At 72.6% G+C, this 113,381-nt stretch carries 110 protein-coding genes, 1 tRNA gene, 1 pseudogene and 1 riboswitch (2 of these 113 cut by a window edge); of the genes and pseudogenes, 41 read left to right on the top strand and 71 right to left on the bottom strand.

The features are described 5' to 3' along the window. The 19 genes from nuoH to paaA form a co-directional block, all read right to left on the bottom strand. A protein-coding gene (gene nuoH / locus D7223_RS10275; protein ID WP_120727536.1) for an NADH-quinone oxidoreductase subunit NuoH crosses the window boundary here: on the bottom strand, window positions 1-665 show its 5' portion. The gene continues 682 nt to the left of window position 1, outside the view; only the first 665 of its 1,347 coding nucleotides appear in the window; it begins with the start codon at window positions 663-665; its stop codon lies off the left edge, out of view. Next, a complete protein-coding gene (locus D7223_RS10270) occupies window positions 662-3,184 on the bottom strand; it encodes an NADH-quinone oxidoreductase subunit G (RefSeq protein ID WP_120727535.1) in 2,523 nt (840 codons plus the stop codon). Before D7223_RS10270 ends, nuoH begins: the two co-directional genes overlap by 4 nt. Next, window positions 3,184-4,500, bottom strand: coding sequence for an NADH-quinone oxidoreductase subunit NuoF (gene nuoF, locus D7223_RS10265; RefSeq protein ID WP_120727533.1), 1,317 nt, complete (start codon window positions 4,498-4,500; stop codon window positions 3,184-3,186). Before nuoF ends, D7223_RS10270 begins: the two co-directional genes overlap by 1 nt. Then, window positions 4,497-5,648 (bottom strand): NADH-quinone oxidoreductase subunit NuoE, encoded by a 1,152-nt coding sequence (nuoE, locus tag D7223_RS10260; RefSeq protein WP_120727531.1) that lies wholly within the window; start codon window positions 5,646-5,648, stop codon window positions 4,497-4,499. The genes nuoF and nuoE overlap by 4 nt, the downstream gene beginning before the upstream one ends. Continuing rightward, window positions 5,645-6,970, bottom strand: coding sequence for an NADH-quinone oxidoreductase subunit D (locus D7223_RS10255; protein ID WP_120727530.1), 1,326 nt, complete (start codon window positions 6,968-6,970; stop codon window positions 5,645-5,647). Before D7223_RS10255 ends, nuoE begins: the two co-directional genes overlap by 4 nt. Further along, complete coding sequence (locus D7223_RS10250; RefSeq protein ID WP_120727528.1) at window positions 6,967-7,692, bottom strand: NADH-quinone oxidoreductase subunit C; 726 nt, start codon at window positions 7,690-7,692, stop codon at window positions 6,967-6,969. The genes D7223_RS10255 and D7223_RS10250 overlap by 4 nt, the downstream gene beginning before the upstream one ends. Further along, window positions 7,689-8,366: a NuoB/complex I 20 kDa subunit family protein gene (locus D7223_RS10245; RefSeq protein WP_120727526.1), complete on the bottom strand. Its 678-nt coding sequence runs from the start codon at window positions 8,364-8,366 to the stop codon at window positions 7,689-7,691. Before D7223_RS10245 ends, D7223_RS10250 begins: the two co-directional genes overlap by 4 nt. Window positions 8,367-8,380: 14 nt before the next feature. Then, window positions 8,381-8,746 carry an NADH-quinone oxidoreductase subunit A gene (locus D7223_RS10240; RefSeq protein ID WP_120727524.1) on the bottom strand — a complete coding sequence of 122 codons (366 nt, stop codon included), beginning with the start codon at window positions 8,744-8,746 and terminating at the stop codon, window positions 8,381-8,383. Window positions 8,747-8,881: 135 nt separating this feature from the next. After that, window positions 8,882-10,156, bottom strand: a complete 1,275-nt coding sequence (locus D7223_RS10235; RefSeq protein WP_120727522.1) for a geranylgeranyl reductase family protein — start codon at window positions 10,154-10,156, stop codon at window positions 8,882-8,884. 135 nt (window positions 10,157-10,291) lie between these two features. Next, window positions 10,292-10,522 carry a hypothetical protein gene (locus tag D7223_RS10230; protein ID WP_120727520.1) on the bottom strand — a complete coding sequence of 77 codons (231 nt, stop codon included), beginning with the start codon at window positions 10,520-10,522 and terminating at the stop codon, window positions 10,292-10,294. A 79-nt stretch (window positions 10,523-10,601) separates the two neighbouring features. Next, entirely contained in the window at window positions 10,602-11,312 is a 711-nt protein-coding gene (locus tag D7223_RS10225) for a demethylmenaquinone methyltransferase (RefSeq protein WP_120727518.1), read from the bottom strand. Window positions 11,313-11,416: 104 nt separating this feature from the next. After that, window positions 11,417-12,670 (bottom strand): LPXTG cell wall anchor domain-containing protein, encoded by a 1,254-nt coding sequence (locus D7223_RS10220; protein WP_120727516.1) that lies wholly within the window; start codon window positions 12,668-12,670, stop codon window positions 11,417-11,419. A 134-nt stretch (window positions 12,671-12,804) separates the two neighbouring features. Continuing rightward, entirely contained in the window at window positions 12,805-14,007 is a 1,203-nt protein-coding gene (locus D7223_RS33000; RefSeq protein WP_186832295.1) for a cell wall anchor protein, read from the bottom strand. Between the two features lie 289 nt (window positions 14,008-14,296). Then, window positions 14,297-15,487: a cyclic dehypoxanthinyl futalosine synthase gene (gene mqnC, locus D7223_RS10210; RefSeq protein WP_120727514.1), complete on the bottom strand. Its 1,191-nt coding sequence runs from the start codon at window positions 15,485-15,487 to the stop codon at window positions 14,297-14,299. 269 nt (window positions 15,488-15,756) lie between these two features. Then, window positions 15,757-16,884, bottom strand: a complete 1,128-nt coding sequence (gene paaE / locus D7223_RS10205; protein ID WP_120727512.1) for a 1,2-phenylacetyl-CoA epoxidase subunit PaaE — start codon at window positions 16,882-16,884, stop codon at window positions 15,757-15,759. After that, complete coding sequence (gene paaD, locus D7223_RS10200) at window positions 16,881-17,357, bottom strand: 1,2-phenylacetyl-CoA epoxidase subunit PaaD (protein WP_120727510.1); 477 nt, start codon at window positions 17,355-17,357, stop codon at window positions 16,881-16,883. Before paaD ends, paaE begins: the two co-directional genes overlap by 4 nt. Then, on the bottom strand, window positions 17,354-18,079 hold the full coding sequence (gene paaC / locus D7223_RS10195; protein ID WP_120727508.1) for a 1,2-phenylacetyl-CoA epoxidase subunit PaaC: 726 nt from the start codon (window positions 18,077-18,079) through the stop codon (window positions 17,354-17,356). The genes paaD and paaC overlap by 4 nt, the downstream gene beginning before the upstream one ends. After that, on the bottom strand, window positions 18,076-18,366 hold the full coding sequence (gene paaB / locus D7223_RS10190) for a 1,2-phenylacetyl-CoA epoxidase subunit PaaB (protein WP_120727506.1): 291 nt from the start codon (window positions 18,364-18,366) through the stop codon (window positions 18,076-18,078). The genes paaC and paaB overlap by 4 nt, the downstream gene beginning before the upstream one ends. Further along, window positions 18,363-19,427, bottom strand: a complete 1,065-nt coding sequence (paaA, locus tag D7223_RS10185; RefSeq protein ID WP_120727504.1) for a 1,2-phenylacetyl-CoA epoxidase subunit PaaA — start codon at window positions 19,425-19,427, stop codon at window positions 18,363-18,365. The genes paaB and paaA overlap by 4 nt, the downstream gene beginning before the upstream one ends. Window positions 19,428-19,791: 364 nt before the next feature. Between paaA and D7223_RS10180 the strand changes: the two genes are divergently transcribed. Both D7223_RS10180 and D7223_RS10175 read left to right on the top strand, forming a co-directional pair. Beyond that, a complete protein-coding gene (locus D7223_RS10180; RefSeq protein WP_120727502.1) occupies window positions 19,792-20,751 on the top strand; it encodes a serine hydrolase in 960 nt (319 codons plus the stop codon). Further along, window positions 20,751-21,704, top strand: a complete 954-nt coding sequence (locus D7223_RS10175; protein WP_120727500.1) for a serine hydrolase — start codon at window positions 20,751-20,753, stop codon at window positions 21,702-21,704. Before D7223_RS10180 ends, D7223_RS10175 begins: the two co-directional genes overlap by 1 nt. A gap of 115 nt (window positions 21,705-21,819) precedes the next feature. Here D7223_RS10175 and D7223_RS10170 read toward each other — a convergent pair whose 3' ends face one another. The 3 genes from D7223_RS10170 to D7223_RS32740 form a co-directional block, all read right to left on the bottom strand. Continuing rightward, window positions 21,820-22,671 carry a menaquinone biosynthetic enzyme MqnA/MqnD family protein gene (locus D7223_RS10170; protein ID WP_120727498.1) on the bottom strand — a complete coding sequence of 284 codons (852 nt, stop codon included), beginning with the start codon at window positions 22,669-22,671 and terminating at the stop codon, window positions 21,820-21,822. An 83-nt stretch (window positions 22,672-22,754) separates the two neighbouring features. Continuing rightward, window positions 22,755-23,003: a hypothetical protein gene (locus D7223_RS10165; protein ID WP_120727497.1), complete on the bottom strand. Its 249-nt coding sequence runs from the start codon at window positions 23,001-23,003 to the stop codon at window positions 22,755-22,757. Window positions 23,004-23,008: 5 nt separating this feature from the next. Then, window positions 23,009-24,094 carry an ADP-ribosyltransferase gene (locus D7223_RS32740; protein WP_147252619.1) on the bottom strand — a complete coding sequence of 362 codons (1,086 nt, stop codon included), beginning with the start codon at window positions 24,092-24,094 and terminating at the stop codon, window positions 23,009-23,011. 258 nt (window positions 24,095-24,352) lie between these two features. Between D7223_RS32740 and D7223_RS10155 the strand changes: the two genes are divergently transcribed. From D7223_RS10155 to D7223_RS10140, 4 genes are all read left to right on the top strand, one after another. Further along, window positions 24,353-26,494, top strand: a complete 2,142-nt coding sequence (locus D7223_RS10155; RefSeq protein ID WP_120727495.1) for a HelD family protein — start codon at window positions 24,353-24,355, stop codon at window positions 26,492-26,494. After that, a complete protein-coding gene (locus tag D7223_RS10150; protein ID WP_120727493.1) occupies window positions 26,494-27,381 on the top strand; it encodes an ABC transporter ATP-binding protein in 888 nt (295 codons plus the stop codon). The genes D7223_RS10155 and D7223_RS10150 overlap by 1 nt, the downstream gene beginning before the upstream one ends. A gap of 9 nt (window positions 27,382-27,390) precedes the next feature. Further along, on the top strand, window positions 27,391-28,128 hold the full coding sequence (locus D7223_RS10145; RefSeq protein WP_120727491.1) for an ABC transporter permease: 738 nt from the start codon (window positions 27,391-27,393) through the stop codon (window positions 28,126-28,128). A 98-nt stretch (window positions 28,129-28,226) separates the two neighbouring features. Next, window positions 28,227-29,003 (top strand): VOC family protein, encoded by a 777-nt coding sequence (locus tag D7223_RS10140; RefSeq protein ID WP_120727489.1) that lies wholly within the window; start codon window positions 28,227-28,229, stop codon window positions 29,001-29,003. An 18-nt stretch (window positions 29,004-29,021) separates the two neighbouring features. Here the strand turns inward: D7223_RS10140 and D7223_RS10135 are convergent, their stop codons facing one another. From D7223_RS10135 to mqnE, 7 genes are all read right to left on the bottom strand, one after another. Then, the gene (locus tag D7223_RS10135) at window positions 29,022-29,843 is read right to left on the bottom strand and encodes an ABC transporter ATP-binding protein (RefSeq protein WP_120727487.1); all 822 of its coding nucleotides are present in this window, start codon (window positions 29,841-29,843) and stop codon (window positions 29,022-29,024) included. Further along, entirely contained in the window at window positions 29,840-30,919 is a 1,080-nt protein-coding gene (locus tag D7223_RS10130; protein ID WP_120727485.1) for a FecCD family ABC transporter permease, read from the bottom strand. Before D7223_RS10130 ends, D7223_RS10135 begins: the two co-directional genes overlap by 4 nt. 35 nt (window positions 30,920-30,954) lie before the next feature. Further along, a complete protein-coding gene (locus D7223_RS10125) occupies window positions 30,955-31,893 on the bottom strand; it encodes an ABC transporter substrate-binding protein (RefSeq protein WP_120727483.1) in 939 nt (312 codons plus the stop codon). A gap of 82 nt (window positions 31,894-31,975) precedes the next feature. After that, window positions 31,976-32,105, bottom strand: a riboswitch (cobalamin riboswitch). A gap of 52 nt (window positions 32,106-32,157) precedes the next feature. Further along, window positions 32,158-34,050, bottom strand: coding sequence for a M14 family metallopeptidase (locus D7223_RS10120; protein WP_120727481.1), 1,893 nt, complete (start codon window positions 34,048-34,050; stop codon window positions 32,158-32,160). Between the two features lie 196 nt (window positions 34,051-34,246). Beyond that, window positions 34,247-34,537, bottom strand: a complete 291-nt coding sequence (locus D7223_RS10115) for a DUF4229 domain-containing protein (RefSeq protein ID WP_120727479.1) — start codon at window positions 34,535-34,537, stop codon at window positions 34,247-34,249. Between the two features lie 50 nt (window positions 34,538-34,587). Further along, the gene (locus D7223_RS10110; RefSeq protein ID WP_120727477.1) at window positions 34,588-35,010 is read right to left on the bottom strand and encodes a hypothetical protein; all 423 of its coding nucleotides are present in this window, start codon (window positions 35,008-35,010) and stop codon (window positions 34,588-34,590) included. Between the two features lie 93 nt (window positions 35,011-35,103). Next, window positions 35,104-36,273: an aminofutalosine synthase MqnE gene (gene mqnE / locus D7223_RS10105; RefSeq protein WP_120728154.1), complete on the bottom strand. Its 1,170-nt coding sequence runs from the start codon at window positions 36,271-36,273 to the stop codon at window positions 35,104-35,106. A 238-nt stretch (window positions 36,274-36,511) separates the two neighbouring features. On the opposite strand from mqnE, the gene D7223_RS10100 reads away from it, so the two are divergent. From D7223_RS10100 to D7223_RS10085, 4 genes are all read left to right on the top strand, one after another. After that, the gene (locus D7223_RS10100; RefSeq protein ID WP_120727475.1) at window positions 36,512-38,161 is read left to right on the top strand and encodes a C40 family peptidase; all 1,650 of its coding nucleotides are present in this window, start codon (window positions 36,512-36,514) and stop codon (window positions 38,159-38,161) included. Between the two features lie 147 nt (window positions 38,162-38,308). Next, a complete protein-coding gene (locus tag D7223_RS33450) occupies window positions 38,309-40,021 on the top strand; it encodes a hypothetical protein (protein ID WP_120727473.1) in 1,713 nt (570 codons plus the stop codon). Window positions 40,022-40,221: 200 nt separating this feature from the next. Continuing rightward, window positions 40,222-42,027, top strand: a complete 1,806-nt coding sequence (locus D7223_RS10090; protein ID WP_120727471.1) for a DEAD/DEAH box helicase — start codon at window positions 40,222-40,224, stop codon at window positions 42,025-42,027. Between the two features lie 99 nt (window positions 42,028-42,126). Further along, window positions 42,127-42,747 (top strand): putative glycolipid-binding domain-containing protein, encoded by a 621-nt coding sequence (locus D7223_RS10085; RefSeq protein WP_238161783.1) that lies wholly within the window; start codon window positions 42,127-42,129, stop codon window positions 42,745-42,747. A 31-nt stretch (window positions 42,748-42,778) separates the two neighbouring features. Here the strand turns inward: D7223_RS10085 and cds1 are convergent, their stop codons facing one another. From cds1 to D7223_RS10070, 3 genes are all read right to left on the bottom strand, one after another. Beyond that, window positions 42,779-43,870: an L-cysteine desulfhydrase Cds1 gene (gene cds1, locus D7223_RS10080; RefSeq protein ID WP_120727470.1), complete on the bottom strand. Its 1,092-nt coding sequence runs from the start codon at window positions 43,868-43,870 to the stop codon at window positions 42,779-42,781. Between the two features lie 22 nt (window positions 43,871-43,892). Further along, window positions 43,893-44,747 (bottom strand): SDR family oxidoreductase, encoded by an 855-nt coding sequence (locus D7223_RS10075; protein ID WP_120727468.1) that lies wholly within the window; start codon window positions 44,745-44,747, stop codon window positions 43,893-43,895. Between the two features lie 82 nt (window positions 44,748-44,829). After that, window positions 44,830-45,288, bottom strand: coding sequence for an Lrp/AsnC family transcriptional regulator (locus D7223_RS10070; protein WP_120727466.1), 459 nt, complete (start codon window positions 45,286-45,288; stop codon window positions 44,830-44,832). A gap of 269 nt (window positions 45,289-45,557) precedes the next feature. Here D7223_RS10070 and D7223_RS10065 point away from each other — a divergent pair, with 269 nt between their 5' ends. Next, entirely contained in the window at window positions 45,558-45,824 is a 267-nt protein-coding gene (locus tag D7223_RS10065) for a BldC family transcriptional regulator (RefSeq protein WP_120727464.1), read from the top strand. Window positions 45,825-45,854: 30 nt separating this feature from the next. Here the strand turns inward: D7223_RS10065 and D7223_RS10060 are convergent, their stop codons facing one another. After that, entirely contained in the window at window positions 45,855-46,517 is a 663-nt protein-coding gene (locus tag D7223_RS10060) for a UbiX family flavin prenyltransferase (protein ID WP_120727463.1), read from the bottom strand. Window positions 46,518-46,690: 173 nt separating this feature from the next. Between D7223_RS10060 and D7223_RS10055 the strand changes: the two genes are divergently transcribed. Then, complete coding sequence (locus D7223_RS10055; RefSeq protein ID WP_120727461.1) at window positions 46,691-47,698, top strand: terpene synthase family protein; 1,008 nt, start codon at window positions 46,691-46,693, stop codon at window positions 47,696-47,698. Window positions 47,699-47,747: 49 nt separating this feature from the next. On the opposite strand, the gene mqnP is transcribed toward D7223_RS10055, so the two are convergent. The 3 genes from mqnP to D7223_RS10040 all read right to left on the bottom strand — a co-directional run bounded on the left by mqnP (window position 47,748) and on the right by D7223_RS10040 (window position 50,833). After that, complete coding sequence (gene mqnP / locus D7223_RS10050) at window positions 47,748-48,650, bottom strand: menaquinone biosynthesis prenyltransferase MqnP (protein WP_120727459.1); 903 nt, start codon at window positions 48,648-48,650, stop codon at window positions 47,748-47,750. Continuing rightward, window positions 48,650-50,110, bottom strand: a complete 1,461-nt coding sequence (locus tag D7223_RS10045) for a menaquinone biosynthesis decarboxylase (RefSeq protein ID WP_120727457.1) — start codon at window positions 50,108-50,110, stop codon at window positions 48,650-48,652. Before D7223_RS10045 ends, mqnP begins: the two co-directional genes overlap by 1 nt. A gap of 168 nt (window positions 50,111-50,278) precedes the next feature. After that, entirely contained in the window at window positions 50,279-50,833 is a 555-nt protein-coding gene (locus tag D7223_RS10040; protein WP_120727455.1) for a carboxymuconolactone decarboxylase family protein, read from the bottom strand. 85 nt (window positions 50,834-50,918) lie between these two features. On the opposite strand from D7223_RS10040, the gene D7223_RS10035 reads away from it, so the two are divergent. Both D7223_RS10035 and D7223_RS10030 read left to right on the top strand, forming a co-directional pair. Next, window positions 50,919-51,395, top strand: a complete 477-nt coding sequence (locus tag D7223_RS10035; RefSeq protein WP_120727453.1) for a MarR family winged helix-turn-helix transcriptional regulator — start codon at window positions 50,919-50,921, stop codon at window positions 51,393-51,395. 287 nt (window positions 51,396-51,682) lie between these two features. Continuing rightward, window positions 51,683-51,883 (top strand): hypothetical protein, encoded by a 201-nt coding sequence (locus D7223_RS10030; protein ID WP_120727452.1) that lies wholly within the window; start codon window positions 51,683-51,685, stop codon window positions 51,881-51,883. Window positions 51,884-51,892: 9 nt separating this feature from the next. Here the strand turns inward: D7223_RS10030 and ccsB are convergent, their stop codons facing one another. Genes ccsB through hemL form a run of 6 tightly spaced genes read right to left on the bottom strand, consistent with a single transcriptional unit; the run spans window position 51,893 to window position 57,994 of the window. Further along, complete coding sequence (gene ccsB / locus D7223_RS10025) at window positions 51,893-52,867, bottom strand: c-type cytochrome biogenesis protein CcsB (RefSeq protein WP_120727450.1); 975 nt, start codon at window positions 52,865-52,867, stop codon at window positions 51,893-51,895. Beyond that, complete coding sequence (gene resB, locus D7223_RS10020) at window positions 52,867-54,522, bottom strand: cytochrome c biogenesis protein ResB (protein WP_120727448.1); 1,656 nt, start codon at window positions 54,520-54,522, stop codon at window positions 52,867-52,869. Before resB ends, ccsB begins: the two co-directional genes overlap by 1 nt. Then, window positions 54,522-55,430 (bottom strand): cytochrome c biogenesis CcdA family protein, encoded by a 909-nt coding sequence (locus D7223_RS10015; RefSeq protein ID WP_120727446.1) that lies wholly within the window; start codon window positions 55,428-55,430, stop codon window positions 54,522-54,524. Before D7223_RS10015 ends, resB begins: the two co-directional genes overlap by 1 nt. Beyond that, the gene (locus D7223_RS10010) at window positions 55,430-56,005 is read right to left on the bottom strand and encodes a TlpA family protein disulfide reductase (protein WP_120727444.1); all 576 of its coding nucleotides are present in this window, start codon (window positions 56,003-56,005) and stop codon (window positions 55,430-55,432) included. Before D7223_RS10010 ends, D7223_RS10015 begins: the two co-directional genes overlap by 1 nt. Before the next feature lies 1 nt (window position 56,006). Then, window positions 56,007-56,657 carry a histidine phosphatase family protein gene (locus tag D7223_RS10005; RefSeq protein WP_186832296.1) on the bottom strand — a complete coding sequence of 217 codons (651 nt, stop codon included), beginning with the start codon at window positions 56,655-56,657 and terminating at the stop codon, window positions 56,007-56,009. Next, complete coding sequence (gene hemL / locus D7223_RS10000) at window positions 56,657-57,994, bottom strand: glutamate-1-semialdehyde 2,1-aminomutase (RefSeq protein ID WP_120727442.1); 1,338 nt, start codon at window positions 57,992-57,994, stop codon at window positions 56,657-56,659. Before hemL ends, D7223_RS10005 begins: the two co-directional genes overlap by 1 nt. A 213-nt stretch (window positions 57,995-58,207) precedes the next feature. On the opposite strand from hemL, the gene D7223_RS09995 reads away from it, so the two are divergent. Then, complete coding sequence (locus D7223_RS09995; RefSeq protein ID WP_120727440.1) at window positions 58,208-58,543, top strand: STAS domain-containing protein; 336 nt, start codon at window positions 58,208-58,210, stop codon at window positions 58,541-58,543. A 7-nt stretch (window positions 58,544-58,550) separates the two neighbouring features. Here the strand turns inward: D7223_RS09995 and D7223_RS09990 are convergent, their stop codons facing one another. Both D7223_RS09990 and D7223_RS09985 read right to left on the bottom strand, forming a co-directional pair. Continuing rightward, complete coding sequence (locus tag D7223_RS09990) at window positions 58,551-59,108, bottom strand: response regulator (protein ID WP_120727438.1); 558 nt, start codon at window positions 59,106-59,108, stop codon at window positions 58,551-58,553. Continuing rightward, window positions 59,105-63,478, bottom strand: a complete 4,374-nt coding sequence (locus D7223_RS09985; RefSeq protein ID WP_420330305.1) for a hybrid sensor histidine kinase/response regulator — start codon at window positions 63,476-63,478, stop codon at window positions 59,105-59,107. The genes D7223_RS09990 and D7223_RS09985 overlap by 4 nt, the downstream gene beginning before the upstream one ends. 189 nt (window positions 63,479-63,667) lie before the next feature. Here D7223_RS09985 and D7223_RS09980 point away from each other — a divergent pair, with 189 nt between their 5' ends. Further along, window positions 63,668-65,737 (top strand): SpoIIE family protein phosphatase, encoded by a 2,070-nt coding sequence (locus D7223_RS09980; protein WP_120727436.1) that lies wholly within the window; start codon window positions 63,668-63,670, stop codon window positions 65,735-65,737. Window positions 65,738-65,788: 51 nt separating this feature from the next. Then, a complete protein-coding gene (locus tag D7223_RS09975; protein ID WP_120727434.1) occupies window positions 65,789-66,220 on the top strand; it encodes a hypothetical protein in 432 nt (143 codons plus the stop codon). A 7-nt stretch (window positions 66,221-66,227) separates the two neighbouring features. Here the strand turns inward: D7223_RS09975 and D7223_RS09970 are convergent, their stop codons facing one another. Beyond that, entirely contained in the window at window positions 66,228-67,586 is a 1,359-nt protein-coding gene (locus D7223_RS09970; RefSeq protein WP_238161780.1) for an FAD-binding oxidoreductase, read from the bottom strand. Between the two features lie 92 nt (window positions 67,587-67,678). Between D7223_RS09970 and D7223_RS09965 the strand changes: the two genes are divergently transcribed. After that, on the top strand, window positions 67,679-69,775 hold the full coding sequence (locus D7223_RS09965; protein ID WP_120728146.1) for a S9 family peptidase: 2,097 nt from the start codon (window positions 67,679-67,681) through the stop codon (window positions 69,773-69,775). Window positions 69,776-69,875: 100 nt separating this feature from the next. Here D7223_RS09965 and D7223_RS09960 read toward each other — a convergent pair whose 3' ends face one another. From D7223_RS09960 to D7223_RS09945, 4 genes are all read right to left on the bottom strand, one after another. Continuing rightward, the gene (locus D7223_RS09960; protein ID WP_120727430.1) at window positions 69,876-71,402 is read right to left on the bottom strand and encodes an FtsX-like permease family protein; all 1,527 of its coding nucleotides are present in this window, start codon (window positions 71,400-71,402) and stop codon (window positions 69,876-69,878) included. Continuing rightward, window positions 71,399-72,100, bottom strand: a complete 702-nt coding sequence (locus D7223_RS09955) for an ABC transporter ATP-binding protein (RefSeq protein WP_120727429.1) — start codon at window positions 72,098-72,100, stop codon at window positions 71,399-71,401. Before D7223_RS09955 ends, D7223_RS09960 begins: the two co-directional genes overlap by 4 nt. Further along, window positions 72,097-72,633, bottom strand: coding sequence for a PadR family transcriptional regulator (locus D7223_RS09950; RefSeq protein ID WP_120727427.1), 537 nt, complete (start codon window positions 72,631-72,633; stop codon window positions 72,097-72,099). The genes D7223_RS09955 and D7223_RS09950 overlap by 4 nt, the downstream gene beginning before the upstream one ends. Before the next feature lie 152 nt (window positions 72,634-72,785). Next, window positions 72,786-73,730, bottom strand: coding sequence for a threonine ammonia-lyase (locus D7223_RS09945; RefSeq protein WP_120727425.1), 945 nt, complete (start codon window positions 73,728-73,730; stop codon window positions 72,786-72,788). 255 nt (window positions 73,731-73,985) lie between these two features. On the opposite strand from D7223_RS09945, the gene D7223_RS09940 reads away from it, so the two are divergent. After that, window positions 73,986-74,168, top strand: coding sequence for a hypothetical protein (locus D7223_RS09940; RefSeq protein ID WP_120727422.1), 183 nt, complete (start codon window positions 73,986-73,988; stop codon window positions 74,166-74,168). A gap of 64 nt (window positions 74,169-74,232) precedes the next feature. Here the strand turns inward: D7223_RS09940 and D7223_RS09935 are convergent, their stop codons facing one another. Continuing rightward, window positions 74,233-74,805: a TIGR03086 family metal-binding protein gene (locus D7223_RS09935; RefSeq protein WP_120727420.1), complete on the bottom strand. Its 573-nt coding sequence runs from the start codon at window positions 74,803-74,805 to the stop codon at window positions 74,233-74,235. 31 nt (window positions 74,806-74,836) lie between these two features. On the opposite strand from D7223_RS09935, the gene D7223_RS09930 reads away from it, so the two are divergent. Then, window positions 74,837-75,682: a helix-turn-helix domain-containing protein gene (locus D7223_RS09930; protein WP_120727418.1), complete on the top strand. Its 846-nt coding sequence runs from the start codon at window positions 74,837-74,839 to the stop codon at window positions 75,680-75,682. A gap of 76 nt (window positions 75,683-75,758) precedes the next feature. Here the strand turns inward: D7223_RS09930 and D7223_RS09925 are convergent, their stop codons facing one another. From D7223_RS09925 to D7223_RS09900, 6 genes are read right to left on the bottom strand one after another with little or no spacing between them, the layout of a single operon-like run. Beyond that, a complete protein-coding gene (locus D7223_RS09925; RefSeq protein WP_120727416.1) occupies window positions 75,759-77,297 on the bottom strand; it encodes a SpoIIE family protein phosphatase in 1,539 nt (512 codons plus the stop codon). A 2-nt stretch (window positions 77,298-77,299) separates the two neighbouring features. Then, window positions 77,300-78,628: a sensor histidine kinase gene (locus D7223_RS09920; RefSeq protein ID WP_120728144.1), complete on the bottom strand. Its 1,329-nt coding sequence runs from the start codon at window positions 78,626-78,628 to the stop codon at window positions 77,300-77,302. Window positions 78,629-78,654: 26 nt separating this feature from the next. After that, window positions 78,655-79,671, bottom strand: a complete 1,017-nt coding sequence (locus D7223_RS09915) for a SpoIIE family protein phosphatase (protein ID WP_120728142.1) — start codon at window positions 79,669-79,671, stop codon at window positions 78,655-78,657. Continuing rightward, window positions 79,668-80,087, bottom strand: coding sequence for an ATP-binding protein (locus D7223_RS09910; protein ID WP_120727414.1), 420 nt, complete (start codon window positions 80,085-80,087; stop codon window positions 79,668-79,670). The genes D7223_RS09915 and D7223_RS09910 overlap by 4 nt, the downstream gene beginning before the upstream one ends. Beyond that, window positions 80,084-80,491 carry an STAS domain-containing protein gene (locus D7223_RS09905; protein WP_120727412.1) on the bottom strand — a complete coding sequence of 136 codons (408 nt, stop codon included), beginning with the start codon at window positions 80,489-80,491 and terminating at the stop codon, window positions 80,084-80,086. Before D7223_RS09905 ends, D7223_RS09910 begins: the two co-directional genes overlap by 4 nt. Continuing rightward, window positions 80,491-81,351 carry an STAS domain-containing protein gene (locus tag D7223_RS09900; RefSeq protein ID WP_120727410.1) on the bottom strand — a complete coding sequence of 287 codons (861 nt, stop codon included), beginning with the start codon at window positions 81,349-81,351 and terminating at the stop codon, window positions 80,491-80,493. The genes D7223_RS09905 and D7223_RS09900 overlap by 1 nt, the downstream gene beginning before the upstream one ends. A gap of 164 nt (window positions 81,352-81,515) precedes the next feature. On the opposite strand from D7223_RS09900, the gene D7223_RS09895 reads away from it, so the two are divergent. Beyond that, on the top strand, window positions 81,516-81,872 hold the full coding sequence (locus D7223_RS09895; protein WP_120727408.1) for an STAS domain-containing protein: 357 nt from the start codon (window positions 81,516-81,518) through the stop codon (window positions 81,870-81,872). Between the two features lie 10 nt (window positions 81,873-81,882). Here D7223_RS09895 and D7223_RS09890 read toward each other — a convergent pair whose 3' ends face one another. Next, entirely contained in the window at window positions 81,883-83,190 is a 1,308-nt protein-coding gene (locus D7223_RS09890; protein WP_120727406.1) for an MFS transporter, read from the bottom strand. 50 nt (window positions 83,191-83,240) lie between these two features. On the opposite strand from D7223_RS09890, the gene D7223_RS09885 reads away from it, so the two are divergent. From D7223_RS09885 to D7223_RS09870, 4 genes and pseudogenes are all read left to right on the top strand, one after another. Next, a complete protein-coding gene (locus D7223_RS09885; protein ID WP_120727404.1) occupies window positions 83,241-83,924 on the top strand; it encodes a FadR/GntR family transcriptional regulator in 684 nt (227 codons plus the stop codon). A gap of 39 nt (window positions 83,925-83,963) precedes the next feature. Next, on the top strand, window positions 83,964-84,422 hold the full coding sequence (gene mscL / locus D7223_RS09880) for a large conductance mechanosensitive channel protein MscL (protein ID WP_120727402.1): 459 nt from the start codon (window positions 83,964-83,966) through the stop codon (window positions 84,420-84,422). An 82-nt stretch (window positions 84,423-84,504) separates the two neighbouring features. Beyond that, a pseudogene (locus D7223_RS09875) lies at window positions 84,505-84,738 on the top strand (hypothetical protein); the annotation flags it as partial. Window positions 84,739-84,884: 146 nt separating this feature from the next. Beyond that, window positions 84,885-85,244, top strand: coding sequence for a hypothetical protein (locus D7223_RS09870; RefSeq protein ID WP_120727399.1), 360 nt, complete (start codon window positions 84,885-84,887; stop codon window positions 85,242-85,244). 125 nt (window positions 85,245-85,369) lie between these two features. On the opposite strand, the gene D7223_RS09865 is transcribed toward D7223_RS09870, so the two are convergent. After that, the gene (locus tag D7223_RS09865) at window positions 85,370-86,656 is read right to left on the bottom strand and encodes a benzoate/H(+) symporter BenE family transporter (protein WP_120727398.1); all 1,287 of its coding nucleotides are present in this window, start codon (window positions 86,654-86,656) and stop codon (window positions 85,370-85,372) included. 65 nt (window positions 86,657-86,721) lie between these two features. Between D7223_RS09865 and D7223_RS09860 the strand changes: the two genes are divergently transcribed. The 8 genes from D7223_RS09860 to D7223_RS09825 all read left to right on the top strand — a co-directional run bounded on the left by D7223_RS09860 (window position 86,722) and on the right by D7223_RS09825 (window position 93,444). Continuing rightward, window positions 86,722-87,291, top strand: coding sequence for a helix-turn-helix domain-containing protein (locus D7223_RS09860; RefSeq protein WP_120727395.1), 570 nt, complete (start codon window positions 86,722-86,724; stop codon window positions 87,289-87,291). Window positions 87,292-87,377: 86 nt separating this feature from the next. Beyond that, the gene (locus D7223_RS09855) at window positions 87,378-88,097 is read left to right on the top strand and encodes a PP2C family protein-serine/threonine phosphatase (protein ID WP_120728140.1); all 720 of its coding nucleotides are present in this window, start codon (window positions 87,378-87,380) and stop codon (window positions 88,095-88,097) included. An 81-nt stretch (window positions 88,098-88,178) separates the two neighbouring features. Continuing rightward, the gene (locus tag D7223_RS09850) at window positions 88,179-88,517 is read left to right on the top strand and encodes a PadR family transcriptional regulator (protein ID WP_120727393.1); all 339 of its coding nucleotides are present in this window, start codon (window positions 88,179-88,181) and stop codon (window positions 88,515-88,517) included. Then, window positions 88,514-89,332 carry an ATP-binding cassette domain-containing protein gene (locus D7223_RS09845; RefSeq protein ID WP_120727391.1) on the top strand — a complete coding sequence of 273 codons (819 nt, stop codon included), beginning with the start codon at window positions 88,514-88,516 and terminating at the stop codon, window positions 89,330-89,332. Before D7223_RS09850 ends, D7223_RS09845 begins: the two co-directional genes overlap by 4 nt. Next, window positions 89,329-90,021, top strand: a complete 693-nt coding sequence (locus D7223_RS09840) for a hypothetical protein (RefSeq protein ID WP_120727389.1) — start codon at window positions 89,329-89,331, stop codon at window positions 90,019-90,021. The genes D7223_RS09845 and D7223_RS09840 overlap by 4 nt, the downstream gene beginning before the upstream one ends. Window positions 90,022-90,074: 53 nt before the next feature. Then, window positions 90,075-91,274, top strand: a complete 1,200-nt coding sequence (locus D7223_RS09835; RefSeq protein WP_120727387.1) for a GNAT family N-acetyltransferase — start codon at window positions 90,075-90,077, stop codon at window positions 91,272-91,274. Window positions 91,275-91,310: 36 nt separating this feature from the next. Next, window positions 91,311-92,060: a ZIP family metal transporter gene (locus D7223_RS09830; RefSeq protein WP_120727385.1), complete on the top strand. Its 750-nt coding sequence runs from the start codon at window positions 91,311-91,313 to the stop codon at window positions 92,058-92,060. 193 nt (window positions 92,061-92,253) lie between these two features. Continuing rightward, window positions 92,254-93,444 (top strand): hypothetical protein, encoded by a 1,191-nt coding sequence (locus tag D7223_RS09825; RefSeq protein WP_120727383.1) that lies wholly within the window; start codon window positions 92,254-92,256, stop codon window positions 93,442-93,444. A gap of 63 nt (window positions 93,445-93,507) precedes the next feature. Here D7223_RS09825 and D7223_RS09820 read toward each other — a convergent pair whose 3' ends face one another. Together D7223_RS09820 and D7223_RS09815 are read right to left on the bottom strand one after the other, a co-directional pair. Further along, window positions 93,508-94,566, bottom strand: a complete 1,059-nt coding sequence (locus tag D7223_RS09820) for an NAD-dependent epimerase/dehydratase family protein (protein ID WP_120727381.1) — start codon at window positions 94,564-94,566, stop codon at window positions 93,508-93,510. Between the two features lie 40 nt (window positions 94,567-94,606). Further along, the gene (locus D7223_RS09815; protein ID WP_120727379.1) at window positions 94,607-95,392 is read right to left on the bottom strand and encodes a hypothetical protein; all 786 of its coding nucleotides are present in this window, start codon (window positions 95,390-95,392) and stop codon (window positions 94,607-94,609) included. Window positions 95,393-95,616: 224 nt separating this feature from the next. Here D7223_RS09815 and D7223_RS09810 point away from each other — a divergent pair, with 224 nt between their 5' ends. Next, the gene (locus D7223_RS09810) at window positions 95,617-98,709 is read left to right on the top strand and encodes a tetratricopeptide repeat protein (RefSeq protein WP_120727377.1); all 3,093 of its coding nucleotides are present in this window, start codon (window positions 95,617-95,619) and stop codon (window positions 98,707-98,709) included. Between the two features lie 59 nt (window positions 98,710-98,768). Here the strand turns inward: D7223_RS09810 and D7223_RS09805 are convergent, their stop codons facing one another. After that, the gene (locus D7223_RS09805) at window positions 98,769-100,352 is read right to left on the bottom strand and encodes a hypothetical protein (RefSeq protein ID WP_147252623.1); all 1,584 of its coding nucleotides are present in this window, start codon (window positions 100,350-100,352) and stop codon (window positions 98,769-98,771) included. Between the two features lie 259 nt (window positions 100,353-100,611). Here D7223_RS09805 and D7223_RS09800 point away from each other — a divergent pair. The 3 genes from D7223_RS09800 (at window position 100,612) to D7223_RS09790 (ending at window position 101,473) form a co-directional block, all read left to right on the top strand. Next, window positions 100,612-100,683 (top strand) — tRNA-Lys (locus tag D7223_RS09800). Between the two features lie 83 nt (window positions 100,684-100,766). Further along, window positions 100,767-101,159: a type II toxin-antitoxin system RelE/ParE family toxin gene (locus tag D7223_RS09795; RefSeq protein ID WP_120727372.1), complete on the top strand. Its 393-nt coding sequence runs from the start codon at window positions 100,767-100,769 to the stop codon at window positions 101,157-101,159. Further along, window positions 101,159-101,473 carry a transcriptional regulator gene (locus tag D7223_RS09790; RefSeq protein ID WP_120727370.1) on the top strand — a complete coding sequence of 105 codons (315 nt, stop codon included), beginning with the start codon at window positions 101,159-101,161 and terminating at the stop codon, window positions 101,471-101,473. Before D7223_RS09795 ends, D7223_RS09790 begins: the two co-directional genes overlap by 1 nt. 152 nt (window positions 101,474-101,625) lie before the next feature. On the opposite strand, the gene D7223_RS32735 is transcribed toward D7223_RS09790, so the two are convergent. From D7223_RS32735 to D7223_RS09765, 5 genes are all read right to left on the bottom strand, one after another. Continuing rightward, on the bottom strand, window positions 101,626-101,763 hold the full coding sequence (locus D7223_RS32735; RefSeq protein ID WP_158610853.1) for a hypothetical protein: 138 nt from the start codon (window positions 101,761-101,763) through the stop codon (window positions 101,626-101,628). Window positions 101,764-101,838: 75 nt separating this feature from the next. Continuing rightward, the gene (locus D7223_RS09780; RefSeq protein ID WP_120727365.1) at window positions 101,839-102,975 is read right to left on the bottom strand and encodes a COG1361 family protein; all 1,137 of its coding nucleotides are present in this window, start codon (window positions 102,973-102,975) and stop codon (window positions 101,839-101,841) included. A 525-nt stretch (window positions 102,976-103,500) separates the two neighbouring features. Then, window positions 103,501-103,902 (bottom strand): SecDF P1 head subdomain-containing protein, encoded by a 402-nt coding sequence (locus tag D7223_RS09775; RefSeq protein WP_158610852.1) that lies wholly within the window; start codon window positions 103,900-103,902, stop codon window positions 103,501-103,503. Window positions 103,903-104,216: 314 nt separating this feature from the next. After that, window positions 104,217-104,921 (bottom strand): permease-like cell division protein FtsX, encoded by a 705-nt coding sequence (locus tag D7223_RS09770; protein WP_120727361.1) that lies wholly within the window; start codon window positions 104,919-104,921, stop codon window positions 104,217-104,219. A 56-nt stretch (window positions 104,922-104,977) separates the two neighbouring features. Beyond that, complete coding sequence (locus D7223_RS09765; RefSeq protein WP_120727359.1) at window positions 104,978-105,238, bottom strand: YciI family protein; 261 nt, start codon at window positions 105,236-105,238, stop codon at window positions 104,978-104,980. A 49-nt stretch (window positions 105,239-105,287) separates the two neighbouring features. On the opposite strand from D7223_RS09765, the gene D7223_RS09760 reads away from it, so the two are divergent. Both D7223_RS09760 and D7223_RS09755 read left to right on the top strand, forming a co-directional pair. Then, window positions 105,288-105,938 (top strand): Crp/Fnr family transcriptional regulator, encoded by a 651-nt coding sequence (locus tag D7223_RS09760; RefSeq protein ID WP_120727357.1) that lies wholly within the window; start codon window positions 105,288-105,290, stop codon window positions 105,936-105,938. A gap of 87 nt (window positions 105,939-106,025) precedes the next feature. Further along, a complete protein-coding gene (locus tag D7223_RS09755; RefSeq protein ID WP_202864611.1) occupies window positions 106,026-106,799 on the top strand; it encodes an SDR family NAD(P)-dependent oxidoreductase in 774 nt (257 codons plus the stop codon). A gap of 13 nt (window positions 106,800-106,812) precedes the next feature. On the opposite strand, the gene D7223_RS09750 is transcribed toward D7223_RS09755, so the two are convergent. Further along, window positions 106,813-107,310: an FBP domain-containing protein gene (locus tag D7223_RS09750; protein WP_120727353.1), complete on the bottom strand. Its 498-nt coding sequence runs from the start codon at window positions 107,308-107,310 to the stop codon at window positions 106,813-106,815. Between the two features lie 76 nt (window positions 107,311-107,386). Here D7223_RS09750 and D7223_RS09745 point away from each other — a divergent pair, with 76 nt between their 5' ends. Beyond that, a complete protein-coding gene (locus D7223_RS09745) occupies window positions 107,387-107,956 on the top strand; it encodes a TetR/AcrR family transcriptional regulator (RefSeq protein WP_120727351.1) in 570 nt (189 codons plus the stop codon). Window positions 107,957-108,036: 80 nt separating this feature from the next. Here the strand turns inward: D7223_RS09745 and D7223_RS09740 are convergent, their stop codons facing one another. Continuing rightward, a complete protein-coding gene (locus D7223_RS09740) occupies window positions 108,037-108,945 on the bottom strand; it encodes a hypothetical protein (protein ID WP_147252624.1) in 909 nt (302 codons plus the stop codon). 255 nt (window positions 108,946-109,200) lie between these two features. On the opposite strand from D7223_RS09740, the gene D7223_RS09735 reads away from it, so the two are divergent. After that, the gene (locus tag D7223_RS09735) at window positions 109,201-109,707 is read left to right on the top strand and encodes a hypothetical protein (RefSeq protein ID WP_120727346.1); all 507 of its coding nucleotides are present in this window, start codon (window positions 109,201-109,203) and stop codon (window positions 109,705-109,707) included. Here the strand turns inward: D7223_RS09735 and D7223_RS09730 are convergent. From D7223_RS09730 to D7223_RS09720, 3 genes are all read right to left on the bottom strand, one after another. Then, window positions 109,651-110,142 (bottom strand): GNAT family N-acetyltransferase, encoded by a 492-nt coding sequence (locus D7223_RS09730; protein ID WP_120727344.1) that lies wholly within the window; start codon window positions 110,140-110,142, stop codon window positions 109,651-109,653. The genes D7223_RS09735 and D7223_RS09730 overlap by 57 nt on opposite strands. Before the next feature lie 71 nt (window positions 110,143-110,213). Next, window positions 110,214-112,613: a glycoside hydrolase family 65 protein gene (locus D7223_RS09725; RefSeq protein WP_120727342.1), complete on the bottom strand. Its 2,400-nt coding sequence runs from the start codon at window positions 112,611-112,613 to the stop codon at window positions 110,214-110,216. 186 nt (window positions 112,614-112,799) lie between these two features. Beyond that, window positions 112,800-113,381, bottom strand: the 3' portion of a protein-coding gene (locus tag D7223_RS09720; RefSeq protein ID WP_120727340.1) for a prepilin peptidase. 219 nt of this gene lie beyond the right edge of the window; only the last 582 of its 801 coding nucleotides appear in the window; its start codon lies beyond the right edge, outside the window — the gene reads right to left on this strand; its stop codon occupies window positions 112,800-112,802.

The raw sequence follows: 113,381 nt of genomic DNA, 5'->3' as shown, positions 1-113,381 counted from the left end.
AGCAGGATCGCGTACCAGCCGGGAGCCGGGATCTCGGTGCCGAACACACTGAGCTGGGTGCCCGCCCCCTGCTCGGCGACGATCCCGCTGGTCGACATCGTGCCGGCGGTCATGAAGACCGCCACCACGGAGAGGCCCAGCGCGATCTCGTAGGAGATCAGCTGCGCTCCGGAGCGCAGACCACCGAGCAGCGGGTAGGTCGAGCCGGAGGCCCAACCGGCCAGCACCACGCCGTAGACCGCCATCGACGAGCACGCCAGCACCAGCAACACCGCGACCGGCACGTCGGTGACCTGCAACGGCGTCCGGTGGCCGAAGATGCTGACCATCGGGCCGAACGGGATCACCGACAGCGCGGTGACCGCGCAGACCACCGAGATGACCGGTGCGAAGAAGTAGACGACCTTGTCCGCCGCCTTCGGGAGGATGTCCTCCTTGAAGGCCATCTTCAAACCGTCGGCGAGGGTCTGCAGCAGACCGAACGGGCCGACCTGGTTGGGACCGGGCCGCACCTGCATGAAGCCGACGACACGTCGCTCGAACCAGACGCCGAGCAGGGTGGCGACCAGACCGAACGCGAACGCGAAGACGACCTTGCCGAGAACCAGCCACCACGGGTCCCGGCCGAAGTCGGCCAGGGTCGGGTCCTGCGCGAGGAAGGTCATGAGACACCCCCGGAGTTGAGGAGCGGACCGGGGCGGCCGGCCGCGTCCGCCGCGACCGACCCGGTCGCGTCGGCCTGGTGGGGAACGGCGGCCGCCACCGCGGCGGCCGAGACCCGGACCACGGCACCGGACGTGGCGCCGAGGCTGCGCCGGACGGTCGAGCCCGGCGAGTTGGTCGGCAGCCACACGACGCCGTCCGGCATCTCGGTGACCGCCGCCGGGAGGGTGACCGCACCCCGGTCGGTACCCACCGTCACCGGGTCACCGTCGGCGACGCCGAGCGCCTCCGCGGTGCCCTTGCCCAGCCGGACCACCGGTGGCCGGGCGGTTCCGGCCAGGTGCTCGTCGCCGTCGGTGAGGCTGCCCAGGTCGATCAGCTGGTGCCAGGTGGCCAGTACCGCCTCGCCGGCACCCGGGTGGGGCACCGGAGCCGGCTCGACCGACGGCGCGGCCGGACGGTCGATCCGGGTGCGGGGCAGGGCACCCAGCTCACGCCGGATGCTCGACACGTCGCCGGTGCCCAGTCGCACGTCGAGCTGCGCGGCCAGCGCGTCCAGCACCCGGCCGTCGGTCATCGCGGCGGTGTTCAGCACCGCCTCGAAGGTGCGCAGCCGGCCCTCCCAGTCGAGGAAGCTGCCGGCCTTCTCGACCACCGGGGCGACCGGGAAGACCACGTCCGCCCGGCGGGCCACCGCGCTGTGCCGCAACTCCAGGCTGACCAGGAAGGGCACCGCGTCCAGGGCGGCCTCGGCCAGCCGCGGGTCGGCCAGGTCGGCCGGGTCGACCCCGGCCACCACCAGCGCGCCCAACTGGCCGTTCGCCGCCGCCGTGAGGATGCCGTCGGTGTCCCGGCCGGCCTGGCTGGGGATCACCCCCGCCGGGATGTCCCAGGCCTCGCCGAGTTCGGCCCGGGCGGCCGGCTCGGTCACCGGACGACCGCCGGGCAGCAGGTTGGGCAGGCAGCCGGCGTCGACCGCGCCGCGGTCACCCGCCCGCCGCGGCACCCAGGCCAGCTTCGCGCCGGTACGCCGGGCCACCGCCGCCGCCGCGGAGAGCCCACCCGGCACGCTGCCGAGCCGCTCGCCGACGATCAGGACCGCGCCCGGCTGGCTCAGCGCCTCGGCCACCGTGGCGTGCTCGGCGAGCACGCTGGCCTCCTCGCCCGGCACCACCCGGGCCAGCTTGGCGCCGAGCTTCTCCAGGCCGCGGGTGGCGAACGGCGCCAGCGCGTACACCGTCAGGGTCTTCTTCAGGTACGCCTTGCGCAGGCGCAGGAAGAGGATCGGGCACTCCTCCTCCGGCTCCAGACCGACCAGCACCACCGCCGGAGCGTTCTCCACGTCGGTGTACGTCACGTCGGTGTTGCCGGCGACGCTGCTGGCCAGGAAGTCGGACTCCTCACGGGAGACCGGTCGGGCCCGGAAGTCGATGTCGTTGGTGTTGAGGGCCACCCGGGCGAACTTCCCGTACGCGTAGGCGTCCTCGACGGTCAGCCGGCCGCCGGTGAGCACCGCGGTGCCCCGGCCGCCGTCCCGGGCCGCCCGCAGTCCCTCGGCGGCCACGGTGAACGCCTCGCTCCAGGACGCCTCGCGCAGCTCGCCGGTGCGCTCGTCGCGGACCAGCGGGGTGGTGAGCCGGTCGAAGGCGCGGGCGTACTGGAAGCCCCACCGCCCCTTGTCGCAGTTCCACTCCTCGTTGACCGCCGGGTCGTCGCCGGCCAGCCGGCGGGTCACCTTGCCGCGCCGCCAGTCGGTGCGCTGGGCGCATCCGGCCGAGCAGTGCTCGCAGACGCTGGGGCTGGAGACCAGGTCGAACGGGCGGGCCCGGAACCGGTACTGGGCACCGGTCAGCGCCCCCACCGGGCAGATCTGCACGGTGTTGCCGGAGAAGTACGAGTTGAAGGGCACGTCACCGGCGTCGCCGTCGGTGCCGTACTCCTCGTCCCGGTAGATGTTGATCTCCTCGGCGGACGACCGGCCCATCAGGTCGATGAACTTGTCGCCGGCGATCTCCTCGGAGAACCGGGTGCACCGCTGGCAGAGCACGCACCGTTCCCGGTCGAGCAGCACCTGGGTGCTGATCGGCAGCGGCTTCGGGTACTCCCGCTTGTGCTCGTGGAACCGCGAGTCGGTGCGGCCGGTGGACATCGCCTGGTTCTGCAGCGGGCACTCGCCGCCCTTGTCGCACATCGGGCAGTCGAGCGGGTGGTTCATCAGCAGCAGCTCCATGACCCCCTCCTGCGCCTTCTTGGCGACCGGAGAGGTGAGCTGGGTGCGGACCACCATGCCGTCGGCGACCGTCTGGGTGCAGGAGGCGACCGGCTTGCGCTGCCCCTCCACCTCGACCAGGCACTGCCGGCAGGCGCCGGCCGGAGCCAGCAGCGGGTGGTCGCAGAACCGGGGGATCTCGGTGCCCAGCTGCTCGGCGACCCGGATCAGCAGGGCCCCCTTCGGAGCGGTGACCTCGACGCCGTCGATGGTGAGCGTGACCGTCTCGGTCTGCTTGGCTACGTCCGTCATCAGTGAGCTCCCACCAGCTGCTTGTCGGACAGCTTCGGCGCGGTACGGCCCTCGATGTAGTCGAGGTAGTCCTGCTTGAAGTACTTCAGCGACGAGGTCACCGGGCTGGTCGCGCCGTCACCCAGGCCGCAGAACGAGCGGCCGAGGATGTTGTCGCAGGTGTCGAGCAGGGTCTCCAGGTCCTCGTGGGTGCCCTGGCCGGCCAGGATCCGCCGGTAGACCCGGACCATCCAGTAGTTGCCCTCCCGGCACGGGGTGCACTTGCCGCACGACTCGTGGTGGTAGAACTCCAGCCACCGGTACGTCGCGTAGACCGGGCAGTCCTGGTCGGAGAAGATCTGCGTGGCCGTGGTGCCGAGGATCGAACCGGCGGCGGCCACCCCCTCGAAGTCCAGCGGCACGTCGAGGTGCTCGGCGGTGAGCAGCGGCGTCGAGGAGCCACCCGGCGTCCAGAACTTGAGGTTGTGCCCCGGCTGCATGCCACCGGCCAGCTCGATCAGCTCGCGCAGCGTGATGCCCAGCCCGCACTCGTACTGGCCGGGGTTGGCGATCCGCCCGGAGAGCGAGTAGATCATCGGCCCGGAGGACTTCTCCGTGCCCATGCTCTTCCACCAGTCCGCGCCGCCCAGCACGACGTACGGCACGCTGGCGATCGTGCCGACGTTGTTGACCACCGTCGGGCACGCGTACAGGCCGTGGGTCGCCGGGAACGGCGGGCGCAGCCGCGGCTGGCCCCGGAAGCCCTCCAGCGAGTCCAGCAGCGCCGTCTCCTCACCGCAGATGTACGCCCCGGCGCCCGAGTGCACCACCAGCTCCAGGTCGAAGCCGCTGCGCAGGATGTTCGTGCCGAGGTAGCCCTTGGCGTACGCCTCCTGCACCGCGTTGCGCAGCCGGCGCGCGGCGTGCACGGCCTCGCCCCGGATGTAGATGTAAGCCCGGTTGGCGCGGATCGCGTACGACGCGATGATCACACCCTCGATCAGCGAGTGCGGATCGTGGGTCATCAGCGGCAGGTCCTTGCAGGTGCCCGGCTCGCCCTCGTCGGCGTTCACCACGAGGTAGTGCGGCTTGCCGTCGCCCTGCGGGATGAAGCCCCACTTCAGGCCGGTGGGGAAGCCGGCGCCGCCCCGGCCGCGCAGGCCGGAGTCCTTGACCAGTTGGATGAGGTCGTCCGGGTGGGCCTTGAGCGCCTTGCGCAGCGCCGCGTACCCGTCCAGCTTCTCGTAGGTGCCGATCCGCCAGGCGTCCGGGGAGAGCCAGCGCTTGGTCAGCACCGGCGTCAGCTTGGCCAGCGTCTCCGGCCGGGGAGTGGTCACTTCTGGTCCCCCGTCTCGCTCGCGACGGCCGGGCCGGTGCCGGCCTCGGCGTCCTTGAGGTTGCGCTCCTGCGCCGCGGCCTGGTCGCCCGCGGGCTTGCCGTCACCGGCGGGGGCGTTGGCCGCCGCACCGGCGGCCTCGGCCTCCTGGGCGTCCCGGGTCGCCGGGGCGGTGGTGTCGTTCGGGATCTTGGTGCCCGGGGCGTCCGGGACGGCGGTCCGCGCGTCCGGCTGCCGCGTCTCGGCCGCCCGGATCTCCGGTGACTTGTCGTCCGGCGCCTTGACGTCCGGCGCGGTGCTGCCGGTGGCCGCGGCGGCGGGTGCCGGCTCGCCGGCACCGGCGTTGCCCGGCGCACCCGTCGGGGTGGACGCGCCGTCGCCGCCCTTCGCCTGGACCGGAGCGGGCGCCGGCTTCGCGGCCTCGGCCTTCGCCTTGGCCTCGGCGGCCGCCTTGTCCGCCTCCGCCTTGCTGCGGATCGGCGTGTTCGGGTCGAAGCCCGGCACCGAGATGCCGTGCTGCTCGGCCAGGCGCAGCCCCCGCAGGGTCGCCTCCCCCGGCTGCCCGTCGGCGACCGCGCCGTCCCGCTCGTCGGCGAACCCGGCGAGCTGGACGGCCATCTCCTTGAGCGTGCAGAGCCGCGCGCCCCGGGTCGGCATCGGCCGCCCGCCCGCCCGCAGCTCGTCGACGACGCCGACCGCGGTGCCCGGGTCAACGTTGTCGAAGAAGTCGTAGTTGACCGTCATCACCGGGCCGTAGTCGCAGGCCGCGAGGCACTCGGCGTGCTCCAGGGTGATCGTGCCGTCGGCGGTGGTCTCGTCGTGCCCGACGCCCAGGTGCTCGGCGAGGGTGTCGTAGACCTGCTGGCCGCCCAGCACGTTGCACATCGTGTTGGTGCAGACGCTGACCAGCCAGTCACCGGTGGGCCGGCGCTTGTACATCGTGTAGAACGTCGCGACCGCGCCGACCTGGGCCTTGTTCAGGCCGAGCACCTCGGCGCAGAACGCGACGCCGGCCGGGGAGACGTAACCCTCCTCGGCCTGCACCAGGTGCAGCAGCGGCAGCAGCGCCGAGCGGGACCGGTCCGCCGGGTAGCGGGCGATGATCTCCCGCGCCCGCTCCCGGGTCTCGTCGGTGAACGTCGTGCTCATCGGTCGCAACCTCCCATGACGGGGTCCAGCGAGGCGCCGCCGGCGATCACGTCGGCGATCAGGCCGCCCTCGGCCATCGCCGGCAGGGCCTGGAGGTTGACGAAGCTCGGCTCCCGGTAGTGCACCCGGTACGGCCTGGTGCCACCGTCGGAGACGGCGTGCACGCCCAGCTCCCCGCGCGGCGACTCGATGCCGACGTAGACCTGCCCCGGCGGCACCCGGAAGCCCTCGGTGACGAGCTTGAAGTGGTGGATCAGCGACTCCATCGACTGACCCATGATCTTGGCGACGTGCTCCAGCGAGTTGCCCATGCCGTCCACCCCGATGGCGAGCTGCGCCGGCCAGGCGATCTTCTTGTCGGCGACCATCACCGGGCCCGGCCGCAGCCGGTCCAGCGCCTGCTCGACCAGCTTGAGCGACTCGCGCATCTCGGCGAGCCGGACCAGGTAGCGGCCCCACACGTCACCGTCGGGGTGCGTCGGCACGTCGAACTCGTACGTCTCGTAGCCGCAGTAGGGCATGGTCTTGCGCAGGTCCCAGGCGAGACCGGCGGACCGCAGCACCGGCCCGGTGACGCCGAGCGCCAGGCAGCCGGTCACGTCCAGCACCGCGACGTTCTTCGTACGCTCGGTCCAGATCGGCTGGCCGGAGAGGAGGTCCTCGTACTCCTTGAGCTTCTTCGGCATCATCTTCAGGAACTCGCGGATCTTGACGATCGCCTCGTCCGGCACGTCCTGGGCGACCCCGCCCGGCCGGACGTACGCGTGGTTCATCCGCAGGCCGGTGATGTTCTCGAAGATGTCGAGGATGTACTCCCGCTCGCGGAAGCCGTACAGCATGATCGAGATCGCGCCGAGCTCCATGCCGGTGGTGGCCAGCCACACCAGGTGCGAGGAGATGCGGTTCAGCTCCATCATCAGCACCCGGATGGTGGTGGCCCGCTCGGTGATCTGCTCCTCGATGCCGAGCAGCTTCTCCACCGCGAGGCTGTACGCCGTCTCGTTGAACAGCGGCGACAGGTAGTCCATCCGGGTCACGAAGGTCGAGCCCTGCACCCAGTTGCGGTATTCCAGGTTCTTCTCGATGCCGGTGTGCAGGTAGCCGACGACCGAGCGGGCCTCGCGGACCGTCTCGCCCTCCAGCTCCAGGATCAGCCGGAGCACCCCGTGGGTGGAGGGGTGCTGCGGGCCCATGTTGACGACGATCCGCTCGTCGTTGATCGGGTCGGTGCCGGACACCACCTCGTCCCAGTCCCCACCGGTGACGGTGAAGACCTTGCCCTCGGTGGTGTCCCGCTCGGTCGCGTAGTTGGAAGTGGTCACTGGTACGACCTCCGCTGGTCCGGCGGCGGGATCTCGGCGCCCTTGTACTCGACGGGTACGCCGCCGAGCGGGTAGTCCTTGCGCTGGGGGTGGCCCTCCCAGTCGTCCGGCATGAGGATCCGGGTCAGGTTGGGGTGGCCGTCGAAGACGATGCCGAACATGTCGTACGCCTCCCGCTCCTGCCAGTCGGCGGTCGGGTAGACGGCGGTCACGCTGGGCAGGTGCGGGTCCTCGGCGGAGACCGCGGCCTCCAGCCGGACCCGACGCCGGTACGTCATCGAGGTGAGCTGGTAGACGACGTGCAGCCGGCGGGCGTCCGCGCCGAGGTAGTCCACCCCGGACACCGAGGAGCACAGCTCGAAGCGCAGTGCCAGGTCGTCCCGCATCGCCTGGCAGACCTCGGCGATCCGCTCCGGGCGTACGTGCAGGGTCAGCTCGCCGCGGTCGATCACGACCTTTTCGATCGCGTCGCCGAACGCCGGGTAGGCCTCCTCCAGCGCGTCGGTCACCTCGTCGAACCAGCCGCCGTACGGCCGGGTCGCGCCCTCGATCGTCCGGCGCGGGCGGACCAGGCCGCCGTAGCCGGAGACGTCGCCGGTGCCCTGGTTGCCGAACATGCCCCGGCCGGCCGGACTGGCCGGCGGGTACTCGGCCGGCGCTCCGCTGGTGGCGCCGGCCGGCGTCACCGGTACCGGCACGCCCCGGTCGTCAGGCGCGGTCACTTCACACCCCCGTGCGCGTGCAGGTGGTTCTGGGCCTTCATCCAGTTCTCGATGCGCAGTTGCTCCTCGCGCCCCTCGCGGACCGCCCTGGTCCACTCGGCGCGCCGGGCCTTGTCGCTTCGGTACGACGACGGCATCGAGCCGTACGGCACCACCGGAACGTCGCCGCGTTCCTGGCGGGCCTGGAGCATCTTGCGGCCGTTCGGGCCCAGCGGCTCGTGCATGATCTTCTCGCGGAGCTTGAGGATCGCGTCGATCAGCATCTCCGGCCGGGGTGGGCAGCCGGGCAGGTACATGTCGACCGGCACGACGTGGTCCACGCCCTGGACGATCGCGTAGTTGTTGAACATGCCGCCACTGCTGGCGCAGACGCCCATCGAGAGCACCCAGCGGGGCTCGGCCATCTGGTCGTAGATCTGGCGCAGCACCGGGGCCATCTTCTGGCTCACCCGGCCGGCCACGATCATGAGGTCGGCCTGCCGGGGCGAGGCCCGGAAGACCTCCATGCCCCAGCGGCCCATGTCGTAGTGCGGCCCGCCGGCGGCCATCATCTCGATCGCGCAGCAGGCCAGGCCGAACGTGGCGCCCCAGACCGACGACTTCCGCGACCAGTTGACCAGCTTCTCCACCGAGGTGAGCAGGACACCGGCGGGGAGCTTCTCCTCGATACCCATCTGAGGTTCCTCCCTCAGTCCCAGTCCAGGCCGCCGCGCCGCCAGACGTAGGCGTATGCGACGAAGACCGCGACGATGAACAGGACCATCTCCACGAAGCCGAAGATCGGCAGGGCGTCGAACGAGACCGCCCAGGGGTAGAGGAAGATGATCTCGATGTCGAAGACGATGAAGAGCATCGCCGTCAGATAGAACTTGACCGGGAACCGGCCGCCGCCGACCGGCTGCGGGCTGGGCTCGATGCCGCACTCGTACGCCTCGAGTTTGGCCTTGTTGTAACGCCGGGGGCCGGCGAAGCGGGCGGCGGCCACGGAGAACAGCGCGAACGCCGTGGCGAGGGCGAACAGCCCGATGATCGGTGCGTAAGGCGAGAGCGACATCGTTTTCTCCTGCTCGTCCTTCCCTGCCCCTGGTGCTTGACGAAAATCACACTATTCACGTCCCTCGTGACGGCCGCCAGCGGGGGTCGATCTCTGTCGCGTGCCCGGGGGCGACACCGGCCCCGAGCAGGCCGTCTATACCGCTGGCGCGGCCTTGGTCAGCGTGTTGATGACCCGGTCCATCGCGTCACCGTCACGCGGGTCGGTCAGGTTGGCCAGCAGCTTGAGCACGAAGCGCATCAGCATCGGGTGCGGCATGCCGTACCTGGTCGCCATCCGCATCACCTCGGGACGGCCGATCAGCTTCACGAAGATGCCGCCGAGCCGGTAGTAACCGCCGAAGCGCGCCTTCAGCTCGGTCGGGTACGCCATCAGCGCCCGCTCCCGCTCCGGCCCGGCCGGTCGGGCGAGGGCCTGCACCGCGACCTCCGCGGCCAGCTCACCGGACTCCATCGCGTACGCGATGCCCTCGCCGTTGAACGGGTTGACCATGCCGCCGGAGTCGCCGACCAGCAGCACGCCGCGGGTGTAGTGCGGCACCCGGTTGAAGCCCATCGGCAGCGCGGCGCCGAGGATCGGCCCCTCCGCGTTCGCCTCGTCGGTCATGCCCCACTCGGCCGGCGTGTTGGACAGCCAGTCGGTGAGCAGCCGGCGGTAGTTCGTCTTGCCGAACGCCGAGGATGAGTTGAGCACGCCGAGACCCACGTTGACCCGACCGTCACCGAGGCCGAAGATCCACCCGTAACCGGGCAGCAGCGCGTCGCTGTCCCGGCCGCGCAGCTCCAGCCAGGACTCCAGGTAGTTGTCGTCGTGCTTGGCCGGGCAGCGGTAGTAACGCCGGACGGCCACGCCGATCGGCCGGTCCTCGCGCTTGGCCAGCCCGAGGGCGAGCGGGAACCGGCCGGAGACGCCGTCGGCCGCGACGACCAGCGGGGCGTGGAAGCTCGCCGGCTCCTTGTCCGGACCGACCTCGGCGGTCACGCCGATCACCCGGTCGTCGCCGTCGAGCACGGGACCGATGACGTTCACGCTGGTGCGCAGCTTCGCGCCGGCGGCGACCGCCCGCTGGGCGAGCAGGTCGTCGAAGTCGAGCCGGGTGCGGACCAGGCCGTAGTTGGGGTAGCTGGCCAGATCGGGCCAGTCCAGTTCCAGGCGTACGCCTCCGCCGATGACCCGCAGGCCGCGGTTGCGCAGCCAGCCGGCCTCGGTCGAGGTGTCCACGCCCATCCGGATCAGCTGCCGGGTCGCCCGCGGGGTCAACCCGTCGCCGCAGACCTTCTCCCGGGGGAACTCGGTCTTCTCCAGCAGCAGCACCCGTACGCCGTGCCGAGCCAGGTGGTACGCGGTCGCCGACCCACCGGGACCGGCGCCCACCACGATCACGTCGGCGTCGTTCTCCACCGAGGTCATCTCGCGCCTCCTCCCGCACGCTCGTGAAATGCTTCACAAGCCAGACGCTGAGGAGTCTATGACCGGCGTTACACCGTCGCCCGGTGAGGGGTACCTAACTTGCCGGAAACAGGCCGGCCGGCCTCCGGCGGAGGGTCATCGGCGGACCGGCTCGGCGGGGTCCAGACCGGCATCGACCCGGATCGCCTCGGGCAGATGTTCGCGTAACGCCCCGCCGGCGGCGCGGTCCAGCGCGGCGAGCACCTCGGCCACCACCTGACGGACGTCACCCGGGTCCGCACCGGCCAGTTCCTTGAGCTGCGCGATGAGTTCCGCGGCGTCGTCGTCGGTGGGCGCCGAGGGGTCCGGCCGCGCTGGTCCCGTCATGCAGGGCAGCTTACGGAACAAATTGGACTAAAGCCACTAATTTCCGAAGCTGCGGCGAAGCGGAGTTGACCGCGAAGGATCAGTCGCGGACCGCGCGGTGCAGGGCGACCACGCCACCGGTCAGGTTGCGCCACGCCACCCGGCCCCAACCGGCCGCCGCGACGCGCGCCGCCAGCGCCGACTGGTCGGGCCAGGCGCGGATCGACTCGGCGAGATAGACGTAGGCGTCCGGGTTGCTCGACACCGTCCGGGCCACCACCGGCAACGACCGCATGAGGTACGACAGGTAGACCGTGCGGAAGGCCGGGTTGACCGGGGTGCTGAACTCACACACCACCAGCCGGCCGCCGGGCCGGGTCACCCGGGCCAGTTCGCGCAGCGCGGCGTCGGTGTCGTTGACGTTGCGCAGCGCGAAGGAGATGGTGACCGCGTCGAAGCTGGCGTCGGCGAACGGCAACCGCAGCGCGTCACCGGCCAGCAACGGCACCGCCGGTCGGGTCCGCTTGCCCGCGTACAGCATGCCGAGGGACAGATCGGCGCCGACCGCGTACGCCCCGGACTGGGCCAGTTCCTCGGTCGACACGCCGGTGCCCGCGCCCACGTCCAGGACCCGCTCGCCCGGTCGCAGCGCCAGCGCGGCCCGCGTCGACCGCCGCCAGGCCCGGTCCTGGCCGAAGGACAGCACGGTGTTGGTCAGGTCGTAACGGGCGGCCACGCCGTCGAACATCGCGGCGACCTCGTGCGGCTGCTTGTCCAGGCTGGCGCGCTGGCCCTGCGGGGTACGGCTCACCCCTCCACTCTGCCAGCCACGCCCCGGATGCGGCGTAGTGGGTGGTGGCCCGGATACGCGAGGGGGCGGGGTGGTCGCCCACCCCGCCCCCACCGTCCGCACGGTCAGTCGTTCGACGTCTCGTCGCCCGGGTTCACCAGCACGACCCTGCGCCGCCGGGACAACAGCAGCAGGCCACCACCGGCCAGCAGCACCGCGGCACCGATCCCACCGATCAGCCCGGCCTGCACGCCGGTCACCGGAAGGCTGGGGTCGTCGTCGCCACCACCGCCGCCCCCGGCGCCGGGGGTGGTGGTCGGGCCAGCGGTCGGGGTGCCCGTCGGGGCGACCGTCGGCGTCGCGGTGGGTTCCCCGGAAGGGGTGGGAGTGGGCGTCGGCTGCGCCGACAGGTCCACGAACGCCTCGAAGACGGTGTGGTTGTCCGCCGGGTCCACCTCCTCGAAGGACCTGCGCTGGGCGGGGCCGGCGCTCCGCGCCTCCTCCTCCGGCGCGCCCTGCGCGGCGTCCAACCCGTACGCGAAGAGGTCGCCCTCCCGCAGCACCGGCTCCGTGACGTCCGCACCGACGGTGACGGTGACGTCGTCGGTGTAGTACTGGCCGGGCCGGAGCACGGCGCCGGCGTCCTCGCAGAACGCCTGCGCCCGGCCGAGGATCTCCTGCTGGACACAGGTGTCGGGCAGCTCGGCGAAGGTCACGCCGGCCGGGAGGGTGAGGCCGTAGAAGACGCCGGTGGCCCGCCGGCTGCCGTCGTTGTAGACCGCCCAGTCCAGCGGGACGGTCTCGCCCCGCCGCACCGGCCGCAGGTCGGGCTCGTTGGTCACGGCACCGTCGACCACGACGTTGGCCTGCACGTCCTGCGCCCAGGAGGTGAGGTCGTAACCCCGCTTGGTCACCTCGACCGGGACGTCGACGATGGCGTCCTCGTCCGGCAGCGGGGTCAGCACGCCGACGGTCAGCACACCGCCGTCGCCCTTCCCGCCGGTGCTGAACAACGGGATGCCGATGTCCGCACTGGTGCCGGCCGGCAGGTCGCCGAGCGAGCACTCGTAGAGGTGCGCACCGCGCTCGGTGCAGCCGGCGGGCAGCACGAAGCCGACCCGCCTGCTGTTGAGCCCCACGGTGTTGATCCGGTAGACGACGTCCTCGGCGGTGGCGTCGCCCGAATTGGTGACGGTGAACTTGAACGGCTTGGCCTTCGCCGCGTCGACGCCGCGGGCCAGGCCGGTGCTGATCGGGATGACGGCGAGGTCCGGCGCGGGTGCCGCCTGGGCCGGGGCGCCGGTGACGGCCAGGCCGCCGATCGTGAGTAGCGCAACGGCGCCAGCACGTGCCGGAACCGAGCGGTGGAGCATGGTCATCGATCCCCCGGGGGTAGGGAAATGTGGATGGTCGCGGGTTCGGTGGAAACAGTACGGGCAGGATGGTCGCCCATCCCGCCCGCACTGCCGTGCATCTATATGAACGACCCTCGCGGGTCGATGGAGGACAACCCTCAGGCCGTCGGCCGCTCGTCGCCCGGCGTCACCAGGACGACCCGGCGCCGCCGCGCCATCAGGAACATCAGACCACCGGCGAGCAGCACGGCACCGCCGATGCCGCCGATCAGGCCGGCCTTGGCGCCGGTCACCGGCAGGCCCGGGCCGTCACCGTCGTCGTCGCCACCGCCGCCGGAGCCGCCCTTCGCGGCCACGATCACCGCGTACGCGTCGGTGTTGTCGGTCTCGTCGATCTCGCGCACCTCGGCGGCCTGCTCGGCCGTGGCGGCCTTGAGGAACGACGGGAGAGTCTTCTTCGTGGCGGCGACGTTCGCGCTGGTCGCCGGCAGCTCACCGAGCGCGGTGACGGTGCCGCTGCCGCCCTGGAGGGCGATCGGCGCCTTGACGTCCGCGTCGACCTTCACCGGGAAGGAGCCGATGAGGATGTCGCCCGGCGCCACCTGGAGCAGCGGGGTCGGGCAGTTGGCCACCCGACGGTCCGGCGAGTAGGTGCACTCCCGCAGGTCCTCGGTGAAGGTGGCGCCCTTCGGCAGCGTGAGGTCGAGCTTGATGCCGTTGGCGATCACGTCGCCCTGGTTGATCAGCTCGACGTGCACCAAGGTCTCGGCGCCGGGCACCAGCAGCGGCGGCTTCTCCGACCCGTCCGCCTGGAACTTGACGTCCGGCACGACGATGCCCATGTCGACGCCGCTCTCGTCGGTCAGGACCAGCTCGGCGGAGGCGCTGTCGTTGTCCGCCGCGGTGTCCCCGTCGGACTTGACGGTGACGGTGAACGGCGCGGTGTAGGGCAGCTCGACGCCCTCCTCCGCCTTGAACGTCACCAGCGCGACCTCGAGGGTCTCGCCGGGGCCCGGGACGGTCTTGTCGTCGACCAGGCAGCTGAACCGGGTCGGCTGCTCGTCACCGTCGATCGTGCACGGACCTTCGGTGACCGGCACGACGGCGACCTTCGCAAAGTCGATCTTGGAAACGTCGACGTCGACCACGAAATTGTCGGGCGTGCCCGGGCCGTTGTTCTTGATCTTGGCGAAGGCCACCTTGTCCTGAGCGCCGGCCGCGACCCGGGTGCCGGTGACCTCGACCGACAGGTCGGCGGCGGTGTCGGCGGCGTACGCCGGGACGCCGAACGCGGTGAGGGCGCCGGACGCGAGGAGCGCCGCTGCGCCCAGCCGCACCAGAGGCCGGTTACGGAAGATCATGAAGGGGTCCCCCCGTGGGGTGAAGGAAAGGTACGGGCCGGGACGTTAGCGGGCGGCGAACCTCCCCGCCAGCCCCATGATCGAGCGCGGCGGCCTGCCCGCCTAAAGATGACTTAAGGATTGTCCGGATTGATGGCGGTTGTCGTCCCGGCAGGTCGACCGCAGTCGTCGCAACGTTCACCGAATCGATATCTGTGTACTCCGCCGGATGGCCGAACGGCCCACCGGCGCCGATCACCGAGGGTGACCGGTCGCTGATGGACCGTCGAATGCCGTGGGGCGGAGGCGGTCAGCGCGCCTCGACCAGTGGCAGGGACTTCCCCGCGCCACCGCCGGGCAGGGCGATCGAGGAGAAGTGCGACACGACCCGCTCGTCGGTCGGGTCGTCGGCCGGAGTGTGGTGTACCGCCAGCCGGTGGTAGAGGGTGTCCCGCTGGGCCGGGATCCGGTCCGCCGAGCGGATCATGGCGATCAGCTCGTGCAGGTTGGAACGGTGCCGGGCGCCGGCGGAGGAGATGACGTTCTCCTCCAGCATGATCGAGCCGAGGTCGTCCACCCCCATGTGCAGCGCGAGCTGCCCGACGTCCTTGCCGGTGGTCAGCCAGGACGCCTGAAGGTGCGGCACGGTCTCGAAGAACAGCCGGGCCACCGCCACCAGCCGCAGGTATTCCAGAGTGGTCGCCTGGGTGCGGCCCTTGAGGTGGTTGTTCTCCGGCTGGTAGGTCCAGGGGATGAAGGCGCGGAAGCCACGCGTGCGGTCCTGCACGTCACGGATCATCCGCAGGTGCTCGATCCGCTCGGCGGCGGTCTCGCCGGTGCCCATCATCATCGTCGCGGTCGACTCGACGCCCTGCCGGTGGGCCAGCTCCATGACCTCCAGCCAGCGCTCGCCCGACTCCTTGAGCGGGGCGATCGCCCGACGGGGCCGCTCGGGCAGCATCTCCGCTCCGGCGCCGGCGATCGAGTCCAGGCCGGCGGCCTTGATCCGGGAGATCGCCTCGTCCAGGCTCACGCCGGAGACCTTGGCCATGTGCAGGATCTCGCTCGGGCCGATCGAGTGGATGGCCAACTGCGGGTAGGCCGTCTTCACCGAGGAGAACAGCTCCTCGTAGTACTCGACACCGTAGTCCGGGTGGTGCCCGCCCTGGAGCATGACCTGGGTGGCGCCCAGCTCGACCGCCTCGCCGCAGCGGCGCAGGATCTCCTCGGTCGGGTGGGTCCAGCCCTCCTTGTGCTTGGGCGCACGGTAGAAGGCACAGAACTTGCACGCCGTCACGCAGACGTTGGTGTAGTTGATGTTGCGATCGATCAGGTAGGTGACGACGTTGTCCGGGTACCGCCGCCGGCGCACCGCGTCGGCCGCCTCGCCCAGCGCGTGGAACGGCGCCTCGGTGTAGAGCAGCAGGGCCTCCTCGGGCGTGATCCGCCCGCCGTCCGCGCCACGTTGCAGGATGTCGTCGATCTCCCGGCTCACCGTCACGCCTCCGAGCCTACGCCGACGCCGGCGGGTACCCGTACCGCCCGGTCACCCGTGTGACGGGGCAGGCATGGTGGGCGCGGTCGGGCTTGTCCCGGTCGGGACGCTGTCGAACTGATGTCGCAGACGAATCAGTGGGTCGACCGGGGTCGGTCAACCGGCCGGGCCGGGTGATGTCGTGGGTGGCTCAGCTCGACAGCGTCCGAGACACCCTGTTCCCGGCGCGTGGGCGGGCACGCCGGCACGTCAGCGACGAAGACCGGCGACGAAGGCTAGGCGTCGTAGTCGACCGTGAGCCGATCGGTGGTGGGGCTGGACTGGCAGGTCAACACGTAACCGGCCGCCACCTCGTCCGGCTCCAGCGCGTAGTTGCGCGCCATGGTCACCGCACCGTCCACCACCTTGGCCCGGCAGGTCGAGCACACTCCGCCCTTGCAGGCGTACGGCAGCTCGGAGCGGACCTTCAACGCCGCGTCGAGCACCCGCTCGTCGGGGCCCATCGTGAAGGTCGACGACCGGCCGTCCAGCACGATCGTCACCTCGGCGCCGGAACCCGGCTCGTCGCCGGGACGACGCACCGGCTCCGGCGGCGCGTCCACGTGGAACAGCTCGGTGCGCACCGCCGACTCCGCGACGCCCCGACCGGTCAGCACCGCGCGGGCGTCGACCACCATGGCGTACGGGCCGCAGAGGAACCACTCCTCGATGGTGTCGCCCGGCACGACGGTGTCCAGCAGCCGGCCCAGCCGCTCGGCGTCGACCCGCCCGGACAGCAGCGGCGACTCGCCCTGCTCCCGGGACAGCACGTGCACCAGGTGCAGCCGGGTCGGGTACCGGTCCTTCAGGTCGGCCAGCTCCTCGGCGAACATCACGGTGTTCGCCGTGCGGTTGCCGTACACCAGGGTGAACGTGCTGGCCGGCTCGACGGCCAGGGCCGTCGCGACCAGCGACAGCACCGGGGTGATGCCGGAACCGGCGACGACCGCGCCGTAGTGGCGGACCCGGTCCGGCGCGAACGCCGTGGTGAAGTGGCCCAGCGGAGGCAGCACCTCCACCGTGTCGCCGTCGCGCAACGCCCCGCACGCGAAGGCGGAGAACGCGCCGCCCGGGATCTCCCGCACCCCGATCCGCAGCCTGCCGTGCCGGGCCAGGTCGTCCGGGGTGGAACAGATCGAGTACGACCGGCGGACGTCCTCCCCGGCGGACCCGGCCGCCCCGGCTCCACCGGGAAGGCGCACGGTCAGGTGCTGACCGGCGGAGAACGCGAAGGTCGCGCGCAGCTCCTCGGGCACGGCGAAGGTGATCGCCACGGCGTCGGCGGTGAGCCGGTCCACGGCGGCCACGGGCAGCGGGTGGAAGACCGGCCGGCGGCGGACCGGTCGGGTGATGGTGACAGTCACAGCGCCTTCAGGTGGTCGAAGGGTTCGGAGCAGGAGCGGCAGCGCCACAACGCCTTGCACGCGGTGGACCCGAAGCGGCTGAGCTGCTCGGTCTCCGGCGAGCCGCAGCGCGGGCAGCGGACCGCGAGGGTGAGCGGGACGACGTTGCCGGCCCGGACCGGGGCCGGCGGGGCGATCCCGGCGGCGGCCAGCTTCGCCCGCCCGGAATCGGAGATCCAGTCGGTGCTCCAGGCCGGGCTGAACACGGTACGGATCTCGGCGTCCGGACGGCCGGCGGCGGCCAGGGCTTGGCGGATGTCGGCCCGGATCACGTCCATCGCCGGGCAGCCGGTGTAGGTGGGGGTGATGGTGACGACGACCCGACCGGTCGCCGGGTCCTCGTCGACCGCCCGCAGGATGCCCAGCTCGTCGATGGTGATCACCCGGATCTCCGGGTCCACCACCGCCGCGACGGCCTCCCTCGTCCCCGTCACCAGCGGGCCCCGGGATGGGCGCGGTGCAGCACCTGCATCTCGGCGAGCAGGAACGACAGGTGCTCGGTGTGCACGCCGTCGCGCCCGCCGGCCGGTGCCCAGGTCGTCTCCGGACGGGTCAGCGTCGCCTCGTCGAGCACCGCCGACACCACGGCGTCGAAGTCGGGCCGCAGGGTGGCCGGGTCGACCGGCGCCGCCGGGTCCGCCGCGAACAGCTCGTGGGTGTACGGCCACATCTCGTCCACCGCGGCCTGCATCCGACGGTGCGACTCCTCGGTGCCGTCACCGAGCCGTTTCACCCACAGCGAGCTGTGGTCCAGGTGGTACGCCGACTCCTTGCGCGCCTTGCCCCCGATGGCGGCGAGCCGCTCGTCGGCGCAGGCGGCGAGCGCGGTGTAGAGCGGGAGCTGGTACGCCGACAGGAGGAGCAGCTTCGCCATCGTCACCGCGAAATCGCCGTTGGGCAGCTCGACCAGGAGGCAGTTGCGGAACTCCCGGTCGTCCCGGCCGAAGGCCAGCGCGTCCTCGTCCCGGCCGGCCCCCTCCAGTTCGCCCGCGTACGTCAGCAGCAGCCGCGCCGCGCCGAGCTGGTCGAGGGCGATGTTGGACAGCGCGATGTCCTCTTCCATCTCCGGTGCGCGGGTCGACCACTCGGCGAGCCGCTGCGCCGCGACCAGCGCGTCGTCGGCCAGCCCCAGTGTGAAGTCGAAGGGACCCTTCACAGGTGCGCCACCCCGTCCGGCACCTCGTAGAACGTGGGATGCCGGTAGACCTTGTCGGCCGCCGGGTCGAAGAAGGCGTCCTTCTCGTCCGGGCTGGACGCGGTGATCGCGCTCGCCGGCACCACCCAGATCGACACGCCCTCCTGGCGGCGGGTGTAGAGGTCCCGGGCGTTGCGCAGGGCCAGCTCCGCGTCCGGCGCGTGCAGGCTGCCGACGTGGGTGTGCGACAGCCCCCGCCGGGCGCGCACGAAGACCTCCCAGAGCGGACTGTGTGCCTGGCTGTTCACGCGGCCACCTTCTCCCTCTTCGCCGCCTGCTTGGCCGCGTACGCCGTGGCGGCGTCCCGGACCCAGGCACCCTCGGCGTGGGCCCGGCGGCGGTGTTCCATCCGTTGCCGGTTGCACGGCCCCTCGCCCTTGATCACCCGCATCAGCTCGTCGTAGTCGGGCTGGGTGTAGTCGTACGACTGGCGCTCGTCGTTCCAGCGCAGGGCCGGGTCGGGGATGGTGACCCCGAGCACCTCGGCCTGGCCGACGCACATGTCCACGAAGCGCTGCCGCAGCTCGTCGTTGGAGAAACGCTTGATCTTCCAGGCCATCGACTGCGCCGAGTGGGTGGAGTCGGTGTCCGGCGGGCCGAACATGGCCAGCGACGGGTACCACCAGCGGTTCACCGCGTCCTGGGCCATCGCCTTCTGCCCCGGGGTGCCGTGCGCCAGGGTGTGCAGGATCTCGTAGCCCTGCCGCTGGTGGAACGACTCCTCCTTGCAGACCCGGATCATCGCCCGCGCGTACGGGCCGTACGAGCAGCGGCACAGGGGGACCTGGTTGACGATCGCGGCGCCGTCGACCAGCCAGCCGATCGCTCCGACGTCGGCCCAGGTCAACGTCGGGTAGTTGAAGATCGAGCTGTACTTCTGCCGCCCGTTGAGCAGCATGTCGACCAGCTCGTCCCGGCTGATGCCGAGGGTCTCCGCGGCGGCGTAGAGGTAGAGGCCGTGACCGGCCTCGTCCTGCACCTTGGCCAGCAGGATCGCCTTGCGCTTCAGCGACGGGGCGCGGCTGATCCAGTTGCCCTCGGGCTGCATCCCGATGATCTCGGAATGCGCGTGCTGGGCGATCTGGCGGATCAGCGTCTTCCGGTACGCCTCGGGCATCCAGTCCCGCGGCTCGATCTTCTGGTCGGCCTCGACGACCTCGGCGAAGTACGCCGCCAGGTCCTGGTCCGGGCCGGGCGCACCTCGTCGGCCCCGGGCTGCCGCCTCGCGCAGCGCGGCCTCGGCCGCCTCGACCTCGCCGAGCAGGCCGCCGCCGGCAGTGTCCTCGGCGGAGAAGTCGTTGCCATACATGAGGACAAGTGTTACAGCTCGCGGCCTCCCGCACCAGAGGGTGTAACAGAATTCCGATGGTCGGTCCGGTGATCACCCGGCAACCCGGAGTAGCGGGACCGACTGTGACTTGGGTCATTCGGCAAAGATGAATCACCTCAGAAGAGGCAAAGCGGCTCTATATCCCTACCAGGTCGTGGATTGCCAGGTGTCGAGCCGTGGCGTGGGACAAATCCGCACGTAGACTTCCCCCGGCACACCGATCGGCTCCCGACGATCGCCCCAAGGCACCAGCGGAGGCTCCGGCCCCCTCGGCGGTCCGCCCGATCCCCCCGGACAACGTGAAGCCGGCCCCCCGGCCCTGACATCTGGAGCTCACCCACTCATGCGATCCCGCGTGACCATGGTGTTCGCCGTCGTGACGGTCCTGCTCGGCGGCGCCCTGCTGGTGCCCGCCGCGTACGCCCGGCTGGCCGACGGCGGCGAGGCCGGCGGCAGCGGAGGTGGCGCGCAGAGCGTCGCGGCGCCCGCGCCCAAGGCTCCCCCGCCGCCGACCCTGGCCGCCGGGACGGTCTCGGTGAACTTCAAGGGCGAGTTCTTCTCCTGGGCCCTCATGGACCGGGCGACCGGAACCATCTCCGGCTCGAAGAACATGGCCTCGACCAGCTCCACCGAGTCGATGATCAAGTCCTGGTTCGCCGCCGACTACCTGCGCCTGCTGGGTGGCAAGCCGATCCCGGCGGCGATGAAGAAGAACATCACCACCGCCATCCGGGACAGCGACGACGACGCGGCGAACAGGCTCTACGCCGCCGTCGGCAGGGCCGCCACCGTCAAGCGGATGATCAGCATTTGCGGGCTGACCGACACCAAGCCGGGCAACGTCCCCGGCTACGTCGGCTGGTGGAGCTTCACCCGGATGTCCCCGCGCGACGCGGTCCGGCTCGGCGACTGCATCGGCGACGGCAAGGCCGCCGGCCCGAAGTGGACGACATACCTGCTGGACGAGATGAGCAAGGTCCGGGGCACGACCGCCGCCAAGGACCAGAAGCTGCGCTCCGGCGGCGGCAGGTGGGGCATCGTCGACGGCCTGCCCGCGTCGATCACCGCGCAGGGCCCGGTCAGCATCAAGAACGGGTGGACCCCGCTGAACTACGACGGCAACTGGCACGTCAACTGCCTGGCCGTGACCGAGAAGTGGAGCCTCGCGGTGATGCTGCGCTACCCGCAGAAGAGCGGGTTGACGTACGGCTCCCAGGTCTGCGCGAGCGTCGCCAGCCAGCTGGTCACCCCCCAGCCCGGCGCCGCCCTGAAGGTGCCGCAGCAGCCGGTCGGGAAGCTCTGATGGCCCGCCGCCGCGCCACGGCACGACCGTCCGGCGGGACGTCACTCGGGAAGTTGATCGCGGTGACGGCCATCCTGATCGGCATGGTGCTGGTGTCCCTGCGCCTGCTGCCCGGTTCCCCGTTCGAGTCCCAGGCCGCCGCCCGATGGGGCGAGCCCGCGGCACCCGGCGAGCGTCAGACCGGGTCCGCCACCGACCGCCGCGCCCGGCCGCCGGCCGCCAGCCCGTCGCCGCGGGCCACGCGCGAACCGCTGCCGTTCGTGGCGAAGGACCTCGACCTCGACATCGAGGGCTGGTACTCGTGGAGCGTGCTGGACCGGCGCACCGGCGAGATCATCGGCTCGGACAACATGGCCGAGACCAGCACCACCGCGTCGTTGATCAAGTCCTGGATCGTCGCCGACTACCTCCGGCGTACCGCCGAGGCCGGGAAGACGCCCAGCGACGCGAAGCTGGCCGACGCCACGAAGATCATCCGGGACAGCGACAACACCCGGACCGAACAGTTCTACAACTCGTTGGACCGCGAGGCGTCGATCAAGCGCCTGCTCTCGCTCTGCGAGCTGACCGACAGCAAGGTGGCCAGCGACGAGGGCTGGAGCCGCACCGAGCTTTCCCCGCGCGACACCGCACGACTCGGGCAGTGCATCGCCGATGGGCGGGCCGCCGGCCCGAAATGGACGAGGTGGCTGCTCAGCGAGATGAAGCAGGTGCGCGGCGCGGGTGACTTCGGCATCCGCAAGGCGTTCCCGGCCGCCGAGCGCAAGAACATCGCCATCAAGAACGGCTGGATCGACCGCACCCGCGAGCAGGAGATGCACATCAACTGCCTCGCTATCGGTGACACCTGGACGATGGGCGTGATGGTGCGGTACCCGATCAACATGGGCTACGAGTACGGCATGAAGAACTGCCAGAAGATCACCGAGGCGCTGCTCCGCGACGCCGGCTGAGGTGATCGCGCTCGCACCATGAAGTAGTGGCCTCCCGCGCCTACCGAGGCCACTACTTCGGTGATCGAGCGCGATCTTGCCGGCGCGGCCGGCGGCAGGCCGCCGGCGGCCCGGGTCAGCCGGCGAAGAACTCCGGCCCGGTCGGCGGAAGGTCGGGGGTGGCGCCCAGGGCGGCGGCGCGGCGGGCGAACTCCCGCACGCCCGCGACCTGCCGTTCGCCGAGGGAGAAGTCAAGGGCCCGGAAGTACGAGGCCAGCGTCGCCGCGTCGAACGGCTCCCAGCGGGCGGCCGCCTCGGCCACCTGGTCCAGCTCCGCCAGGCAGAGGTCCCGGGAGCGCAGGAACGCCTCGTGCACCTCCTTGACCAGCCCGGGATGCGCGGCGGCGAAGTCACGGCGGACCGCCCAGACGGCGAAGACCATCGGCAGCCCGGTCCACTCCCGCCACGCCTGCCCGAGGTCGGTCACCGCCAGGCCCCGGCGCGGCGCCTCGTAGAGGGCGCGCAGCGCCACGTCGCCGATCAGCACCGCGGCGTCGGCCTCCAGCAGCATCTGGGTGAGGTCCGGCGGGCAGCGGAAGTACTCGGGGTGCACCCCGTACCGCTCGCCCAGCAGGAGCTGCGCGAGCAGCACGCCGGTCCGCGACGTCGAGCCGAGCGCCACCTTGCCGTGGTCCAGCTCGTCCAGCGGCCGGGTGGAGACCACGTTCACCGAGAGCACCGGCCCGTCGCTGCCCACCGCCAGGTCCGGCAGGAGCAGCAGCTCGTCGGCGTGCCGCAGGTATTCGACGTGGGAGATCGGGCCGATGTCCAGGTCCCCGGCGACCAGCGCGGCGCTCAACCGGTCCGGCGAGTCCTTGTGCAGGTCGACGTCGATCAGGGCACCGGAACGCATCAGACCCCAGTAGATCGGCAGGCAGTTCAGGAACTGGATGTGCCCGACCCGGGGGCGTGCGACGCGATCAGCCATACCCCGACCGTATCCCCGCCGGTCGGGACGGGCTCAGCGGGACGGCACCGGAGTGGCCGAACCCGCAGCGGCGACCTCCGCGGTCAGCGCCCGTCGGAGTCCTCGGCGGCGCGGCGGCGGACCTCGGCGCGGTGCGCGCGCTCCTGCTCGTCGAGCGGGCGCTGGTAGTTGCCGTCGCGGTCCAGGCCGACCGGGTCGGTGAACTTCTCCGGATCGGTACGCCGCGGCGCCGGCCGGTCCGATGCGGCGGCGAGATCACGCTTGAGCTGCTCGACCGCGCGGGCGGCGCGCTCCCGCTCCTCGTCGCTGACGGGCTCCCGGGCTGGCGTCATGCCGCTCACATCTCCTCCATCGTCACGACCCACTTGCCGAGGTCAGCATCCCACGCCTTGCTGGTCACCTTGAAGTTCGTCGCCTGGTCGTACAGGATCTCGGCCTCGTCGGGATAGTCGGAGTACGGCGCGACGTCCCGCCCGTTCCGGCCCGAGATCACCATCACGGTGTTGCCGTCGAACGCCCCCTGGGCCACCCGCGGGTCGGTGGAGGTGCTGGTGAAGGCACGTTCGGTGACGACCTGCCCGGGTTCGTAGCGGGCCAGCAGGTCGTCGGGGTACTCACCGCCGCGGTAGGTGGTGCCCGGCCGCTCGGGAAGCTTCGCGAGGGCCTCGGAGACCCGGTCGGCGCGGACCTGGAGGGCGGCGGCCTCGTCCGGCGCGTACCTGCCGGGGTCGCGCAGGAAGGGGTTCATCGACCGGTAGCCGGGACCGGTGTAGTCGGTCAGCGCCGCCCGGTCGGCGTCGGTGAGCGTACGACTCAGGGGTGCGCCGAGCGGCGTCGGGTCGGGGCCCGGCGTGTGTGGGGGACGGGCCGCACCGGGCCGTCGTCGGACGATCTTGAGGAGGCTCTTCGCCCGCTCCAGGATCTCCCGGAGCAGCGTCTTCACCTGGTCGACGAGCATCCGGACCAGCCGTTGACAGACGATCCGCGTCGCGGCGATGAAGCCCGGCACGGCGGCCGTCGAGGCACCGGCGGTCGGTACGGCGGCGGCGATCGCCATCGACACCTGCACCAGCAGGACCACCAGCTGGACGAAGAAGGCGATCTTCATGGCCAGGGTGAGGGCCGCGAAGGCGAGCAGTGCCGCGCCGATGAGCTGTGCCGCGATCGCGTCCTCGCGTAGCCGCGCCCGCGGGCCGTCCTCCCGCTGCCACCACTGCTGGAATGCGTCGACGGTCTCACCGACGTTGGCCTGCCAGACCGCCTGCGCTGCCGCCTCGGCGCGTTCGGCGACCCGTTGCAGGTGCAGGCCGAACTCCAGCCAACGCCGCCCGGCGGCGAAGAGCAGTTCCTCGTCGGCCTGCGGCCATTCCAGACCGATCCAGCTCAGCGGCTCGGTCAGCTCGGCGGGAAGCTCCAGCCCCATGCTCGGCCCTCCGGGTGCGCACCGGTCGGCGACCCGGACGGGTCGAGAAGGGATCCTCAAGATCCGACGGGAGCGTAGCGGTCGGGATCGACCACGGCCACCCCGCCGCCGCCGGAAATGCGTTTGCCGACGTCCCCGGCCGGCGTAGACTGCTTCCTCCCGCCCGACGGCCGAGGTGTGTAGCACCGCAGCGGACGTCCCCGCGCCGACCGAGGTCGGACACGCGAGCGGCAGAGTTCTTCCCCGAGAGGTACGAGGATGACCCTGCACGCCCAGGAACAGTCACTGGACACCGAACTCACCGCCGAACGGGAGCATCTGGAGGAGTCCCGCGCCGCGCTGCGCCGGATGCGGGAGCGCGCCGAGGCGCTGTTCGCCACCGGCGACAAGGTCGCCGGTGACGCGTACACCGCCGAGCAGCTCGGCCGGCACATGGCCCGGCGGGTCGCCGAGCTGGCCGACGACCCGACCACGCCGCTGTTCTTCGGCAAACTCGACTTCGGCGCGGCGACCGGGACGGAGCCCGGCGAAAGCCGGACGCCCGGGGCCGGACCGGGCGACGAGGACACCGACCACGCCGGACGGGCGTACCACGTCGGCCGGCGGCACGTCACCGACGCGCAGGGCGAACCCCTGGTGCTGGACTGGCGGGCCCCGGTCTCCCGGTCGTTCTACCGGGCCAGTGCCCGCGACCCGCAGGGGGTGGCGGTCCGCCGCCGCTTCGGCTTCCACGGTGGTGAGCTGACCAGCTTCGAGGACGAGCGGCTGGACCGGGGCGAGGAGCTGGGTACGGCCAGCCGGATCCTGACCGCCGAGATCGAACGACCGCGCGTCGGCCCGATGCGGGACATCGTCGCGACCATCCAGCCCGAGCAGGACGAGCTGGTCCGGGCCGAACTGGCCGACTCGATCTGCGTGCAGGGCGCGCCGGGCACCGGGAAGACGGCGGTCGGCCTGCACCGGGCGGCGTACCTGCTCTATCTGCACCGGGAGCGGTTGCGCCGCTCGGGCGTGCTGATCGTCGGCCCGAACCGGGCCTTCCTGTCGTACATCGCGGCGGTGCTGCCCGCGCTCGGTGAGGTGGAGGTGGACCAGGCCACGGTGGAGGACCTGGTCGGCCGGGTGCCGGTGCGGGCGACCGAGGACCCGGCGGTAGCCGTGATCAAGCACGACGCCCGGCTGGCCGAGGTGCTGCGACGCGCGGTGGAGGCGCACATCTCCGCACCCACCGAGCCGGTGGTGGTCTCGGACGGCTCGTTCCGCTGGCGGATCGGTCTGGAGCCGCTGCACCGGATCGTCCAGGAGACGCGCCGGGAGGGTCTGCCGTACGCGACCGGCCGGGATCGGGTGCGGGCCCGGGTGGTGAGTCTGCTGCAACGGCAGGCCGAGGCCCGCCGGGCGGAGTCGCCGAGCGACGCCTGGCTGCGCCGGATGGGCAGGTCCCGCCCGGTGGTCGACTTCCTCGACGCGGTCTGGCCGGCGCTCACCCCGGACGGGTTGGTGCACCTCCTGCTCACCGACCCGGACGCGCTGACCGCCGCGGCCGACGGCCTGCTCACCGACGCCGAACGGGCGCTGCTCCGCCCGGCGAAGCCGGCCCGCACCCCGAAGGCGATGCGGTGGACCGCCGCCGACGCGGTGCTCCTGGACGAGGCGGCCGGGTTGATCGAGCGGACGGCCGGGTACGGGCACGTGGTCGTCGACGAGGCGCAGGACCTGTCCGCCATGCAGTGCCGGGCGCTGGCCCGGCGCAGTGAGCACGGTTCGGTCACCCTCCTCGGTGACCTGGCCCAGGGCACCGCGCCGTGGGCGGCCACCGACTGGCACGAGTCGCTGCGCCACCTCGGGAAACCGGACGCCGCGGTGGTGCCGCTGACCGTCGGCTTCCGGGTACCCGCCGCCGTGGTCGCCTTCGCCAACCGGCTGCTGCCGGCACTCGCCGTCGACGTGCCCCCGGCCGAGTCGCTGCGCCACGACGGCGGGCTCGACGTGCGTACGGTCGACGACCTGCCGGCCGCGACGGTGGCCGAGGTGCGGGCGGCGCTGGCGTACGACGGCTCGGTCGGCGTGATCGCCGCGGACGCGGCGGTGGACGGCCTGCGCGCCGCGCTGGCGGCCGCCGGGATCGACGCCGCGACCGCCGACGATCCGGCGGCCCGCGCGCGCGTTACGGTGGTGCCCGCGACCCTGGTCAAGGGCCTGGAGTACGACCACGTCGTGGTCGTCGAGCCGGCGGCGATCGTGGCCGCCGAGCCGCGTGGACTGCACCGCCTCTACGTGGTGCTCACCCGGGCGGTGTCCCGGCTGGCGGTGCTGCACGTGGCGCCGCTGCCCGAACCGCTGGTCCCGGTGGCCGGCGACCCCGGTCCGCCCGCCCCCACCGACCCCATGGAGCAGTGATGATCCTCGCCCGCGCCGCACAGGCCACCCGCCGCTACGGCGACGTGCTCGCCCTGGACCGCGTGGACCTCGAGGTGCGTGCCGGCGAACTGGTCGGCCTCCTCGGTCCGAACGGAGCGGGGAAGAGCACCCTGCTCAACCTGCTGGTCGGGCTGCGCCGGCCCACCTCCGGGCGGGTCGAGCTGTCCGGCGGCGACCCGCGCGACCCGGCGTCCCGACGACAGCTCGGAGTCACCCCGCAGGAGACCGGCCTGCCGGGCACCCTGCGGGTCGGCGAGGTGGTCGACTTCGTCTCGGCCCACTACCCCGACCCGGTGCCCCGGGCCGAACTGCTGGACCGTTTCGGCCTCGGTGAGCTGGTGCGACGGCAGACCGGCGGCCTGTCCGGCGGCCAGCGCCGGCGGCTGGCGGTGGCCCTGGCCTTCGTCGGCCGCCCCCGGCTGGTGGTGCTCGACGAGCCGACCACCGGACTCGACGTGGAGGCGCGGCACTCCCTCTGGGACGCGATCCGGGAGTTCCACGCGGACGGCGGGACCGTCCTGCTCAGCAGCCACTACCTGGAGGAGGTGGAGGCGCTGGCCCAGCGGGTGGTGGTGATCGGGCACGGCCGGGTGCTCGTCGACGACACTGTCGAGGCGGTGCGGGCCGTCGTCGGCGTACGCCGGGTGAGCCTGGTCGCCGACGAGTTGCCGGCGCTGTCCGGCGTGGTTCGCACCGAACGGATCGACGGGCGCACCCACCTGCTCACCGCCGACGCCGACCAGCTGGTGCGGGACCTGGTCACCTCCGGGGTGGCGTTCCGCGACCTGGAGGTACGTCCCACCTCGCTGGAGGAGGCGTTCCTCGCCATCACCGCCGGCGACGCCGCCCAACCGGCCGCGGTCTGAGGAGACGACGTGCGACTCGTTCTGGTCCACACCCGCTACCAGCTGCTGGAGATCGTGCGGATTCCGGTCGCGATCTTCGGCAGTGCCTTCTTCCCCGCCGCCGCGATGCTGTTCTTCGTGGTGCCCTTCGCCGGGAAGGACCCCGTCGCCGCCACCTTCGCGACCGCCGCGATGGTCACCTTCTCGGTGATGAGCGCCAACATCTTCCAGTACGGCGTCGGCGTCGCCGAGGACCGTGACCAGCCGTGGAGTCCCTACACCCGGACGCTGCCCGCCGGGTCCGCGCCGCGCTTCGCCGGCCGGGTGCTGGCCGGGCTGGCGGTCACCTACCTGTCCCTGGTGCCGGTGGTGCTGATCGGCGCGACGCTGACCGCCGCCCGGACCACCCCGGGCGCGCTCCTGCTCGCGCTTCCCGCGGTGGCGGTGATCTCGGTGCCGTTCACCCTGATGGGCCTGGCCATCGGATACTCGCTGCCGAGCAAGGCGGCGATCGTGGTGGCGCAGATCGTGTTCTTCCCGCTGGCCTTCGGCGGCGGCCTGCTCAGCGCACCCGACCAGGCGCCCGGCTTCATCCAGGCGGTCGCGCCGTACCTGCCCACCCGGGGTGCGGTGGAACTGATGTGGGCGGTCGTCGGCGACTACGAGGTGAATCCGCTGTCCCTGGTCATGCTGGGCGTCTGGGTGGTGGCCCTGGCCGCGCTGGCCGGTTGGGCGTACCGGCGGGACGAGGGTCGCCGGTTCAGTTGATGTTTCGCCCGTTCCCGCCCCGGGGGGCGGGTGGGCGGTGCCACGATGCCGGCAGGGTGTGAGCCGTCGGTGGCCACCCCGGGCCGAGAGGGGTCGACGTGAGCACCGTCCCGCCGGGCACGCCCTGCTGGGTCGACCTGGCCACCCCCGACCTGCCCGACGCCCGGCGCTTCTACCCCGAGCTGTTCGGCTGGACCGGGCGGGTCACCCCACAGCCGGAGGCGGGCGGCTACACCGTCTTCCTTCTCGGCGGCCGATCCGCCGCCGGGGTGGGCCCGCCGGCGATCCCGGACCAGGTGCCGATCTGGTCGGTGTACGTGGCCACGGACGACGCCGACCTCGTCGCCGGCCGGGTGCGACGGGCCGGCGGGCAGGTGGTGGTGCCGCCGTTCGACGTCTTCGACCAGGGCCGGATGGCGGTGTTCGCCGACCCCTCCGGTGCGAGCTTCAGCGTGTGGCAGCCGATGGCCATGCCGGGCGCGGAGGTGTTCGACGTACCGGGTGCGCTGAGCTGGACCGAGCTGGTCACCCCGGACCCGGACCGCGCCAAGGTCTTCTACGAGCTGGTGTTCGGCTGGCGGCCCGACGACCAGCCGATGGGGCCGATCACCTACACGGGTTGGCGGCTCGGCGAACGTGTCGTCGGCGGGATGATGCCGCGCCTCGGCGACGACGTCCAGACGGACTCCCCGGCGTACTGGACCGTCTACTTCGGGGTGGCCGACGCCGACGCGGCCGCCGCCCGCGCCTCGGCCCTCGGCGGCACCATCCTGGTCCCGCCGAGAGACATCCCGGCCGGCCGCTACGCCGCCCTGCGCGACCCCCAGGGCGCCCTCTTCAACGTCATCGATCTGGCCGATCCCGCCGCCGGCTGAGCCCACCCCCGGACCGGGTCAGCGGGGGCGGACCGGGACGACCAGGGGGCCGTGGTCGCCGTTCAGGACCTTGACCGTGGCACGGTAGTAGCGGGCCAGGTGGTCCTCGGTCAGCACCTCGCGGGGCGGGCCGGCGGCGACCACCCGACCCTCGCTGAGGAGCACCATCCGGTCGGCGTACTCGCCGGCGATGGAGAGGTCGTGCATCGTGGCCACGACGGTCAGCCCGTTCTCCCGCCGCAGCTGGTCGACCAGCTCCAGCACCTCCTGCTGGTGTCCGATGTCCAGCGCGCTGGTCGGCTCGTCGAGCAGCAGCAACGTGGCGCCCTGGGCGAGCGCGCGGGCCAGGAACACGCGCTGCCGTTCACCGCCGGAGAGGGTGGCCAGTTCCCGGGCGTGGAAGCCGGTCAGGTCGAGCCGACCCAGTACGTCGTGGGCGGCGGCCAGGTCGGCGGCGGACTCCCGGCCCAGCGGCGGGATGTACGGGGTGCGGCCGAGCAGGACGTAGTCCAGCACCGACATGCCGGCCGGCACCACCGGGGACTGCGCCACGGTGGCGACGATCCGGGCGCGGTGGCGGCGGGGCAGCGCCTCGCTCGGCGTACCGAAGAGGGAGATGGCGCCCGGCGCGGCCAGCAGGCCGCCGACGGCGCGCAACAGGGTCGACTTGCCGGCGCCGTTCGGACCGATCACGGTGACCCATTCCCCGGCGGCGACGGTGAGGTCGACGCCGGTGAGGATCGGCGCGCCGCCCAGCCGGACGTGCAGGTCGCGGACCTCCACGGCCGGCGCGCCGGCGTCAGCGGGCCCGGCGGAGCCGGCAGCGGGCACCGCGGTCATCCGAGGACCCGCCGGGAGGTGCGCAGGACGAGGACGAAGAACGGGCCGCCGAGCAGGGCGGTGACCACGCCGATCGGGATCTCCTGGGGGGCGGCGGCGGTACGGGCGATGACGTCGGTCAGGGCCAGGAAGGCGCCGCCGAACAGCAGGGACAGCGGCAGGATCACCCGGTAGCTGGAGCCGGCGAGGAGGCGGACGGCGTGCGGCACGATGATGCCGACGAAGCCGATCAGCCCGGACGCGGAGACGGCGGCGGCGGTGCCGAGCGAGGCGGCGGCGACCAGCAGGTACCGGGAGCGCTGCGGGTGCAGGCCCAGGCTGGCCGCCTCGTCGTCACCGAGGGACAGCACGTCCAGCTCCCGCCGGTGCAGGAGCACGACCACGGTGGTGAGCAGGAAGTACGGCAGGACCAGCCGGACGTCGTGCCAGCCGGCGGTGGCGAGCCGGCCGAGCAGCCACGAGTACACCTCCTGGATGCTCTCCGCGTTGCGTTGCAGCAGGTACGTCTGTCCGGCGGCGAGGAACGCGGAGACCGCCACGCCGGCCAGGATCAGCGTCGCCGGAGAACGGCCGCGGCCGGAGGAGGCGCCGAGCAGGTACGTCATGGCGACCGCTCCGAGCGCCCCGGCGAACGCCGCGAGGGGGACACCGACCGGCAGCCCGGTCAGCGCGCCGCCGGCCCCGACCCCGAGGGTCAGCACGACGGTGACCGCGAGGCCGGCCCCGGCCGCCACCCCGAGCAGGTACGGGTCGGCCAGCGGATTGCGGAACACGCCCTGGTAGGCGCCCCCGGCCAGGGCCAGCAGGCCGCCCACGAGCAGGCCGAGGACCACCCGGGGCAGCCGGAGCTGGGTGACGATGGCGATCTCCCGCTCGGTCAGCCCGCTGTCCAGGCGTACGCCGGGAAGGAGGTTGAGCAGCTCGACCGCGACGCTGCCCGGCGGCAGGCTGACCGGGCCGAACGACACCCCCGCGACCAGCGCGACCAGGACCGCGGCGACGCCGGCCACCAGCCAACGCCGCCGCAGCCCCACCGGCACGGGTAAGGAAGGGCCCCTTCTTAACGCCTGCTGCATGGAAAGGGTCCCCTGTTAACAGCGAGCGCGGAGCGTCACGCGGGCACCTTGGCGGTCGCGTCGACGATGGTGCGGAGCAGGTCCACCACGCGCGGTCCCCAGCGCGAGGCGATGTCGTCGTCCAGGCCGACGACCTGGTTGTTCTTCACGGCGGTGACGCCCGCCCAGCCGGCCCGCGCCTTGACCGTGTCGGCGCTCTGCTGGCAGCACTTGGTGTCGGCGAGGAAGACGAAGTCCGGGTTGGCCTTGACGATCACCTCCTGGGAGAGCTGCGGGTAGCCGCCGTTCTTGCCGTCGGCGTCGGACGCGTCGGCGATGTTCTCCAGGCCGGCGAGCGTGTAGAGCGAGCCGATGAAGGTCTTGCTGGTGGCGGTGTACAGCTCGGGGCCCAGCTCGTGGAAGTACGTCAGCTTCGCCGACCGCTTCGGCAGGTCCGCCACCAGCTTGGCGATGTCGTCCTTCATCCGCTGGGTGACGTCGGCGGCCTCGTCCGGGTGCCCGGTGAGGGTGCCCAGCTCGGTGATCTGCCGGTAGGTGTCGTCCAGGGTGGTCGCGGCCGGGGCCCGGAAAACCGGGATCTTCAGCGCGCCGAGCTGTTCGACGATCTTGTTGCGGTCGTCGGAGAGCACCACCAGGTCGGGGCTCTTGGCGGCGATCGCCTCGGCGTTCGGCTGGAAGGCGGACAGGTCGCTCTTCGGCGCGTCCGCCGGGAAGTTGGAGTTGTCGTCGACGGCGGTCACCTGCGTGCCGGCGCCGATCGCGAAGAGCATCTCGGTGGCGGTCGGCGACAGCGAGACGATCTTCTCCGGCCGCTCGGCGAGGGTCAGCGACCCGACGGTGACCGGGAAGGTGGCCGCGGCCGACGCGCTGCCGGTGGCGGTGGGGGTGTCGGAGGTCTTCTCGGCGCAGGCGCCGAGGGCGAGCGCGGCCACCGCGAGGGTCGCGGCGAACAACCGGGGGGTACGTCTGGACATGGGTCCTCCTGTCGGTCGAGGAGCGTGGTGCTTCGCCGACAGACAGTGGTGCGCCCGTCCGCGAGGCGCCCTTCCTCGAAGGCGCGTGTCGCGACCAACCGCAGGCGACCTGGCTCGTCCCCGTTCAGGGGCATCACAGTTGCGGGACAGCGCCGGTTTCGCACCGGCTTCGCTGCGGGTTGGTCGGTGGAACGGTAGCGCACGCCCAGGACCTGATGAGGGGTGGTGGGGCCCCGCCGGGGGTTGAACGGGGCCCCACCGCGGTCAGGAACTGGTGATGGTGACGTTGTCCACAGCCGCCTCGACCAGGCTGGCCCCGGAGGCGTCCGCCGATTCCACCAGGATCCGGACGGACTGACCGGCGTACGGGGTCAGGTTCAGGTTGGCCACCGCCCAGGAACCGTTGCGGTTGGTGGCCGCGCCGGCCTGGGTGAGCAGCGCGGTGGTGCCGCCGTTGTGCACGACGCTGACCCGCAGGTAGTCCGCCGAGCTGGCGTTCGAGCCGTGCGCCAGGTACCAGGCCAGGGACAGGGTCAGGGTGCCCGACGACGGCAGGGTCACCGCCGGGGACCGGGCGCTGGTCACGCCACCGTCGACGTCGTAGTCACCCGCCCCGCTGCCGGCGAGCCGGCCGGTGACCAGGTCGTTGCTCCCGGCGTACGGGGTGAGCTGCTTGGCCCCGCTGGAGGTGGTCGCCTGGGCGGCGCCCCGCTCCCACACCCCGGTGGTCGCGGTGTCGGTGCCCGACGGGTTGGTGGTCCAGCCGGTCGCCGTCTCGAAGGTGTCCGACCAGACCGTGGTGCCGCCACCGCCGCCGCAGTACTGCGCCTGCTTGCCGATGGCCCGGTACGGGCAGTCCGCGTACTCGCTGAGCAGCAGCACCGCCTCCCGGTTACGCGAGGTCTGCTGCGGGATCACCTCGTCGGGCGGGTAGAAGCCGCCACCGGAGGCCGAGCCCGGGTACAGCTCGAAGGTGTACGCCCAGATCCCGTGGGTGGCCCACATCCAGTCGATGCTGCCGCCGTCGGTGATGTACAGGTCGCTGGCCTGCTCCGGGGTGTAGCCGTTGGTGTTCGCCATCTGCTGCCCGATGGTGGCGAACGTGTTGTACTGGTCGGCCGTCATTCCCGTGGTGGTGTTGGCGGTCGTGTGGCCGAACGGCCAGAGGATCAGCTGCGAGTACGTGTGGAAGTCGATGTTCGCCTTGATCTGCTGGGTGCCACCGACGACCCGGCTGTTGACGAAGTTCCGCAGCGCCTGCGTCTCCGGCGCGGAGAACGCCGACGGGCCCCGGTAGGTGTCCGACGAGGTGGAGCCGGACGAGCCGCCGCAGCAGCCCCACAGGTAGCCCCAGTTCCGGTTCAGGTCGGTGCCGACGTACGACGAGCCGCTGTTGGGTTGCCGGTTCTTCCGCCAGGAACGGTACGAACCGGTGGCGATGTCGTACTCGCTGCCGTCCGGGTTCACCGTCGGCACGATCCACAGTTCCCGGCCGTTGACGAGGCTGGTGATCCGGGAGTCGGTGCCGTAGCTGTCGGTGAAGAGGTTGAGCAGGTAGATCGCCATCTCGACGGTCAGGTGCTCCCGCGCGTGCTGCTGGGCGTTGAAGAGGATCTCCGGCTCGGCCTCGTCGGTGGCGACGTTGTCGGAGATCTTCACCGCCATCAGGTCGCGGCCCTCGTACGAGGTGCCGATGCTGATCTTCCGCGCGATGGTGGGGTGGTCGGCGACGACCTTGTTCACCACGGCGGTCAGCTCGGCGTAGTCGTGGTAGTTGGAGTCGGCCGGCGGGAAGGCCAGCGTGCCGACGTCCCCCTCGGTGTCGCCGTGCCGGGCCGGGCCACGATCGGTGGGAAGCGCGGCGGTCGCCTCCAGTCGGAAGCCGAGTCGGGTGATCGCGGCGGCCTCGGCGCGGGTGGCGCTGACGTGCAGCACGCCGTGTTCGGAGTAGTCGATCGACGCGCCGGTGCCGGCCACGGCGGTACGGTCGGCCTGCGTACGCGGACCGAGCACCCGGTACGCGACGGCGGCCGGCTCACCGGGGGTGTCCGGTGCCGGCCGGGCCGAGACGGGTGGCGCGGCGAGGGTGAGTACGCCGAGGCCGGCGGCGATGGCGAGAGCCACGCGGCGACGGAGGGCGGGGGTGCGGAAGGCCATGGACAACCTCCTCGGGCGCGGGAGAGCTCCCGCTGGGTGATGCACACTTCACCACTCGTCACATGGTCATATCAACATCCGTCGCTGAATTGATCCATGCCAGCCCGATCATCACATCGGCGGGATCCGCTTCCCTCAGGCGTTGATCACGGAGCTGCCGTCGGCCCGGCCGGCGGGTCGGACGACAGCTTCGCGGTCAACGCGGGGAGTCGGGGGTGGGGGGCTGGTCGGTGGTGGGGGGCTGGTCGTCGCCGGCCAGGGCGGAGCGGAGGCGCTCCTTCTCGGCCCGGCGGCGCTCCGCGGCGGCGGCCATCTCCTCGGCCATCTGGTCCCGCCAGCCCCGCAGCAGGAAGAAGGAGGCCGCGGCCGAGAAGGCGAGCGCCACGATCAGCTTGAGAAAGATGTCCAGGTCCGTCGGCAGGAGGGCCACCAGCACGATGACGAACAGCCCGATCCGGCCCAGCGTGTACTTGACCGCCGCGCTCACTTCTCCGCACTCCGTTTCTCCCGCCACCGGGAAACACCCCGACGGCGGACTCAACCCGTCCGGCGGGCCAGCCAGCGGACGCCGTGGAACCAGATCATCGCGTACCCGAGGGTGAAGACCGTCGCACCGAGCCCGCCGGAGAGCAGTGGCGGCGCCCCGGCCACCAGCCCGGCGACCACCAGCCCGGCGGCGACGGCCAGCAGGCCGCCGGTCAGCGCGGCCACCACCCGTGCCGCCCCGAACTCCCAGGCGCGGAAGTCCTCCCAGTAGAGCCAGGCCGGCAGGATCACCGCGAGCCAGCCGTTGGCCCGGCCGAACTCGCCCGCGCCGAACGACGCGAACACCAGGTCGAACAGCATCAGGGCCAGCAGGCCGATGACCAGGCCCGCCAGGCTCACGCCGAGCAGGTCACCCAGGGTGGCGACACGCCCCTCGGCGTCCCGCCGGGGAAACCCGCTCCGCTGCTCGTCCATGGCCCTACGAGGGTACGCGAGCCGCCGCCCGCCGCCCCCGCCGGCCGCCGCGCCACCCGGGGGTGCCGCGGCGACCACGCGCGCCGGCGCGGATCAGGCCCAGACCTGCTGCGGCGCGGCGCGGCGCTCCGCCAGCGACGGGGCCTTGTCGTACTCGCGCACCACGTTGTAGCGGGTGTCCCGCTCGACCGGCTGGAAACCGGCGTCCCAGATCAGGTGCAGCAGGTCGTCGCGGTGCATCGTGTTCGGGGTGCCGTACGAGTCGGCGTCGTGGGTGATCTTGTATTCCACGACCGAGCCGTCCAGGTCGTCCACACCGAAGTTCAGCGAGAGCTGGGCCACCGAGAGCCCGTGCATCACCCAGAAGTTCTTCAGGTGCGGCACGTTGTCGAAGAGCAACCGGGACACCGCGAAGGTCTTCAGCGACTCGGCCGGCGACGCCATCGTGGTGCGGGCCTGGATCCGGTTGCGGATCTTGCCGTCCGCCGAGTCGACGAAGTCGTGCTGGTAGCGCAGCGGGATGAACACCGCGAAGCCACCGGTCTCGTCCTGCAACTCGCGCAGCCGCAGCACGTGGTCGACCCGGTGCCGAGGCTCCTCGATGTGGCCGTAGAGCATGGTCGCCGGGGTCTTCATGCCCTTGGTGTGGGCCAGCCGGTGGATCCGCGACCAGTCCTCCCAGTGGCAGGCGTGGTCCACGATGTGCTGCCGGACCTCCCAGTCGAAGATCTCCGCGCCGCCACCGGTCAGTGACTCCAGACCGGCGTCCATCAGCTCGTCGAGGATCTCGTCCGCGCTCAGTCCGCTGATCTTCTCGAACCACTGCACCTCGGTCGCGGTGAAGCACTTGAGCTTGACGTTCGGCAGCGCCGCCTTCAGCTCGCGCAGCACCTTCGGGTAGTAGCGCCAGGGCAGCGTCGGGTGCAGACCGTTGACGATGTGCAGCTCGGTGAGCTGCTCGTCCTCCATCTCCTTGGCCTTGCGGACCGCCTCGTCGATGCGCATCGTGTAGGCGTCCTTCTCCCCCGGCTTGCGCTGGAAGGAGCAGTACGCGCACGAGGCCGAGCAGACGTTGGTCAGGTTGAGGTGCCGGTTGACGTTGAACATCACCCGGTCGCCGTTCAGCTCGGTACGCCGGTGGTGGGCCAGCCGGCCCAGCCAGGTCAGGTCGTCGCTGTCGTAGAGCGCGATCCCGTCCGCACGGGTCAGCCGCTCGCCGGCGTACACCTTCGCTTCCAGCTCACGCTTGAGTCCGGCGTCCATCTCCAGCACGTCCTTCCACCCGGGTTACCCGATCGAGCCTACGTCGGGTGGCCGACAGCCCGCCGGCACGGTGTACCGCAGCGACGCACCTCACCGGATTCACAGCCTCTCGTAACCCGGCGACGCATCGACATCGTTGCCCGCGTGAGGTAAGACAGGGTGGGACGCGCCACACACACTGGTAGCGTCCTGACGCCGCGCGTACCGGTCGCGGCGACCCAGCCGGACGGGGAGCGGAATGGTCGACAGCGGGCGCGGGCGACGACAGCGACGACGGAGTCCGGTGATCTCGCCCGTGCTTCGTCCGAGGCTCTGGTCGGCCCTGCTCGGAGCGGTCGCCGCCGCCGTGCTGGCCACCCCCGCGTACGCCGAACCGGGCCTGCCCGCCACCGTTCCGGACACCGGCGCACGGCCGGTCGTCGCCGGTTCGCTGAACCTGCCCGGGGCGCCGACCTTCCCCGGTGGCACGCCGGCCTTCCCCGGTGGCACGCCGACCGTCCCCGGTGTACCCACCACGCCGGTCGCCGGGGTGGGCAACGGACCGCTGGCCGCCCAGATCTACGCGGCCGAGGCGCGGGTGGGGCAGCTCGGCGACGACCTGCTCAAGCTGCGCCAGCAACGCACCGAGGCCGAGGCCCAGCTCACCGCCGCCGAGCGGGACCTGGCGCTGGCCCGGGACGCCCTGGCCCGAGCGCAGCAGACCGCCGACGCCACCGCCGCCGAGGCGATCAAGGCCGCCGCCGCGTTGCCGCCCGGCGACTTCGCCACCGACCTGCACGACCTCAACCAGCTCGGCCGGATCACCCGGGGCGAGCCGATCGAGGGCGGCGACACCACCGGCGCGAAGCAGCAGGTGATCCGGGCCCGCACCGGCGAGCAGTTCGCCCAGCAGGCGCTGGCGGCCGCCGAGGGCCGGACGAAGAAGGCCCGCGACGACTACACCGCCGGGGAGCGGGCACTGCGGGCCGAGGAGGCGAAGCTCGTCCAGCTGCGCAAGGACAACGCCGCGCAGCTGATCGTCCTGGAGCGCCAGCAGGAGGCCGCCGAGCAACAGCTGGGCGCGGGTCTGGTGGGCAACGAGACCGCCAACGGCCTGGCCGCGCACCCCACCGCGCTGGCCGCGGTCAGGTACGCGAAGGCGCAGCTCGGCGATCCCTACCTGTGGGCCGCCGAGGGTCCGGACCGCTTCGACTGCTCCGGCCTGATCTGGGCCGCGTACCGCTCGGCGGGCTACGACGGCCTGCCCCGGGTGTCCCGCGACCAGTACTACGCGACCCGCTCCCGCACCGTGCCCTCCTCCGCGCTACTCCCGGGTGACCTGCTCTTCTTCGCGTCCGGCACCAGCTGGACGTCGATCCACCACATGGGCATGTACGTCGGCGGCGGCAAGATGATCCACGCGCCCACCACCGGGGACGTGGTCAAGATTTCCACCGTGCGGTGGTCCCGGCTCTACGCCGCGACCCGCGTCGTCGGCGCGATCCCCGCCCCGGCCACCCCCACCCCACCGCCGGCCACCCCCCCGGTGGCGCCGAAGCCGACGCCCACCCCGAAGCCGACCCCGTCGAAGACCCCCTCGGCGTCGCCGACGCCGAGCACCTCGCCGAAGCCCACCACCTCGCCGACCCCGACCCCGACGACGTCGCCGACGCCGACGCCGAGCACCTCACCGACGCCGAGCACCTCACCGACGCCCAGCCGCACGTCGGCGCCGTCCACGTCCGCGCCATCCACGGCGGCGCCGTCCACGTCCGCACCTCAGCCGACCAGCGGCACGGCCGCCCCGACCAGCGGCACGGCCGCCCCGACCAGCGGCTCCGCCGCCCCGACCACGGCGGCGAGCAGCGTGCCGCCCTCCCGCACCGCGTCGCCGAGCACCGGCAGCTGACCCGACGCCGCCGGCCGGTGCGGTCCGCCGCGTCGGCCGGTACGCGTTCCGACTGTGCTCCGCGGGACGGAATGTGGCACGGTGAGACTCAGGCACACCCGGGCCGACCGCACGGTCCCGGGCGCGAGCGCGGCGCGGAGGGCGAGCATGGTCGATCAGCAGGTCCCGGCGGAACCGGGTGACCGGACGTCCGCGCCCGGCCCCGAGCCCGCGGCCCCGGCCGACGCCGTGGACCGACCCGTGGCCACCGCACCCGAACCGCCGGCCGACACGCCGGGCGCCGGCTCCACCGGCCCGTCGCGCGCCGCGGCCGGGTCGAACCCCGATGGCGTACGCCAGCAGCAGCCCGCCGCCGGGCCGGCCCGGGCCCGGGTGACCGTCGCCACCGCCGTCGCTCCCCCCGAAGACGGCACCGGCCCGGCAACCGCCCGCGCGGAGAGCACCACCTACCGGGCGGGCGGCGGGGCCGACTCCGGAGCCGGCGTGCCCGTCCAGCGGAGCGCCAGCAAGGCGTCCGGCTCACCCGACGCGCCGGGCGATCGGGACACCGCCAAGGCACCCGACACACCCGACGCACCCGACGCACCCGACCAGCCGGACACCGCCAAGGCCCTCAACGCCTCCGACGCACCCGCCTCGCCGGCCGAGCGGCCACCAGCGGATCCGTCGCCCGCCGCGCGGGCCAGCGCGGCGGTTCCGGACGCGAGTCGGGTGTCCGCCGCCGAGGCCGCGGCCATCCGCTCGCACACCGGCGAGGCCCGGATCTACCGGGCGGGACCGGTGAATCCGGAGCCACCCGAGCCCGCCCTGCCGCCGGAGCCACCGAAGCCGCCGACCCCACCGGTCCCGGACCCGGAACCCGCCCCGGCCCCCATCCCGCCCGTACCGGGGCCGACCCCGCCGTCCCCGACCCCACCGGTGCCGACCCCACCGGTGCCGTCACCGACACCGCCACTGCCGAAGCCGACCCCGCCGGGACCGGTACCCGCGCCGGGTCCGACCCCGCCGGGACCGGTGCCGCCCGTACCCGGGCCGCCGGCCCCACCGCCCGGCCCGCCGGTACCCGCGCCTCCGCCGCCGCCCGGCCCCGCCCCGGCCCCACCGTTCCCGCCGCCGCCGGCGATGTCCGGCGCGTCGGCCCCCGCGGCACCGGGTCGCCTCGCCGGTCGGGCCTCGGTACCGGCAGCGGCCCCGGTGTCCGCGGCCGCGGCCCCGGCCCCGGCCGTATCGGCGCCACCCGCCTCAGCGCCACCCGCGTCGACAGCACCCGTGTCGACGCCACCCGCCTCAGCAGCGCCGGCGACGCATGTGTCGGTGCGGCCCACCCCGGCCTCGGCCGCCCCGGTGCCGCCGATCTCGGCGCCACCGGCCCCGGCGCCACCGGTGGTGCCCGCCCCGGCCCTGCCCGCCTGGCCGCCGCCGACCAGCCCCGGGGCGGCGTCGTGGTCCGGTGGGGCGGCCACCTCCCAGGCAGCCCCCTGGGCGGCGCCCTCGGGCCGTCCGAGCGCGTCGGCCGCCCACGCCGGTGGGCCATCCCGGCGGGACGGGTCGGCCGACGGTCGCCCTGGCCGGTTCGACGGGGGTCCGGACCTGGGCACCCTGTACGGCGGCACGGAGGGCCCGGGTTTCGCCACCGTGGCCCTGCCGACCAATCCGGCCATGGAAAATTCCGGTTCGCTGACCGGGCACATCCTGGCCCAGGGCTGGGCGGCCAGCCCGGCCGAGGAGCGGTCCAGCACGGCCCGGGTGGTGATCGTGCTGACCGCCGCGTTGGCCCTGCTCATGGCGATCAGCGTGCTGGTGGTCCTGCTGGCCGGCGACGTCCTGGACGGCCTGGTCGGTGGCATCCTCAACACGTGACGGCGACCCGGCGACCGGGTGAGCCCGCCCACTACCCGTCCGCGACGCGGTGGCGGGTTTCCGGAACGGCCGTACACTGGTGAGGATCACTGACCTGGCGCGCACCGTGCGTGCGCGCCCCTGGGCGGTCTTGCGGGCGATCGGCGGCACTCAGCTGCGGCAGGCCATCGCGAAGATGCGCCCCGCTCGAAAGGCATTTCTTGACCACGTTTGCTGAGTCCAGCACGTCTCCGTCCGCTTCCGACCGCACCGCACCGCCGGCCGACGAACTCGTCGCCGCCGGACAGCCCGCCACCGTCGAGCCGACCGCCGTCGACACCGTCGACTTCGCCTCGCTGGGCCTGCCCGACGCGCTGGTCCGCGCGCTCGCCCGGCAGGGCATCACCACCCCGTTCGAGATCCAGCGCGCGACCATGCCGGACGCGCTCGCCGGCCGGGACGTCCTCGGCCGCGGCCAGACCGGCTCCGGCAAGACGCTCGCCTTCGGCCTGCCCCTGCTCGCCCGGATGGCCGAGCGCAACCGGGCCCGCCCGCTCTACCCGCGCGCCCTGGTCCTGGTTCCCACGCGGGAACTCGCCATGCAGGTCAACGACGCGCTGGTGCCGCTCGGCAAGGCGGTCGGGGTGTTCCTCAAGACCGCCGTCGGCGGCGTGCCGTACGACCGGCAGATCGACGCGCTGCGGCGCGGCGTGGAGATCGTGGTGGCCACCCCGGGCCGGCTGGGCGACCTGATCAACCGAGGTGTGTGCCGTCTCGACGACATCGAGATCACCGTGCTCGACGAGGCCGACCAGATGGCCGACATGGGCTTCCTGCCGGAGGTCACCGAGCTGCTGGCGAAGACCCCGGCGGACTCCCAGCGGCTGCTCTTCTCGGCCACCCTGGACCGCGACGTGGACGCGCTGGTCAAGCGGTTCCTGACCGATCCGGTCACCCACTCGACCGCGCCGTCCACCGCCTCGGTGTCCACCATGGACCACCACATGCTGCTGATCCCGCCGCACGACAAGTTCCCGGTAGCCGCGTCGATCGCCGCCCGGGAGGGCCGGACGATGGTGTTCGCCCGCACCCAGTTGGGCGTGGACCGGCTGGTCGAGCAGTTGGCGGCGGTCGGCGTACGGGCCGGGGGCCTGCACGGCGGCAAGACCCAGCGGATGCGGACGAAGACCCTGGCCGAGTTCAAGGAGGGCCGGATGAACGTCCTGGTCGCCACGGACGTGGCGGCCCGGGGCATCCACGTCGACGGCGTCTCGCTGGTGCTGCACGTCGACCCGCCGAAGGACCCGAAGGACTACCTGCACCGGGCGGGGCGTACCGCACGGGCGGGCGAATCCGGCGCGGTGGCCACCCTGGTGCTGCCGAAGCAGCGCCGGACCACCCTCGCCATGCTGGAGAAGGCCGGGGTGGCACCGGCCGAGACCCGGGTGCGGGCCGGCGACCCGGCGTTGACCGAGCTGATCGGCGCCCGCGAGCCCAGCGGTGTGCCGGTGCGTGCCGAGCCCGAGCCCCGGCGGCACAGCGACCGCTCCGGCGGACCGCGCCGCTTCGGCGACCGGTCCGACCGTGGCGACCGCAGGTTCGGCGACCGGTCCGGCGAGGGCCGGAGCTACGGCGACCGGGGCCCGCGTGGCTACGGCGACCGGCCCACCGGAGGCCGCGGCTACGGCGACCGGCCCACCGATAGCCGGAGCTACGGCGACCGACCGCAGGGCGACCGGCGCTACGGCGACCGGCCCGCCGAGGGCCGGAGCTACGGCGACCGGCCCCAGGGCGACCGGCGCTACGGCGACCGGCCGACCGAGAGCCGTAGCTACGGCGACCGGCCCACCGAGAACCGGAGCTACGGCGACCGGCCCCAGGGCGACCGGCGCTACGGCGACCGGCCGACCGAGAGCCGTAGCTACGGCGACCGGGGCGGGTTCCGGTCCGAGGGGCGAGGTCGGGACGACCGGCCGCGCGACGAGCGGCGGGGCTTCGGCGGCCGGCCGCCGGCGCGTACCCACTGATCCTGAGCGACACCCGGAACGCCGTCGCGGAGCCCACGCTCCGCGGCGGCGTCTCCGTCTCCGCTGCCGGCCCCCGGCAGGTGGCGTAACGTCCGGCTCATGCCGACCATGCCGAAATCGTTCCTGTGGACCCGCACGGACACCGCCGGTGCCGAGAACGCGCTCGTCGACGACCGACAGGGGTTGACGGCGCGCGGCACCCAGGTGGCCGTGGATCCGATCCCCTACACCTGCCGCTACCAGCTCACCACCGACCCGGACTGGGCTGCGGTCCGGCTGGAGGTCGAGGTGGAGGGCGCCGGGTGGCTGCGCAGCGTACGCCTGGAACGGGCGACCGACCGGTGGCGGGTGACCACCGCCGAGCAGGGTGACCTGGACGCGGCGCTGAGCGCGGCGGGGAAGCCGGCCGCCGGTCTGCCCGGCACCGACGACCCGGACCGACTGGCCGAGGCGCGGGACGTCGACCTCGGCGGGTCGGCGCTGTTCAACACGCTGCCGATCCGGCGGCTCGGGCTGGCCGGGAAGCCGGCCGACACCCCGCACCGGATCACGGTCGCCTGGGTGTTGGTGCCGAGCCTGCAGGTGGTCGCGGCCGAGCAGGTCTACACGGGTATGGGGCCGGGCAGGGTGAAGTTCCGCAGCGACACGTTCACCGCCGAGCTGAGCGTTGACGACGAGGGCTTCGTGCGGCGCTACCCGGGTGTGGCCGAGCGGGCCTGACCGGGCGAGCCGGCCGGATCGGCCCCACGGTTCAGGCCGGCCAGGCCCCGCTGGCCAGGAACCGGTCGACGGTGGCCAGGTGCGGCGTCAGGTCCAACCCCTGCGCGGCCACCCACTCGTCGGAGTAGTAGGTGTCGGCGTACCGGTCGCCGGCGTCACAGATCAGGGTGACCACCGAGCCGGTGCGGCCCTCGGCGAGCATCCCGGCGATCAGCCCGAAGGCACCCCACAGGTTGGTGCCGGTCGAGCCGCCGACCCGCCGGTCCAGCACCGCCGAGGCGGCCCGCATCGCGGCGAGCGACGCGGCGTCGGGCACCTGCACCATGCGGTCCACCACCGAGGGCAGGAACGAGGCCTCCACGGTGGGCCGGCCGATCCCCTCGATCCGCGAGCCACGCCCGGTCCGGACCGACCAGTCCGCCGCCAGCCAGGCGGGATAGAACGCCGAGTTCTCCGGGTCGACCACGCAGAGCTTGGTGGGCAGCCGCTGGTAGCGGGCGTACCGGCCGATGGTGGCGCTGGTCCCGCCGGTGCCGGCACCGACCACGACCCACGCCGGTACGGGGTGCCGCTCCAGGGCCAGCTGCGCGTAGATCGATTCGGCGATGTTGTTGTTGCCCCGCCAGTCGGTGGCCCGTTCGGCGTACGTGAACTGGTCCATGTAGTGCCCGCCGGTGTCCTCGGCGAGCCAGCGCGCCTCGACCACCACCTTGGCCGGGTCCTCGACGAGGTGGCAGCGCCCGCCCTGGAACTCGATCTTCGCGATCTTCTCCGGTGACGTGGAGGCCGGCATCACCGCGATGAACGGCAGGCCCAGCATCCGCGCGAAGTACGCCTCGGAGACCGCGGTGGACCCGGAGGACGCCTCCACGATCGTGGTGGCCGGGCCGATCCAGCCGTTGCAGAGCCCGTACAGGAAGAGCGACCGGGCCAGCCGGTGCTTGAGCGACCCGGTGGGGTGCACCGACTCGTCCTTCAGGTAGAGGTCGATCCCCCATTCCCGGGGCAGCGGGAACGGCAGCAGATGGGTGTCGGCGGACCGGTTGGCGTCCGCCTCGACAGCGGCGATCGCCTCGGTCACCCACCGCCGGCCCGCTTCGTCGCACCGGTCGAATTGAGTCACGCCGGAAACCTAGCAAGCCTGCTCACCGTGGGCCGGTCCCGGTGCGCCGGCGTTGCCGGCGCTGCCCCGCCCGGCCGACCGCGAGGACCAGCGGCGCGAGGCGCAGGGCCAGCCCGGGCAGCGCGTCGAGCAGTCGCACCTGGGCACCGCGCCAGCGCGGCACGCTGACCACCGGTCGGGGCCTTCGGGCCAGCCGGGCGGCCCGTCGGGCCACCCGCGCCGGGTCGAGCAGCGTCCCGGTGAAGGACGCCGCGGCCTGCGGGTCGTCCAGCTTGTCGTGCAGCATCGGCGTCCAGATCCCGTCCGGGCACAGGCACGACACGTGTACGCCCCGATGCCCGGCCAGCCGCAGGTCGGCCAGGGTGCCGATGCTGAACGCGACGAGCGCGTGCTTGCTGGCCGCGTACACCGTCTCGCCGGGCGCGGCCACCAGGCCGGCCAGCGAGACCACGTTGAGCACGTGGCCGTGGCCCTGCGCGCGCATCACGGCCAGCGCGGCGAGGGTGCCGTTCATCGCGCCGAGCGCGTTCACCTCGACGACCCGCCGCCGGGTGGCGGCGTCCTGCTCCCACGACGGGCCGGTGACCAGGATGCCGGCGTTGTTCACCCAGAGGCCGAGCCCACCCTGGCCCGCGGCCTCGGCAACGACCTCGGCGCAGGCGGCCTCGTCGCGTACGTCCAGGGCGCGGGACCACCCACCGAGCGGCACCGCGGCGGCGGCCACGGCGTCGCCGTCCAGGTCGGTGAGGAGCACCGGCCAGCCGTCGGCGTGCAGCGCCGCCGCGATCTCCCGGCCCAGGCCGCCGGCCGCCCCGGTGACCACGGCCGCGCCGGCCCGGTGGGCTGCGGCTGCTGGGGAGACGACCGGCGGGATCATCGGCGCACGCTACCGCCGTGGTGCGGTCGTTCGCCAGAGCCGGCCGGCTGTCGCGCCTCGCACGGATGGAGCGGCGGGCGGCTCAGGCGGGCGGGGGCGAGACCGGCTGCGGGCGGTTCTCCCACTTGGTCGACAGGGCGATGCTGGTGCGGGTGGAGGCCACCCCCGCGGTCCGGTTGAGCCGCACGATGAGCTGTTCCAGCTCAGCGATGGTGCCGACGCGGGCCTTGAGCAGGAAGGACTCCACCCCGGCCATGAAATAGCAGGACTCGATCTCGGGCATCACCCGGAACGCCTCCAGCACGTCGTCGGTGTCCGCGCCGGAGTCCTCGACGATGCCGATCAGCGCGGTGACGCCGAGACCGATGGTCTCCGGTTCCACCTCTGCCCGGTACGCCCGGATCACGCCACCGGACTCCAGCTTGCCGACCCGTTCGTGCACGGCCGGTGCGGAGAGGCCCACCTGGCGGGCCAGTTCGGCGTAGGAGAGGCGGGCGTTGCCGCGCAGCAGCTCAACGAGGCTCAGGTCGATCGCGTCCACGGACTGTAGACCCTAGTCGTTCGGGCGTAACGCCGAGCGCCTGGCATCAGTTGAACATGACGAGAGGTAACGGTTCACGTACCCGCTGTCAGGAAAGAAGGGCGCCGGTACCATTTACTAACTTCCCACTCAGTGCGTTTTTCGCGTTTGGCGGACAGGCCAGGTCGCTGGTGCTGTAATTGCCATACGTCCCTCATGACGGCTCTGGGCTCGCACCGGCCGGGGGCAGTGTGTTCAGCCGGGGGCTTCGTCGACGCGAGGAGGGGGCTGTGGACACTGGAGATCGCCTGCTGACACCGGGTGAGGTCGCCGCACTGTTTCGGGTTGACCCGAAAACTGTGACGAGGTGGGCAGCGGCGGGCCGGATAGGTAGCATCCGGACTCCAGGCGGGCATCGCCGGTTTCGGGAATCCGAGGTGCGGGCTCTGCTTGAGGGGGAGGGCATGCTGGACGAGGTGGACGACATGGGCAAGCCGCGTAATGCCGGCCCCGCCGCCTCGACCGGGCCGGGCCCGGCCAACGCCGGCATGTACTGACCAGGTGCTGATCGGCGCGCGGACCGGACGTCAGGTCCGGTCCGCGTTTCCGTCCGAGCCGTCCCGGCCGCGCGCCGCGCCGAGCTCACCCGCCCACCGCGTGAAGAGCGTGTGCGGTACGCCGAGTGCGTCGAGCACCTTTCCGGCGACGAAGTCCACGAGTTGCGCGGCGGTGGCCGCCGCTCCCGCGCCGTAGAAACCCGGGCTTGCCGGCAGCACCACCGCGCCGGCGTCGTGCAGGGCGATCAGGTGCTCCAGGTGGCTGCGGGTCACCGGCGTCTCGCGGGGCACCAGCACGACCGGCCGGCGTTCCTTGAGGTTGACCTCGGCGGCCCGCTGCAACAGGTCCTTGGACAGCCCGATCGCGATGCCGGCGCAGGCGGCGGTGCTCGCCGGGACCACGACCATCCCGCGCACCCGGTAGGAGCCACTGCTCGGCCCCGCCGCCAGGTCACCTGCCGGCCAGTACCGTACGTCCGCACCGGTCAGGTCCCGGCCCAGCCACCCGGCCAGGTCGTCGGCCCAGTGGCCGTCCCGGAACGCTCGGCCGGTCTCGTCCAGGACGGTGAGCCGGGCGGCGCGGGACACGACGAGATCCACTGCCTGCCCGGCGTCGAGCAGCGCCCGGACGACGGCCGCCGCGTACGGCGTGCCGGAGGCGCCGGAGACGCCGATCACCCAAGGTTCGCGCATGCCCTCCAGCCTGCCTGGTCACCACCGTCGGCCGACGGGCGGGGCGCTATGTCCGTCAACGCGGCGATTACTGCCGGGTAGCCCCGTTGTCCAGTCGGGGCGGTGGGTCTCTTGTGGACCTGCCATGCTGCCGGGGCGAGTTGATCGGACAGGTGTCCCCGAGGGAGGAATCCGTGACCACCGGCGAGATCCTGCGGTCCCTGCGCGCCGACTGCCCGATCCCGCCCCGCCTGTCGCCGCACGCCGACCGGGTGCAGGAGTGGCTGGTCGGTGACCTGCTGCCGAGCCTGCGCCTGCCGCTGAGCGAGGCGGCCCACCGCCGGCTGGACCGGTCCGGCTTCGCCCGGTACGCGGCCCGCCTCTACCCGGACGCGACCGAGCCGGACCTGCGGGTGGTGACCGCCCTGTTCACCTGGTTCTTCCTGGTCGACGACCTCTGTGACGGGCCGGACCGGCTGGCCCCGGACGAGGTGCGCGCCCTGCGTACCGGGGCGGTGACGTTGCTGCGCGGAGGCGCCCGGTTCCGGCACGCCGGCCTCACCGGCCCGTTGCGCCGGCTGCTGGTGCGGGCCTGGCGCGAGCCACACCGCCGGATGCCGGCGCGCTGGCGGCTGCGCTTCGCCGACGCGGTGGCGCACCACCTCGACGGCACCTGGCGGGAGGCGGCCGGCAAGGCAGCCGGTCAGGCGCCGGACGTGGCCGCTTACGTCGAACTGCGGCGGGCGACGTCGGCGGCGTTCGTGTCGTATCCGCTGGTCGAGTTCGTGACCGGGCGCCCGCTGCCGGACCCGGTCCACCACCACCCGCTGCTGCGGCGGATCGCCGAGACGGGCAACGACCTGCTCTCCTGGTACAACGACGTGGCCTCACTGGAGCGGGACCGGGTCACCTCGGGCGGGCACAACCTGGTGCTGGCGGTCGCCGCCGAACGCGGCGTGCCGGTGCCGGTGGCGATCGACCTCGTGGCGGCCCGCTGGCGGGAGTCGATGCGCCGGTTCGTGACGCTGCGCGCGGCGGTGCCGTCGTTCGGACCGGCGCTGGACGAGGCGGTCACCGACCATCTCGACGTGGTCGCCAACTCCGTCCGCGGCACCATCGACTGGACGCTGGAGAGCACCCGCTACGCGAGCAAGGAAGGGCCCCCGCTTAACGCCTCCGGTAGAGCAGGGGTCCCTTCTTAACGCCCGGCACCGCCGCGCGACCCGGCACCGCCGCGCGACCCGGCGCGCTTCAGGCGCGCAGGTCCAGGCGGAGCACCAGGTCGAGCAGGGCGAAGGCGAACAGCGCGATCCCGACGAACCCGTTGGCGGTGAAGAACGCCCGGTTGACCTTGCTCAGGTCCTGCGGGCTGACCACGACGTGCTGGTATCCGAACGCGACGGCGGTGAGCGCCAGGCCGATCCAGAACGGCCACCCGAACCCGATCAGCGCGCCGAACCAGACGAACAGCGCGAACGTCACCACGTGCGCGACGGTGGAGGCGTGCAGCGCGAAGCGCACCCCGTACCGGGCGGGCACGCTGTGCACCCCGATCTGCCGGTCCACCTCGGCGTCCTGGCAGGCGTAGATCAGGTCGAAGCCACCGATCCACAGACCGACCGCCGCGCCGAGCAGCCACGCCTGCCAGGAGCCGTCCAGGGTGCCGGTGACGCCCAACCACGCGCCGACCGGGCCGACCGCCTGGGCGATCGCCAGGACGGCGTGCGGCCAGTTGGTGAACCGCTTGGCGTACGGGTAGACGACCAGCGGCACCACCGCGAGCGGCGCGAGCGCCAGGCACAGCGGGTTGAGCAGGGCGGCGGCGGCCAGGAACACCGCCAGCGCGACGGCCGCGCCGGTCCAGGCCGTCCGCACGCTCACCGCCCCGGTGACCAGTTCCCGGTTGGCCGTACGCGGATTCCGGGCGTCGACCCGCCGGTCGAGGATCCGGTTGGCGGCCATCGCGAACGTCCGCGCCCCGACCATCGCCACGGTGATCAGGAGCAGGTCGACCCAGCGCACCCGCCCGCCGTCGACCTGCATCGCGGTCAACGCCGAGAGGTACGCGAACGGCAGCGCGAAGACCGAGTGCTCGATCGCGACGAGCTTGAGGAAGGGTTTGACGCGACCGGGCCGCTCCTGCACAGCCGTCATCAGAGCCCGTACTCCTTCCAACGCTTGTCGACCAGCGAGACGACCTCGGGGGCCATGGTCATCTCCTCCGGCCAGCCCCGGGTGTAGCCCTCGGTGGGCAGCTTCCGGGTGGCGTCGACGCCGACCTTGCCGCCCCAGAACTGCTGGTACGACGAGTGGTCGAGGTGGTCCACCGGACCCTCGGTGAGCAGCAGGTCCCGGGCGTAGTCGACGTTGCCGAAGGCGCGGAAGGCGACCTCGTGGTAGTCGTGCACGTCGCAGTCCTCGTCGACGATCACGATCAGCTTGGTCAGCGACATCAGGTGCGCGCCCCAGATCGCGTTCATGACCTTCTGCGCGTGCTTCGGGTAGCGCTTGCGGATCGACACGATCGCGCAGTTGTGGAAGACCCCGGCGGCCGGCAGGTCGTAGTCGACGATGTCCGGGATCAGCAGCTTGAGCAGCGGCTGGAAGATCCGCTCGGTGGCCTTGCCGAGGCCGTGGTCCTCCTGCGGCGGCTTCGAGGTGACGATCGAGTGGTAGACCGGGTCGCGCTGCATGGTCATCGCCTCGATGTGCAGCACCGGGAACGGCTCGACCGGGGTGTAGAAGCCGGTGTGGTCGCCGAACGGGCCCTCGGGCAGCCGCTCACCGGGCTCCAGGTAGCCCTCCAGCACGATCTGGGCGTGCGCCGGGACCTGGAGCGGCACGGTCAGGCAGTCGACCATCTCCACCCGCTCACCGCGCAGGAACCCGGCGAACAGGTATTCGTCGATGTCGCCGGGCAGCGGCGCGCTGGCCGCGTACGACACGACGGGGTCGCAGCCGATCGCGACCGCGACGGGCAGGCGCTGGCCGAGCCGCTCGGCGACCGCGTGGTGGGCGGTGGAGTCCTTGTGGATCTGCCAGTGCATGCCGAGGGTGTTGCGGCCGTGCTGCTGGAGGCGGTAGAGCCCCAGGTTGCGCTTGCCGGTCTCCGGGTGCTTGGTGTGGGTCAGCCCGTAGTTGTGGAAGATGCCGCCGTCCCCGGGCCACACCTGGAGGCCGGGCAGCTTGTTCAGGTCGACGTCGTCGCCGCGGTAGACGACCTGCTGGCAGGGGGCGGTCTTCACCTTGCGCGGCGGCACCGACTTGAGCTGCATGACCTTGCCCAGGCCCTCGCGGATGCCGGACCAGCCGACCGGCAGCTCCGGCTTCACCAGCGCGCCGATCCGGTCGCCGATCTCGTCCAGCGACTCGACCCCGAGCGCCATCGCCATCCGCTTCTCGGTGCCGAACAGGTTGATCGCGACCGGCATCTCACCCCGGGTGGGCCGCTCGAAGAGCAGCGCCGGCCCGCCCTGGCGAACGGTACGGGTGACCACCTCGCTGATCTCCAGGGTGGGGTCGACCGGCACGGTGATCCGGCGCAGCTCACCCGCGCGCTCCAGCGCCGCCAGGAAGTCCTTGAGATCGGTGTACGGGAAGCCACGAACCGCCATGCCTGCCAGTCTCCCCCACCGGTCCCCGTCCCCACGCCGCCGGGGTGCGATGTAAGGAAGGGCACCTTCTTAACGCCTCCGGTAGAGGAAGGGCCCCTTCTTAACAACCGTCCCGTCGCGGCACCGGCGGGACGGGGAGGGGGCGGGAGCGGACGGGGAGGGGGCGGGCTAGCCGGCCGGTTTCCAGGCGTACGGCACGAAGGGCGGGTCGACCGGCGCTCCGGTGAGCCGGTTGGCGAAGGTGGAGAGGGTGTACGTGCCGACCCCGAGCACCACGTCGAGGGCCGCCCGGGGTTCGTGGCCGGCGTCCAGGAAGGCACCCAACTCGTCCTCGGGCACCGCACCGGCGTGGTCGAGGACGGCGATGGTGAAGCGGCGCAGTGCCTCCAGCCGGTCGTCGGGCAGGGGCGTACCGTCCCGCAGGGCCCGGATCAGCGTCTCGTCCGCGCCCGACCGCACCAGGGTGGCGGTGTGCATGGCCACGCAGAGGTGGCACCGGTTGCGGGTGGCGACGGTCAGCACGACGACCTCCCGCTGCACCGGGTCGAGGCTGCTCGCCTCGAAGCTGGCGTTCGCGGCGAGGAAGCCCTTCAGCAGCTCCGGTGAATCGGCCATCAGGCCGACCGCCGCCGGCAGCCGTCCGAACTTCCGGGCGACCGCGTCGATGGTGGGTCGGGCGGCGGCGGGGGCGGTGTCGCGGGTGTGCGGGGTGAAGACGGGCATCGGCGGAGCCTGCTTTCGTCCGGAGGGGCGTGACGGCGTACGATCGTCAACGTGGTTGTCGAAACAGTAAACCAGGCTGTCGAACATGGCAACGGCTGACCCCGACCGACCCGGCTTCGTGCTGCCGCTGCTGCTGCTGGCCGGCTTCCGTACGCTCATCGACGACCTGCACCGGGAACTGGCCCGGCAGGGACACCCCGACCTGCGGCCGATGCACGGCTTCGTGTTCCAGGCCGTCGGCGTCGGCGGCACCACCGCCACCGACCTGGGCCAACGGCTCGGCATCTCCAAGCAGGCCGCCGGCAAGACCGTGGACCGCCTGGTCGCCCTGGGCTACCTCGAACGCGTCGACGACCCGAGTGACGCGCGGCGCAAACTGGTCCGGCTCACCCCGCGCGGCCACGACGGGCTGCGCCGTTCGGCGGTCGTCTTCGACCAGCTCCGGGCCGGGTGGGCGGCCAGACTCGGCGCGGACCGGGTCGCCGCGCTGGAGGACGACCTGCGGGCCGTCACGCCGGCCGACCTGTTCCGGCTCGACGTGCCTGGCTGGTTCGGCGGCTGACCGGCACGGAGAGCGTCGTGGATCACCGCGAGCCGACCAGCGGCGCGACAGCCGGCGATCCGTCAGGGACGACAGCCGAGGGCCGGTCAGCGGCGCTACGAGGCCGTCGACCTGACCGCCGATCGCCACCTCGCAGCCGGCGCTTCCAGATCTTGGACAGTTACCGTCCGGCGCTGACTGTCCGGCGCTGACGGAAACTGTCCAAGATCTCGCGATGAGGCGGACAAGGCGCGATGTATCTCACCCGGCAGTGGCCATGGGCAGCCGGTTCGGCGAGGGTTGACCGCATGGACGCGTACGTTGTCGGCGACCCGGACGGGCTGTCACCGCTACAGGTCGAACTCCGGGACGCCGTCGCCCGCGAACTGCACGCCCAACTCGCCCTGCGGTCGGAGCGGATCGAGCTGGCCGACGTGCCGGAGGTCGCGTACCAGATCACCCTGCGGGTGAGCGAGACCCTTCGCGGGCGTCGTACGCCGCCCGCGTAGCGGCACCGGTCAGTCCAGGCCGCCGTACGAGTGCAGGCCCTCGAAGAAGATGTTCACGCCGAACAGGTTCATCAGCACGGTGAGGAAGCCGAGCACCGCGAGCCAGGTCGCCACGTTGCGCCGGACGCTCGGCGTGGCCCGCGCGTGCAGGTAGCCGGCGTACACCACCCAGGAGATGAACGCCCAGGTCTCCTTCGGGTCCCAGCCCCACGGCCGGCCCCAGGCCGCCTCGGCCCAGATCGCGCCCGCGATCACCGCGAAGGTGAAGACCGGGAAGGCGAAGGCGTGCAGCACGAAGGTCAGCCGCTCCAGCGCCGCCGCGTCCGGCATCCGCTTCGCGAGGGTGTACGGGAAGCTGCGCCGACCCTGCTCCCAGCCGGCGCGCATCAGGTACGCGACGGCGGGCACCACGCCGAGCAGGAAGATGCCGGAACTGAACACGATGGTCGAGACGTGGATGACGAACCAGTACGAGTTGAGCGCCGGGACCAGCGGCACGATCGGGGTGTAGAGCACCAGCTCGGCGGTGGCCAGCAGCAGCACCATCACCAGCGTCAGGAACAGCCCGAGGCGGCGCAGCGACGGACGCTTCCACAGCACCGCCAGCCAGCCGGCGGCCCCGATGAACGAGACCGTCAGCACGAACTCGTACATGTTGCCCCAGGGCATCCGGTCGGCGGCCAGGCCGCGGGTGACCAGGGCCGCCAGATGCAGCAGGGCGGCCACCGCGGTGGCGCCGACGGCGATCCGGCCGCCGAGCCGGGCCCGCGCCGCGGTCCGCTCGGCGGCGGTCGGCGCGGCCGGCACCTGCGCGTCGGTGGTCCCCCCGGGCGCACCGACGCCGGCGCCGACCAGCTCGCGGGCGGGCGCGGCCACCGCGCGGGCACGGGCGTTGCCGAGCGCGTACTCCACGGCGTGGCTGATCATGGCGACCAGGTACGCCAGGATCGCGAACGTCACCAGCTGGTCGGAGAGTGCGGACATCACTCGGCTCCTTCTCGCGGTGCGGTCCGGTCGTCGTCGCGACCGGCCCCGTCCCGCTGGTCCCGCGCCTCGGTGCCGCCGACGGCGGCGACGAGGGACGCGAACTCGTCGGCGAACCCGGGGTGGTCGGTGCGCGGCAGGCCACCGGCCTCGACCAAACTACTACCGTCCGTCGGAGATCCACCCGCGGGGTCGGCGCCGGCCACCCGGAAGAAGACCCGGCGACGGCGTACGAAGAGGGAGCCCATCAGGCCGACCAGCAGGAATCCGGAGGCGAACAGCAGCGGCGTGGAGCCGGGGTCGTACCGCACCGACAGCACGATGTACGGGACGGTGTCCAGGAACTCGACGGTCGTGCCGTCGTCCAGCGTCCAGGTCTCGCCCTTCTTCAGCAGCTTCGCGCCGACCTCCTTGACCTTGCCGGCGGTCACCTGCCGCTGGTCCAGCTCGTACACCGAACCGGGGATGCCGGCGTCCAGGCCCAGGTTGCCCCGGTACGCGACCAGGTTGAGCATCGGGTTGCGCTCGGTCGGGAACTCGGACCGGACGAACGGCGCTTCCTGCGGCGCGGTCGGCAGGTACAGGCCGGAGAAGGCCACCTGGAGGTTCGGGTCCCGCTTCCCGGTGGCCGGGTCGACGTTGGCGTCCGGGAAGTCGGCCAGGCCCTCACCGGTCAGCCCGATGTCGCCGGTGCTCAGGAACGGTTTGTCGCTGATCTGGGTGACCCCGAACCGGTCGGTGTACCGGATCAGCGGCGTGTATCCGTGGCCGAGCAGGTAGACGTTCGCCCCGTCCAGCCGCAGCGGAGAGTTGACCGAGAAGCTCTCCTGCCGGGGCGTACCGCCGTCCTCCTCGACCGTGACCTTCGCGTCGAAGAACCGCGGCTGGCCGTTGGACTCCAGGAACCGCGCCTCGAAGTCGTCGAGTTGGAGGCAGAACGGCGGCAGGTCGGCGCTGTCGACGCGGGGCCCGAACTTCGTCTCGGCGTACTGCTGCTGGGTGTTGCAGAACGAGTTGTCCGCCCCGGTGACCAGCAGGCGGTTGCCGCTCCACCCGTACCAGGAGCCGAGCGCCACGCCGACCAGCACCACCACCAGCGAGGAGTGGAAGAGCAGGTTGCCGGTCTCCTTCAGGTAGCCCTTCTCGGCGGACACCTCGTCGCCCCGGACGACCACCCGCCACCGTCGCCGACGCAGTGCCGCGGCGATCGCCTCCACACCACCGTCCGGAACGGCGAACACCGCGTGCTGCGGCAGCCGGTCCAGCCGCTTCGGCGCGACCGGCGGCTTCGACCGCAGCGCCCGCGCGTGGTCACGCAGCCGGGGGGCGATGCAGCCGATCAACGACGTGAACAGCAGCACGTAGATCGCGGAGAACCACACCGAGCCGAACGCCTCGAACGCGCCGATCCGGTCCAGCAACGGGGCCAGGTCGGGGTGCGCGACGAAGTAGTCGCGGACGTCCTCCGGGTTCACCCCGCGCTGGGGCAGCACCGAACCGGGGATGGCGGCGACCGCGAGCAGGAAGAGCAACACCAACGCGGTACGCATGCTGGTGAGCTGCCGCCACGAGTTGCGCAGCAGCGCCAGCAGCCGGTTCGGGCGGCGTCGGGGTGCCTCGGCCGGCGCCGCCGGCCGTTCGTCCACGACGGTCATCAGATGCTCACCTCACCCACCCCGAAGGTGGTCTGCAACCAGATCACCACGTTGGTCCACCCGCCGGTGACCAGGGCCAGCCCGATCAGGATCAGCAGGGCACCACCGATCCGGGTGACCCAGCGACTGTTGCGCCGGACGGCGCGGAAGACTCCGAGCAGGCGCTGGAAGCCCAACCCGAAGACGACGAACGGTATCCCCAGCCCGAGGCAGTACGCCACGGCGAGCACCACGGCCCGGTCGGTCTGCCCGCTGGTGGTGGCCATGCCGACCACCGCGGCGAGGGTCGGGCCGGTGCACGGCACCCAGCTGAGCGCGAACACCGCCCCGAGGACCGGCGCGCCGAGCAGGCCGGCGGACGGCAGCCAGCCGATCCGGAACTCCCGCTGCATGCCCGGCACCAGGCCGAGGTAGCCGAGGCCGAGGAGCACGATCAGCGAGCCGATGACCACCTCCAGCAGGCGCTCGTGCTGGAAGAAGACCCGGCCGAAGCTGGTGAACAGGATCGCGGTGGCGGTGAAGACGACGGTGAAGCCGGCGATGAACAACAGCGTCCCGGCCAGCACCCGCCCCTTGACGGCGGCCACGCCGGCGCGGCCCACCCGCTCCCGCACGGCCACGCCACCCCCGCCGCCGCCGTCCCCGCCCGCGCCGTCCCCGCCCGCGCCGTCCCCGCCCGCGCCGTTAGGAAGGGACCCTTCCTCTACACCAGGCGTTAATAGGGGGCCCTTCCTTTCACGGCGGCCGTCGAGGTCGGCGCCGGCCAGGCCGGTGACGTACGACAGGTAGCCGGGCATCAACGGCAGCACGCACGGGGACAGGAAGCTGACCAGACCGGCCAGCGCCGCCGCCCCGATGGCGAGCAGCAGCGGGCCGGACTCGGCGAGCTGGCCGAAGGTCTCGCCCATCAGCGTTCGCCGGTCGGTGCGGGTGACTCCGCGGCGATCCGCTCGACGATCGGCTGGAGGCCCTCCCGGGTGACCGCGGCCCGGATCACCGCGGCGATCCGGCCCTCCCGGTCCAGCACGAGGGTGGCCGGGATGGTGTTCGGCGGGATGTCCAGGGCGAGCGCCAGCTTGCTACCCGGGTCGAAGAGGCTCGGGTAGGTGATTCCGAAGCCCCGCTCGAACGCCTTGGCCTTGTCCCGGTTGTCCTGGACGTTGATGCCGAGGAACGTCACCCCGGTGCCCTTGGTCTGCTGGTAGGTGGCTTCCAGGTCGTCCGCCTCGGCCCGGCACGGGTTGCACCAGGATCCCCAGAAGTTGACCACCACCACCTGCCCCCGGTCCCGGGCGACGTCGTGGTCGCCGCCGGTGAGCAGTTCACCGGCGAGCTTCGGGGGTGCCGACCGCTGGTCGGGGGCGCACTCGACGATGCCACCGGAGGTGGCGCAGGTCTCCTCCGCGTTCTTCGCGGAGCAGGCGCTCAGCGCCACCGCGGCGACGGTGGCGAGCAGACCGGCGGTCCACCTCCGGGCGTTCATGTCAGGCTCCCTTGGCCGTCCGGGCGGTCGGCGACAGGTTGACCAGGTGCGCGGCCGGCTCGGAGTAGCCGATGCCGACGACCTTGGCCCCGTCGAAGTGGAAGGAGGTGAGGCTGGCCAGGCCGCACTGCCGCCGCCGCGGGTCGTGCCAGAGCCGCTTGCGTTCGACGTACCGGCGCAGCGTCCAGATCGGCAGCTGGTGGGAGACCAGCACCGCCTCGCGCCCCTCCGCGGCCACCCGGGCGGCGTGCAGGGCGGCGAACATCCGCTCGGCGATGGCCCGGTACGCCTCACCCCAGGACGGCGTGACCGGGTCCCGCAGCACCCACCAGTTGCGCGGATCGCGGAACGACCCGTCCCCGGGGGACACCTTCTTGCCCTCGAACCAGTTGGCGCTCTCGATCAGCCGCTCGTCCACCCCGACCGACAGCCCGAACTGGGCCGCGATCGGCTCGGCGGTCTGCTGGGCGCGCTCCAGCGGGCTGGCCACCACGTGCACCACGGTCCGCTCGGCGAGCCCCTGGGCGGCGGCCTTGGCCATCTGCACGCCCAACTCGGACAGCCGGAAACCGGGCAACCGGCCGTAGAGGATCTGGCCGGGGTTGTACACCTCGCCGTGCCGCAGCACGTGGACCACCGTCTTGCTCACCATTACCCCCCGTTGCCCGCCGCTGCCGCCGCGTTCGCCGCCGCCGGAAGCGCCGCGGCGATCTGCTCCAGAGCGGCGTCGTCGATCGCCGCCGACACGAACCACGATTCGAACGCGCTCGGCGGCAGGTAGACGCCGGCGGCGAGCATCGCGTGGAAGAACCCCTTGAACGCGGGCACCTGCTGGGTGCGGGCGCTGTCGTAGTCGACCACGTCGGCGTCGGTGAAGAAGATCGAGAACATGCTGCCCGCGTACGACAGCCGGTGTGGCACCCCGGCGGCGGCCAGCGCGTCGGCGGCCAGCTTGCCCACGACGGCGGCCGTGTCGTCGAGCTTCCGGTAGAGCGCGTCGTCGGCCAGCCGCAGCGTGGCCAGGCCGGCGGCGCAGGCCAGCGGGTTACCGGAGAGCGTGCCGGCCTGGTAGACCGGGCCGGCGGGAGCCAGTCGGGACATGACCTCCGCGCGTCCGCCGAACGCCGCGGCGGGCAGGCCACCCCCCATGACCTTGCCGTACGTCCACAGGTCGGCGTCGGAGGCGTCGAGGCCGTGCCACCCGGCGCGGGACACCCGGAAGCCGGTCATCACCTCGTCGACGATGAGCAGCGCGCCGTACGCGTGGGCGATCGTGGCGAGCCGCTGGTTGAAGCCGTCGCGGGGGGCGACCACGCCCATGTTCCCGGCGGCGGCCTCGGTGATGACGGCGGCGATGTGCTGCCCCTCGGCCGCGAAGGCGGCCTCCACGGCGGCGATGTCGTTGTATGGCAGGACGATGGTGTCGCCGGCCGCCGCGCCGGTCACACCGGGCGAGTCGGGCAGGCCGAGGGTGGCCACGCCGGAGCCGGCGGCGGCGAGCAGCCCGTCGGAGTGGCCGTGGTAGCAACCCGCGAACTTGACGATCTTGGCGCGACCGGTGAAGCCGCGGGCCAGCCGGATCGCCGACATCGTCGCCTCGGTGCCCGAGTTGACCAGGCGAACCTGCTCGACCGGCGTGCGGTCGACGATCTCGGCCGCCAGCTCGACCTCACCGGGCGTCGGGGTGCCGAAGCTGGTGCCCTTCGTGGCGGCCTCCCGGACGGCGTCCACCACCTCCGGGTGGGCGTGCCCGAGGATGAGCGGCCCCCAGGAGCACACCAGGTCGACGTAGCGTCGCCCGTCGGCGTCGTACATCCAGGGCCCCTCCCCCCGGACCATGAAGCGCGGGGTGCCGCCGACGGCACGGAACGCGCGCACGGGGGAGTTCACCCCGCCCGGCACGATGGCCGTGGCGCGGTCGAACAGGGCCTCGGAGGCCGGCGCGTCGGCCGGGTAGCGGCCGGATCCGGCGGGAAACATATCGGTCACGATGCCGCCATTGTGTCAGCGTCGGACGGCGAATCGGCAGCCACCCCGCAGCAGGGGTTACCAGTCTCACCCCGAGCCGGTGGCCGACCCGCCGGTCGAACGCGCCGGGGAGGCTCGGGAAGGTCCGGGCTGATCACCTCGGGTTCCGCCGCCATGACGCTCGGCACCGCGCCTCGACAGGCCCGCGTCACGAGATCGCGCTAGGCTGGCCGGGTGGATCGTGCCGAACTGTCCATCACCGTACACCGGACCGGAGACGAAGCCGTGCTTCGCCTCGCCGGTGAGATCGACATGCTCACGGCCGCCCAACTGTCGACGGTCGTCAACGAGGTGCTGGCCGACCCCCCACCCCGGATCGTGCTCGACCTGGCCGGGGTCACCTTCTGCGACTCGCAGGGCCTGGGCACCCTCGTGGTGCTCAGCCGCAAGGCCAGCCACGCCCAGTGCCTGCTGGTCCTCACCAATGTGGGCGACTTCCTGCTCCGCGTGCTGGACATCACCGGCCTCCGCTCGGCCCTGATGATCCGCAACGAGTCCCCCACCACCTGACCTCGGTTCAGGCGGTGCTGCCCCAGCGGGCCTGTTCGAGGAGTTCCACCGCGCGGTCCCGGGCGTCCGGGTCGTCGCCGGCGCGGAGCAGGGTGGTGGCCTCGTCGACCGCGTCGGTGAGCACCCGCCACTGGGCGTCGCGCTCGCGGACCAGGTCCGACTGGGCGGCGAGCTGCCGGGTCTTGACCCACAGCTCGACGAAGACGGACACCTTGGCCCGCAGCACCCACGGGTCGAACGGCTTGGTGAGGTAGTCGACCGCGCCCACCGCGTAGCCCCGGAGCGCGAGCTGCGCGTCCCGGTCGGCGGCGGTGAGGAAGATGATCGGCACGTGCCGGGTGCGTTCCCGGCGTTTGATGTGACTGGCCGTCTCGAATCCGTCCATGTCGGGCATCTGGGCGTCGAGCAGGATCACCGCGAAGTCGTCGACCAGGAGCTGCTTAAGCGCCGCTTCGCCGCTCTCGACCGCCACCGACTGGACCGGCAGGCCCTGGAGGATCGCCTCCAGGGCCATCAGGTTCTCCCGTCGGTCGTCCACGAGCAACGCCTTGGCGATCTGAGTCACGAACTCTCCTTGTTCCGGCTGCCGCTGATCCAGGAGGACATCAGCTCGATCAGCTCGTCCAGGTCGACGGGTTTGGTGATGTAGTCGCTGCCCCCGGCCGCCAGCGCCGACTCCCGGTCACCGGGCATCGCCTTCGCGGTCAGGAAGACGATCGGCAGGTCCGCGAAGCGGTGGTTGCGCCGGATCTGCCGGGTCGTCTCGTAGCCGTCCTGGTCGGGCATCATGGCGTCCATCAGCACGATGTCCACCTCCGGGTGCTCGGCCAGCAGGCGGACACCGTCCGCCCCGTTGTCCGAGTACAACACGGTCATCCCGTGCAGTTCCAATGCGCTGGTGAGCGCGAAGACGTTCCGGACGTCGTCGTCCACGATCAGCACGGTCGCCCCGTCCAACTGTCGGCTGGCCGGCGCCTCCGCCGCCTGCGGCAGCAGCTCCATCGGCGGCATCAGCAGCGACGAGGGCAGCCCGGCCCGCTGCGGGGAGGGCGCCGCCGGCGACACCACCGCGTCCGGGGCCAGCACATCGGGTACGAAGAGGGTGAACGTCGAGCCCTGGCCGGGTGCCGACGAGACGCTGATCGACCCGCCCAGCAGCCGGGCCAGGTCCCGACTGATCGACAGCCCCAGACCGGTGCCGCCGTACCGGCGGCTGGTGGTGCCGTCGGCCTGCTGGAACGCCTCGAAGATGATCGACAGCTTGTCGTCCGAGACGCCGATGCCGGTGTCGATCACGGTGAAAGCGATGACCTGACGCGCGTTGGTCAGCGCCGGCACGTCGAAGACGGTGTTCTCCGGCGCCGGGGCGATCCGCAGCGTCACCGCGCCGTCGTCGGTGAACTTCACCGCGTTGGAGAGCAGGTTGCGCAGGATCTGCTGCAACCGCTGGGCGTCGGTGACCAGCGCCGGCGGCAGGTCCTTGCTCACCCGTACCTGGAAGTCCAGGCCCTTCTCCTCGGCCTGCGGCGCGAACGCCTGCTCGACGTAGCCGCGGATCTCGTCGAACCGGATCTCGGTCGGCTCGACGTCCATCCGACCCGCCTCGATCTTGGACAGGTCCAGGATGTCGTCGATCAGGCGCAGCAGGTCCGATCCGGAGCCGTGGATGGTGCGGGCGAACTCGATCTGCTTCGGGGTGAGGTTCCGCTCCGAGTTCTCCACCAGCAGCCGGGCCAGCAGGAGCAGGGAGTTCAGCGGCGTACGCAGCTCGTGGCTCATGTTGGCCAGGAACTCCGACTTGTACGCCGAGGCGCGGGTGAGCTGCTGCGCCTTCTCCTCCAGGCCGAGCCGGGCCAGTTCGATCTCCCGGTTCTTCGTCTCGATGTTGCCCTTCTGCTCCGACAGCAGCGTGGCCTTCTCCTCCAGCTCGGCGTTGGTGCGCTGCAACTCCGCCGACTGTTCCTGGAGTTCGTGGGCGAGCCGCTGCGACTGGGCGAGCAGTTCCTCCGTACGCCGGTTGGCCTGGATGGTGTTGACCGCGACGCCGATGGTCAGCACCAACCGCTCCAGGAACGACAGGTGCAGGCCCGAGAAGGCCGCCACGCTGGCGAACTCGATCACACCGAGCAGTTCGCCCTCGAACAGCACCGGCAGCACGACCAGGTCGGCGGGCGGGGTGTCGGCGAGCCCGGACCGCAGCGTGAGCCGGCCGTCCGGCGCGGCGCTGACCCGGATGGTGCGGCGGGACAACGCGGTCTGCCCGACCAGGCCCTCCCCGGGGCCGAAGGTGACGTCGTGTCCCCGGGCGACGTACCCGTAGGAGGCGGTGAGCCGCAGCCGTACACTGCCCTCGTCGTTGTCCGCCAGGAAGAACGCGCCGAGCTGCGCGTCCACCAGCGGGGTCACCTCCATCATGATCATGCGGCAGACCTCGCCCAGGTCCCGCTGACCCTGGAGCAGGCCACCGATGCGGGCCAGGTTGGAGTCCAGCCAGCCCTGCTCGGCGTTCTTCTTGGTCGTCTCCCGGAGGGTGACGATCATCTGGTTGATGTTGTCCTTCAGCTCGGCGACCTCGCCCTGCGCCTTGACCGCGATCCGCTGGGTCAGGTCACCCCGGGTCACCGAGGTGGAGACCTGGGAGATCGCCCGCAGCTGGGTGGTCAGTGTCGAGGCGAGCTGGTTGACGTTCTCGGTGAGGTCCCGCCAGGTGCCGGAGACGCCCTTCACCTGCGCCTGCCCGCCGAGCTTGCCCTCGATGCCCACCTCGCGGGCCACCCGGGTCACCTCGTCGGCGAACGACGAGAGCTGGTCGACCATCGTGTTGACGGTGTTCTTCAGCTCCAGGATCTCGCCCTGCGCGTCCACGGTGATCTTCTGGCCGAGGTCGCCCTTGGCCACCGCCGTGGTCACCGAGGCGATGTTGCGCACCTGCGAGGTCAGGTTCGACGCCATCGAGTTCACGTTGTCGGTCAGGTCCCGCCACGTGCCGGAGACACCCTTGACCTGCGCCTGCCCGCCCAGCTTGCCCTCGGTGCCCACCTCACGGGCCACCCGGGTCACCTCGTCGGCGAACGACGACAGCTGGTCCACCATCGTGTTGACCGTCGACTTCAGCTCCAGGATCTCGCCCTGCGCGTCGACGGTGATCTTCTGCGACAGGTCGCCCTTCGCGACGGCGGTGGAGACCTGGGCGATGTTCCGCACCTGGGCGGTCAGGTTCGACGCCATCGAGTTCACGTTGTCGGTCAGGTCCCGCCAGGTGCCGGCCACGCCGCGCACCTGCGCCTGGCCGCCCAGCTTGCCCTCGGTGCCCACCTCACGGGCCACCCGGGTCACCTCGTCGGCGAACGACGACAGCTGGTCGACCATCGTGTTCACCGTCGACTTCAGCTCCAGGATCTCGCCCCGGGCGTCGACGGTGATCTTCTGCGACAGGTCACCCTTGGCCACCGCCGTGGTGACCGAGGCGATGTTGCGCACCTGCGAGGTCAGGTTCGACGCCATCGAGTTCACGTTGTCGGTCAGGTCCCGCCACGTGCCGGAGACACCCTTGACCTGCGCCTGCCCGCCCAGCTTGCCCTCGGTGCCCACCTCACGGGCCACCCGGGTCACCTCGTCGGCGAACGACGACAGCTGGTCGACCATCGTGTTGACGGTGTTCTTCAGCTCCAGGATCTCGCCCTGCGCGTCGACGGTGATCTTCTGCGACAGGTCGCCCTTCGCCACCGCCGTGGAGACCTGGGAGATGTTGCGGACCTGGCTGGTCAGGTTGCCGGCGAGCTGGTTCACGTTTTCGGTCAGGTCCCGCCAGGTGCCGGAGACGCCCCGGACCTGGGCCTGGCCGCCCAGCTTGCCCTCGATGCCCACCTCGCGCGCCACCCGGGTCACCTCGTCGGCGAACGACGACAACTGGTCCACCATCGTGTTGACGGTGTCCTTCAACTCCAGGATCTCGCCCTGAGCGGCGACGGTGATCTTCTGGCTCAGGTCACCCTTGGCCACCGCCGTGGACACCTGGGCGATGTTCCGCACCTGCGACGTCAGGTTCGACGCCATCGAGTTCACGTTGTCGGTCAGGTCCTTCCAGGTGCCGGCCACGCCCGGCACCTCCGCCTGACCACCCAGCTTGCCCTCGGTGCCCACCTCGCGGGCCACCCGCGTCACCTGCTCGGCGAAGAGCCGCAGCGTGTCGGTGAGCGAGTTCATCGTGTCGGCCAGCTCGGCGACCTCGCCCCGGGCGCTCACGGTGATCTTCTGCGACAGGTCACCCTTGGCCACCGCCGTGGCCACCTGGGAGATCGACCGCACCTGCCCGGTGAGGTTCGACGCCATCGTGTTCACCGAGTCGGTGAGGTCCTTCCAGGTGCCGGCGACGCCGCGTACGTCGGCCTGCCCGCCGAGCTTGCCCTCGGTGCCCACCTCGCGGGCCACCCGGGTGACCTCGTTGGAGAACGAGGAGAGCTGGTCGACCATCGTGTTCACCGTGCGGCCGATCCGCAGGTATTCGCCGCGCAGCGGACGCCCGTCGATCTCCAGCGCCATGTGCTGGGAGAGGTCGCCGTCGGCCACCGCCACGATCACCCGGGCGATCTCCGTGGTCGGCCGGCCCAGGTCGTCGATCAGCGAGTTGATCGCCCGCTGCCCCTCCGCCCACGTGCCGTCCAGTCCCTCGTCGTCCAGCCGCTCGGTGAGCCGGCCGTCCCGGCCGACGATCCGGCTGATCCGCCGCAGGTCCAGGTATTGCCGCTCCTGGAGCGAGACCACCTCGTTGAAGGCGTCCGCCACCTCACCGGCCCGGCCCGCCCGACGGGGCAACCGGACCTTGAGGTCGCCCTGACGGACCCGCCGCAGCGCCTCGGTCAGCTCGACGAGGACCTGCTCGTGGTCGGGCGCGGACTGGTCGGCCGTCACCGACTGTTTCGCCGTGGTCATCATCCCTCGCTCAGGGTCGGGGGCCGTCGTCCCGGGTCGGCACGCCGGCCACCCCATATTGTGCCCGCCTCCCCGGACCCGCCAGGTCGGCGCGCGGTCCGGGCGGTCCCCGGAGGCTGTCCGGGGCCCCGTCAGCCCCCGTCCCGGGGGACCGGCTTGGCACCCGGGGGAGGCGAGGTGGAGGATACGGGGGTGTCCGCGGAGACCGGGCCCGCGACGACCGGGGGCCGAGACGAGCACGTCCGGCGGGTCCGGCTCCCCGCCGACCGGCGCACGCCCGCCGCCGCCCGTGCCGTCGTCCGGTCCGTTCTCACCGAGGCGCACCTCGACGAACTGGCCAACGAGGCGCTGCTGCTGACCACCGAACTGTCCACCAACGCGGTGGAACACGCCCGCACCGAACTGGACATCGAGGTCGTCGCCGACCCGATCGGTCTCACCGTCACCGTGTCGGACTTCGCCAACGGGCCGGTGGAGGAGCTGACCGTCGGCGTCCGCAACGACTCCACCGACATCGCCGAGGTCTCCGAACGCGGCCGGGGCCTGCTGCTGGTCGACCACTTCGCCAGCCGCTGGGGCACCACCTACCTGCCCACGGGCAAGGGGGTCTGGTTCCGGCTGGACCGGCCCGGGGCCGCCGGCCAGGGCCGGGTGCGGTTCGGGGAGGCGGCGTCCGCCGGGACCAGCACCGGCACCGGGGACAGCTCGGCGCCGAGCGCCGGCGCGATGAGCGAACTGATGCAGACCAGCCCCGACCCGTACGCCGAGGACCCGCTGCCCGACTTCGCCACCGGTCTGCTGACCCGGGTAGCGGAGATGGTCGGCGCGGCCGGAGGCATGATCCGGCTGGACCGGGGGGACGGGCAGGGTCGCCAGGTCCTCGCCCGGTACGGCCGCCAGCCCCGCCCGGGCAGCGACCTGCTCCGGGTGCCGCTGACCGTGCACCGCCCGTACTCCGGCGAGCTGGAGCTGGACGCGGCGCCGTCCGCGTACGCCCGGCCGCTGGCCGTGCTCACCGCCGAGCGGCTCTCCCTGCACCTGGAGAACGACCGGCTGCGCCGGGCGGACGTCCGTCGCCGGGCCTGGCTGACGTTCCTCGCCGAGGCCAGTGAGCTGCTGGCCCAGTCCCTCGACGTCGAGCTGACCATGGCGCTGATCCCGCAGCTGGTGGTACCCCGCCTCGGGCAGTGGTGTGCGGTGCACACCACCGACGAGTGGGGTCGCCTGCGGCTCGCGGCGGCCAGCCACGCCGACGAGTCGGTGCTGCCGCAGCTGCACTCGGTGCTCCGCGAGACCGGCCCGGACTCGGTCCAGGCCCGGTTGCGGGAGGCGTCCCGCAACGGGACCCAGACGCCGCTCGGCGGGCCGATGGAGGGCTTCGCCGTGCCGCTGATCGCCCGGGGGCAGCGCCTGGGCACCCTCGCCGTCGGACGGCACCAGCGGCACCGGCACGATCCCGACGAGGTGGCCGTCCTGGAGGACGTGGCCCGACGGGCCGCCCTGGCCATCGAGAACGCGCGGATCCACGCCGAACGCCGCCGCGTCGCACACACCCTCCAGCAGTCGCTGCTGCCGCCGGTGCTGCCGGTGGTGGAGGGCATCGGCTTCGCCGCCGAGTACGTGCCGACCGGTGACGACGCCGACGTGGGCGGTGACTTCTACGACGTCCTGCCGCTGCCGGACGGACGGTGGCTGGTGGTCATCGGCGACGTGTCCGGCAAGGGCGTGCAGGCCGCTGCGGTGACCGGTCTGGTCCGCGACGTCATCCGGGTGCTGGTGGGTGACGGCAAGCCACTCGTCGAGGCGCTGACCCGGCTCAACGAGACGCTGGTCGAGCGGGGTGGCGGCCGGTACTGCACCCTCGCCCTGGCGGCCGTCGGGCCCGGCGACGGCGATCAGCTCGACGTGTCGCTGCACCTCGCCGGCCACGACCGGCCGGTGCTGCTCCGCTCCGGCGGCGGCGCCGACTTCGTCGGCACCGGTGGTACCGCCCTCGGCCTGCTCGACTCGATCGCCTCGCCGACCGCCGAGTTCCCCCTCGATCCGGGCGACGCGCTGGTCTTCTACACCGACGGCGTCACCGAACGACGGCGCGGCCGGGACCTCTTCGGCACCGACCGGCTGCGCGAGGCCGCCGCCCCGCTGGGTGGGTACTCCGCCGACGTGGTGGCCGCCCGGCTCCGCGCCACGGCGATCGGCTTCTCACCGGAGACCCCGCGCGACGACATCGCGATCCTCGTCCTGCGCAACGACGCGGCCTGACCCCTGCCGCCGGGGCCACCGCCACCCGGGCGTCGCCGCTAGGGTACGGAGATGTCGAGCACCGTCCATGCCGGCGCGGACCGGCCACCGCTGCTGCGCACCGTCCTCGTCGGGCAACTGGCCATGCTCGGCGCGACGGTCGTGGTCACCGCACTGTGGCTCGGCCGGATGGCGGCCGCCGGAGTCGGCCCCGGCGAGATGACCACCGGCGCGTACGACCCGAAGGACATGGTGCCGTACGGCCTGTCCGGCACGAACGCCTTCACCTGGCTCTACGGGCTGCTCATGCTGCTCTTCCTCGCCGGCCTGGCGGTCGCCCCGCTGCTGGCGGGTTACTCGGTGCTGCTGCTGGTCCGGGACCGGGCCGGCATGACCCGCCGGATCTGGCGGCTGCTGCTCGCGGTCACCGTCGCGGCGGCGGTGGTGACCGTGCTGCGCCTCGCGCCGATCGGCACCGACCTGACCCGGTGGTGGCTGGACTGAGCGGTGGTCAGAGGCCGCCGGGGAGGCGGCCCGGGGCGAGGCGGCGGTGCGGGTCGAGGTGCTCCTTGACGGCGCGCAACCGGGCCAGCCCGGACAGCTCCCCCCACAGGTCGACCGCGCGGCGGACGGGTTCCGCCGCGGACACCACCACGCAGCGACCCTGCCGGGCCAGGAGCACACCCCGGACGGCGGCCAGGATCGAGGCCACCCGGTCGGGTGCGGTCGAACCGGGCAGCGCCGCGTGCACCACACCGAGCCCGGCGGAGCCGCGCAGCGGGACCGGGCCGCCGGCCGCGTCGCGCAGCGCGTAGACGGCGGCGTGCAGGTCGCCGATCGGCACCTCGATGCGCAGGGCGGTGTCGCCCGGGGCGAAAGGGTAGCGCCGCCACCAGACCGGCGCGGAGTGCCCGGTGGTGGTGCCCGAGCCGAACAGGGACCGTAGCTTCCCGGCCCGCTCCGCGACGTCGGCCGGACCGCCCTCCAGCAGGACGACCAGGGAGCCGGCATGGGCCGGGCCGGTCGTGGCCCGACCCGTCATCGACGGGTGCCGGGACATCGACTCGGCCCGGCCGTCCCGCTGCGGCCGGGGTCCCGCGCCGGCCGGCAGGTCCAACTCGACCGCCGCCGGGTCGAGGCGGGCGGCCAGCACCGTACGCACGAGGTCGTGCACCTCCAGCGGCGTCCACACCGGACGGGTGACCCAGACACGGCTGGCCGGCACCGCCTGCACCCGTAGGGCGGCGGTCACCAGCACGCCCAGGGCGCCCTGCGAGCCGCAGAGCAGCCGGGCCAGTTCCAGCCCCTCGGCGCCGCCGCCGGCGTTGACCAGGTCGCCGCCGGCGGCCAGGTAGCGCAGCCCGACGAGCTGGTCGCACGGGGTGCCGTGGCGGTGCCGCAGCGGGCCGGCCTCGCCGGCGGCGAGGACGCCGCCCAGGGTGGCGCCGGGCGAGGGGGCGTCCAGCGCGAGCCGTCGACCGGTGCGTTCCAGGGTCGCCTGGACGGCGCGCAGCGGGGTGCCGGCGCCGACCTCCACGGTGGCCCCGCCCACCGCCCGGTGCCCGATGCCGGCGAGCCGGCCGGTGTCGAGCATGATGTCGACCCGGTCCGGCGCGGCACCCCAGTCGATCTTCGTGCCGGCGCCCCGGGGGACCACCGACAGGTCGTGGCGGGCGGCGAGGCGCAGCACCTCGGCGGCGGCGTGCGGGCCGCCGGGGACGGCCACCCAGCGGGCCGGGCGGCCGGCCACCTCGTCGGCCGGGCCGGCCAGGCGGGCGAAGGGCGGACCGCAGATCTCCGTCAGCCGCCGGGTGATGTCCAAGGCGCCGGGCCGGTCGGTGGAATCGGTGGAACTCGCTGCTGCCGCCATGGCGGTCATCGTACACATGTTCGAAAGACCCGGCGGCGGGTCGGCGAACGACGCCGCGCCGCGGACCCCGGCCGGCCGGTAACGTGGCGGCCGTGACCACCGAGACCACCCCGCCCGTGGCCAACCGGGTGCCGAGCGAGCGCACCCACCACGGCGACACCCTCGTCGACGAGTACGCCTGGTTGACCGCCAAGGACGACCCGGCGACCATCGCCCACCTGACCGCCGAGAACGCGTACACCGAGGCCCGCACGGAACACCTGGCCGGGCTGCGGACGGAACTGTACGAGGAGATCCGCCGGCGCACCCGGGAGACCGACCTGACCGTGCCCGCCCGCAAGGGCGACTGGTGGTACTACACCCGCACGGTCGAGGGGCAGCAGTACGGGGTGCACTGCCGCCGCGCGGTCCGCGACGGCGAGACCGAGCCGCCGGTCAGCGCGGACGGCGCGCCGCTGGACGGCGAGGAGGTGTTGCTCGACGGCAACCTGCTCGCCGAGGGACACGAGTTCTTCGCCCTCGGCGCGTTCGACGTCAGCCCGGACGGGCGCTGGCTCGCGTACTCGACGGACTTCTCCGGCGACGAGCGCTTCACCCTGCGGGTGAAGGACCTGGGCACCGGTGAGCTGCGGCCCGACGAGGTGCCGGACACCTTCTACGGCACCGCCTGGTCCGCCGACGCGTCGGTGCTGTTCTATGTCACCGTCGACGAGGCGTGGCGGCCCAACCGGGTCTGGCGGCACACGCTGGGCACCGCGTCGACCGAGGACGTGGTCGTCCACCAGGAGGACGACGAGCGGTTCTGGGTGGGCGTCGAGCTGACCCGGTCGGAACGGTTCGTCCTCATCGACGTGCACAGCAAGATCACCAGCGAGGTGCTGGTGATCCCGGCGGGCAATCCGACCGGAGCGCCGGCGTCCGTGGCGCCCCGCCGGCAGGGCGTGGAGTACACCGTGGAGCATCACGGCCACCGCTTCCTGATCCTGCACAACGACGGTGCCGAGGACTTCGCCCTCGCGTACACCTCGGCGGACGCGCCGGGCGACTGGGTCCCGCTGATCGACCACTCCCCCGGCACCCGGCTGGAGGCGGTGGACGCGTTCGCCGACCACCTGGTGGTGTCGCTGCGCGTCAACGGTCTGACCGGACTGCGGGTACTGCCGGTCGGCGGCGGCGACGCGTACGACATCGACTTCCCGGAGCCGCTCTACAGCGTCGGCCTCGGTTCCAACCCGGAGTACCGCACCGGACAGATCCGGCTCGGCTACACCTCGCTGGTCACCCCCGACTCGGTCTACGACTACGACCTGGTGACCCGGCAGATGGTCCTACGCCGGCAGAAGCCGGTGCTGCCCGGCCCGGACGGACGGCCGTACGACCCGGCCGGGTACGAGCAGCACCGGGACTGGGCACTGGCCGACGACGGGACCCGGGTGCCCATCTCGCTGGTGTGCCGCGCCGGCACCCCACGCGACGGTTCGGCCCCCTGTGTGATCTACGGCTACGGCTCGTACGAGGCGAGCATGGATCCCTGGTTCTCCGTCGCCCGGCTCTCCCTGCTCGACCGCGGCGTCGTCTTCGCCGTGGCGCACGTGCGCGGCGGCGGCGAGCTGGGCCGGCGCTGGTACGACCAGGGCAAGCTGCTGGCCAAGAAGAACACGTTCACCGACTTCGTGGCGTGCGCCCGGCACCTGGTCAAGGCGGGGTGGACGGCCCCCGACCGGCTGGTCGCCCGGGGCGCCTCGGCCGGCGGGCTGCTGATGGGCGCGGTGGCCAACATCGCGCCGGACGCGTTCGCCGGGATCGTCGCGCAGGTGCCGTTCGTGGACGCGCTCACCTCGATGCTCGATCCGACGTTGCCGCTGACCGTCACCGAGTGGGAGGAGTGGGGCAACCCGCTCGACGACCCCGAGGTGTACGCGTACATGAAGTCCTACACCCCGTACGAGAACGTGCGGGCCGTGGACTACCCGGCGATCCTCGCGGTGACCAGCCTCAACGACACCCGGGTGCTCTACCACGAGCCGGCGAAGTGGATCGCGCGACTGCGCGAGATCGCCCCGTCCGGCGACTACCTGCTCAAGACGGAGATGGGCGCCGGGCACGGCGGCCCGAGTGGTCGTTACGACGCGTGGCGCGAGGAAGCGTTCGTCAACGCGTGGATGCTGGACCGCCTCGGCCGCGCCTGAGGCGCGCGCTACGCGCGGTGCGGTGCGGTGTGCGGTGTAAGGAAGGGCCCCTTGTTAACGCCTGGCGTTGTACAAGGGTCCCTTCCTAACACTCAGCCGGTCAGGTCGCGCGCAGTTCCTCGACCGCCGTACCGGCCCGCAGGAACAGCAGCCCCACCGCGACGGTGACCAGCACCGCCGCGACGGCGCCGGTACCGAGCCAGGCCAAATGCCCGAGGGGTACGTCCGGTGTGACACTGATGAGCGGCTCGACCTCGACCCGGGTGTACTGCTCCCGGGTCGCCGGGTCGGTGCAGAGCTGCTCCCCCGCGTCGCAGACCTCGCTGCGGTATCCACCGCTGCTAGGGGTGCCGAAGAGTCCGCGGGCCAGCAGCATGCCGACCGTGAGCGCGAGGGCGACCGCCGGCACCGCCGGTGCCAGCGCCTGCCAGGCGATCGACCGGCCCACGGTGGCGCGCGGCACCCCGGTCGCCACCAGGGCCGCGTACGCCCGCCGCCGAGCAGTGATCCCCTCGACCAGTGCGACGACGAGCCCGCCGGAGGCCACCACCATCGCCACCGCGACCGCGAGATCGACGAGGTCCATCGTGCTCAGGTAGAAGCCGCCGTTACCGGCGAGCCCCCCGCCGCCCCGCCGTTCCAGCTCCGCCGCGGCCTCGAAGTAGGACCGGAGGCCCGCCGCTCCAGCGCCGAAGAGCACCGCCGCCAGCAGGGCGGCGAAGGTGCGGCTGCCCGCCCAGGGGTCGGCGGTCAACCGGGCGGCGGCGAGCAGCACTGCCGGACGGCGTGCCCATCGGCGCAGCAACCGCCCGGTGACGTAGGAGATCCAGCCGGTGCCAAGCACGACGCCGACGAGTGCGGCAAGCCCGCCGGCCATGAGCAGGGCAGGGGTCAGCCACTCGGGCGGCCGGGTGTCCCGGGTGGCGTACCAGCGGTTAACCGGTCCGATCGCGGCGAAGGCGGCGAGCCCGAGCCCGATCAGGACACCGGCCCAGGGGCGGGGGCCGCGTTCGCGCTGCCGTCCCCGTACCACGCCGAGCGGGCTGACCGTCACCCCGCGCAGTATGAGTGCGGTGGCGAGCGCCGCCACGACGGGCAGCCCGAACAGCACTGCGGCGAACGCCCCGGAAGCGGGCAGTACGTCGGTGGGCAGGACCAGCCGGCCCCGCTCGTCGGGGGTGTCGAACACCTCGCGTACGCCGAAGTAGATCGCGGTGCCCGCGGCCGTGCCCAGTAGGGCCGCGAGCCCGGTCTCCCCGGCGGCGAGCCGGATGACCTGCCCGGGGGTCGCGCCGGCGAGCCGCAGCGCGGCGAGACGGCGGTCGCGGGCGGGAGCGCCGAGCCGGGCACACTGGCCGGCCAGCGCCAACACCGGGATGATGAGCAGCAGCGACGCGAAGGCGGTGCCACCGCGCAATCCCGGCTCGACCAGCAACTGGCTGGCGTACTGCTCGGACCAGCGCACATCCCCCTCCTCGACGGCAGGTGGCGTGGGGATGGCCAGGACGGTCAGCGCGGCCAGCCCCGCGAGGGTGGCCAGCGCGGCGCTGACGGCGGTGAGCACCACGCGGACGGTGTCGGTGGCGGTGCCCGCCACGGCGAGCCGCAGCAGAGTCGACGGCCTCACCGGCGGCCGCCGGCAAGCGGCGTTTCCAGCCCGAGCCCACCGTGGTCGACCACGCCGTCACGCAGCACCACCTCGCGGTCGGCGTACCCGGCGATGCGCGGCTCGTGGGTGACGAGCACGACGCTGGTGCCCTGCTCACGGGCGAGCCGGACCAGGCTGGTGAGCACCTGCTCACCGGTGAGCGTGTCCAGCGCCCCGGTCGGCTCGTCCGCGAACAGCACCCGCGGCTCGGTGACCAACGCCCGAGCGGTCGCGCAGCGTTGCTGCTGTCCGCCGGACATCTCGCCGGGCCGGTTGTCGGCCAGGTCGGCCACCCCGAGCCGTTCCAGCCAGGTGAGCGCCGCCGTCCGCGCTTCTCGCCGCCCCGTGCCGGCGAGAAGCAGCGGAAGCGCGACGTTCTCCGCCGCGGTCAGCTCGGCGACGAGCTGACCGAACTGGAACAGCACCCCGAAGGTGCTGCGTCGCAGCCTGGACCGGGCCGCCTCGGACCAGGTGTCGATGCGCTCGCCACGCCAGCGCACCTCGCCCGCGTCAGGGCGCAGGATGCCGGCGAGGCAGTGCAGCAGCGTGGACTTGCCACCGCCGCTGGGACCGGTGACAGCGACGACTTCTCCCTCGGCGATGTCGAGGTTGACGCCGCGCAGCGCGGGGGTCGGACCGTAGGAGCGGACCACGCCCCGGGCCTGGAGATAGGTCACGAGTGCACCTCCCGGTGCCAGTCGGCGACCCGGTCCAGGGTGGTCTGCAGCCACCGCAGGTCCGCGTCGAGGTGAGCGATGGCGTAGTCGGCTGCCACGACGTCGTCGAGGCTGGCCGAGAGTGCTGTCTTGGCGGCCGTCAGCTCACGCAGGCGCGCGGTGTGCGCCTGCCGTTGGGCGGCCAGATAGGAGCGGGTCCTGTCCACGTCGTCCACCAGCAGCGCCACGGCGACCTTGGCGAAGAGCGTGCTGGAGACGTACGGCATCGGCAGCTCGGTCTCGGCCAGCCACCGGTTCAACGCGGCACGCCCCTCGTCGGTCAGCGCGTACGCGGTGCGGTCGGGGCCGCCCTCGCGTTCCTGACCGGCGGCCACCACCAGACCGTCGCGTTGCAGCCGGCCGAGGCTGGCGTAGACCTGCCCGTACGCCAGCGGACGGGCCTGGGGAAGGCGCTCGTCGTGGGCACGTTTCAGCTCATAGCCGTGCCGGGGGCCGGCGGCGAGCAGCCCGAGCAGCACGTGGGGAACGGACACGCGCTCACTATTCATTGAGCGAATAGTGACTGTCAAGGAACCCGCGTGGCGCGGTCATTGCCATGCCGTACGTCCGGTGGAACCCACTCGGCCGGGCCGATCCAACGAGATCGAGACGCGCCCCCGGGCGATACGGGTGTCCGTCCCGACCCTTACGGCACCAGTACCGACGCCAGTACCGCCGGGTCGACGTTGCCGCCGGTGACCACCGCGACCGTACGCCCGGCCGGTAGCTCGGCGGCGTGGAACAGGCGGGCGGCCACCGCCACCGCGGCGCTCGGCTCGACGACCAGCCGGGCGTCGCGGACCAGCCGGCCCATCGCGGCGCGGATCTCCTCCTCGGTGACCGTGACGACGCGGTCGAGCCGGGCCAACAGGTGGGCGAGGGTCAGCTCGGACGGCGGCAGGCGCAGCCCGTCGGCCATCGTCCGGTAGGTGGCGTCCTCGCCCCACACCACCACCCGACCGGCGGCCAGCGAGTCGCGGGCGTCGGCGGCGAGGTCCGGCTCCACCCCGATCACCACCGCCCCGGGGCGCAGCGCGCGTACCGCCGTGGCGACGCCGGAGGACAGCCCACCGCCGCCGACCGGCACCAGCACCACGTCCACGTCGGGCAGGTCCTCGACGATCTCCAACCCGATCGTGCCCTGTCCGGCCACGATGCGCCGGTCGTCGAACGGCGGCACCAGCACCGCCCCGGTCGTCGCCGCGATGCGCTCGGCCTCCGGGCCCCGCCGGGGCGGCGGCACCAGCAGCACCTCCACGCCGAGGTCCCGGATCCGGTCGACCTTGGCCGCCGGGGCACCCTCGGGCACCACGATCCGGCACGGCACCCCGGCGGCGCGGGCCGCGTACGCCAGCGCCAGGCCGTGGTTGCCCGACGAGTGCGTGACGACGCCGCGCGCCCGCTCGGCGGCGGTCAGCCGGGCGACCGCGTGGGTCGCCCCGCGCAGCTTGAACGACCCCACCGGTTGCAGGCTCTCCGGCTTGAGCCACAGGTCCGCGTCCCATCCGGTCCGCAACAAGGGTGTACGCAGGACGTGGCCGGCGATGTCGGCGGCGGCGGCCCGAACGTCGGAGATCGAGATCAACTCCACCACCCCATCCTGCCCCGCCCCCGCACCGGGTGGAAGGAAGGGCACCTTGTTAACGCCTGCGGTAGAGGAAGGGCCCCTTATTAACCGCCACCGCACCGCCCACCGCGCGGCCACCGCACGGCCACCGGCGCGGCCACCGCGCGACATCCCGCGCGGTCCTGCGGGACGGATCTCTTCGGGGCGGCGTGACGGAAGAGGCCTCGTCGCGCGACGGATGACGGTCGACGGCCCGGCGGGGTCGCCTAGACTGCCGGCGTGGCGGCCGACGACGACGAGGAGCGGGCCGCGGACGTACCCCGGTCGAGTCTGCGGGCGGCGGCGCGCGACCGGCGGGTCTGGGCCATCCTCGCGGTGGTCGCGGTCCTGCTGGTGTGCTGCTGTTCGGTCGCCGTCGGGACGCTGCTCGCGCTGGCCGGCGGGATGTTCAGCGCCGGCTGACCGGCCACCGGGGCGTTAACAAGGGGCCCTTCCTCTACCGCAGGCGTTAATAAGGTGCCCTTCCTTACACCCTGGGGGACCAGACCGGGTCGCGGCCGGTGCGGGCGAGCAGCCGGTCGACGTCCGGCAGGTCGGGCGAGGCGGACACCGGTTCGCCGAAGACGCCCATCTTCCGGGCCTGCGGACCGAGTTGCTCCACCAGCTCGTGCAGGTGGTCGAGAACCTCGGGTGCGGCCTCGTACGGCTGGCCGGTGGCGGCGGCCAGGTCCCAGCCGTGCACGGTCAGGTCCAGCAGCGCCATGGCGCCGACGACCGGCTGCGGCATCCCCATGCCCGGGGAGACGCCGTCCAGCGCGGCCGGGTCGGACCAGGCGTCGACCAGCTTGCGGGCCTCGACCTCGAACCGGTCCCGCCAGCCGTCGGTGAGGTGGTCGGGCTTGGCCGCCCACTCGACCGGTCGCTTCGTCGCCAGGGCCTGGAAGTTCACCACCACCTCGTACAGGTGGTTCATCAGGTCGCGTACCGCGAAGTCCGCGCAGGGCGTGGGCAGGTCGAGCTGGTCGTCGGCGATGCCGCGAACCACCGCGGCGGTCCGTGGCACGGCAACCGAGAGCAGGTCGCTAGTGTGGGTGGCCATAGGACCAGCGTACGAAGGTGCTCTTGAAGAAATGCGACAGCCGCGCGGGGACAACCGGGGAATTCTCCATCCGGCCCGGCTGCGCCGCCACGTCCGGTTCCGCCGGCACCTGCCCGCGCCGGCGCTTCGCCGGCACGTGGAGCACTACTGGCTCGTCGACTGGGACCTGAGCGAGCCGTTCGCGCAGCACGTCGTACCCCATCCGGCCGTCAACGTCGTCTTCCAGCGCGACGGTGCCGGCCCGACGCGGGCCGAGGTGTCCGGGGTCGGCCTGGAACTCTTCACCATCACCCTGACCGGCGTCGGCACGGTGAGCGGGGTGCAGTTCCGGCCGGGCGGCTTCCGGCCGTTCTGGCCCGGATCGGTGGCCGAGCTGACCGGCCGGCGGCTGTCCTTCGCGGTGCTCGCGGACCGCTGGCCGCCGGCCAACGCGGCGCTCGCGGGGTCCGCCGGGGCCGGTGCCGGTCCGCCGCCCGCCGACCCCTGCGTGGGTACGGACACCGAGCGCTGCCAGGCCCTGGACGCCCTGCTCGCCGACGCGCGGCCGGCCGCCGACCCGGTCAACGACGAGGTGGTCGGCCTGGTCGAGGCGATCCGCTTCGACCGGAGCGTGCTGCGGGTCGACGACTTCGCCCGCCGGCACGGCCAGTCGGTCCGGCGGCTGCAACGGCTCTTCCTGACCCACGTCGGCGTCGGCCCGAAGTGGGTGATCCGCCGGTACCGGCTGCACGAGGCGATCGAGCGGGCCGCCGGCGATCCGCCGGACTGGGCGACGCTCGCCGCCGACCTCGGCTACAGCGACCAGGCCCACCTGGTTCGCGACTTCACCGCCGTCGCCGGGGTCCCGCCCACCAGCTACACCCGCGCGCACACCTGAGCGCGCACCGGCTCCGCCGACCAGCGGTTAGGAAGGGACCCTTGTACAACGCCAGGCGTTAAGAAGGGGCCCTTCCTTACCGGCGGCGGAGGGCGACCACGGCGACGTCGTCGTGGATCTCCGGCGGGGCCAGCTCGACCAGCAGCCGCTCGCAGAACCGGTCCAGGTCGTCGTCGACCCGGGTGGCGACGGCGGCGAGGGCGGTCAGCCCGTCGTCGATCGTGGTGTCCCGCCGCTCGATCAACCCGTCGGTGTAGAAGACCAGGGTGGCGCCGGCCGGCAGGACGAACTCCAGGTCCGGCGGTCGGGGCGCGCGGACCCCGAGCAGCGGGGCGGACTGCTGCACGTACTCCACCTTGCCGTTCAGGCTGAGCGCCGGCGGCAGGTGCCCGGCGCTGGCCATCCGCACCCGGCCGCTCGGTGGATGCACCAGCAGTACGCAGATGGTCGCCAGCTCGTCGGGGAGCAGCGTCCGCATCAGCTCGTTCACCCGGTGCAGGATCGCCCCCGGCTGGTGCCCCTCCACCGCGTACGCCCGCACCGCGTGCCGCAGCTCGGCCATCACGGTCGCCGCGTGCAGCGAGTGGCCGGCCACGTCGCCGATCGCCAGCAGCAGGTGACCGTCGAGCATCACCAGCTCGTAGAAGTCCCCGCCCACCTCGGTCTGCGCACTCGCCGGCTCGTAGCGCACCGCCAGGTCCAGCCCGGCGACGGTGGGGATCGTCCGGGGCAGCAGGCTGCGCTGGAGGGTGACCGCGATCCGGTGCTCCTCGTCGTAGGAGCGCTGCGCCTCGACCGCCGCCGCGACCGCCTGGGCGAGCTGCACCAGCACCGGGTTCCGGTCGGTCTGGGTCGCGGTGGGTACGACCACGTAGAGCGGGGCGCGGTCCTCGCGGAGCCGGGCGGCGGCCACGGTCACCGTGTCGTCGGCCGGCCAGCCGACCAGACCCCAGGCGGCCGGGTCCTGCACGCGCACCGTCGAGCCGATCGGCACGCCGGTGTCGTCGACGATCCAGGGCACCACGGTGGCCGCCTCGCCCGGACCGGCGGCGACACCGGCGATGCAGTCGCCGTCGAAGGTCTCGGCCACCACCGCGGCCGGGCACTTGAAGATCTGCGCGGCGCCCTCCGCGGCGGCCTCCAGCAGCCGGGCGAAGCTCGGTGCCGCGTGCACCGCCACCGTGGTGTCGGCGAGCCCGGTGAGCCGCTCGACGAGGAGTTCCGCCCGTTGCCGGGCCCGGTAGTAGCGCAGCACCGCCGAGGCGGTGGCGACCAGTTCCTCCGGCTCGATCGGCTCGGCCAGGTACGCGTCCGCGCCCCGGGTCAGCCCCTGTGCCCGGTCCACCACGTCGATCGCGTGCGCCGAGACGTGCACGACCGGCATCGCCGGGTGCGCGGCCTTGATCCGTTCGCAGACCTCGAACCCGCTGAGGTCGGGCAGCCGGACGTCCAGCACCACCAGGTCGATCGGGTCCACCCCGACGCGGGCCAGCGCCTCGCCCCCGGTCTCCGCCTCCAGCACCGAGAAACCGGCCCGGGTGAGCCAGCTGACCAGCAGGTAGCGCTTGGTACGACTGTCGTCGACCACCAGCACGGTCGCCGGACCGCCCTCCACCGTCAGGCTCCGTCCACGGGCAGGGAAACGGTGAAGGAGGCACCCCGGCCGGGTTCGCTGACCAGCAGCACCGAGCCGCCGAGCAGCATCGCCAGCCGCCGCGCGTACGGCAGGCCGAGGCCGGTGCCACCGACCCGGGTCTTCCCGGGGACCTGGTAGAACTCCTCGAAGATCCGTTCGTGCTGCTCCGGCGCGATGCCGGGGCCGGTGTCGCTGACGGTGAGCCGCCACCGGTCGTCGTGCCGCTCGGCCGCCAACCGGACCTCGCCCTGCTCGGTGAACTTCAGCCCGTTGTGCAGCAGGTTGCGCAGCACCCGGGCGAGCAGCACCTCGTCGGTACGCAGGACCGCCGGTGCCGGTGGTTCCTCCACCACCAGCTCCACACCGGGCCGGGTGGCCAGCGCCCGCAGCGTGCCGCGCAGCTGCCCGAAGACCGACCGCAGGTCCACCTCGGCCCAGTCCGGCTCGATCCGACCGGACTCCGCCTTGGCCAGGTCGAGCAGTTCGTTGACCAGCGCGAGCAGGTCGGCCGCCGAGGAACGGATCAGGCCGACCTGGCGGACCTGCTCGACGGTGAGCGGGTCGGAGGCCGAGTCGGCGAGCAACCGGCCCAGTCCGATGATCGCGGTCACCGGGGCCCGCAGCTCGTGGCTGACATTGGCCAGGAACCGGCTCTTGGACTCGCTCGCCGCGCGGAGCTGAGCGGACTTCTCGTCCAGCTCGGCATAAAGGGCGACCACACCCCGGTTGGTCTCCTCCAGCTCCTCGGTGAGCTGGTTGTAGAGCGCCATCACGCCCCGGTTGGTCTCGGCCAGCTCCTCGTTGAGCACGGCCAGCTCGTCGCGCTGGCTGCGTACCTCGTCGAGGGCGGCGATGAGCTGCTGGTTCTGCGCGGTCAGCTCGTCGAGGGCGCTGCCCGGCGCGCTCGCGCCGAGCTGGGCGCGCAGCTCGGCGAGGCGCTCCGGGGGCAGCGCCGGCGCGTTGGCCGGGACACGTCGGGACATCCTCACGACCGTATCCCCCTCTCCCGTCACGGTGTCCAGCTTGTCCATCAGTCGCGCCACCGCGCCGGACTGCGGCTCGTACCGGTCGGCCGGCAGGGCACCGACCGGGGCGAGGTCGATCCGGAGGTGCCGCCTACCGTCATCGGCGTTCGCGACCAGTGTGAACGTCACATCCGCCCCGCCGGCGGTGCGGAGCAGATCCCGGGCGACCTCGCTGAGCGCGGTGGCGACCCGTACCTGGTCCTGATGCTCCAAGCCGACCGCCGCGGCGACCTCACGGCCGCGCTGCCGGACCAGGAAGATGTCCTGCTCCACCCGCAACGCCATCACCAGCAACGGTTGACGGTCGCTGGTCACGGTTGGGCCCGGGCGGTCAGCACGCAGGCGTCGTCGCGGCGTACGCCGGCGTCGCGCAGCAGGGTCGCGGCCACCACCAGGGGCGAGCGTTCGCTCAGGCCCGGGTAGTCGTCGAGCTGCCAGCGGTCGGCCACCCCGTCGCTGTGCATGACGAGCAGGGCGCCCGGCGCGAAGGGGTACTCGTATTCCCGGATCGACGGTCGCTGGTGCCCGGCGATGCCGGGCAGCGAGACCAGTCCCTTCCGGCGGCCGGTGTCGCCGACGACCGAGCCGGAGATGTTGCCGACCCCGCTGTAGCGCAGCAGGCCCGCCCCCGGGTCCGTCTCGGCGACGGCCAGCGCCGCCCCCCGGGTGTGCCCCATGGCACGGTGCAGGTGCCCGACCACTACCGCCGGCGGTCCGGCCGGGGCCCGGCGGAACGCGTCCAGGGCGGCGTCGGTGGCGGCTGCGGCGAGCGCCCCGTGCCCCAGGCCGTCACAGACCAGTACCTGCCGGCGTCCCTCGACGGTCCGCCAGGCGTAGCCGTCCCCGCTGACCTGCTCACCGGTGATCGGCCGGGCGAGCGCGCCGACCCACGGCCGCTCAGCGGAGCTGGGCTGCCGCCACACCTGCACCGCCAGGACGGTGCCACGGCCGGGGCGGGAGTAGCCGTCGAACCAGCTGGCCTGGCGGGTAATGGCGCCGAGGCCGATGCCGAGGGTGCCGGTGGTGGAGTGCCCGTCGCGGGAGGAGACGGTGAGGTCGGCCATCCCGGGGCCGGAGTCGATCGCGATCAGCTCCACCCCGGCGTCGGTCTCGCCGCGGACCGGGCGGAGCAGCAGCACACCCTCGTCGGCGTGCTTGACCAGGTTGCTGGTCAGCTCGGCGGCGACGATGGCCAGGTCGGCGGTGCGGGCCACGCCGAGCCCGAGCTGGCCGCCGAGTCGTTCGGCGGCCCTGCGTACGGCGCTGGCGGTGCCACCGGCCTCGACCCGGAACCACACCCCGCGGTCGGAGACCACCTCCTGGGTCATCGGGACCACTTGGTGACCGTGATGCGGGTGCCTTCTCCCACCGCGGTCCAGATGTCGAACTCGTCGACGAGCCGGCGGGCGCCACTGAGCCCGAGGCCCAGCCCGCCGCCGGTGGTGTAGCCGTCGGTCAGCGCCAGGTCGAGGTCGACGATTCCCGGACCGGAGTCGGCGAAGACGATCCGTACGCCGCGCCGCAGCCCGTTGTCGACGGTGTTCACCTCGACGGAGCCGCCGCCGCCGTAGACCAGCGTGTTGCGGGCCAGCTCACTGGCGGCGGTGACCAGCTTGGTCTGGTCGACCAGGGAGAGTCGGACGGCGACCGCGACGGTACGCACCAGCTGCCGCACCCGGACCACGTCCTCGTCGCTGCGGATCGCCTGCGTCTGCGGCTGGCCCACGTCGACGCCGGTGATCACGACGACGCCGTCTCGGCGTCCGGTTCGTCGTCGAGCTCCTCGTGCTCGTCGGCGTGCGCGGCGGCGATCAGCTCCATGCCCCGTTCGACGTTCAGCGCGGTGCGGATCCCGTTGAGGGAGAGGCCCAGCTCGACCAGGGTGATGGCCACCGCCGGGCGCATGCCGACGACCACCGTCTCGGCGTCGAGCACCTTGGAGATGGACGCGATGGTGGACAGCATCCGCCCGACGAACGAGTCGACGATGTCCAGCGCGGTGATGTCGATGATGACGCCGTGGCAGCCGGTCGCGACGATCCGCTCGGCGAGGTCCTCCTGGAGCTGGAGGGCCGTCTGGTCGGACATGTCGACCTGGATGGACACCAGCAGGATGTCACCGATCTTGAGGATCGGCACCCGTTCCATCAGCGGTCCCGGCGCGGTTGGCGGCGGGCGGTCTCCACGCCGGTCAGGCGGAGCACGTGCCGCAGCGCGTCGGCGAGGCTGGCCTTGGTGGCGATGTCCCCGAACTCGATGCCCAGCGCGACGATGGTCTGCGCGATCTGCGGGCGGATGCCGGAGATGATGCAGTCGGCACCCATCAGCCGGGCGGCCACGACGGTCTTGAGGATGTGCTGCGCCACCTGGGTGTCGACCGCCGGCACACCGGTGATGTCGATGATCGCGTACGGCGAGCTGGTGTCGACCAGCGTCTGGAGCAGTCGCTCCATCACCACCTGGGCGCGGGCCGAGTCGAGGGTGCCGACCAGCGGGACGGCGACGACGCCCTCCCAGAGCTTCACCACCGGGGTGGAGAGTTCGAGGAGTTGCTCCGCCTGGTCGGCGATGAGGCTCTCCCGGGTGCGGACGTAGGTCTCGAAGGTGAACAGGCCCATCTGGTCGACCAGGCGGGAGTAGGCCACGTAGTCGCGCAGGGTGCTCTCCCCCGCGTCGGCCTCCATGACCTCCAGCAGCACGTCCTTGAGGGCGAAGATGCTGGTCGCGGTCTCGGTGGCGGAGAAGCCCTGCCGGGCCCGCCCCCGGGACAGGTCGGCCAGGACCGCGCGCAACTCGGCCGCGTGCTCGCCGTCGAGGTGCAGCGGCCCGTGCTCGGCGGTGCCGACCATGCTGCGGTGCAGGTCCTCCACCTGGCGACGGAGTTCGGCCTGGCTGAGTCGCCCGCGCAGCGAACCGGCGGCGACCTCCACCCAGCGTGACATGACCCGATCGGCATGGCTGGTCAGCAGACCGGCCAGCCGACCGCTCTCCTCGGCGCTCAGCGCCATGGCAAACCCCCCTCGACCTGGAACGGGCGGACTCTACCACCGGACACCGACGAACTACTTGCCCCGTGGCAACGGAATGACGGGGCCCACCGGATGCCGCCTCCCGATCTGCGTACCACCCCGTTGGTGGGATACCGTTTCCCCGATAACAGGAGGTCTGGCGAATGTCCTTGACGGTGCACACGGAACAACGCGGCGACGTCGTCGTCGTGTCGGTCGCGGGCGAGCTGGACATGGCGACCGCGCCGCAGCTTCAGGACCAGATCACCGACCTGCTCGACAAGGGCCGGAGCCGGCTGGTCTTCGACCTGGCGGACGTGTCGTTCTGCGACTCGACGGGCCTGTCCGTCTTCGTCCGCGCGAAGAACAGCTCCGACGAGGCCGGCGGGGTGGTGCGGCTCGCCGCGCCGCAGCGCGGGGTGCTGCGCATCCTCGAGGTGAGCGGTCTGGTCGAGGTGCTGCACACCTACCCGACGGTCGACCAGGCGGTCGCGGGCGACCCCACGCCGGCCTCCTCCTGACCTCCGTTCCTCAGCGCCCGTCCTCGATGTACCGGGGACGGGCGATCACCATGCCCGCCCCGGTCTGCACGACCAGGGCCGCCAGCAGGAAACCGATCGGCGCGGTCCACCCTCCGGTGGCCTCGTAGAGCACCCCGACCAGCAGCGGTCCGAGGGCGGCGATGACGTACCCGGTGCTCTGGGCGAACGCGGACAGCGCGACGGTGCCGTCGGCGGTGCGGGCGCGCAGCCCGATGGTGGTGAGGATCAGCGGGAACGCGCCCTGGCCGACGGCGAGCAGCGCCACCCACAGCAGTGCGCCTCCCCGCGGCGCGAACGCCAGCCCGAGATAGGCCAGGCTCGACGCGGCGGTCAGGCCCAGCACCAGCGGGTGCAGCGTCCGCAACCGACCGGCCAGGGTCGGCATCAGCAGCGCGATCGGCACCCCCAGCGCGGTCAGCCCGGCGAGCAGCAGGCCGGCCGCCTCCGGCCGGTAGCCGGCGTCCCGGAAGAGCTGCGCCAACCAGCCCATGATCGCGTATCCGCTGAGCGACTGCGCCCCGAAGTACACCGCCATGGCCCAGCCGAGCCGGGTACGGCCGGGCCGGATCCGGCTCGGCTGGGCGGCGGCCACCGCCGGGGTCGCCCGCCGCGCCGCGCGCCGGGCCCGCAGCGCCAGCGGCACCCACGGGAGTACGGCCACCGCGGCCAGTCCGGCCCACACGCCGAGCCCGGCCCGCCAGGACCCGAACGCGTGGGCGATCGGCACCGCCGAGGCGGCGGCCACCGTCGTGCCCACGGTCAACGCCATCGTGTACGCCCCGGTGACCAGCCCGGTGCGGTGCGGGAAGTGCTGCTTCACCAGCATTGGCAGCAGGATGTTGGCCACCGCGATGCCGGCCAGCGCCAGCGCGCTGGTGGCGATGAAGACCAGCGGGGAGTCGGTGACGACCCGCAGCACCTGTCCGACGGCGAGCGCGAGCATGCCGGCCAGCAGCAGCCGGGCCGGCGCGAACCGGCGGACCAGCCACGGGGTGAGCGCGCCCAGCCCGGCGAACGCGATCGTGGGCAGGGTGGTCACGAAGCCGGCCGTCGTCGCGGAGAGCCCGAGCCCACCCCGAACCTCGTCGAGCAGCGCCCCCAGGCTGGTGACGGCCGCCCGCAGGTTCAACGCCACCAGCAGCATCGCCACCAGAACCAGCGCCGAGCCCGCCCCCGCGCCCGCCCCGCGCCCCTTGCGCGCGGTTTCACGGAGAGAGTCGCCATCGACGCGCGGATGACCACTCTTTCCCGGGAACTGCGCGCCGAGGGGGGTGGAGGTCGCGGGTGGCGGGGTCATGGGGCTCAACCTACAATCATGGGATGAATTTCCGGCAGGTGATGTAACCAGTGCCACGTACGACCGATTCCCCTCCGGTGCCGCCCCGCGGGCAGCGGGTCCGGGAGACGACCGCCCGGCTGCGGCAGCGGATCCTCGGCGGCGAGTGGCCGGTGGGCGGGCGGATCCCCACCGAGCCGCAACTGGTCGCCGCCCTCGGCGTGGGGCGCAACACTGTCCGCGAGGCGGTCCGGGCGCTGGTGCACGCCGGGGTGCTGGAGTGCCGGCAGGGCTCCGGGACGTACGTGGTGTCGACCGACGAGCTGGCCCCGGTGGTGGCCCGCCGACTCACCGACGACCGGATGGCCGAGGTGGTCGAGGTGCGGCGCGCCTTCGAGGTGGAGGCCGCCCGGCTGGCCGCGCTGCGGCGTACGCCCGAGGACCTGGCGGCGCTCGACGCGGCGCTCGCCGCCCGCGAGGCGGCGTGGCGCGGCGGCCGGGTCGCCGAGTTCGTCGAGGCCGACGTCGCGCTGCACACCGCGGTGGTCGCGGCGGCCCACAATCCCATGCTCGCCGAGCTGTACGCCTCGGTCGGCACCGCCCTGCGCAGCACCGTCGCCCACGCGATGGGTGACGCGCTGGAGCCGGACCGCTACGTCGACCACTCCCGGCTGGTGGAGGCGATCCGGGCCGGCGAGCCGCAGCGCGCGGCGATCGAAGCCGGCGCTTTTCTGGAGCCCGCCGCCGGGGCATAGGTTGTGCCGGACGGAAAACCGGACACCTCGGGAGTACGGATGTTCAAGGGCTTCAAAGACTTCATCATGCGCGGGAACGTCGTCGACCTCGCGGTCGGCATCGTCATCGGCGCCGCCTTCACCGGCGTGGTCACTCAGCTCACCAAGTCGTTCCTGGAACCGTTGATCAAGATGATCGGTGGCGGCAGCGCCCTCAAGGCCGGCAAGTGGACGCTCGGTGGCCAGGTGTTCGACTGGGCGGCCTTCCTCAACGCGCTGATCACGTTCGTGCTGACCGCCGCGGTGCTGTACTTCCTCGTGGTCTTCCCGATGAACAAGCTCGCCGAGCGGCGTCGGCGCGGCGAGGAGCCCCCGCCCGCCGCGCCGAGCGAGGAGGTCAAGCTGCTCACCGAGATCCGGGACGCGCTCGTCGCCGCCGGTCACTCCACCCCCGGTCAGCAGCGCGGTGCCCTGGACGACGTGCTCGGCCGGCGGGAGGAACCGCCCGCGAGGTACTGAACCCGGCACACGCACACCGGCCCTCGCGGGAATCCCGCGGGGGCCGGACTTTTTAGTACGCGTGTTCGATAGAGTCCCCGCCATGGAGCAGCGGAAGCACTGGTGGAACGGGAAATGGGGACGACTGGCGCGGCGAGACGTGTTCCTCCGCGCCGACGCCGACCGGTGGTACGTCGAGCAGCGCGCCGGCGGATCGGAGGGTGTCTCCCAGTTCTACGAGTACGGCAGTGTCGACGAGGCCGAGGAGACGATCCGGGCCCTGCTCCAGGGCACCGACACCTGGCGCGAGCTGTCCCCCCGTCCCCCGTCCGGCTGGTCCAACCCCACCGGCGTTCAGGCCGACACCGGGCCGTCCTTCCGGGCCGGCGGCGGGTCGGGAGCCTCGCCGCACGCCGGACCGGGAGTTCAGGACCACGGCGGGTCGGCCGTTTAGGCCGACGGCGGGTCGGGAACCGCGAACGCATGAGCCAGCAGGACACCGCCGTTTCCCGGATCACCACCGGCATGCCCGTGGTCGACTCGACCGGTGCCGGAATCGGCACCGTCGACCTCGTCCAACGGGCCGACCCGAACGCGGTCACCGTCCAGGCGCCGACCGCCGACCCGGGCGGCAGCCTGGACGAGTTGATCGAGTCCACCGCCGCCGAGGAACCCGACGTACCGGCCGACCTGGCGGCCCGACTGCTGCACGGCGGCTACCTGAAAGTGTCCACCGACCTGGTACCGACCGGCGCGGTCTACGTACCGGCCGACCGGATCGCGGCTGTGCACGCCGACGTCCGCCTCGACGTACCGTTCAGCGCCCTCCCCGTGGAGGAGTGACCCGCCCTCGCCCCGGTCCCGCCCCGGTCCCGCCCCCGAGCCGGGGCCCAGGCCCGGCCGGCCGGCCGGCCGGCAAGATCGCGCTCGATCCGTGAAGTAGTGGCCTCCCGGCCTCCGGGAGGCCACTACTTCCGTGTTCGAGCACGATCTTCCTCAGGTGCCACCGCCTGCACGGCCGGCGCAGGCACGGCCGGCGCGGGCACGGCCGGCGCACGCACGGCCGGCGCGGGCACGGCCGGCGCGGGCGACGGCGGCGGGACGGGGCGGCGGCGGAAGAGCAGGAACAGCAGGCCGCCGGCGACCAGACCCCAGAAGGCCCCGCCGATGCCCAGCAGGGTGACACCGGAGGCGGTGACCACGAAGGTCACCACGGCGGCCTCGCGGGCGTCCGGGTCGGCGAGTGCCGAGGTCAGCGCGGTGGCCAGCGCGCCGAGCAGCGCCAGTCCGGCGACCGCCTCGATCAGCACCGGCGGGGCGAGGGCCACCAGCGCCGTGGCCACCCCGGCGCCGAGGCCGAGCAGGGCGAGCGCGAGGCCGGCGGTGACCGAGGCGATCCAGCGGCGGTCCGGGTCCGGGTGGGCGTCCGGTCCGGCGGCGAGCGCGGCGGTGATCGCCGCCAGGTTGACGGCGTGCCCGCCGGCGGGCGCGGCGACCACGCTGGCCAGGCCGGTGGCACGCAGCGCGGCGCCGAACGGCGGCCGGTAGCCGTAGCCGACCAGCACCGCCATCCCGGGTACGTTCTGCGCGGCCATGGTGACCAGGAACAGCGGCAGCGCCAGGCCGACCACCGCGGACGCCGACCAGGCGGGCGTGGTCAGCGCGAACGCCGGTCGGAGGCCGACCGCGCCGAGGCCGTCGGCCGGGGTGGTCAGCGCGATGGCGGCCACCGCCACGGCGAGCGCGCCGGGTACCGCCCACCGCCGCGCGTACCGGTGCAGCAGCAGCCAGGCGACCACCACCGGCACCGCCAGCCGGGGCACGTCGACGAGGGCCCGGACCGGCGCGGTGCACAGCGGCAGCAGGACGCCGGCGAGCATCGCCCCGGCGATCGGCTTCGGGATGGCCGCGACCGCCCGGCCGAGCGGCGGCACCAGTCCGGCGGCGACGATCAGCAGGCCGGCGACGAGGAACGCGCCGACGGCGACCGGCCAGCCGCCGGGTACCGGACCGTTGGCCACCAGCAGCGCCGCGCCGGGGGTGGACCAGGCGACGCTCATCGGCAGTCGGTGCCGCAGGCCCAGCCAGGCGGCGGACGCTCCGGACGCGACGCAGAGCGCGAGCAGGCCGGAGGCGGCCTGGGCGTCGGTGGCGCCGACCGCGCGCAGCCCGGCGAGGACGACGGTGAAGGAGCTCGCGAAGCCGACCAGCGCGGTGACCGCGCCGGCCAGCAACGGTTGGGTACGCCCGGCCATGCCACCCTCCCCCGCCCCGCCGCGTGTTCCGTTTACGGAACGCCTTGGTGTAGCACGATAGCGGGGTGCCGCAGCCGTCGCCAGACCGCCGTACCTCCGCCGCCGCGCCGATCACCGAAGGGGCGGGGTCGGTCGGACGGCGGGTGCGGGCCCTGCGCGAGGAGCGCGGCCTGTCGCTGTCGGCGCTGGCGCGGCTCGCGGGTGTCGGCAAGGCCACCCTCTCCGGCCTGGAGAACGGCACCCGCAACCCGACGCTGGAGACCCTCTACGCGATCACCGCGCAGCTCGGCGTGCCGCTGGCCGCCGCGCTCTCCGGCCCGTCCGAGGAGCCGACCGTACGCGGCGCCGCGGTCCGCGCCACGCTGCTGGAGGTCTTCGACGACAGCGACGCGACGTACGAGCTGTACCGGATGCGGGTGGCCACCGGGCCGGGCCAGCTCTCCCCGGCGCACCAGCCGGGCGTCACCGAACACGTCACCGTCTTCGCCGGGGTGCTGCGGGCCGGGCCGGTCGACGCGCCGCTGACCGCCGCCGCCGGCGGCCACCTCCGGTGGTCCTCGGACGTGCCGCATCGGTACACCGCCGTTGGTGACGAAGAGGTCCACGCCAGCCTGCTGATCCGTTACCCACGGTGAGCGCGGACCCGGTGTTCGCAGAGTTCGGCAACCTGCTCGGTGGTGTGGAGAGACGGCGGCGGGTTGTTCTTGGCAAGCTTGACGCCATGACGCTCATCCTCCGCTCGGCCATCCTCAACGACATCGGCCTGGTTCGGACCAACAACGAGGATTCCGCCCTGGCCGGTGACCGCCTCATCGCGGTCGCGGACGGCATGGGCGGGCTGCCCGCGGGGGAGGTGGCCAGCGAGATCGTCATCCGGATCCTGGACGAGCTGACCCCGCCGACCGCCCCGGACGAGGCCGCCGACGCGTTGCGCGCCGTGGTCAGCACCGCCAACCAGCGCATCCACGCCGCGATCACCGTCGACCCGGCCCGGGAGGGGATGGGTACGACGCTGACCGCCGCGCTCCTGGCCGGCGACACCCTGGTGCTGGCCCAGGTCGGCGACTCCCGTTGCTACCTGCTGCGGGACGGGGAGCTGACCCAGCTCACCCGGGACGACACCTTCGTGCAGGCGCTGGTCGACCAGGGCGCGCTCTCGCCGGCGCAGGCCCGGCACCACCCGCAGCGGTCGCTGGTGACCCGGGCGGTGCAGGGCGCGGACACGCCGCCCGCGGTCGGCAGGCTCGGTGTCGCGGCCGGCGACCGGCTGCTGCTGTGCAGCGACGGGCTCTCCGACTACGTGGAGCACGACGCGATCGGGCAGACCCTGGCCCACTACGGCGATCGGCAGCTCTGCGGCGAGCAACTGGTCAAGCTGGCCCACCAGGCGGGGGCGCCGGACAACGTCACCGTGGTGGTCTCGGACGTCACCGAGGTCTGACCTGGCCGGACGAGTCCGGCCGACGATGGCCGAACCACTAGGTGGTTGTGCCATCTAGATAGCACCGCTAGGGTTCGCCGGGTGGATTCCGACCGACGCGGGCAGTGGCTGCGCGGGGTGCTCGACCTGTGCGTCCTGGCCGCGTTACGGGACGGCGAGTCGTACGGCTACCAACTCGCGCAGGCACTCGACGTCGCCGGCGTCGGCCCGATCCAGGGCGGGACGCTCTACCCGGTGCTGCTGCGACTGCAACGCACCGGCCTGGTGACCGCGCAGTGGCGGGAGGGCACGTCCGGTCCGGCCCGCAAGTACTACCGGCTCACCGAGCACGGGCGGGCGACGCTGCGCCAGGACGGCAGCGCCTGGCTCGCCTTCGTCGCCCCGGTGAACACGATCGTCACGAAGGGGGTCGACGGGTGAACGCCGACGAGTGGCTGCGAACCTTGGCCGCCGAGCTGCACCAGCGCCGGGTCGCGGCCGACGCCGCCCGGCACGTGGTCGTCGAGGCCGCCACGCACCTACGCGAGGACGGCCGCGACCCGTGGCTGGTCCTCGGCCCGCCCGGCGAGTACGCGGCGGCGATCTCCGAGAGCATCGGCCCCGCTCCCCGCCCACGCCCCGGCCCGGTGCGGCTGCACGCCCAGGGCATCACCAAGCGGTACGGGCGGCACACCGTGCTGCGCGACGCCTCGTTGACCGTCCGGGCCGGACAGATCGCGGCCGTGGTCGGCGCCAACGGCTGCGGCAAGAGCACCTTCCTGCGGATCTGCGCCGGCCTGGTCTCCCTGGACACCGGTCAGGTGACCGTGACCGGTCGGCTGGGCTACTGCCCGCAGCAGGGTGGGACCGCCGACTTCCTCCTGCCCGACGAGCACTTTGTGCTGGTGGGAGCCGGCCGTGGCGTGGCCCGTGGTCCGGCCCGTCGGGCCGGCCGGACGGCGGCACGTCAGCTCGGCTGGGAGGCCGGCGGCGACGTGCTCACCCGCCACCTGTCCGGCGGCACCCGGCAGAAGCTGAACCTCACCATGTCCACCCTGAGCGAACCGGACGTGCTGCTGCTCGACGAGCCGTACCAGGGCTTCGACCACGGCACCTACGTCAACTTCTGGGACCAGCTCGCCCGGCTCCGCGACCAGGGGAAGGCGATCGTCGTGGTGACCCACCTGCTCAACCAGCTCGACCGGGTCGACCTGGTGCTCGACCTGACCGCCGCCACCAGGGGAGAGCGCGCGTGAACAGGCTCGTCACCGTCGCCGAGATGACCGCCCGGGAGCTGCTGCGGCGTCGCGGCGTACTCCTGCTTCTGCTCCTGATGCCGTTGACCTTCTGGCTGATCCGGCGGGACGCGTACGTCGGGCAGTCGGTGCGGTCGTTGCTCCTCGGCGTCAGCTGGGCGGTCAGCACCGCCGCGCTGTTCGCCACCGGCGCGGCGCGCGAGCTGGAACCCCGGCTGCGCCTGGCCGGTTACCGGCCGCACCACCTCTACCTGGGTCGCATGGCCGGTCTGTGGATGGCGGGGCTGGTCATCGCCGCGCCGTTCCTCCTACTGACCGTGCTCGACGCGCCCGAACTGCGGCACGGCGGCGTCGCGGTCGCGATGCTCTGCTGCGTCGGGGTGGCCGCGCCGTTCGGCATGCTGATCGGGGTCCTGCTCCCCCGCGAGCTGGAGGGGACGCTGCTACTGCTGACCGTGGTGGCGGTGCAGATGCTCATCGACCCGGCCGGCAGCGGCGCGAAGCTGACCCCGTTCTGGTCGAGCCGGGAGATCGCCACCTGGGCGGTGGACCACACCGACGACGGCTACCTGGCCCGGGGCGTGCTGCACGGGATCGTCGTCACCGCCCTGCTGGTGGCCGCCGTGGCGGCGGTGTCGAGCGTCCGGCTCCGCCGCCGCCGGCACCTGCGCCAGCTCCCGACCGGTTGAGCTTCCGGGCCAACCCGGTTGCGGGCGACGCCGGCCCGGGTTGGGATGAACGGATGACCATCCGCCGCGTGCACGCCGAGGAACGCCTGTCCACCAGCTTTCCGCTTCAGGCGTACGCGTTCGAGTCGTCGCCGATCACCGGGCCGCGGGCGGAGGAGTTCCGCGCGTACCTGCCCTACAACGAGGGCAACCGGACGCTGATCGTGGAGGAGGACGGCAGGACGCTCGCTGCCGCCTCGGCGATACCGATGCGGCAGAACCTGCGCGGGCGGGTCCAGACCATGGCCGGGGTCGCCGGAGTGGCCACCCACCCACTCGCGCGCCGGCAGGGGCACGTCCGCACCCTGCTGCGGCGACTGCTCGACGAGATGCGCGACGAGGGCCACCCGTTGACCGCGCTCTGGCCGTTCCGGCCGACGTTCTACGAGCGCTTCGGCTACGTCGGGCTGCCGATGGCGCGTACCGCCTCCTTCCCGGTCGCGGACCTCGCGCCGCTGCTGCGGGTCGACCTGCCCGGCGAGGTGGTCTGGGAGCGGATCGGCAGCGGCTATCCCACCTGGCGCGGGTACACCGAGCGGTGCCTGCGCGACCGGCACGGCTTCGCGCTGTTCCCCGACTACCGGGCGGCCGCCCTGCGGGACCGGGACGAACGCTGGTTGCTGACCGCCCGCGCCGGCGCGACGGTGACCGGCGCGGTGACGTACCGGATCGACGACCACGGCGGCACCCTGATCGCCGACGACCTGCTGGCCACCGACCCGTACGCGCGGACGCTGCTGTTGCAGTTCCTCGCCCGGCACATCGACCAGGTGGCGACGGTCCAGGTCCGGCTCCCGGCCGACGAACTGCCGGAGCTGTGGCTCACCGACCTCGACGTGCACGTGGAGGCGCGGGTTGCCCGGCCGGGTTCGTCGGCGCCGATGGCCCGGCTGCTGTCGATGGACGCGCTGGCCGGGCTGCCCGTCGACCCGGGTCGGGTCCGCGTCGAGCTGACCGGGGACCGCTGGCTGGCCGGCTCGTACCTGCTGGACGGCACGACCGGGGCACTGGAACTGGTGACCGGTCCGGCCGCCGAGGCGGGCGCCCCGCCGGTCGCGACGCTGACCGCGGCCGGGCTCTCCGCCCTGGCGTACGGGGTGCTCGACCCGGTGGAGGTGGCGCTGCGCGGGCTGGGCGACGTGCCGCCGGACGCGGCGGTGGAGCTGCGCCGTCTGTTCCCGCGTCAACTGCCGTACCTGTTCGCCGAGTTCTGAGCACGATTCGACCGGGCGGCGGGTAGGGTCCGCCGGGTGCCGGAATGGTTGCAGGCGGGTGGCTGGGGGCTGCTGGCCGGGTCTGCCCTGCTGCTCGGTGCGGCGGTGGGCTGGCTGGTCCGGGTGCCCCGACGGGTCATCGCGTCCGTCATGGCGTTCGGGGCGGGGGTCCTGCTCTCCGCCGTCTCGTTCGAGTTGATGGCGGAGGCGCACGAACGGGGCGGGATGACGCCCACCGCGCTCGGCGCCGCCGGGGGCGCGGCGGCGTACACCCTGGCCAACATCGGGCTCGCCCGCCGGGGCGCCCGGCACCGCAAGCGTTCCGGCGACGAGCAGCCCTCCGAGCACGACCAGCCCGGTTCGGGTTCGGCGATCGCGGTCGGCGCGCTGCTGGACGGCGTACCGGAATCGGTGGTGATCGGCGCGAGCCTGCTGACCGGCGGGCCGATCAGCCTGGTCACGGTCGTCGCGGTGTTCCTCAGCAACGTGCCGGAGGGACTGTCCAGCGCGGCCGGCATGCGCCAGGCCGGAAGGACCCGGGCGTACGTCTTCGCCCTGTGGACGGCGATCGCCCTGGTCTCCGGCGTCGCGGCGGTCGCCGGCTACACGCTCCTGGGTGGAGCGCCGCCGGAGGTGCTCGCCGCGATCACCGCGCTGGCCGCCGGCGCGATCCTCGCGATGATCACCGACACGATGGTGCCGGAGGCGTTCTCCGACGCGCACCTGCTGGTCGGCCTGGTCACGGTCGCCGGGTTCCTGACCGCCTTCGCCCTCTCGCACGCCTGAGCGCCGCGGCTGCGACGGCGGCTGCGGCGGCTGCGGCGGCTGCGGCGGCTGCGGCGGCTGCGGCTGCGGCGGCTGCGGCTGCGGCGTTAGGAAGGGACCCTTTTACAACACCAGGCGTTAATAGGGGGCCCTTCCTTACACCGCACGCGCGGCGGATTCGTCGGCGGGGCGGTCCGCCTCCTAGCATCGCGGGGTGCGCCTGAAGCCCGCTCTGCCCGCCCTGGTGGCCGCCGCCGTGTTGCTGACCGCCTGCGGTTCGCCGGAAACGCCCGCCCCGGCACCGGTCGCCGGTACGTCCGGTGAGTCGACCGCACCGCCCTCGGCAGGCCCGTCGGTGGCCCCGACGGCCCGCGCCGGCCTGGGCGGGTCCGGACGGACCGCCGGCCCGAAGCCGCCGGCCGGCGCCGCCCCGAAGGCCGGCAACCCGAACGGCGGTGCGAGCGTGCCGGCCGAGGCCCGTGGGGTGGACACGTCGAAGCCGACCCGCACCATCGGCACCGGCACCCCGGCGAGCTGCACCTCCGAGGCGGTGGTCAAGGCGGTGGCGGCGGGCGGCATCATCACGTTCGACTGTGGACCCGCCCCGGTCACCATCGCGATGAAGGCGACCGCGAAGGTCCGCAACGCCAACGGCCCCAGGGTCGTGCTGGACGGCGCGGGCAAGGTCACGCTGAGCGGTCAGGGGCAACGCCGGATCCTCTACATGAACACCTGTGACGAGGCGCAGGGCTGGACCACCTCGCACTGCCAGAACCAGGACCACCCGCAGCTCACCGTGCAGAACCTGACCTTCGCCGAGGGCAACTCGACCGGCCAGCGGGCCGAGGGCGGCGGGGGTGGGGCGATCTTCGTCCGGGGCGGCCGGTTCAAGATCGTCAACTCGACGTTCGTCCGGAACCGCTGCGACCGTACCGGCCCGGACCTTGGTGGCGCGGCCGTCCGGGTGCTGAGCCAGTTCGACAACAAACCGGTGTACGTCGTGAACAGCACCTTCACCGGCGGCTCCTGCTCCAACGGCGGGGCGCTGAGCAGCATCGGCGTCTCCTGGGTGGTACTCAACAGCGTGCTGCGCGACAACGAGGCGATCGGCAGCGGCGCGAACCCGGCCAAGGCCGGCACCCCCGGCGGCGGCAGCGGTGGGGCGATCTACTGCGACGGCAACGAGTTCACCGTCCGGATCGCCGGCACGATCATCGAACGCAACGACGCGAACGAGGGTGGCGGGGCGATCTTCTTCGTCAGCAACAACCGCACCGGCACGATGACGATCGAGAGGTCCACGCTCCGCCGCAACCCGAGCGGGAAGTTCGAGACCCGGGGCTTCCCCGGCATCTTCTTCCTCGGCGCGCGCAACCCCTCGGTCTCCGGGTCGACGCTGAGCTGAGGTGTTAGGAAGGGCCCCTTCTACAACGCCAGGCGTTAAGAAGGGGCCCTTCCTTACGAATCCTCAGTACGGGTTGCCGTGACCGGGCAGCGGGGTGCTGACCCGCAGGCCGCCCGCCATCGGCGGGGTCGGCGTGTCGGCCCCGTGCGCCATGCCGGCGAACAACTCCTTCAACGCGGCGAGCGCGTCGACGCGCGGCTTCCAGCCCAACTCGGTCTCGGCCCGTTCGCTGGACATCAGCGGCGCGTTCAGCGCCAGCTCCACCCAGCCGGCGTCGATCGGCTGCAACCGGGCGCGCCAGGTCAGCGAGGCGGCGGCGCGCAGCACCGGGGCGGCCACCGGTACCGTCCAGCCGTGGAAGTGCCGGGCCACCAGCTCCGGGGTCAGCACCGGGTCCGCGGCCAGGTTGAAGGCGCCGCGCACATCACCCAGAACCGCCCGGGCGTACGCGTCCGCGACGTCGTCGGCGTGCACCGCCTGCATCCGCAGTCGCCGGTTGGTCGGCACCAGTGGCAGCCGACCGAAGCGGAGCAGCCGCACCGGCACGAACGGGCCGAGGAAGTACCGGGTGATCTCGGTACCCGCCGCCCGCTGGAAGATCAGACCGGGGCGCATCCGCACCACCCGCAGCCCCGGCTGCTCCCGCTCGACGACGTCGAGCATCGCCTCCACCTCGGCCTTGTCCCGGCTGTACGACGAGCCGTCCACCCCGGTCGTCGGCCACCGCTCGCTGACCGGGTGGTCCTTGGGACCGGGCGCGTAGGTGCCGACCGACGACGCGTACACCAGGGCGGGCACCTTCGCCCGGACCACCGCGTCGGTCACCGCCCGGCTGCCGCCGACGTTGGTGCGGTGCAGCACCCGCTGGTCGTGGGTGGGCTGGATCTGCCAGGCCAGGTGCACCACCGCGTCGGCACCGGCGAAGACCTCGGCGAGCTGGCCGGCCGCGTCCGGCCGGCCGATGTCGCAGGAGTGCCACTCCACCTGGTCGTACGGCTCACCGGCGTCCGGGCCGGGCAGCCGCCGGGCCACCCCGACCAGCTCGACGCCCCGTTCCCGCCGCAGCCGCCGCAACAGGGCGGTGCCGACGTTGCCGCTCGCTCCCACGACCACGATCCGCATGCCCGACCCGTACCCGCTCAGCCGGGCTCCAACCGCGCTGTCAGCCGATGTACTTGCCGTTGCGGGTGTCGCCCGCCGCGCCGTCGTAGTGCACCTTGCGGTAGCGGTGCACCGAGCCCTTCTTGATCGCCTGCCAGTGGAAGAACGCCACCTCGGAGTCGTGTTGCTTGTAGTAGGTACCGAACGACTTGTAGTAGATCCGGTGCCGGGCGAACCCGCCGCAGTTGGCGAGGTAGCTGTAGGAGTACATCTTCATCCCGCCGTAGCTGGACGAGTAGTAGGTCTTCGCCGGGTGCCACACGCTTGCCGGGTTCGGGGATCCGGGCAGCTCGGCCCAGTTGTACGGGTCCCAGTTCAGGTCCCAGCAGGTCTTCGCCGCCGCCGTGGACATGCCACCCGATGTCGGCACGGCGAGGTTGTCGGCGACGACCAGGGACGCGACGATGGTCCGGTGGGCAAGCTCCGGCGGGGTCGGCGTGCCGGCCGGCGGCTCCGACAGCAGCGCCCGCGGGACCGGCACGGACCGGGGCGTGAGGGTCAGGTACGCCGCCAGCATGCTCTGCTTCTCGTCGTACGCCAGCGGCACGTTGCGCTCCATCTGCCCGTCCTGACGAAGGCCCCAGTCGCCGGAGGTCTCGTCGCGGGAGAACACCACCCGCACACCGTTCTGGTAGCCCAGCCGCGCCAACTCGATCTCGCGCTCCACGGGCTCGTCGTCGTACACCCCGGGGCCCGCCTTTTCGGCGGCGCTGACCGGCACGGCGTTGAACGCGGCCAGCGTCGGCAGGACGACCAGCACTGCCAGCAGTGCGCGTCCCGACGGCATTCTTGACATGACACTCCTCAGGATCGATCACGAGACGCGGACCGGGACGCTCGCGCCGGCCGCGTGCCTTTCCCGGTGAATCCTTCGAGGCGAGGTTCAGAGCGTCGTCAAGGCGGCGTCAAATACGCTTGGATTTCGGTGTCGTAACGGCGACGTTCGCGTACGCACGGCCGCCGGCACGGCGCCCAATAGGACATCGGCCGGCTTCGACGGGAAGGCACCGGATGGACGCCGCGGCGGATCGAGGGTGGAGCCGGCGGTGCACCTTCGTGGTCGGCGCAGCCGGGTACGGCAAGACCCTCGCCGTACGCGGCTGGCTGGGCGACCGCCCGGTGCGTTGGTGCGACGGAGCGGACGTCGCCACGCTGGCGACGACCGGACCGGACTGGCTGGCCGCCCTCGGTGCCCGGTCCGCGCTGGACCTGCCCGCCGACGAACCGGGCTGGCTCGTCCTCGACGACGTGCCGCGACTGTCCCGGCACCGGCTACAGGCGTTGCTGGACACCCTGGAGGGCCTTCCCCCGCAGCTCAGGGTGGTGCTGGTGACCCGCCATCCGCCACCGCTGTCCCGACGGCGGTCGGGGCTGCTCGCCGAGCGCGGTCCGGCGGATCTCCGGCTCTCGCCCGACCAGGTGGCGTCCGTACTCGCCGCCGACCGCGGCCGGGCCGACCCGGCACTGGCGGTCCGGGTCCATGCCGCGACCGGTGGCTGGCCGGTGTTGGTCACCCTGGCCGCCCAGGCGGCCGGTGCCGGCGGCACGGACTGGGACGGTCTTGCCGAGCCGGGGACCGCCGTGGAGTCCTATCTGGTGCGGGAGGTGTTCGCCGAGCTGCCACCCGAGGTCCACCGGCTGCTGCGGGACGCGGCGCACCTCGACCGGACCCACCCCGACCTGTGCCGCTTCCTGGGGCACCGGCACGGCGGCCACCGGCTGGACCAACTGGCGCGCACCGGCGTTCTCGTCCCCGCGACGGCGGGCGGGCCCGGGTACCGGATGGTGCCGGTCGTCGCCCACGTCGCCCGCCGTCGTTTCCCGTTGCCCGGGGCGGCGGTGCGACGCCTGCACGCGAAAGCGGCGGCGTGGTACGCCGAGCACGGCTTCCTCGTCCCGGCCCTCCGGTCGTACGCGGGGTCCGGTGACACCGGGGCGATCGCGCGGATCCTCACCGACCACGGCGCGGAGCTGCTCGCCTCGGGCGGCGCCGAGGCCGTCGCCGACGCCTTCCAGTCGCTGCCCGACCACGCCCGAACCGACGGCCTGCGGCTGCTCCACGGTGAGGCGCTCCAGATGCGCGGCGACTTCGACACCGCACTCGCCGTGTACGGCGCGCTGGCCGACCGCCAGGAATCCCTCGCCGCCGGGCTCGCCTGGCGGTACGGGCTCGTGCACTATCTGCGCGGCGAGCCGCAGTCCGCCCTTGAGGTGTTCCGGCGCGGTGTGCTCGATCCGCAGCCGTCCACCGACAACGCCCGGCTACTCGCCTGGACCGCCTCGACCCAGTGGACGACGGGTGACGCCGAGGCGTGCCGGGACAACGCCGAGCGGGCCCTCGCGGCGGCGGCGGCGATCGGTGGCGACGAGGCGCTCGCCGCCGCGCACACCGCGCTCGCCCTGGAAGCCAAGCTGCGCGGTGACCGACCGGGGGCCGACGAGCACCACGAGAAGGCGCTCCGGGCCGCCGAGGCGGCGCACGACATCGTCCAGGTGACCCGCATCCGGGCCAACCGCGCCTCCGCCCTGGTGGGCGAGGGCCGCTACCTCGAAGCGCTGGCCGAGGTGCGACCCGCGGTGGAGCTTGCCCACACCAACGGGTACGCCGCGATGCTCGCGCTGGCACTTCTCAACGAGGGCGCCGCGTGCTTCCGGCTCGGTCGGCTCGCCGAGGCCGCCGCGTGCTACGAACGCGCCGTGCCGCTCCTGCAACGGATGGGGTCACGCAAGGTGGCGTACCCCCTGGTGGGCATCGGCGACATCCACGCGCTGCGGGGCCGTACCAACCTGGCCCGCGCGGCGTACGAGGAGGCGCTGCGCGCCAGCGAACCCGTCAACGACCTTCAGATCCAGGTGCCGGCGCTCGCCGGTCTGGCCCGGGTGCTGGCCGCCGAGGACGGTGCCACCGCGTTCGCGCTGGCCCAACGCGCGGTCGAGTTGGAGCGCGGTCCGGACTCGGCGACCGCCCGGCTCGCGCTCGGCTGGGTGGCGCTGGAGATCGGCGATCGTGAGCTGGCCGCCGAGGCGGCGCTGACCGCGTCCGCCGCGGCACGGCTGCACCGTGACCGGGCGGCGCTCGCCGAGGCGCTGGAGCTTCGGGGGGCTGCCGCCACCGACCCGGACGACACCCGCCGCGCGTGGCGGGAGGCGGCGGCGACCCTCGGTGACATCAGGTCGAGCGTGGCCGCGGACCGAGTGGCGGTGCTGCTCAGCCGGCTGCCCGGCGCGGATCCGCAGGAGCGCGTCAACGCCCGGCTGGCCGCCGAGCGGCTGACGGATGCCGGAGTGCCGCCGCCGACGCTCAGCCGGCAGCACTCCCGCCGCGTCGCTCAGGTCACCGTCCGTACCCTCGGACGCTTCGAGGTGTTCGTGGACGGCTCGCAGGTGCTGGCCGCGGCGTGGCAGTCGCGGAAGGCGCGGGACCTGCTCCGGATCCTCGCCGCGCGGCGTGGTCGCGCGGTGCCCCGGGAGCAGCTCGCCGAGATGCTCTGGCCCGCCCAGGACCCGGCCCGGGTCAGTCACCGGCTGTCCGTGGCCCTCTCCACCCTCCGCGGCGTGCTCGATCCGAAGCGCCGGAGGCCCACGGACCACTTCATCATCGCCGCGCACCCGAGCCTGGCGCTCGACGTCGGTCACCTCGAACTCGACGTCGAGGAGTTCCTCGCCGAGTCGGCACACGGCCTCCGGCTGGCCGAGCAGGGAGAGACCGACGACGCACGCGCCACGCTCCTGCTCGCCGAGCAGCGCTACCGGGGAGACTTCCTGGAGGACGAGCCGTACGACGACTGGTCCCGACCGACCCGCGAAGAGGCACGTCGGGTCTACCTGCGGGTGGTCCGCACGCTGGCCTCGCTGGCGCACGGTGCCCGCGAGACCGACGAGGCCGTCCGCCACCTCGGGCGCGCTCTCGAACTGGAGCCCTACGACGAGGGCGTGCACGGCGAGTTCATCCGTATTCTGACGGCCGCGGGCCGGCACGGCGAGGCGGCTCAGGCGTATCGACGCTACGTGGACGCGATGTCCTCGATCGGCGTACCGGCCCAGGCGCGCGGAAAGCTGTGCGGCGTACTGGGTCACGAAGGTGCTGGTGGACCGGGCCGGTGAAGGTGATCCGCGCCCGGCGCGGTCCGGTCCGGCCTCGACGGGCCGGACCGGACCGGATTTCAGTCGGCGACCACGGTCAGCACCAGTGGGCCGTTGGGAATCGGGTTGCCGGCGCCGTTCGGGTAACCCCACATGCTCGTGTTCCCGGCCTGGTCGGTCAGCGAGAAGCCGATCGTGTACCGCCCTGGTTCCAGCCGGCCGGTCGACACCGCCAGGTGGAAGAGACCGGTGCCGTCGTCGTGCTCGCCGCCGTACATGCCGCCCCGCGAGACGCCCGTGCTGTCGTAGATCGTCGCGCTGAACCCGGAGACCGGGGCGAAGTCGTCGACCTCGACCGTGACGTCGAAGCCGAGGCCCCATGCGTCCTCGGTCTCCTGCTGCGTCCAGGTCGCCTTGGGCAGCGTCGCCGAGAGGACGACCGGCGCCTTCTCGTCCGGTGCCTGGGTGATGGTGAGGCCGAGGTCGGGGGCGCCGTAGGCGGTGCCGTAGAACGCGACGTTGCCCGCCCCGTCGGTCAGCTTGACCCCGTCGATCTTGCAGGAACTGGCCCAGCCCGACGGCACCCGGATCTCCACCGAGACGGTGCCGTCGTCACCCACCGTCGGCGTGCTCGACGGCTGCGAGCACCAGGACAGGTCGACGTCGACGGAGGCCAGACCACCGACCGCGCCGTGCGGCCGGAAGGTGAGCGCCGTCGACGCCTGCGTACGCCAGTTGTTGACCTGCGGATCGGTAAGAGCGAAGTCCGACGCGCTGACCTTGTCGTTGCGGCTCACCTGGACCTGCATCGGCCCCTCCGGCGACGTGTCAGCCCGGGTGTTGCCCCAACTGTCGGTCAGGTCGAGCCGGGCGACCCGCCACGTGCCGGACGGCGTCCCGGCCGGCACGACGACCGAGACGGGACAGTTCACCCCGGCCGGGTCCCAGGCCGTCTCGCCGTTGCAGGACCACTGTGAACCGCTCCGGGTGAGCTGGAACGTGGAACTCAGCCGGATGCCATCCGGGCCGGCGAGCGTGAGCTTGCCCTTCTTGAAGGCGGACTCGTCGACGATGTGCACCCGGTAGCGCAGCGTCACCCCGGAACCGTCGTCGTAGAAGCCGCGCGGCTGGTCGAAGTCGAAGTAGAACAGCTCGGCGCGCGGCCCCTCAGCGTCGACGAGCTGGGTCACGGTGAGCGCGGCCGGACCCGGGTCACGCACCGTGCGGGCGTGGGCGACGTCGTCGGCGATGGTCACCTTCGTGACCCGCCAGACCGTCTCGGCCACCGGCGCGAAACGCGGCACCGAGAACTCGTAGGAGTAGGTGGATTCCTGTGCCGTCCCGGAGCCCCCGACCTGCGCCCGCCCCCACTCCAGGTCGTAGCTGACCGTGCGGGGCTGACCGATCTGCTCGTCCCCAGCGAACTGGCGCAGCTCGACCACGCCGTTGATCCGCTGGGCCTTGGCAGCCCGGTTGGTGATCGTCCACGTGAGATAGACGCTGGCAGAGTCCGGTGTGACGTCGACCTGTGTGCGGTCGAAGGCGATGGAATCGACCTCCAGCACCGGACCGGCAGCAGCCGCCACGGCCGGAGTGGTGATCGACAGGGCGACCGCTGCAGCCGCGACGGTGGTGGCAAGCGCGCGGAGGCGCCAAGACTTCATGTTCTCTCCCCGTGGAACGAGGTCCCTCGATGGGACGATGCGCTGAATATAGCGGCAGGGAACAACAGGAATTCGTCAGCGGGCCCCACGGTCGCAGGCGGTCAGCAGCTCGGGAGACGGACCACACGACTCACGCGGGACGACCCGGGATCGGCGACGCCGCGGCGTCGTCCCTGGCGGCAGGTGATCTTCCGCTCCGGCTCGACCCGGGACGGGCATCAGCCGGGGGGTGGGTGGTCGGGTAGCCTGACAGGGCATCGGGCCGTTAGCTCAATGGCAGAGCTGAGGACTTTTAATCCTTAGGTTCTGGGTTCGAGTCCCAGGCGGCCCACCGACCGATGTCATTCAGCTCTCGACCTGCGCTTCTCGGTTCGCATGCTGTCCTGAGGTATAGGCTGGGCTATAGTTAGCCCTATGCCTCACGGCTCCGATCGTCGCTGGGCGATCAGAACGACCAGCGATGTCCGCGACTGGTTGCGCTCGCTCCGCCAAACCGATCCGGCGACGTACCGGTCGGTCAACGTGGCGATCGACATGCTCGCTGAAGTCGGCCCGGGTTTGGGGCGTCCATTGGTCGACACGCTCAGAGGTTCGAACATCAGTAACCTCAAGGAGCTGCGACCAAGGTCTGGGCGGGACGTAGCCATCCGGGTTCTGTTCGTCTTTGATCCCTGGTCGCAGGCGGTGCTGTTGGTGGCCGGCAACAAGGCCGGCGACTGGTCTCGATGGTATGAGGAAGCGATCCCGGTCGCCGAGGTCGCGTACGAGGGCTGGCTCGCCTTTGAGAGGAAGCGGAGGGAGGGCTGATGGGCGACTTCCATGACTGGGACGACATCCGTGCCGAGTTGCACGACGGGGACGACGACGCGCTCGATGTGGAGCGCGCCCGTACCGAGGCGTGGGTCAGCGCGTTCCACCTCGCCGAGGAGCGTAAGCGGCTCGGTCTCACTCAGCGGCAGGTGGCCGAGTTGATGGGGGTCACGCCGGGCCGGGTCAGCCAGATTGAGAACGGCGACCTGGAGGCCAACGAGGTCGCGACCCTGAGCCGGTACGCTCGAGCGCTGGGCGCCCGTATGCGGATCATCTTCGACTACGGCAGCGATCTCCGTCAGATCGCCTGATCCTGCGCCGGGCCGCCGAGCCGCGCTCCTGACCTGCACATCCGCAGCGGCAATGGGTCACCGGCGATGGCCGCCACGTGGTTCGCATGGTGGTACCTCCAGCCCACTCCTCCGCACCTCGGCGCCCCTTCGGGGAGCCGCTTGCGCCGTGATCATGATTCGTACCGCTGCGAGCGCAGCAGCACCCGTGGATCCCCCGCCAGGTCTACCAGGACGAGACGCAGGGCACCCTGCGCCGCTCGATCGCGGCGCTTGAGGAGGGCGACGCGGTCGAGCGGGACCTCATACACCCGGCCACCGTGCGGGACGTCGCGGTTGGCCGCCGACGACGCCACCGTGTAGATCTCCAGGTCACCCGTCGACGGTCATCGGACGGCCCGGCGACGCCGGGCCAGGAGCAGCAGCGCGCCGCCACCCACCAGCATGGCGAGGCCGCTCCCGGCGGTCAGCCCGGCCGGGAAACCGGTGATCGGCAAGATGCCGCCACCACCAGCGCCACCACCGTCACCGGGGTCCCCGCCCCTACCTCCGCCGCTGCTGTTCGCGGCCACGACGACCGCGAACCCGTCCTGGTTGTCGCTGTCGTCCACATCGACCGCCCGTACGGCGACGGCGTTCGTGGGAAGGTCGCTCCGCGCCCGGTTCGAACGGTCTGACCGCGGATCGCTCACGCTCTCGACCCGGACGGTCCCGTTTCGCAACGTGACCGGCGCCTTCGTGTCGGCCGACACGGTCACCAGGTGGTACAGCTCGACGGCGGAGTGGAACTGGTCGTTCGGGGCGGTGTCCTGGTCGACAGGGACGAGGGCCAGCCGGTCGTAGGTGCAGACCGCCGCACGCCCGGCGTCACCGAGGACGCATTCACCCGGCGGCCTGGTGAACGTAGCGCGGGGAGGCAAGCGCAGCTCGACCTTGACGCCATCGACCGGCTTCCGCCCCTGGTTGGCGATCGTGTAGCGCACCGCGCCCGTCTCGCCCGGATTCAACGTGCCGGTGGATGCGAGGCTGCCGTCGGCAGCGATCCGCACCGACTGCGTCACGTCCGGCGCCACCACCGAAAGGTCGGCTTCGGGGTGATCCACCACCTCGATCGGGAACCACTGCGTGTTGTCGGCCGGGTTCGTGTCGACCGGCTTGACCTCGACCGTCACCTTGATCCGTCCCGCGAGCGGCTCTTCGGTCTGGACGGTGGCGACGACGGGAAGCTCCACCGTCTCGCCCGGCCCCGGAAGCTGATCCGGCAGCAGGTTGCAGTACCAACCGATGAAATCGCCGTCGCACTCGGCCAGCCCGCCGGTCGGCCAGAGACTGATCTTGAAACTGGACTCGTCCAGCTCCGACGCGTCGACCCGGACGACGACCTGGGCCGGGGTCGCGTCGCCCCGGTTGCTGAGCTTCAGGTGAAGCGTCTTCTTCGTAATCCCCAGTGGAATCGTCCCGCCGGCGAGGTCGACAGTGACGTCCGCGCCCGCCGGCGACGCCGAGGCGGGCGTGGCCGGCACGCCGACTCCTCCGAGAAGAAGCAGTACGGTGGCCACCGTTCGGGGCAGCCACGGAAGTCCGAAACTCATGACGGAGCCCTCCGGATGAACGGGCGGTGCGATCCGTGGACACTATCGGTAGCCGGCCGGATTCGGTATCCCCTTGTGGAGCCCACCCGCACAGGTTCCCGGCCGCCTCTTCGACGATGCCTTCGCGGGTGTGGTGGGCAACCCCATGGCGGCCGGCAGGTCGAGGATCACCGTGCCCTGGCAGCGTCACCCGCCCCCGTCACCGCACCACGGGCCCTGTCGACGACGTAGCGACGGCGCTGGCCTACGGCGCGCGCCGGGCGACTCGTGACATCGATGCCGTCTTCCAGCCGGACGGTGTCGTGCTTGACGAGTCGATGGCTCCTCGCGTCTTCGATCACCCGGGCCTGCGGTTATCGGTTCGCATGCTCACCAGCAGCGGGTGAGCTGACGACACGGCTCATGCCGGCGAGCTGATGACCGGGGGCGGCCGCAAGGGCAGGTGAGGGCTGAGCCTCAGCCGGACAGCTGCCGCAGCAGGGTCCGCGCGTCAGCCTCGGCAATGCCGAAGATATGGACAGCGTCGCCGCTGAGCGGTTCACGGAGCTCAGGCGCGACCAAGACTCGCTCCTGGACGCTGATGGCAATCTGACGCCCGGCAGCTCGCGTCGTCCAGGCAGCGAACTGGGCGCGTTCTTCTGGCAGCAGCGTCACCACCACGACGAACTCGCCGAGCGGAGTCTGTTGCAGCTCAACTCGTTCGGCCTGGGTCAACGTGAGACCGGGGTCAAGAAAGTAGCACCAGTCCCCGTCTGCGCCCGGGCCCGGCAACCCGCCTCCGCCCTCGGCGCAGACGGCCTCGTCTATTCGGGCGACCACCTGCACCGACACCGCGTTGCGGAGCTGCTGCGGTGCCACCGTGGGCACGGTTCCGGTGGTCGGCTGCGGGGTCCACTCACCGTGCCGTGATGTGCACCCGGCCATGCCGATGGTGACCATGCTCGCAAGAAGGAAAACGGCCGCCCCGGATTGTCGGCGTCGGCGTAGCACAGGCATGTCATCTTCCGATCCGGAACGTGAGGCGGTGCGAAGCGCATCCATCATGCGATCCGGCGTCAATGCTCCTGCCGCCGGTCGGGGGAGCCCCGCCCAGGAGATGGCGGCCGAGCTCCGGGACGGGCTGACCGGCTCGGACAGGTAGCGTTCCGCCTTCTCGCACGTGCCGGTGCGCCTCAGAGCATCGCCACCGGCACCAGGTGCAGCCCCTCGACGCCGTCGAGACGTCCGATCCCGGGCAGATCGGTCTCGCCCCTGCCCTTCATGCCGAGTGTGACCCGCAGTGAAGGGCGGGTCATCCGCGAGTCCAGTTGCGCGGCGAGGTCGCCCTTGCCCTGGCACTGCTCACGCAGTCGCGCGTAGGCGGCGTCGCGGTCCTCGAACTCGACCGATTCCGCGTGGGGCAGCGCCCGGACGGCCTCCTCCACGGCGGCGCGCTGTTCTCCGGTGACCGTCGGTTCCAGCCGGACGATCGCCCCGATCCGGGTCGGCAGGGGATCGGCTTCGGCCATCGTGAGCCCCACCCACTCGACGCCGGCGACCGTACCCATCACCAGATTGACCGCCTCGGCGACCGACGCGTCCGTGACCGTCGCGCTGAAGGACTCCGGCAGGTGCTCCGGCTTCACGTCCGCCAGCAGGTCCGGTGAGTCCTCGCGGATCCTCTCGTACGCCTGGTCGCGGGTTTTCAGGACGACGTCCGCCACGCTCGGCATCGCGCGCAACCGCTGCTCCACCGCGGTCTTCTGCGCGGTCGTCACGTCAGGGTCCAGCAGCACGGTCAACGTGGTGGATGCACCCTCCTCCGGCTCGGCTTCGGAGGTGCAGGCGGACAGACCGCACAGGAGCAGGAGGGCCAGTACCGGCGCGACTCGACGCATGGGGCAGATCGTAGGGTGGCGCGGGCGGTCGGGTGGTCCCTGACGTTCGGTCGCGGCTACCGCAGGAACGGATGCCACTGACGAACCGCGTCGACGTCGACGCCGGTGGTGGCGAAGTAGGGGTCGGCGGCGAGGATCGCGTCGACGGTCTCCCGATCGGGCGCATCCAGGACGATCACCGCTCCGGTGTCGTCGGCGAGGGGCCCGGCCATCCGGACGACACCCTGGGTGTGCAGGGCAGCCAGCTGGTCGCGGTGGGCCGGACGTGCCGCCAGACGCTCGGGGGTGGGAAGGAAACGTAACTCGACGATCCACATTCCGGCAGGCTAGGGTCGCGCGACCGCGGGACGCGGTATCAGTTGATACATGAGTTCCCTGGCTTCGGTACCGGCACTGCGCGTTCTCCCAACCACCGCGCTGGAGGCGCTGGCGAGCCAGACACGACTGGTGCGCTTCCCCGCGGGTGCCGTGCTGCGGCCGGCCGGCGCGGTGGCGCGCTCCGTGGTGTTCCTCCTGTCGGGAACGGTGGTGGCCACGCACGTCAGGTCCACCGGGGCCGAGATGTGGCCCGAGCGGTGGACCGCTCCGGCGATCGTGGACAAGCCCGCGGTGCTCGACGGTCGTCCACCCTCGACCGGGTTGCTGGCGATGACCACGGTTTCCGCGCGACTACTGCCTCGCGCCGCCTTCCTGCGGCTGCTGGAGGAGGAACAGGCGGTACGCGGGCACGTGCTCGGCCAGCTCGCACGGGACGCCATGACCGCCCGACGGAGGCTGGCCCAGGTCGCCACGATGCCGGCCGTGGCCCGGGTCGCTCGGTGGCTGCACGAGCAGAACCGGGAACAGCGGGTCGCCTGGCGCGGATCGCAGGAGCAGCTGGCGCGCGTACTCGGCCTCAGTCGCGTCACGGTGAACCGGGCACTGGCCCGGCTCGCTCAGGCCGGCGCGGTCACGCTGACGGACCGGGGAATCGTCGTGGCCGACCGGGCACGCCTCGACGCCATCGCCGGGGACTGACCCGACCCACTGTCACATCCGGCCCCCACCGGGCGACTCGATTGAGTACGGTCCGGTTGCGGTACGTCGAGGTGGAGGAGTGCGGTGGTGGACGGCTTCATCGACAGCCTGTTCTCCCTGCGGGGACGCCGGGCCGTCGTCACCGGAGGGAGTTCGGGTATCGGCCGCTCCGTCGCGGACGCACTCTGCCGGGCCGGCGCGGACGTGGTGCTGGTGGCCCGCCGCCCGGAGCGGCTGCGCGCGGCCACCGAGGCGCTGCGGGCGACGGGTGGCTCGGCCGACTGGCTCAGCGCCGACCTCGGCGACCGCGCCCACCTGCACCGGGTGGCCGACGAGTTGCTCGCCCGGCACGGCGCCCCGGACATCCTGGTCAACTCCGCCGGCATCAACCTTCGGCCGCACCTGGACGAGCTGTCCGAGAGCGACTGGGATCGCACCATGGGCGTCAACCTCGACGCGCCCTTCGTGCTCGGGCAGCGGTTCGGTCCGGCGATGGCCGCGAACGGTTGGGGCCGGATCATCAACATGGTGTCCCAGCAGGCGGTGCGGGCCTTCGGCAACAGCGGGGCGTACGGCGTGTCCAAGGCTGCCCTGGCCGCCCTCACCCGGTCCCAGGCCGAGGCGTGGTCGGCGCGGGGGGTGTGCGTCAACGCGATCGCCCCGGGCTTCGTGCACACCCCGCTGAACGAGGCGGTGTTCCGGGATCCGGTGCGGACCGAGGCGATGGCCCGCCGCACGATGATCGGCCGCAACAGCGAGCTGGCCGACTTCACCGGTGTGGCGGTGTTCCTGGCGAGCGACGCCTGCGCCTATCTGACCGGTCAGACGATCTTCGTCGACGGCGGCTTCTCGTCGACCTGATCCCCGCCCACCGTCAGCCCGTGACCACCTTGTCCAGGAAGCCCGCCAGGTTGGTCCGGGTCCGGTCGATCTTCTCGGCCAGCGTGATCGACTCGTGGAGTCGACCGCCGAGGCCGGTCTGTTTCCGGCCCCGCAGGTAGAGCGAGCAGGCGAGGTCGGTGCAGATGTAGACACCCACCGAGTTGCCCTGCTGCCCGGCCGGCCCCGCCTTGCGGGCGGTCATCAGCGACACCCCGTCACCGGAGTGGTTGGTCAGGCACAGCGAGCACATGCTGCGCCGGGCCCGCCCGGCGGAAGGTGCCGCCAGTCGCAGCGCCACCCCCACCGGCCCCTGGTCGGACTCGACGACGAGGTAGGCCCGCTGGGGTGCGGCGGGGTCCTGCCAGCCGAGGAAGTCCAGGTCGGCCCAGGGGCGTTCGGTCAGGTCCCGGGGCAGGGCCAGGCGCTTCGTCTCGCCCTTCGTGCAGTTGACGAATGACGCGCGGATGTCGTGCTCGGTCAAAGGAACCATGTCCTCAAGCTAGCTCGCCCAGGCTGGAGGTGCAAACAACTATGCGTTAGCCTAGAGGTCCTAGGTAGGAGGGCATGTGGTACGCGAAAAAGTGACCGTCGAACGCCTGGTCCACGCCGCGGCGGACCTGGCGGACGAGGTGGGATTCGACCAGTTGACCGTTTCGGCGCTCGCCCGCCGCCTGGACGTACGGGACGCGAGCCTCTATTCGCACGTCCGGAACGTGCAGGACCTGCGGATGAGGCTGGCGGCGCTGGCCCTGACCGAGCTGGCCGACCGGGTGGCGGAGGCCCTGGCCGGTCGCGCCGGCAAGGACGCGCTGGTGGCCTTCGCAAACGCCTACCGCGACTACGCCAGGCGCCACCCGGGGCGGTACGCCGCCGCCCAGATCGAGATCGACCCGGAGTCGCCGGCCGGCAGCGCGGCACGCCGGCACGCCGAGCTGACCCGGGCGATCCTCCGAGGCTACGCGCTGACCGAACCCGCCCAGACGGACGCGGTGCGCTTCCTGCACAGCACCCTGCACGGCTACGTCAGTCTGGAGCGCGCCGGCGGGTTCCGGCATCATCCGCGTACGGCGGACGACTCCTGGCGGCTGTCGCTGGACGCCCTCGACGCCGTCCTGACCACCTGGCCGCCGGACTGAACCGTCCAGAACACCACCGATCCCGCGAACGCGACGAGGCCCCGTCCACCACTGCGGACGGGGCCTCGTGCGGTTGCCGGTCAGGCCGCGTCGACCGCCGTGACCGAGAACGAACCGGCGTTGTCGGCGGGGTTGGCGTCCGCCCTGTTGCCCCAGTCGACCTGCACCTCGAGGCCCGCCTCGCCCAGGTCGCCGAGCGGCGTCCCGGCCGGCGCCAGGAAGATCACGTCGAAGTCGCGCTCCTCGTCCTCCATGAACTGGCCGCCCGGCACGCAGAAGTGGGCGCAGCCGTCCGCCGGGTCGGTGTACGACTCGTAGACCCCCTCGGGCAGGCCCGAGGTGACGAAGTTGAGGTTCCAGTGCGGAGCGTCGCCGTTGTAGCGCACCCGCACCGGCAGGCGGCCCACGAAGTCCCCGTCCGGCTGGCGGACCAGCGTCAGGTCGCCGACCGACGTGAGGGTCGCGTCGGACTCGGTGTCCCGGACGTACGGCTGGGGGTCACGCAGCGAACCGGTCGACGACCGGAAGCGGGTCCGGAACGACTCGTTGGTGACGGTGGTGCCGTCCACCTTGACGGCCAGCCGCCCGTTCACCGCCTTCATGGCGTACGGCTGGACCTTGGTCAGGACCTCGAAATCGATGGTGAAGGCCCGGCGCTCCCCCGGCTGGAGTTCCCCGCCCGGGACGTCGCACTCGACCCGGATCCGGCCGTCCGGCAGAGCCGTCCCGCCGCTGTAGCAGGAGATACCCCATTCCAGGTTCACGTACGAGTGCGGCACCGGCTCGGTGATGACGTACCTGGCCCGGCCGGGCTCCGACCCCTGGTAGGTCACCTCGGCCTCCAGCGACCCCCGGTAGCCCCGCTCGGTCGGCTCCAGGACGAGCCGGTCGGCGACGCTGGCGGTCGATTCGGCGGCGGCCGGTGCGGCCTGGACCGGGGCCACGGCCAGCGCCGTCGCGGCGATCACACCCAGCGCAGCGCCAAGCACAGTGGACCTTGCGTAACGCATTGATCTCCCCGTTCCCCGTTGCCGCGGACGGTCCACGGCGGTGCCCGACGGCCGGTGAACGGCGGTCAGGGCGGTCACCATGATGGCAGTCCGGTCTCTGTCCCGCAGTCCCCTTCCCGATCGGCCGGAACCGGCGACCGGCACGACCACCCCCGGCCGGCCGTGTCGTTGATCCGGTTGAAGCCGGCCGTCAGCCGCGGCGACGGTGGAACCCCGGACCGAGGAGGCACGTCGATGACCAGTCAGCGCAAGACCGTGGAGGTCGACCCGGTCCTGTTCCGCGCCGTGTACGACTCACCCGCCTCCCTACCCGGGCGGCACCGCTGGACGACGCCCGAGTCGGACGTACGCCGCATCGAGAAACTTCTCGGCATACCGCTGCGCAGCATCGGCGCCCCGCTCTGGGTCAGCGGCGACGACCCGGACTGCCCGAAGTGCGGTCGCCGGGTGACCTGGTACGACATCGTGTCCTCGGCGCTGTCCGGCGTGCACGACCGGATGATGATCGCGACCGTGATCCTCGGCGAGCGCAAGTACGTCAACACCGAGGTGCCGGCGGCCATCGCCGGGGTCAACTGCGCCGACTGTCGTACCCCGATCGAAGGGTTGCGCAGCTTCAAGTGCCACAACTGGGCGTACGCCGTCGAAGCGCTGGAGGAGATCCGGCAGCGGATGTCCGGGGCGTCAGTCGTCGGCGGTCAGGTCACGAACGTGCCGCAGCCCGGGGCGCCCGTCGAGTGACACCGGGCCGACCGCTACGAAGCCGGTCCGCCGCAGCACCGCCCGGGAGGCGGGGTTGTCCAGGGTGGTCTCGGCGGTCAGCCGGGTCAGGCCGTACCCGGCTCGGGCCAGTGCGCAGGTCCGGCGTACGCCCTCGGTGGCGAGCCCGCGCCCGGCGGCGCGCTCGGCGACCCGGTAGCCCAGCTCGGCCGCTCCGTCCGCGATGTCGACCAGGTTGAACCGGCCCAGGACCGTGCCGTCGTCGTCGAGCAGCAGGTGGAAGCGGCATCCGCCGGTCGCCTGCTCGGCGAGCAACGCGGCGTGCCGCGCGGCGAAGCCGGTGAAGTAGTCGTCGCCCCGGTCCGGCACCGCGCGCGCGAACCACGCCCGGTTCTCCCGCTCGAACGCGAGCAGGGCGTCGGCGTGGTGCGCGGCGAGCGGCTGGAGGTCGGGCACCGGGCCACCCTAGCCGCGTCGGCTCCTGCGATCGCGCGTGTTAATAAGGGGCCCTTCCTCTACCGGAGGCGTTAAGAAGGTGCCCTTCCTTTCACCTGGGGGCGGCGGCCGGGCGGGGACGGGGGTTCCGGGCCCGGGTCGGGGACCGGCGGCATCGGGCGGGTCACCGGCTCCGCGCCGGTCACCCGGATCCGCTCGCCGTGGTGCCACACCTCGATGCCGGTGTCCGGGTCGGCGTCGGGCAGCTCGTAGCGGGCCTCGTCCGGGGTGAGGGTCACCCGCAGCCGGTGCGAGTGCCAGCGCAGGTGGAACACCAGCCGGTTGATCTGCCGGGGCAGCCGGGGGTCGAAGGAGAGCACCGCCCGGTCGTCGCGCATCCCGCCGAAGCCCTGCACCAGGGCCAGCCACGCCCCGCCCAGGGCCGCCAGGTGCAGGCCGTCGGACGTCTTGTCGCCGAGGTCCGCGAGGTCGTGCAGGACCGCCTCGGCGAACAGGTCGTACGCCAGGTCCAGGTGACCGACCTCGGCGGCGATGACCGCCTGCGGGGAGGCCGACAACGAGGAGTCGCGGACCGTCCGGGCCTCGTAGTAGGCGAAGTTGCGGGCCTTCTCGTCGGCGGTGAACTCGCCGGGGCAGCGCTGCATGGCCAGCACCAGGTCGGCCTGCTTCACCACCTGCTTGCGGTACAGCTCCAGGTAGGGGAAGTGCAGCAGCAGCGGGTAGTCGTCCTCGCCGGTGTTCGCGAAGTCCCACTCGGGCTGGTGGGTGAAACCGGCGGTCTGCTGGTGCACGTCGAGCTTGCGGTCGTACGGGAGGAAGACCGCGTCGGCGGCGGCCCGCCAACCGGCCACCTCGGCCGGGTCGACCCCGAGCCGGGCCGCCGCCTCGGGGTGCCGCTCGACGGCGTCGGCGGCGCCGCGCAGGTTGCGCCGGGCCATCAGGTTGGTGAAGACGTTGTCGTCGACGAGCGCGGCGTACTCGTCCGGGCCGGTGACCCCGTGCAGGTGGAAGGCGCCGGTGTCGGACCAGTGCCCGAACCCGTGCCAGAGCCGCGCGGTCTCCACCAGCATCTCCACCCCCGGCCCGGCGAGGAACTCCCGGTCGCCGGTCGCCGCCACGTAGCGCAGCACCGCGTCGGCGATGTCGGCGTTGACGTGCAGTCCGGCGGTGCCGGCCGGCCAGTACCCGGAGCACTCCTCGCCGCCGATCGTCCGCCACGGGAAGGTGGCGCCGGGCAGCCGCAGCTCCGCCGCCCGCTCGCGCGCCTGCGGCAGGTGCGCGTACCGCCACCGCAGCGCCGACCGGGCCAGTTCCGGAGCCACGTACGTGAGCACCGGCAGCACGTAGCCCTCGGTGTCCCAGAGGACGTGGCCGTCATAACCGTTGCCGGTCAGCCCCTTCGCCGGAATGGTCCGGTCGCCGTCCGCGCGACCGGCCTGGATCAGATGGAACATCGCGAACCGGGTCGCCTGCTGGAGTTCGTCGTCGCCGTCGAGCACCACGTCGGCCGTCTCCCAGGCGGCGTCCAGGGTGGCCCGCTGCGCGGCGAGCAGGGCGTCGAATCCGTCCGCGCGGGCCGCGTCGGCCTCTGCGACGACCTGACCGGCCAGGTCCTGCGGGGACGCGCCGTCGACCGGCGTGCACTCGTACGCGGCGAACCGGGTCAGTTCCAGCCGCCGCTCCGGCCGCAGCGTCCCGGACACCGACAGGCGCAGCCGGTCCGGTGCGCAGTCCACCCCGTCGGCGAAGCCGTCCGGGGCGTCCACGAGGTGCGCGACCGCCACCGCGACCCGCTGCCCGCTGCGGCCGGTGCGGTGCACCAGCACGCCGTCGTGCCCCTCGGAGTGGCGGTACTCGGCGGTCAGCGGGTCGGTGAGCACCGACGCGGCCCGCGGGTCGTCGCCGCGCTCGGGCACCCGCTCGTTGGCCAGCAGGTCGGCGCAGACCCGGACCTCCACCGGCGCGTCCAGTGCTTCGACGCTCCACCGGACGGCGGCGATCGGACGCCGGGGCAGCGACACCAGGCGGGTGCTGCGCACGCGTACGCCGTGCCCGGCCGGGGAGATCCACTCGGTGAGCCGTTCCACCGTGCCGGCGCGCAGGTCGAGCACCCGGTCGTGCGCCCGGACGGTGCCGGTGCGCAGGTCCAGCGGCTCGCCGGCCACCCACAGCCGGACCAGGGCCGCGTTGGGCGCGCTGACCACGGTGTCGCTCTCCTGCGGGAAGGCGTACCCGTCCTCGGGATAGCTGAGTTCCCGCCGCTCGTACAGTCCGTTGAGGTAGGTGCCGGGCATCCCGTAGGGCCGGCCCTCGTCGAGGGCGCCACGCCAGCCCACCCACCCGTTGGACAACGCGAAGATCGATTCGATCTCGCCGATCCGCTCCAGGTCGTCGGCCGTACGCCGGATCCGCCAGCGTTCGTCGCCCGGCGTCGCCGGCGCGGTCGGTGGTCGATCGGCGATGGGCTGCACGGCGCCTCCTGCGGTGTCCGGCGTACCAGGCCACCGAAGCAGAGCCGGCTGTGAGGTCGCTGAACCCCGAACGGGCCGCCGACCATCGCGCGCCGCGCGGTGGTCCGGACGGTTTTCCACCCGCGGGCCCGCGCTAAACGCCGCCCGGCCGGCGGGTGACGCGACTCATGGGTCGGGCCGGGCGGGTCAGGGTCGGGTGGCCAGCAGCAGTGCGGCCACCGTGCCGAGCACCAGGAACGGGCCGAACGGCAGGTGACCGGACCAGCGGACCCGGCCGGCCACCAGCAGGCCGGCGGCGACCAGCGCGGCCAGCCCGCACGCCGCCAGCAGCCCGAACACCGGGAACACCCAGCCGTACCAGCCGAGCAGCATCCCCGCACCGACCGCGAGCTTGGCGTCGCCGAGGCCGAACCCGCGCCGCCCGAGCAACAGCGTGGTGGTGGCGAAGAACAGCCCGAGTCCGAGCCCGGCGGCGGTCGCCCGCCACCAGGGTGCTGCTCCCGCGCCGGTCAGCGCGGCCACCCCGAGCAGCAGCCAGGTGCCGAGCGCGGCCGGCGCGGTGAACCGGTCCGGCAGCCGGTGCACGGCCGCGTCGACCAGGACCAGCGGCACCATCCAGCCGAGCCACCAGGCCGTCGCCACCAGCTCACCGACGGGCGGTCCGACCAGCGCCAGAACCGCGACGGCGAGAACGGTCGCGGCCTCCACCGCGCCCGGCGGTGGGCCGACCCGGGTCCGGCACCGTCCGCAGCGGGCGGTCGGGCCGAG

The sequence above is a fragment of the Micromonospora endolithica genome (genome assembly GCF_003626595.1).
Taxonomy (GTDB): domain Bacteria; phylum Actinomycetota; class Actinomycetes; order Mycobacteriales; family Micromonosporaceae; genus Micromonospora; species Micromonospora endolithica.
This window is presented reverse-complemented; position numbering and strand designations above follow the sequence as displayed.

Coding starts and splice junctions, on each gene's coding strand:
- D7223_RS10110 (WP_120727477.1), bottom strand. CDS start 35,010: ATGGACGAGCAGCGGAGCGGGTTTCCCCGGCGGGACGCCGAGGGGCGT.
- D7223_RS09935 (WP_120727420.1), bottom strand. CDS start 74,805: ATGGCCACCCACACTAGCGACCTGCTCTCGGTTGCCGTGCCACGGACC.
- D7223_RS10135 (WP_120727487.1), bottom strand. CDS start 29,843: ATGACCGCGGTGCCCGCTGCCGGCTCCGCCGGGCCCGCTGACGCCGGC.
- D7223_RS10040 (WP_120727455.1), bottom strand. CDS start 50,833: ATGCCCGTCTTCACCCCGCACACCCGCGACACCGCCCCCGCCGCCGCC.
- D7223_RS10170 (WP_120727498.1), bottom strand. CDS start 22,671: ATGGCTGATCGCGTCGCACGCCCCCGGGTCGGGCACATCCAGTTCCTG.
- D7223_RS09930 (WP_120727418.1), top strand. CDS start 74,837: ATGCGACAGCCGCGCGGGGACAACCGGGGAATTCTCCATCCGGCCCGG.
- D7223_RS10075 (WP_120727468.1), bottom strand. CDS start 44,747: ATGATCCCGCCGGTCGTCTCCCCAGCAGCCGCAGCCCACCGGGCCGGC.
- D7223_RS33000 (WP_186832295.1), bottom strand. CDS start 14,007: ATGATCTTCCGTAACCGGCCTCTGGTGCGGCTGGGCGCAGCGGCGCTC.
- D7223_RS09975 (WP_120727434.1), top strand. CDS start 65,789: ATGTCGAGCACCGTCCATGCCGGCGCGGACCGGCCACCGCTGCTGCGC.
- D7223_RS09735 (WP_120727346.1), top strand. CDS start 109,201: ATGACCAGTCAGCGCAAGACCGTGGAGGTCGACCCGGTCCTGTTCCGC.
- nuoE (WP_120727531.1), bottom strand. CDS start 5,648: ATGAGCACGACGTTCACCGACGAGACCCGGGAGCGGGCGCGGGAGATC.
- D7223_RS10120 (WP_120727481.1), bottom strand. CDS start 34,050: ATGGCCTTCCGCACCCCCGCCCTCCGTCGCCGCGTGGCTCTCGCCATC.
- mqnP (WP_120727459.1), bottom strand. CDS start 48,650: ATGACGGCTGTGCAGGAGCGGCCCGGTCGCGTCAAACCCTTCCTCAAG.
- D7223_RS10230 (WP_120727520.1), bottom strand. CDS start 10,522: ATGACGGGACCAGCGCGGCCGGACCCCTCGGCGCCCACCGACGACGAC.
- D7223_RS09805 (WP_147252623.1), bottom strand. CDS start 100,352: ATGAAGTCTTGGCGCCTCCGCGCGCTTGCCACCACCGTCGCGGCTGCA.
- D7223_RS09900 (WP_120727410.1), bottom strand. CDS start 81,351: ATGGCGCTGAGCGCCGAGGAGAGCGGTCGGCTGGCCGGTCTGCTGACC.
- D7223_RS09970 (WP_238161780.1), bottom strand. CDS start 67,586: ATGGCGGCAGCAGCGAGTTCCACCGATTCCACCGACCGGCCCGGCGCC.
- D7223_RS10125 (WP_120727483.1), bottom strand. CDS start 31,893: ATGTCCAGACGTACCCCCCGGTTGTTCGCCGCGACCCTCGCGGTGGCC.
- D7223_RS10045 (WP_120727457.1), bottom strand. CDS start 50,110: ATGGCGGTTCGTGGCTTCCCGTACACCGATCTCAAGGACTTCCTGGCG.
- D7223_RS10030 (WP_120727452.1), top strand. CDS start 51,683: ATGGACGCGTACGTTGTCGGCGACCCGGACGGGCTGTCACCGCTACAG.
- D7223_RS09890 (WP_120727406.1), bottom strand. CDS start 83,190: ATGACCCCGCCACCCGCGACCTCCACCCCCCTCGGCGCGCAGTTCCCG.
- D7223_RS10060 (WP_120727463.1), bottom strand. CDS start 46,517: ATGCGCGAACCTTGGGTGATCGGCGTCTCCGGCGCCTCCGGCACGCCG.
- D7223_RS10270 (WP_120727535.1), bottom strand. CDS start 3,184: ATGACGGACGTAGCCAAGCAGACCGAGACGGTCACGCTCACCATCGAC.
- paaA (WP_120727504.1), bottom strand. CDS start 19,427: ATGTATGGCAACGACTTCTCCGCCGAGGACACTGCCGGCGGCGGCCTG.
- D7223_RS09835 (WP_120727387.1), top strand. CDS start 90,075: ATGACCATCCGCCGCGTGCACGCCGAGGAACGCCTGTCCACCAGCTTT.
- D7223_RS10005 (WP_186832296.1), bottom strand. CDS start 56,657: ATGGTGAGCAAGACGGTGGTCCACGTGCTGCGGCACGGCGAGGTGTAC.
- D7223_RS09815 (WP_120727379.1), bottom strand. CDS start 95,392: ATGCCGTCGGGACGCGCACTGCTGGCAGTGCTGGTCGTCCTGCCGACG.
- D7223_RS10130 (WP_120727485.1), bottom strand. CDS start 30,919: ATGCAGCAGGCGTTAAGAAGGGGCCCTTCCTTACCCGTGCCGGTGGGG.
- D7223_RS09915 (WP_120728142.1), bottom strand. CDS start 79,671: ATGACCCAGGAGGTGGTCTCCGACCGCGGGGTGTGGTTCCGGGTCGAG.
- D7223_RS10100 (WP_120727475.1), top strand. CDS start 36,512: ATGGTCGACAGCGGGCGCGGGCGACGACAGCGACGACGGAGTCCGGTG.
- D7223_RS09920 (WP_120728144.1), bottom strand. CDS start 78,628: ATGGCGTTGCGGGTGGAGCAGGACATCTTCCTGGTCCGGCAGCGCGGC.
- D7223_RS09795 (WP_120727372.1), top strand. CDS start 100,767: ATGCCTCACGGCTCCGATCGTCGCTGGGCGATCAGAACGACCAGCGAT.
- D7223_RS33450 (WP_120727473.1), top strand. CDS start 38,309: ATGGTCGATCAGCAGGTCCCGGCGGAACCGGGTGACCGGACGTCCGCG.
- resB (WP_120727448.1), bottom strand. CDS start 54,522: ATGACCGTCGTGGACGAACGGCCGGCGGCGCCGGCCGAGGCACCCCGA.
- D7223_RS10015 (WP_120727446.1), bottom strand. CDS start 55,430: ATGGGCGAGACCTTCGGCCAGCTCGCCGAGTCCGGCCCGCTGCTGCTC.
- D7223_RS10165 (WP_120727497.1), bottom strand. CDS start 23,003: ATGACGCCAGCCCGGGAGCCCGTCAGCGACGAGGAGCGGGAGCGCGCC.
- D7223_RS10235 (WP_120727522.1), bottom strand. CDS start 10,156: ATGACCTCGGTGGAGAACGACGCCGACGTGATCGTGGTGGGCGCCGGT.
- D7223_RS09870 (WP_120727399.1), top strand. CDS start 84,885: ATGAGCCAGCAGGACACCGCCGTTTCCCGGATCACCACCGGCATGCCC.
- D7223_RS09855 (WP_120728140.1), top strand. CDS start 87,378: ATGACGCTCATCCTCCGCTCGGCCATCCTCAACGACATCGGCCTGGTT.
- D7223_RS10035 (WP_120727453.1), top strand. CDS start 50,919: ATGGCAACGGCTGACCCCGACCGACCCGGCTTCGTGCTGCCGCTGCTG.
- D7223_RS10240 (WP_120727524.1), bottom strand. CDS start 8,746: ATGTCGCTCTCGCCTTACGCACCGATCATCGGGCTGTTCGCCCTCGCC.
- D7223_RS09985 (WP_420330305.1), bottom strand. CDS start 63,478: ATGATGACCACGGCGAAACAGTCGGTGACGGCCGACCAGTCCGCGCCC.
- D7223_RS09865 (WP_120727398.1), bottom strand. CDS start 86,656: ATGGCCGGGCGTACCCAACCGTTGCTGGCCGGCGCGGTCACCGCGCTG.
- mscL (WP_120727402.1), top strand. CDS start 83,964: ATGTTCAAGGGCTTCAAAGACTTCATCATGCGCGGGAACGTCGTCGAC.
- D7223_RS10155 (WP_120727495.1), top strand. CDS start 24,353: ATGACCCTGCACGCCCAGGAACAGTCACTGGACACCGAACTCACCGCC.
- D7223_RS10245 (WP_120727526.1), bottom strand. CDS start 8,366: ATGGGTATCGAGGAGAAGCTCCCCGCCGGTGTCCTGCTCACCTCGGTG.
- D7223_RS09760 (WP_120727357.1), top strand. CDS start 105,288: ATGAGTTCCCTGGCTTCGGTACCGGCACTGCGCGTTCTCCCAACCACC.
- D7223_RS32740 (WP_147252619.1), bottom strand. CDS start 24,094: ATGGGGCTGGAGCTTCCCGCCGAGCTGACCGAGCCGCTGAGCTGGATC.
- D7223_RS09770 (WP_120727361.1), bottom strand. CDS start 104,921: ATGCGTCGAGTCGCGCCGGTACTGGCCCTCCTGCTCCTGTGCGGTCTG.
- D7223_RS09765 (WP_120727359.1), bottom strand. CDS start 105,238: ATGTGGATCGTCGAGTTACGTTTCCTTCCCACCCCCGAGCGTCTGGCG.
- D7223_RS10085 (WP_238161783.1), top strand. CDS start 42,127: ATGCCGACCATGCCGAAATCGTTCCTGTGGACCCGCACGGACACCGCC.
- D7223_RS09905 (WP_120727412.1), bottom strand. CDS start 80,491: ATGGAACGGGTGCCGATCCTCAAGATCGGTGACATCCTGCTGGTGTCC.
- mqnE (WP_120728154.1), bottom strand. CDS start 36,273: ATGGACGCCGGACTCAAGCGTGAGCTGGAAGCGAAGGTGTACGCCGGC.
- D7223_RS10220 (WP_120727516.1), bottom strand. CDS start 12,670: ATGACCATGCTCCACCGCTCGGTTCCGGCACGTGCTGGCGCCGTTGCG.
- ccsB (WP_120727450.1), bottom strand. CDS start 52,867: ATGTCCGCACTCTCCGACCAGCTGGTGACGTTCGCGATCCTGGCGTAC.
- D7223_RS09810 (WP_120727377.1), top strand. CDS start 95,617: ATGGACGCCGCGGCGGATCGAGGGTGGAGCCGGCGGTGCACCTTCGTG.
- D7223_RS09790 (WP_120727370.1), top strand. CDS start 101,159: ATGGGCGACTTCCATGACTGGGACGACATCCGTGCCGAGTTGCACGAC.
- D7223_RS09895 (WP_120727408.1), top strand. CDS start 81,516: ATGTCCTTGACGGTGCACACGGAACAACGCGGCGACGTCGTCGTCGTG.
- D7223_RS10150 (WP_120727493.1), top strand. CDS start 26,494: ATGATCCTCGCCCGCGCCGCACAGGCCACCCGCCGCTACGGCGACGTG.
- D7223_RS10175 (WP_120727500.1), top strand. CDS start 20,751: ATGGCCCGCCGCCGCGCCACGGCACGACCGTCCGGCGGGACGTCACTC.
- D7223_RS10180 (WP_120727502.1), top strand. CDS start 19,792: ATGCGATCCCGCGTGACCATGGTGTTCGCCGTCGTGACGGTCCTGCTC.
- D7223_RS09750 (WP_120727353.1), bottom strand. CDS start 107,310: ATGGTTCCTTTGACCGAGCACGACATCCGCGCGTCATTCGTCAACTGC.
- D7223_RS09820 (WP_120727381.1), bottom strand. CDS start 94,566: ATGCGGATCGTGGTCGTGGGAGCGAGCGGCAACGTCGGCACCGCCCTG.
- D7223_RS10010 (WP_120727444.1), bottom strand. CDS start 56,005: ATGAACGCCCGGAGGTGGACCGCCGGTCTGCTCGCCACCGTCGCCGCG.